This window comes from Stenotrophomonas sp. GW821-FHT01H02A, assembly GCF_059422145.1.
The window spans coordinates 507,449-614,660 of sequence record NZ_JBWKWI010000001.1; the positions used below are offsets into that span (position 1 = coordinate 507,449).

The window sequence follows — 107,212 nt, forward strand, 5'->3', positions numbered from 1 at the left end:
CCCGCCGCACCAGCGTGCCGCAGATCTTCGTCGGCGAGGTCCATGTGGGCGGCTACGACGACATGATGGCCCTGCACCGCGCCGGCAAGCTGGAGCCGTTGCTGGCCGGGCAGGACCCGGCATGAGCGCGGCCGACGACGGCAGCAAGGACCGCATCGCCGAGTTCACCGAGTTCCGCCAGCGCATGAACCAGCGCATCCTGGGCGAGCCCAACCAGGTCGTGCGGCGCTTTTTCGCGCTCGATACCCAGACCTACCAGGCCGGCGCGCTGGATGTGAAGACCAAGGAGCTGCTGGGCCTGGTCGCCTCGATGGTGCTGCGCTGCGATGACTGCATCAGCTACCACGTGGCCCAGTGCAAGGACGCCGGCGTGACCCGCGAAGAGTTCTTCGAGACCTTCTCGGTCGGCCTGGTGGTCGGCGGCTCGATCGTGATCCCGCACCTGCGCCGCGCGGTGGACTTCCTGGACCAGCTCGAAGGTGGCGCCGAAGCGCCGGCCGTCCACGAACATTGAGGTCGGGGCCGGCACGGCCCCGCCGCGGTAGAGCCGACCGTTGGTCGGCTCCGTTGGCCCCCAGCGCTCTCGGTGCTTCAACGGTCTCCCGTTCATCTTCTGGACTACGTTTCCACCGACCAGCGGTCGGTGGCTACCCCTCGTTCAGCCCCTGGTTGCCGGCCAGCGGCCGGCACTACCGAAGGTGTGTCTGGAGAAGAGCCCCCTTCTGTTGAAGCGGGCGCGCCAACGGCGCGGGGTAGAGGAGGAATGCGCGGGCAATTGTGCCTTTGCCGGGCTGCGCCAATGGTCTAGTTGGGACGTCTGGCCCGGCTAAGGCATAATTGCCGATGAAACTTCCCTTGCGCCCGCGCTTCGCGCACCTCACGGATGGCGCTCCCCCCTCGGTTCGGAATACACATCAATGACGCAGAAAATCACGGTCATCCGCGGTGACGGCATCGGCCCGGAGATCATGGACGCTACCCTGTTCGTGCTCGGCAAGCTGGACACTGGCTTTGAATACGAAGACGCCGACGCGGGCCTGGTCGCGCTGGAAAAGCACGGCGATCTGATGCCGGCGTCCACGCTGGAGTCGATCGCACGCAACAAGATCGCGCTGAAGAGCCCGCTGACCACGCCGGTCGGTGGTGGCTTCACCTCGATCAACGTCAGCCTGCGCCGCCACTTCGACCTGTACGCCAACGTGCGTCCGGCGGTGTCGTTCCCGAACACCAAGTCGCGTTTCGGCGACGGCGTGGATCTGATCACCGTCCGTGAGAACACCGAAGGCGCCTACCTGGCCGAAGGCCAGGAAGTGTCGGCCGATGGCGAGACCGCCTTCTCCGGCACCCGCATCACCCGCAAGGGCTCCGAGCGCATCGTGCGCTACGCCTTCGAGCTGGCCCGCAGCACCGGCCGCAAGAAGGTCACCGCCGTGCACAAGGCCAACATCATCAAGTCCACCTCGGGCCTGTTCCTGGCCGTGGCGCGCGAAGTGGCGGCCAAGTACCCGGACATCGAGTTCCAGGAAATGATCGTCGACAACTGCTGCATGCAGCTGGTGATGCGTCCGGAACAGTTCGATGTGATCGTGACCACCAATCTGTTCGGCGACATCATCTCCGACTTGTGTGCCGGTCTGGTCGGCGGCCTGGGCCTGGCCCCGGGCGCCAACATCGGCGAGAACGCAGCGATTTTCGAAGCCGTACACGGCACCGCGCCGGACATCGCCGGCCAGGGCAAGGCCAATCCGTGCGCACTGCTGCTCGCCGCCGCGCAGATGCTGGACCATGTCGGCCAGACCGACAATGCCGAACGCCTGCGCAAGGCCATCGTGGCCACGCTGGAAGCCAAGGACTCGCTGACCGGCGACCTGGGCGGCACCGGCAACACCATGGGCTTCGCCCAGGCCATCGCCAGCCGCCTGTAAGCGCGCGGGTCGGTTGTCCAGAAAGCGGGGCGCTTCGGCGTCCCGCTTTTTTTGTTGCCCGGCGTCGGTCGATCCCGGAGGCGGCTTCTTCAATCTGTGCAAAAACTGCACAGATGGTGTTTGCGTTCAGGGCTGTTGATGCACGGATGCGGCGCGCACCATGCACCCGTCCCAACCAACACAGCAGGAGCTTTCCCATGAACTTCGCCTCCCTGATCGGCCTGGCCGGCATCCTCGGCGTGGCCACCGCGACCGCGCAGCCCAGCGCCGAGCCGGCTCACCCGACCATCCGCCACATGGCCGGCGCCCAGCCCGCCGACGCACTGCCGGCGGGCAAGACCGCGCTGCTGGTGATCGATTTCCAGAATGAGTACTTCGCCGGCGGCCGCATGCCGATCCCCGATGGCGATGCCGCGCTGGCCCAGACCCGCCGGCTGGTAGCCTTCGCCGATGCCCACAAGATCCCGGTGATCCACGTCCAGCATGTGCTGCCGGCCGGTGCACCGCTGTTCGCCGAAGGTAGCCGCAGCGTCCAGTTCCATCCGCAGATGCAGCCTCGCAAGGGCGAGCAGGTGATCGCCAAGGACAACGTCAGCGTGTTCGCCGGTGCGTCCGGCCCGGTGCTGGAGCAGGCGCTCAGGAAGGCCGGCGTCGATACCCTGATCATCGCCGGCCTGCAGACCCACGCCTGTGTCGCCGGTGCCGCACGCGATGCGGCGCCGAAGGGCCTGAACGTGATCGTGTCCTCCGACGCCACGGCCACCCGCGATCTGGATCTGCAGGATGGCAGCCGTGTCGGGCACGCCAGCCTGCATGCGGCGGCGCTGGCCAGCATCGAAGATACCTACGGCACCGTGCTGGCCACCGATCAGATCCTGGCGCTGCCGGTCCGCTGAGTCGTACCGCACGGCCTTGCTATGCTGCCGACACCCTGGGTGTCGGCAGCTGCACGAGAGCGTGATGGACCAGTTTTCCGCCATGAAGGCGTTCCGCAGCATCGTCGATGCCGGCAGTTTCACTGCCGCCGCCGAGCGCCTGGAGACCACCCATTCGTCGATGTCGCGGCAGTTACGTCAATTGGAAGCGCACCTCGGGTCACGCCTGCTCGACCGCAACAGCCGCCGGCTGACACTGACCGAAGCGGGGCGCGCGTACTACCAGGATTGCGTGGAGATCCTGGATCGCCTGGAGGTCGCCGAGCAGCGCCTGCAGGCCGATCACGACGCACCGAGCGGGCTGCTGCGCGTCAGTGCGCCGCTGGTGATCGGGACGCTGGAACTGGCGCAATGGCTGCCTGCGTTCCTGGAGCAGTACCCCGGCATCGAGCTGGATCTGTCCTGCGATGATCGCCTGGTCGATCTGATCGGCGGTGGTTTCGACATGGCCCTGCGCATCGCAGGGCCGCTGGCGGACAGTACCCTGGTGGCGCGCGAACTGGCCGTCACCGAGATGGTGCTGGTCGCATCACCGCGTTACATCGCGCAGTGCGGACTGCCGCGTCAGCCGACGGATCTGGCCCGGCATGCGCTGATCGGCTTCGCGGGTGCACGTGCGCTGGCGGCGTGGTCGCTGACCTCGGCGCGTGGCGTGCAGTCGGAGGTGGTGCCGCAGGGCCGGCTGCGCCTGGACGCGATACCGGCGCTGCATGCGGCGGTGCTGGCCGGGCAGGGCATCGCCGCGTTCACCCGGCTGACCGTGCAGGACGATCTGCTCCATGGTCGGCTGGTACGGGTGTTGCCGCAGCACCATGCCGGGCGCCGGCACTACTACGCGGTGTATCCGCATGCCCGCCAGCTGGCACCCAAGGTGCGCGCGCTGGCCGAGTTCATGGCCCGGCATTACGCCGGACTCCAGCAACAGCGTTCGGTACCGCCGGAGGCATGAAAAAGGCGCCTTTCGGCGCCTTTCCCACTTTCCGGCATGCGCGTGGCTCAGCGCTGCTGGATCTTGGACAGCAGGCGCAGGAATTCCACGTACAGCCACACCAGCGTGACCATCAGGCCGAATGCGCCGTACCACTCCATGTACTTCGGGGCGCGTGCGGCGGCACCGGTTTCGATGAAGTCGAAATCCAGCACCAGGTTCAGTGCGGCCACGGCCACCACGAACAGGCTGAAGGCGATGCCCAGCAGGCTGGCGTCATGGATCACCGGCACGTTGATGTTGAAGAAGCTGAGCACGAACGAGGCCAGGTACACCAGGGCGATGCCGCCGGTCGCGGCGAACACGCCCATCTTGAACTTCTCGGTGACCTTGATCACGCCACTGCGGTACAGCATCAGCAGCGCGAACAGGGTGCCGAAGGTCAGCAGCACCGCCTGGAATACGATGCCCGGGAACTTCATGTTGAACACCGCCGAGATCGCACCGAGGAAGAAGCCCTCCACCAGGGCGTACATCGGCGCGGTGACCGGCGACCATTCTTTCTTGAACACGGTGACCAGGGCCAGGACCAGGCCGCCGATCGCGCCACCGATGCTGTACATCATCGCGCTGGAGGACACCTGGCCGTAGGCATCGATGGACTGGCTCCACGCGAAGGCGGCGGTCAGCACGGTGAGCAGCAACAGGATGCCGGTCTTGTTGACGGTACCGTTGATGGTCATCGCCTGGTCGGGGCGGGCCACGACCGAGCCGCTGGCAAGGTCGAGGAAGGTCGACTCGGAAAGTGCGGGATTGCCGCTGCGCATTGCCAATCTCCTTGATGGGGTAGGGGTCCGGCCATCCGGCCGCTGACCCGAGCATAGCCGAAGCGGCCGCCGGTGATGGCCGCATGTGAATTGATGTGTGAAAACCGTTGACAGATGCCACGCTGATTCCCACAATAGGCGGCTCTTTCGGGGGGGGAACCTCGGAGGGAAACAAACCGCCGGGGTATAGCGCAGTCTGGTAGCGCGCCTGCTTTGGGAGCAGGATGTCGGGGGTTCGAATCCCTCTACCCCGACCAAGCCCGCTGCTCAAATCGGGATTGGAATGCGACAATCCGGATCGAGCGCCCGTAGCTCAACTGGATAGAGCACCGGCCTTCTAAGCCGGCGGTTACAGGTTCGATTCCTGTCGGGCGCGCCATTCGGTGCAAGCGGTAGGAAGCAAGGTTTTCAGTGGTGGCTGTAGCTCAGTTGGTTAGAGTTCCGGATTGTGATTCCGGTGGTCGGGGGTTCGAGTCCCCTCAGCCACCCCACTGATTCAAACGGGTTCATCGAAAGTGAACCCGGGTTGCAAAAGGCAGCACACACGCTACAATGTGCGCCTGGGTTTTTCAGGGCTGTTAGCTCAGTTGGTAGAGCAGTTGACTCTTAATCAATAGGTCCAAGGTTCGAATCCTTGACAGCCCACCAAGATAGAAGCCATCGGGTCCGCCCGATGGCTTTTTTCTTGTTCGAGACATCAGGTTGAACAGGCTGGCCGTTGACGGTCTGCCGCCGCCGTTGGACATTCATTCAAACAAAACGCTTGCGTCGCGCGCAGAAAACCCTGCATAATTCGCCTCCCGATTTTCGGGCTGTTAGCTCAGTTGGTAGAGCAGTTGACTCTTAATCAATAGGTCCAAGGTTCGAATCCTTGACAGCCCACCAAGTTGAAAGCCGCCTGGTCCGCCAGGCGGCTTTTTTCTTTTCCGCCCGCGTGTATCTGAAAGCCTCCTGAAACCAGGGTCGAGCGCGACACCCTGCGTGCCCAACCTGCGCGGCAGCGCACGGATCGCAACCGGCAATCAGGGTCCACTCGAGGGACCGCGCCCACGGCGCCCATCGAGGTAGACCCATCATGACTTGCCGGATCCTTCTCGCCCTGGCGTTGACCGCCTGTGCGGCCACCACCGCCACGGCCGCCGAAACACCTGTCCTCGCGCCGCACGCCACCGCGGCCGGTTACGCCATCACCGTCGTACGCCACGATCTTGCTGCCAGCGACTTCCGCCCGCTCGAATCGCTGGTCCCCGCATCCATGCAGGCCCACCAGCAGACCGTGGAGCGCCACGCTCTGCCGGAGGGCGACTTCCAGCCGTCGGTGTCGCTGTTGGCCAGGTAGCAGTTGATCCGTGGGGTGGGGCACCTGCCTCACCCCATTAAGCAACATGACGTTCTTTCGCTTTGCCGCCCCGCCTGCAACAATGTGCGCCTGAGCTTCCAGGCTCGCGAAAGTGGCGGAATTGGTAGACGCCCTGGATTTAGGTTCCAGTGCCGCAAGGCGTGGGGGTTCGAGTCCCCCCTTTCGCACCAGTGCAGGGCGTTTTCGCCGGCACCATGACCATGGGCACGTCCCGGATCGGGGAGACGGCCACATGCTGGGCCCCTGGCGGCCCCGGACGTTCTCGGCCCGCGCTGGCGGCGCTGGCGTTTATCGGCGAAACTACAGGGCTGCGGCGGGCATGCGCGTCCACGGCCCCGCGTCCAAAACCCGTTTCATCCATCACATCGTGCCGGGGCTCATGCCGCCGGTGGCAGGAGTCAACATGCAAGCTTCGATCGAATCCACTGGCAATCTGGAACGCCGCCTGACCTTCTCGCTGCCGGAAGACCGTCTGCAGACGCACATCAGCGGCCGTCTGGGCGAAATCGCCCGCACCACGCGCATCAAGGGCTTCCGCCCGGGCAAGGTGCCGGCCAAGGTGATCGAGCAGCGTTTCGGCCAGCAGGTCCGCAGCGAAGCCGTCGACGGCCTGCTGCGCGAGACCTTCGATGCCGCCCTGCGCGAGCATGAGCTGCGCATCGCCGGTACCCCGCGCATCGACAAGGGCGATGGCGAGCTGTCCTTCGTGGCCACCGTCGAGCTGGTGCCGGATTTCGGCGACGTGGACGTCAGCAAGCTGACCGTGGTCCGCCACGTTGCTGAAATCAACGACGCCGACATCGACCAGATGATCACCAACCTGCGCGAACAGCGTCGCAGCTGGAGCCCGGTCACCCGTGGCGCCCAGGACGGCGATCTGGTCGCCCTGGAAACCTGGTCGCAGGCTGGCGATGAGCGCCTGCCGGCCGAAGGTACCGAAAAGGGCAGCGTGATCGTGGGCCAGGGCATGATGTTCGAGCAGATCGAACAGGGGCTGGTCGGTCTGACCGCCGGTGAAGAAAAGACCCTGGACGTCGAGTTCCCGGCCGATTGGCGCGTCCCCGCGCTGGCCGGCAAGCAGGTCAAGGTCACCGTCAAGGCGGTGGACGTGTCCGCGCCGGTGCTGCCGGAGGTGGATGCCGAGTTCATCAAGAGCTTCGGCGTGAAGGGTGGCGACGTGGAGCAGTTCCGCAAGGACATCCGCGCCAACCTGGAGCGTGAGCTCAAGGGTGCCCTGATGAACCGCCTGCGCCGCGAAGTCGGTGAGCAGCTGATCGCCGCCTACGCCTCGGTGGAAATGCCGCCGCGCCTGGTCGAGAACGAAGCCCGCGCCATGCTGGACCAGCAGCTCGAGCAGATCCGCCGCAGCGGCCGCAACCCGGGCGATGTCCCGGCCGACGCCCACGAAGGCTTCAAGGACGCCGCCGCCAAGCGCGTGCTGGTCGGCCTGCTGGTTGGCGAAGTGGCCCGCAGGAACGACCTGCGCCTGGATCCCAAGCGCCTGAATGAAACCATGCGCCTGATCGCCTCGACCTACGAAGAGCCGGAGCAGGTCATTGAGATGTACCGCAATGACCCCCAGCTGATGAGTGGGCTGCAGAATCGCGTGATGGAAGAGCAGGTGATCGACTGGATCGCCGAGCGCGCCCAGCACACCGAAGAGAAGCTGTCGTTCCAGGACGCGATCCGCCAGTAAGCGGTCGTGTTTTACGCCCCGCGCCCTGGCGCGGGGTCGTTCCCCCCAAAATAGGTGCCTCACTAATGGACAACCGAACCACAGCCCTGAACATGGTTCCGATGGTGGTCGAACAGACCAGCCGCGGCGAGCGCGCCTATGACATCTATTCGCGCCTGTTGAAGGAGCGTCTGATCTTCCTCGTGGGCCCGATCGACGATCACATGGCCAACGTGGTGGTGGCGCAGCTGCTGTTCCTGGAAGCGGACAACCCGGAAAAGGACATCAGCATCTACATCAACTCGCCCGGTGGCGTGGTCACCGCCGGCATGGCGATCTACGACACCATGCAGTACATCAAGCCGGACGTGAGCACCATCTGCGTCGGCCAGGCCGCCTCGATGGGCGCCCTGCTGCTGGCCTCCGGCGCGGCCGGCAAGCGTTACGCGCTGCCGAACTCGCGCGTGATGATCCACCAGCCGCTGGGCGGCTTCCAGGGCCAGGCCACGGATATCGACATCCATGCCCGTGAAATCCTGACCCTGCGTTCGCGCCTGAACGAAGTGCTGGCCAAGCACACCGGCCAGTCGCTGGAGACCATCGCCCGGGATACCGAGCGCGACAACTTCAAGAGCGCGGCCGATGCCGTGGCCTATGGTCTGGTCGACCAGGTCCTGGAGCGTCGTCCGGAAGAGTCGATCCAGCCGGCGTAACGTTGTGCCAGGCCGGGAAACCGGCTTGTTTCCACCGGGTCGGGCAGGACTGGCGTCCTCCTGACCCTGTGCTATTCTCGAATCGAACCCCCGTTCAGCGGGTGGGGTAACTGGGTAAGCGAAGCATGAGCGAAGACCGCCAAGGTCGTTCCACGGACACCGGCAAGATCCTCTACTGCTCTTTCTGCGGAAAGAGCCAGCATGAGGTGCGCAAGCTGATTGCGGGTCCGAGCGTGTTCATCTGCGATGAATGCGTCGAGCTGTGCAACGACATCATCCGTGAGGAGCTGGAGGAGAAGGCGCAGTCGGCCCGCAGTTCGCTGCCCAAGCCGCGCGAGATCCTCGAGGTCCTGGACCAGTACGTGATCGGGCAGAACCGCGCCAAGCGGACCCTGGCCGTGGCCGTATACAACCACTACAAGCGCATCGAGAGCCGCCAGAAGAACGACGAAGTCGAACTGGCGAAGTCGAACATCCTGCTGGTCGGTCCGACCGGTTCGGGCAAGACGCTGCTGGCCGAAACCCTGGCCCGCCTGCTCAACGTGCCGTTCACCATGGCCGACGCCACCACGCTGACCGAAGCCGGTTACGTGGGCGAGGACGTGGAGAACATAATCCAGAAGCTGCTGCAGAAGTGCGATTACGACGTCGAGAAGGCACAGCAGGGCATCGTCTATATCGATGAAATCGACAAGATCTCGCGCAAGAGCGAGAACCCGTCGATCACCCGCGATGTGTCCGGCGAAGGCGTCCAGCAGGCCCTGCTGAAGCTGATCGAAGGCACCGTGGCCAGCGTGCCGCCGCAGGGCGGTCGCAAGCACCCGCAGCAGGAATTCCTGCAGGTGGACACCAAGAACATCCTGTTCATCTGTGGCGGCGCGTTTGCCGGCCTGGACAAGGTGATCCAGCAGCGGTCCAACGATTCGGGCGGCATCGGGTTCGGTGCCAAGGTGAAGAGTTCCGAGCGCAAGCAGGAAGTGGGCAAGATCCTGGCCGAAGTCGAGCCGGAAGATCTGATCAAGTTCGGCCTGATTCCGGAGTTCGTCGGCCGCCTGCCGGTCGTGGCGACCCTGGAAGAGCTGGACGAGGCCGCCCTGGTGCGCATCCTGACCGAGCCGAAGAACGCCATCACCAAACAGTTCAAGAAGCTGTTCGAGATGGAGCACGTCGAGCTGGAGTTCCGTCCGGACGCCCTGGCCGCGATCGCCCGCAAGGCGCTCAAGCGCAAGACCGGTGCCCGTGGCCTGCGGACGATCGTTGAATCGGTCCTGCTGGACACCATGTATGACCTGCCCTCGGCAGAGAACGTCAGCAAGGTGGTGGTGGACGAATCGGTGATCGAACACAAGTCCGAACCGTACCTGATCTACCAGACGCCACCAGCGCCTGAACAGAAGGCGGCTGGCGCTGAATAATCAGTTCAAGTAATTGAATTGAAAGAAATTTTTCAGAACAGCTTGCATCTAGAAGCCGATGGCCCCATAACGAGGCCATCGGCTTTTTTTGTATCCGGGCGAGGCGCCCGGAGGCCATCCCCACTGTTCCACTGGAGCCCACATGGCCCGTTCCCCAACTGAGACTCTCGACCTGCCGGTACTGCCGCTGCGTGACGTGGTGGTGTTCCCGCACATGGTCATTCCGCTGTTCGTCGGCCGTGACAAGTCCATGCACGCGCTGGAGCAGGCGATGGAAGCGGACAAGCGCATCCTGCTGCTCGCGCAGAAGTCCGCCGAGACGGATGATCCGTCCGCCGCCGATCTGTACCAGGTCGGCACGCTCGCCCAGGTCCTGCAGCTGCTGAAGCTGCCCGATGGCACCATCAAGGTGCTGGTCGAAGGCCTCTCGCGCGTCAACGTCACCGAGGTGACCGAGCGCGATGGCTCGCTGCACGGCGTGGGCATGGAAATCGAATCCGACGAGTCGCGCGAGCCGCGCGAGATCGAGGCGATCGCCCGTTCGCTGATGTCGCTGTTCGAGCAGTACGTCAAGACCAACCGCAAGCTGCCGCCGGAGCTGCTGCAGACCCTGGCCGGCATCGATGAGCCCGCGCGCCTGGCCGACACCATCGCCGCGCACATCAGCGTGCGCCTGGCCGACAAGCAGCGCCTGCTGGAAACGCTGCAGATCGGCGACCGCCTGGAAATGCTGGTCGGCCTGGTCGACGGCGAGATCGACGTGCAGCAGATGGAAAAGCGCATCCGCGGCCGCGTGAAGTCGCAGATGGAAAAGAGCCAGCGCGAGTACTACCTCAACGAGCAGATGAAGGCCATCCAGAAAGAACTGGGTGACCTGGACGATGCGCCGGGCGAGATGGACGAGCTGGCGCGCAAGATCGCCGAGGCGGGCATGCCCAAGCCGGTGGAGACCAAGGCCAAGGCCGAGCTCAACAAGCTCAAGCAGATGTCGCCGATGTCCGCTGAAGCCGCGGTCGTGCGCAACTACCTGGAGTGGCTGCTGGGCGTGCCGTGGAAGAAGCGCACCAAGGTCCGCAAGGATCTCAAGGCCGCGCAGGACACGCTGGACGCCGATCATTTCGGCCTGGACAAGGTCAAGGACCGCATCCTGGAATACTTGGCGGTGCAGTCGCGCGTGAAGCAGATGAAGGGCCCGATCCTGTGCCTGGTCGGCCCGCCCGGCGTGGGCAAGACCTCGCTGGGCCAGTCCATCGCCAAGGCGACCAACCGCAAGTTCGTGCGCATGAGCCTGGGTGGCGTGCGCGACGAGGCCGAGATCCGTGGCCATCGCCGCACCTACGTCGGCTCGATGCCGGGCCGCATCGTGCAGAATCTCAACAAGGTGGGCAGCAAGAACGCGCTGTTCGTGCTCGATGAGATCGACAAGATGTCGATGGACTTCCGTGGCGATCCGTCTTCGGCGCTGCTGGAAGTGCTCGATCCGGAGCAGAACAACGCATTCAACGATCACTACCTGGAAGTGGACCTGGACCTGTCCGAAGTGATGTTCGTGGCGACCTCCAACTCGCTCAACATCCCGGGCCCGCTGCTGGACCGCATGGAAGTGATCCGCATCCCCGGCTACACCGAGGATGAGAAGCTCAACATCGCCATGCGTTACCTGGTGCCCAAGCAGATCAAGGCCAACGGCCTGAAGCCGGAAGAGCTGGAGATCGAGTCCGACGCGATCCAGGACATCGTGCGCTATTACACGCGCGAGTCCGGCGTGCGCAACCTCGAGCGCGAAGTCGCCAAGATCTGCCGCAAGGTGGTCAAGGAGATCGCGCTGGCCGGTCCGGCCGCACCGGCCAAGCCGGCCAAGGCCGGCCGCAAGACCAGCGCGAAGAAGAAGGCGCTGGTGGTGGTCAACGGCAAGAACCTGGACAAGTACCTGGGCGTGCGCCGCGTCGACTTCGGCCGTGCCGAAGAGCAGAACGAAGTGGGCCTGGTCACCGGCCTGGCCTGGACCGAAGTGGGCGGGGATCTGCTGCAGATCGAATCGACCCTGGTCCCGGGCAAGGGCCAGCTGATCCTGACCGGCCAGCTGGGCAACGTGATGAAGGAATCCGCCTCGGCGGCTCTGTCGGTGGTGCGTTCGCGCGCCGAGCGGCTGGGCATCGACAACGAGTTCCTGCAGAAGCACGACGTGCACGTCCACGTGCCCGATGGCGCCACCCCCAAGGATGGCCCCAGTGCAGGCATCGCCATGGTCACCTCGCTGGTGTCCACGCTGACCAAGGTGCCGATCCGGGCCGAGGTGGCGATGACCGGCGAGATCACCCTGCGGGGGCGCGTGACCGCCATCGGCGGCCTCAAGGAGAAGCTGCTGGCGGCGCTGCGTGGCGGCATCACCACGGTCATCATCCCCGAGGAAAACCGCAAGGATCTGGCCGATATCCCCGCCAATGTCACCCGTGATCTGAAGATCGTGCCGGTGAAGTGGATCGAGGAAGTGCTCGACCTGGCCCTGGAGACCCCGCTGACTGCACCGAAGCCCAAGAAAGATGGGCAGCGTGTCACGGTACGTGGCAAGTCCAAGACAGCTTCCACGACGCGCGTCAAGCACTGACGCGTCCTGTGGAAATGCCCGAAACCCGCGTCGTTATTGGCTTTTCAGCTTGCGCGGGTAGGGGGGCACTGGTATAAAAGCACCACTCGCGAGTCAGCGTAAATCTGAATTCGGCGAACAGAGAACTTCACTGGCATTCGACGGCGTATCGTCGTCGGGTGTCTCAATGTTGAATCCGCGGAATCCCCGCCAAAGGAGCTGTAGAGAATGAACAAGACCGAATTGATCGACGCCGTTGCTGAAGCCGCCGACCTGACCAAGGCCGAGTCCAGCCGCGCCGTTGATGCCGTCATCGCTTCCGTCACCAAGGCCCTGAAGGGCGGTGACGCGGTGACGCTGGTGGGCTTCGGCACGTTCCAGGTCCGCGACCGCGCTGCCCGTACCGGCCGCAACCCGAAGACCGGCGACACCATCAAGATCGCTGCGTCGAAGAATCCGTCGTTCAAGGCTGGCAAAGCCCTGAAGGATGCCGTAAACTAAGCGGCTTGCTGGGGTGCTTAGCTCAGCGGTAGAGCGTCTCCTTTACACGGAGAGGGTCGGGGGTTCGAAACCCTCAGCACCCACCAGGCACTGCCAGTAAAGTTTTGAAATGTGGAGCGGTAGTTCAGCTGGTTAGAATGCTGGCCTGTCACGCCGGAGGTCGCGGGTTCAAGTCCCGTCCGCTCCGCCAGTTTCAATAGGGCCCCTGAGCGATCGGGGGCCTTGTTTTCTCCAGCGACGCAGGTCGCGGTGAAGGTGGTAGAGCCGACCGTTGGTCGGCTGAAAAAGTTCAAGCGCGGAGCGGTAGTTCAGCTGGTTAGAATGCTGGCCTGTCACGCCGGAGGTCGCGGGTTCAAGTCCCGTCCGCTCCGCCAGTTTTAAAAAAACCTCGAAAAAAGCAGTATTTCGGGGTGGGCAATCTGAATATCTTCGGATAGAATGAGCGCCTGCAAAGTTTCAAGTGCGGAGCGGTAGTTCAGCTGGTTAGAATGCTGGCCTGTCACGCCGGAGGTCGCGGGTTCAAGTCCCGTCCGCTCCGCCAATCTTTGAAGAGCCCTTGGTGAAAACCAAGGGCTTTTTTTTGTTCTCGATTCAATGGATTAATCAGCACCGCGTCGCCGACCGTACCTCGGGTGTGATCGACCGGTGGGCTGCGGGCCGATCGCGCGCGGGGGCGGGGGGCGGGCACTTTTGGAGCCTGCCGCGAAGCGGGTTACACTGCCGGGCTCGCCAATCAGGCCTTGATTTTTCCCATGCTGCAGAAACTTCGCGACAAGACCTCGGGCTGGATCGTTACCGTGATCCTGGGGCTGCTGATGATTCCGTTCCTGTTCGTGATCGACTCCAGCTACCTCGGTGGCGTCGGCTCGCAGAACGTGGCCAAAGTGGCCGCACCGCCGACCTGGTGGAAGTCCGCCCCGTCGTGGTGGCCGGTCTCGTTCCTGTGGCAGCACCATGAAATCAGTTCCAACGATTTCCGCGTGCGCTTCGAGCAGGCGCGCCAGCAGGCACGCCAGGAGCAGGGTGAGGATTTCGATCCGCGCCAGTTCGAGAGCACCGAAAGCAAGCTGGCCGTGCTCGACCAGATGATCGACGAGCAGGTCGTCCGCCTGGCCGGCGAACAGTCCGGCATCGTGATCGGCGATGCCGCCGTGCGCGAGTACATCGCCTCGATCCCGGCGTTCCTCGGCGCCGACGGCAAGTTCAACCAGGACAACTATCGCATCGCGCTGGCCAGCGGCAATCCGCCGCGCACGCCGACGCAGTTCGAAGCATTGGTGCGCGAGAGCATCCAGCAGTCGATCATTCCGTCTGCCCTGCAGCGTTCCGGGTTCACCACCCAGGGCGAAGCCGAGCGCCTGATGAAGCTGCTGGGCGAAACCCGTGACGTCGAACTGGCCGCACTGCCGGAAACCCCGGCCGACACCGCCGAAGTGACCGACGCCCAGATCAAGCAGTGGTACGACAGCCACACCAAGGATTTCCGCCAGCCGGAAACCGTGTCGCTGGAGTACGTCGAGATCAACGGTGCGAACCTGCCTGCGCCGGCGGCCGCCGACGAAGCCACCCTGCGCAAGCGCTATGACGACGAGAAGGCGCGCTTTGCCACGCCGGAACAGCGCCTGGCCTCGCACATCCTGATCGCCGCCGATGGCAGCGATCCGGCCAAGCTCAAGGCCGCTGAAGAGAAGGCCACCCGCCTGGCCGCGGAAGCCAAGGCACCGGGCGCCGACTTCGCCGCGCTGGCCAAGGCCAACTCCGAAGATCCGGGTTCCAAGGACACCGGCGGCGACCTGGGCTGGGTGGAGCGCGGCGCGATGGTGAAGCCGTTCGAAGACGCCCTGTTCGCGATGAAGGCCGGCGAAGTGACCGGTCCGGTCAAGACCGACTTCGGTTTCCACGTGCTCAAGCTGCGCGAGACCAAGGGCGGCGAAGGCCGTTCGTTCGAGGACGTGCGTGACCAGCTGGCCGCCGAGCAGCTCAAGGCCGACACCGACCGTGTGTTCACTGAGCTGAGCGGCCGCCTGGTCGATCTGGTCTACAAGAACCCGACCTCGCTGGAAGGCCCGGCCAAGGACATGAGCCTGCCGGTGCAGACCATCGGTCCGTTCACCCGCACCACCGCCAGTGGCATCGCCGCCAACCCGGCCGTGTTGCGCGCGGCGTTCTCGGACATCCTGACCCAGGATGGCACCGTCAGCGACCCGATCGAGCTGGGCCCGAACCACAACGTCATGATCCGCGTGACCGAGCACAGCCCGGAACAGGCGCTGCCGCTGGAGAAGGCGCGTGAGCAGGTGATCGCCGCGATCCATGCCGACCGCACCCGCCAGGCCTCGGAGAAGGCCGTGGACGCCGTGCTGGCCAAGCTGAAGGCCGGTCAGACCCTGCAGGCGCTGGCGACCAGCGAGAAGCTGCAGATCAGCCCGCTGCCGGGCCTGCCGCGCACCCAGCCGGTGCCGACCCCGGAAATCAACCGCGCCGTGTTCAGCGCGCCGCTGCCGGCCGAAGGCAAGCCCAGCTACGGCAAGGTTGCCGTGCAGGGCCGCTACGTGATTTACGCGGTGACCAAGGTCAGCCCGGGCGACATCGCCGAAGTGGACGCCGCGCAGAAGGAGCAGCTCAAGGAGCATCTGAGCCAGATCGACGGCATGGCGGCGGCCAAGGCCTACGTTGAAGCGATGCGCAAGCACTTCAAGGTGCAGACCGAAGAAGCCAACCTCTGACCGGGCAGGCTTCTGCTGGACCACGGAAAGCCCGGCCATGCCGGGCTTTCTGCGTCATGGCCTCGTGCGCGCCGGCGGCCCCCGGAAACGACGATGCCCGGCAGGGCCGGGCATCGTCAGCATCGATATCGGGAGGGGGCCGGCTCAATCCTCGACGCGCAGCACCGCCCCTGGCTTCAGTACGCTGCTGCCGCTGAGCCCATTGAGGGACAGCAGGGCCTTCAGTGGCATCCCGTAGCGGCGGGCGATCGCCCAGGCCGACTCGCCATCACGCACGGTATGGCGGCGGCTCCGCGGGCGATCCGCGCTGGCCACGGTACGGGTGGCGGTCGGCCCCGGCGAGGTCCGCGCGGTCGCGGTGTCCGTCGGCGCGCTCGGGGCGACTGCGATGGCGGCCACGCTGGCGCTGGCATCCACCGGCGCATGCGCGGTCGGGGCCAGAACCGTCACCTGGCCGGCCGGGCGGCCCTTGCCGCTGGCCAGGGCCGGGTTGAGGCGGGCAATCCGGGCAGGATCCAGGTCGCGCTGCTGCGCCCACTGCTGAACGCTGGTGCCGGCCGGCAGGGTGTGGCCCTTCAGCACCGGCACGGTGCGGTCCAGCGAGGCCATCACCGCAGGCTCGGTTTCCGCGTCTTCCAGCACGCAGGCCAAGGCGTGCAGTTTCTCGACATACGCATAGGTCACCGGCGACAGGCCGGGCAATTCCGCCGGACGTGCGTTCTGCGCGTTCATGCCGGCCTTGCGCAGCGACTGCAGCACCCGGTACTCGCCGGCGTTGTAGGCCATGGTGGCCAGGCGCCAGTCACCGCCGAACATGCCGTGCAGGGTCTTCAGGTAGCGCACTGCGGCCTGGGTGGAATCCACGGCGGACAACCGGCCGTCGTAGCCCGGGGTCATCTGCACGCGGTGGTTCTTGGCGGTGGTGGCGATGAACTGCCACAGGCCGGCCGGGCCGCCACCGTTGCGGGCGTTGGGCCGGTAGCCGCTTTCCACGAAGGGAATCAGCGCGAACTCGGTCGGCAGGTCGGATTTGCGGAGCTCTTCAACCACATAGCCGAACAGCACCAGGGCGTCATCGTCCTGGTTGGCCAACCGCGAGGGGGCGTGCGCGAACTGCTTCTGCCAACGCGGGCTGGTCGCCTCGGCGTCGCAGGTGGGTTCGGCCAGGCCATCGCGGAAGCTGGCGAAGATGTCCTGCCCGTTGCGCACCGAGGCCGGCGGCAGCGCCGCGGCGGTGAGGGGGAGGGAGGACAGGCCGGCCACGTTCTGCGACATGCCGGCGGTCAACGACTGGGCGCCCGCGCTGCCGGCCACGGCGATCGCCAGGCCAAGCGCGAGCGGCAACAATCGCCGACTCATGTTCGAAATCCGTCTTTCCAGTGTCGCAGTCCTGCGACGACATCGACTTCATCGGTAACGGGACGCCCAAGATGGGCGCTGACGGCCGCCTGGATGGCGGGGGTACTCGTACGCAGGAACGGATTGCATTCCAGCTCGCTTGCCAGTGAAACCGGCAGCGTGGGCAGGTCATCGCGGCGCATGGCCAAGGCCTCCTCATGGCGCTGCGACAACGCAGCGTTGGTGGGGTCTACATGCCGCGCGAAGACGGCATTGGACAGGGTGTACTCATGGGCGCAACAGACCATCAGTTGCGCCGGCAGGGACGCCAGCTTCCGCAGGGATGCCAGAAGCTGGGGAGGCGTACCTTCGAACATGCGCCCACAGCCCAGGCTGAACAACGCATCGCCACTGAAAAGGTGTTCAGCGGTGTGAAACGCGATGTGGCTCCGGGTGTGCCCGGGCACGGATACTACGTGGAACCCCAGCCCCAATGCCTGAACGTGTTCACCTTCGCCGACGCGATGCGCCGGCACAGCGATGCGCGGCTCGACCGGCGCATACACCTCCACAGCGGGAAAACGGGCCTGCAGCTCGGCCACGCCGCCGATGTGATCGTCATGGTGATGCGTCAGCAGGATGCTGTGGGGAACCCAGCCCTGCTGCGCCGCGGCAGCCAGAACGGGAGCGGCCTGGCCGGGGTCGATGACCACGGCGCGGCCGTCGTCGGCGACCAGCGCCCAGATGTAGTTGTCCGCAAACGCGGGTAGGGCGGTCAGTCGCATAGAATTGGACCATGCCCCCCGCGCCGAGCCCCCGTCAAGCGACAGTCGCATCCTGGTTTGATACTGAACCGGCACAAGCCTTGTGCCGCCTGGAGTCCGAGCGCCTGCGCCCGCTGCTTGGCGAACGGCCGGTGAACCCCTGGCTGTGGCTGGCGCCGTCGCCGCAGTGGCTGGACCCCGTGGATCTGCCCGGGCGTGGCCTGCGCCTGTTCCGCGACGCGGCGACCTACGCCGGGGACGTACGCTGCGGGCTGCCGTTGCCGCTGCCCGACGAGAGCGTCAACGCGATCATCCTGCAGCACGTCACCGCCCGCGACGCCGAACAGCTGATCGCGGACTGCGCGCGGGTGCTGATGCCGGGCGGCCGTCTGTGGCTGTCCACGCTCAATCCGTTCAGTCCGTATCGCCGCCAATGGCGCCATCACGGGCTGGTCGTGCGCAGCCCGCAGCGGCTGCGCCACACCCTCACGCAGGCTGGCCTGAGCTGCGAAGACCTGCAGTACCTCGGTCCGATGTGGCGCGGCCGCTCGCCGGCCCGGCGCGACCTCGCCCCGCTGCGGGCCGCCTGCCTGTTCACCGCTGAAAAACGCACTCTGGCCCTGCCGGGACCGACGCCCGTGGCTGCGCCACGCTGGCACGGGACCGTGGCCACCTGATCTGGAATGGAATGAAGACGATAGAAATCCACACCGACGGTTCCTGCCTTGGCAATCCCGGCCCCGGCGGCTGGGCGGCGCTGCTGCGCTACAACGCGCACGAGCGCGAGCTGAGCGGCGGCGAAGCGCATACCACCAACAACCGCATGGAACTGATGGCCGCCATCTCGGGGCTGGAAGCCCTCACTGAGCCGTGCAACATCGTGCTGTTCACCGATTCGCAGTACGTGCGCCAGGGCTTGACCGAGTGGATGCCGGGCTGGATCCGCAAGAACTGGAAAACGGCGGGCGGTTCGCCAGTCAAGAACCGGGAGTTGTGGGAGCGCCTGCACGCGGCCACGCTGAAGCACACCATCGACTGGCGCTGGGTGAAGGGCCATTCCGGCGACCCGGACAACGAGCGCGTGGACCAGCTGGCGCGCGATGCCGCGATCCGGATCCGCGCCGCCGGCCCGGTACACTGAGCCCATGCGTCAGATCATCCTTGATACCGAAACCACCGGCCTGGAATGGCGGAAGGGCAACCGCATCGTCGAAATCGGCTGTGTGGAACTGCTCGAGCGCCGCCCCAGTGGCAACAACTACCACCAGTACCTCAAGCCGGACTGCGAGTTCGAGCAGGGCGCGCAGGAAGTCACCGGCCTGACCCTGGAGTTCCTGGCCGACAAGCCGGATTTCGCCCAAGTGGTGGACGAGTTCCTGGCCTACATCGATGGCGCCGAGCTGATCATCCACAACGCGGCGTTCGATCTGGGCTTCCTGGACAACGAGCTGTCGCTGCTCGATGACCACTACGGCAAGATCACCGACCGCTGCACGGTGATCGATACGTTGAAGATGGCGCGCGAGCGCTTCCCCGGCCAGCGCAACTCGCTGGACGCGCTGTGCCGTCGCCTGGGCGTGGACAACGCCCATCGCCAGCTGCACGGCGGCCTGCTCGATGCCCAGATCCTGGGTGATGTGTACATCGCGCTGACCTCGGGCCAGGAGGAAATCGGCTTCGGCTCGGCCGATGAGAACAAGCCGGGCAGCGCGCACGCGCAGACCTTCGATACCTCCCGCCTGCTGCCGCGCCCGCGCGTGGTCGCCACCGCCTCGGAGCTGGAAGCCCACGAGGCGCGCCTGGCCAAGCTGCGCAAGAAGGCCGGGCGCGCGATCTGGGATGGTGAGCCGGACGCAGTGGAAGCGGTCAGCGCCTGAGGATCCCGGTCGATCCCGACCGCTGGTCGGGACGCCTGCCTCAGTGGCAACGCACCAGGATCACGGTGATGTTGTCCGAGCCGCCACCATCCAGCGCGGCGGCGACCAGGGTATCCACGCATTCCTGCGCACTGGCATCGTCGAAGGCGAGGGTACGGGCGATGCCCTTGTCCTCGACTTCCTCGGTGAGCCCATCACTGCACAGCAGCAGCTGCATGCCCGGGCGCAGTTCACCGGTGGTGGTCGCCACATTCAGGTGCGCCGGATCGGTCACCCCCAGCGCCTGGGTCACCACATTGCGGTGCGGATGCGCGCGCGCCTGCTCGGCGGTCAGATTGCCTTGGGCGACCAGTTCCTGGACCACGCTGTGATCCTGGCTGAGCTGGGCCAGCTTGCCGTCGCGCCACAGATAGGCGCGGCTGTCGCCCACCCACGCCACCTCATACCGATTGCCTTGGACCCGCGCGGCCACCACGGTGGTGCCCATCGGCAGGCTGTCGTTGCGCCGGCGCGAGGTACGGATGATCTCCTCATCCGCGATCCGGATCGCATGCGCCAGCGTCGCCCCGCGCCGGATCTCGCGCACGATGGTTTCGCGCGCCAGCGCACTGGCCACCTCGCCACAGGCGTGCCCGCCCATGCCATCGGCGACCAGCCACAGCGCCAGTTCGCCATCGCCGTAATACGTATCCTCATTGAGGTCACGGCGCAGGCCGGGGTGGGTCAGGTGTCCGAATTCGATCATGGTGGGGCGTGGGCCGGTAGGAATTGCGAGGGATAACGGCATGATCGCGGCCTGCCGGACATCCGGCAAGGCATCCATACAGAAGAAATTCACTTCTTTGTCCGCAATGACTTGTCGCCAGCGCGTCCTACCCGTATCATTCGCCTCCCGGTTCGCCGGGACCATCTGGAGAGGTGGCAGAGCGGTTGAATGTACCTGACTCGAAATCAGGCAGGCGTTTATAGCGCCTCGGGGGTTCGAATCCCCCCCTCTCCGCCAGATAAAAAGAAAAGGGCTGCCCATCGGGCAGCCCTTTTCTTTTTATCTGGCCTGATGGGCGGACGAGAACCCCCGACGGGGGTTCGACGGATTCGCCAGGAGCGAATCCGGACAGACGAACGTCTGGCCCTGGAGCGCGCAAGCGCGGAAGGGCTGGGTGCATGGATGCACCCAGCAATCCCGGCAATGAAGCGGCCACCCCGCAAGCCACGCGACGTCATCACGGTAGAGCGACGCCATGCGTGGCTGCCTTCCGCCGACCATCGCGCAGCCACGCATGGCGTGGCTCTGCCCGAGGGGCCGCACCCTCGCCCCACACCCCTCCAACATACGGTCCGCTAAACTGCCCCCCTCACGTAACGGATCTCCACCATGACCGCTGAAATCCTCGTCCCCGTGTCCTTCGGTGAACTGCTCGACAAGATCTCGATCCTGCAGATCAAATCCGAGCGCATCAGCGACGAGGCCAAGCTGGCCAACATCCGCACCGAGCTGAGCGCGCTGGAAAAGACCTGGATGGCGCACCCGGCCGGGGTCAAGGACATTGCGCGCCTGCGTGCCGAGCTCAAAGCCGTCAACGAGCGCCTGTGGGACATCGAAGACAACATCCGCCTGCAGGACAAGGCGCAGGCCTTCGACGACCATTTCGTCGAGCTGGCGCGCAGCGTCTACCAGCAGAACGATGAGCGCGCCCGCATCAAGAAGGACATCAACCTGGCGCTGGGCTCGCTCTACGTGGAAGAGAAGTCGTACAAGGATTACGCGCCGCGCGGCGCGTAATCGGCGACATACCGCTCGAAGGCGGCAATGCCGTCTTCGACCGTGATCAGCTGCATCACGTCGTCGAACTCGACCTTCGCGCCCCACTTCAGTTCGCTGGCCGGCTTGCCCAGGAACCTGCGCGCGGCATCGTCGTAGCGGTCCACGCAGTAGCGGCGGTCGGAGTAGGGTCCGCTGCGATGCGGATTGCTGGCCGCATGCAGGCCCAGCACCTTGGTGCCCATCGCGTTGGCGATATGCATCGGGCCCGAGTCCGGCGTCATCACCAGCGCGGCGCGCGCGAGCAGCGCCGGCAGCTGCTTCAGCGTGTCCTTGCCGACCAGATCCAGCGCCGGGGTGGTCAGCTGCGCCTGGATGGCATCGGCCATGCCGCGCTCCAGCTCGCTGCGCCCGCCACACAGCACTACCCGCCAGCCGCGCGAGGTGGCGTGGTTGGCCACGGCCGCATAGCGGTCGGCATACCAGTTGCGGCGCACGTGGCTGGAGCAGGGCGATATCATCAGTACCGGGCGGCCGTCGTCGGTCCACTGGGCGTTGGCCCACTCGACTGCCGCGGCCGGCACGGCCAGGTCCCAGCTGACCTCGGTCTGCTTCAGGCCGAGCGGCTCGCAGAAGCTGCCGATCGCATCCAGCACGTGGATGCCGGGGCGGTCGGGGATGCGCTCATTGATGAAAAGCCCGTGAAGGTCCTTGGAGCGGGATTTGTCGTAGCCGATGCGCCGCTTGGCCGGGACGAAGGCCGACAGCACGTTGGCGCGGAAGGCCACCTGCATCTGCAGCAGCGCATCGAAACGCCCGGCCGGCAGGCTGTCGCGCAGGGCGCGCATGCCGGCCAGGCCGGTTTTCTTGTCATAGCTGTGGAAGGTCACGCCGGGCAGCCCCTCCAGCAGCTTGTGGCCGGCCCTGTCGATGATCCAGTGCAGGGAAATGCCGGGATCGGCCTGCTGCAGGGTGCGTACCAGCGGCACCACATGGGTCACGTCCCCCAGCGCGGACAAACGCAAAAGACACAAGGAAGAGGACGTTGGTGCCATGGTGTTGTTAGACTCGAAAGAATGGTCGCATTCGACGCCACTGAAGCGCTGACGCCCTGCCGCGATGGACGCGGTATCGGTGCCATTCTGTTCGACCGCGAAGCGTTGCGGCAAGCCGAGATGAGCCTGTTCGCACCGGCGCACTGGGGCGAGAGGGCGCGGCCGGTTGGCGATGGCGGCCGTGGCGGTGCCTGGTTCGTCGACGCCCCCTTCGGCCATGCCGTGCTGCGCCAGTACCTGCGGGGCGGCCTGGCGGCCAAGCTCAGCCGGGATCACTACATCTGGCGCGGGGCCAACCGCACCCGCAGTTTCGCCGAGTTCCGGCTGATGCGTGCCCTGCGCGCGCAGAAGCTGCCGGTGCCGCGACCGATCGCCGCGTTCTACATGCGCGAAGGGCTGCGCTACAAAGCGGCGATCCTGATGGAGCGGCTGGAGGGCGTGCGTTCGCTGGCCGACCGCGCGCTGGTAGCCGGGCGCGGCGCCCCCTGGGAAGAGACCGGCCGGCTGATCGCGCGGTTCCATCGCGCCGGGCTGGACCATGCCGATCTCAATGCCCACAACATTCTGTTCGACGCCAACGGCCACGGCTGGCTGATCGATTTCGATCGCGGCGTGCTGCGCATCCCCGCCACCCGCTGGCGCGAGCGCAATCTCAAGCGGCTGCTGCGCTCGCTGATCAAACTGCGCGGTGAGCGCAGCCACGATGAGGTCGAGAAGGACTACGCACGGCTGCGCCGCGCCTACGATCTGGCCTGGAACCGGGGTTACTGATGGACTGGGCATTGCGCTTCATGGGGGTCGGCAATGCGTCGGCCGTGCAGCTCGGTTCGCCGATGGCGGTGATCGAGCGCGACGGCCGGCCGTGGCTGACCATCGATTGCGGCGGGGAAGGGCTGACTGCGTTCCAGGCTCACTACGGCCATGTGCCGCAGGCGTTGTTCGTCACCCATGTGCACCTGGACCATGTCGCCGGTTTCGAGCGCCTGTTCGTCGATGCGTATTTCTCGCCGCAGCGTCGTGGGCGCATCCGCGTGTACGTGCCGGCGACGGTGGTGCCACTGCTGCACAAGCGCGTGGCCGATTACCCGAACGTGCTGGCCGAGGGCGGTGCGAACTTCTGGGATGCGTTCCAGCTGATCGTGGTCGGCGATGCGTTCTGGCATGACGGCGTACGCCTGGAAGTGTTCCCGGTCCGCCATCACTGGCCGGAAACCGCGTATGGACTGCGCCTGAAGGGCGCGGTCACCTGGAGCGGCGATACCCGCCCGATTCCGGAAATGCTCGCGCGCTACGCCGACGACAACGAACTGATCGCCCACGACTGCGGCCTGCACGGCAACCCGTCGCACACCGGTGTGGATGACCTGGAGCGTGAGTACACGGCCGAACTGCAGGCGCGGATGATGCTGTACCACTACGCCAGCGAGAGCGACGGCGATGCGTTGCGCCAGCGTGGCCACCGTGTGGCAGTGCCCGGCGAACGTGTGGCGCTGGCCACCCCGACCGCGATGCACGTGCTGGCGCAGGACCCTCCCTGAGCATGGATGACGCGCTGGCCGCCCATCTGCAGGCGCTCGAACGCGCGTTGCATGAGCCGGCGGTCCGCGGCGATGTCGCGCAGTTGTCGGCATTGCTGGACGACGACTTCAGCGAGATCGGCAGCTCGGGCGTCTGCTTCGACCGGGCTGCTGCGTTGGCCGAGATTCCGAGTGAGCGGGCGCAGGTCGAGATCGTGTCCAGCGATTACCAGGTCGTGTTGTTGGCGCCCACCTTGGCACAGGTGCGCTATCGCAGCTGGTATGTGATCGAGGGCGAGCGCCAGCGCGAGGTGCTGCGCAGTTCGCTGTGGCGACGGCGTGGGGAGGCGTGGCGGGTGGTGTTCCACCAGGGCACGCCCGCGGCGCCTTGAGCGGCAGCATCGCGAAGGAAAACAGGGGGCCCCAAAAAGGTGGCGGCCCCGCCGGCTGACCTCGGCGCCCGCGTCGATCGATACCGTTGCTGCCTTCCGGCCCTGGCGGGATTTTCGACCTAGCGTCGCGAGGGGCCGACGGGGCCACCATAGAGACGTTCCGTCTGCAGGGCGATCAGGGATCAGCGGACCGCAGGCGGAAGGTGCAAGGCAGGAACAGGTCCGGCAGTGCAGTCGCGCATTCTAGCGCATGCGCGGCACGCAGTGCCAGACGCCGAGCCTGAATCCCGTGTAGCCCGGTGCCGCCGCGAGCGGCCATGCGGCGGGCGGGTTGCTAAAATGGGTGGCACAGGAGGAACGGCCTCCCCCATTTCGGGAATCACTGACCAGGACGGCCTGGCCCCCATCAAGGAGGGCCGCATGGCCTGGATCTATCTGTTGGCAGCCGGTGTGCTGGAAATCGTCTGGGCGTTCTCGATGAAGCAGTCCGAGGGGTTCAGCAAGCTCACCCCCTCGATCATCACCCTCGTCACCATGATCGCCAGCTTCTGGCTGCTGTCATTGGCAATGCGCACGTTGCCGTTGGGCATCGCGTACACGATCTGGACCGGCATCGGCGCGGTCGGCGCTTTTGTCATCGGCATCACCTTCCTCGGCGAGCAGGTCAGCGCGATGCGGATTGCCGCGGCGGTGTTGATCGTGAGCGGGCTGGTGTTGATGAAGCTGTCGAGCAGCTGAGGGGTTCGATACCCAGGCTGCGGCCAGAACGCAGGCCGCAGCGTCGCGAGTGGATGGGTGGCCGCTTCATTGGGATTGCTGGGTGCATCCATGCACCCAGCCCTTCCGCGCTTGCGCGCTCCAGGGCCAGCCGTTCGGCTGTCCGGATTCGCTCCTGGCGAATCCGTCGAACCCGTTGGGGTTCTCGGCCCCCATGCTTTCCGGAAGACAAATAAAAAGGCCGCCCCTGGGGGCGGCCTTTTTATTTGTCTGGCGGAGAGAGGGGGATTCGAACCCCCGAAGCGCGGTTTAGACGCTTACACACTTTCCAGGCGTGCTCCTTCAACCACTCGGACACCTCTCCGGACCTGCCGCACACAACCCGCTGCAGGGGCGCAGATTCTAGCGGGGGAATCGGAATCGCACAAGCGGTTCGTCACAGGGGCAGGGGGGCTGGACAGGCGTGGCACAATGGTCGTCCCGATGAAGACGGTGGCCTGATGTCCTATCTCGTCCTTGCCCGCAAGTGGCGTCCGAAGCGTTTTGCCGAGCTGGTGGGCCAGGAACACGTGGTCCGTGCGCTCAGCAATGCGCTGGACAGCGGCCGGGTGCACCATGCGTTCCTGTTTACCGGCACCCGCGGGGTCGGCAAGACCACCATTGCGCGTATTTTCGCCAAGTCGCTGAACTGCGAGCAGGGCACCAGCGCTGATCCGTGTGGCCAGTGTCCGGCCTGCCTGGATATCGATTCCGGCCGCTACATCGATCTGCTCGAGATCGATGCCGCGTCCAATACCGGTGTGGATGATGTCCGCGAGGTGATCGAGAACGCCCAGTACATGCCCTCCCGGGGCAAGTACAAGGTCTACCTGATCGACGAAGTGCACATGCTGTCCAAGGCGGCGTTCAATGCGCTGCTCAAGACGCTGGAAGAGCCGCCGGAGCATGTGAAGTTCCTGCTGGCCACCACCGATCCGCAGAAGCTGCCGGTGACGGTCCTTTCGCGCTGCCTGCAGTTCAACCTGAAGCGGTTGGACGAGGAGCAGATCCAGGGCCAGATGACCAGGATCCTGGCCGCCGAGGAGATCGAATCCGATCCGACCGCGATCGTGCAGTTGGCCAAGGCCGCCGATGGCAGCCTGCGTGACGGCCTGTCGCTGCTGGACCAGGCGATCGCCTATGCCGGCGGCGCGCTGCGCGAGGATGTGGTGCGCGCGATGCTGGGTACGGTCGACCGCACCCAGGTTGCCGCGATGCTGGATGCGCTGGCCGATGGCGATGGTCCGCGCCTGCTGCAGACCGTGGCGTTGTTGGCCGAATTTTCGCCGGACTGGAGCGGGGTGCTCGATGCCCTGGCCGAAGCCCTGCACCGGATCCAGGTGCAGCAACTGGTGCCGGGTGCGGCGACGGCGGGCGAGGGGATCGATGCCGAGGCGTTCGCCCAGCGCCTGCGCCCGGAAGTGGTCCAGCTCTGGTACCAGATGGCCCTGGGTGGCCGCCGTGACCTGCACCTGGCGCCGAGCCCGCGCGCCGGGTTCGAGATGGCGGTGCTGCGCATGTTGGCATTCCGGCCGGCGGCGGCCGTCCCGCCCGTGCCCCGCGATCCAGGCACCGGCACCGAAGTAAACAGCGGTAGCCAGGCCAGCGGCCAGGGCACCGGCATGGCCGCTGCGGCAGCGACCGCTGCTCCGGCTCCGGCTCCGGCCGCCAAGGACAGCGCGTCAGCCCCTCAGGCGGCCCCAGTGGCGCCTGAGGCGCCGGTCGCAGCCCCTGTCGTCGCGCCCTCCCAGGCCGCAGCCCCGCCGCTGAAACAAGCGGCTCCCGCCCCCGCCGCCGCCGAACCGGTGAAACCGGCCAAGCCCACCGTCGTGGCCCCCGCTGCCGACGACGATCTGCCGCCATGGCACCAGGAAAACGACGCGGCCGATCGCGATGAAGCGCTGGCAGCCGAAATGGCCACGCCGGACGCGGCCATGGTCGCGCCGTGGGAAGCGCCACCCGAACGTGCCGTGGCACCTGCGGCCCCCGCGCCCGAAGCACCCGCTGCGGGGGTGGCACGCCCGCAGGGCATCGCCATCGCACCCTCGGTGCCGGACGCAGCGCGCCCAGGCGCGACCGGCGACCTGACCGCCGATGGCTGGCTGGAACTGGTCGCGGGCAGCCAGCTCAATGGCCCGTCCAAGCAGTTGGCCGCGCACTCGGCGTTCATCAGCTACCAGCACGGCGTCTTGAAACTGGCGATTTCGCCCGGATTTGAGTACTTGAGTTCGGACCGCTCGCAGGCGGCGCTGATCGCGGCGTTGACCGGCCCCTTGGGCCAGGCGCCGCGTCTGGTGATCGATACCGGCGCGGCCGGTGCCGAGACCCTGCATCAGCGCGCTGACCGCCAGCGTGGCGAACGCCAAACGGCGGCGGAAGCCGCTTTCATGGCCGACCCGTCGGTGCAGTTGCTGATCCAGCAACACAGCGCCCGGGTCGTCGCCGATTCCATTCGTCCTTTTGAAGAGTAAAGAACCATGCGCGGCAATATCGCCCAACTGATGCAGCAGGCCCAGAAGATGCAGGAAAACCTGCAGAAGGCCCAGGAAGACCTCGCCAAGCTGGAAGTCACCGGCAGCGCCGGCGGCGGCATGGTCAGCGTGACCCTGACCGGCGCCAAGGAATGCCGCAAGGTGCGCATCGATCCGTCGGTGCTGTCCGATGCGGAAATGACCGAAGACCTGGTGGCCGCGGCGTTCAACGATGCCTCCAACAAGATCGACGCCGAGTCGAAGAACCGCATGGGTTCGGCGACCGCCGGCATGCAGCTGCCCCCGGGCATGAAGCTGCCGTTCTGAGCCACCGCGTGCGCCGGGTGTCTGCCTGGCGCGACCGTGGTGACCGCGCCGCGAAGCCTCCGGGCTTCGCGCGCTTGTTTCTGAGATGAGCGATCCGCCATGAGCCTGCCCCTGCTCGAACAATTGATCGAGGCCTTCCGCGTGTTGCCGGGCGTGGGCCAGAAGACGGCCCAGCGCATGGCCTACCACGTGCTTGAGCGCGAGCGCGAGGGCGGCCAGAAGCTGGCCGAAGTGCTGGCCAAGGCGATCGAGCGGATCGGGCATTGCGAACAGTGCCGGGATTTCAGCGAGACCGAGATCTGTGCGGTCTGCGCCAACGGCAGCCGCGAGCGCCAGCAACTGTGCGCGGTGGAATCACCGGCCGATCGCCTGGCGATCGAAACGGCCACCGGCTATCGCGGGGTGTACTTCGTGCTGCAGGGGCGGCTGTCGCCGCTGGACGGCATCGGCCCGCGCGAGCTGGGCCTGGATCAGCTGGAGGCGCGCCTGAAGCAGGGCGAGGTCAACGAGTTGATCATCGCCACCAGCGCCACGGTGGAGGGGGAAGCGACCGCGCATTACCTGGCGCAGATGGCGCGCAGCCACAAGGTCCGCCCGAGTCGGTTGGCGCAGGGCCTGCCGCTGGGCGGCGAACTGGAATACGTGGATCGTGGCACGCTGTCGCACGCCTTCGGCACGCGTACCGAAGTCCAGGAATGATGCCGCGCACCGCGCGCTGGTGATCGAAACCCGGGGCGCATCCGCGCTACTCTCCAAGGCCCTGTTCCAAGAGGTGCCCTCATGAGCCACGACACCCTGTTCGGCAAGATCATCCGCCGCGAAATTCCGGCCACCATCGTCTATGAAGACGAGGACGTGCTCGGCTTCAAGGACATCGCCCCGCAGGCGCCGGTGCATGTGTTGTTCATTCCGAAGCACGAGGCGATCCCCACCCTGGATGACGTGCGACCGGAGCAGGCGCATCTGATCGGCAAGCTGGCGATGGCCGCTGCCGAGTACGCGCGCCGCGAAGGTTTCGCACAGGACGGTTACCGCATCGTCATGAACTGCCGCGAGCATGCCGGGCAGACCGTGTTCCATATCCACCTGCACCTGCTGGCCGGCGCGCAGCTGGGTCACTTCGGCACGCCGAACGGCTGAGCGGGCCCGGACAACAAAAAACGCCGCCCGAAGGCGGCGTTTTTTTCAGCACGTCCGCATCAACGAGCGGGACGCGCTACCTCCATGCTTACCACCAGCCCCAGCCGCGGTAGCCCCAACCCGGACCCCAGCCCGGGCCCCAGGGGCCGTACGGGTAGGCCGGCACCACATCGACCTGGCGCTGTTCCGGCCACAGGTAGATGACGTCGGCGTCGAGCTTCGGCAGGCGATAGTCGTACTCGCCGATGCGGGTGTTCTCGTAGCCACCGATCCTGCCGATGAAGGTCACGTCGCGGCCCGGTTCGAACACCGCCGGATCGTAGAAGCCGGCGCGGCACGCGACGAAGCGGCCGTCACTGGCGTCGGCCGAGGTCGTGCTCGGGCGGCCGCTGCCGTTGAGCGGGCGCGAAATCATCTGGAAGCAGGTCTGGCCCTGGCCCGGGTTGGTTTCGATGATGCGGCCACCCCAGCGTACCGGGGTGCCCACCTGCTGGGTGGGAACCGCGTCACGCGGGCTGACCATACTGAACTGCCCCTGCAACGGCTTGGGCGCGGTGGCGCAGGCAGCCAGTGCCAGTGAGGCAGCAAGGGGAAGCAGGATTTGAATCTTCATGGGGATGCTCCGGAGGTCGGGCGATGCCTGCGCAGGTCGCGCAATAATGAAGTGAGGTCGACGTCAGCGCCAGCGTAGCGCGCCTGGACGAAACGCGCGCTGAGCGACAACAACGCCGGGTCGGGCCGTTGCCGGTCCACCCGGCGGGCCCACTCGCCGGCCGGTTCGGCGCTGCTGCGGGCCAGCCCATAGCGTGCGTAGCGGCGTCCCAGCCTGTGCCAGGCCCGCAGCAGCGGGTCGCGCTCGCGTTCGCCCCGGGCCAGCAGCCATGCCATCCAGCCTAGCGCGGCCAGCGCGAAGACAATGAAAATGCCGACCAGCTGTGTCGGATCCAGCCGCTCGAAACCAAACGGTTTAAGAAGCTGCTGCTGGCGGTTGGCATCGAAGGACAGGATCAGGTCGTTCCAGCCCCGGCGCAGCCAGTCGCCGATCTGTCCCGCCTGCAGCCAGCGGCTGTCGAAGGTGCCGATCGCGTCGCCGGCCGCGAGCCGGTCTTCGATCGTGTCATAGACACGTTCGGGTGCGACGGCCGCGGTCGGGTCGACCCGCACCCAGCCGCGCCCGGGCAGCCACACTTCGGCCCAGGCATGCGCGTCCATCCGGCGCAGCACCCAATAGTCGCCATAAGGATTGCGGATGCCACCGGCGAATCCGGTCACGACCCGCGCCGGGATACCCGCGTTGCGCATCAGCACCACGAACGAGGAACTGAAGTGCTGGCAGAAGCCGGCCTGCTGATCGAACAGGAATTCGTCCACGCCATCGCGTCCCGGCTCGGGTGTATCCAGGGTGTAGGCGAAACTCGCCCGGACCCAGTCAAGCGCGCGCTGCACGATCAACCCATCGTTGCTGCCGGCCTGCTGTCGCCATTGGCGGGCGAGCGCGGCGGTACGCGGATTCAAGCCGGCGGGCAGCTGCAGTGCCAGGCCCCGCTCGTAGGGCGTCAATGCTTCGGTATAGGCCACCGCCGGTGCGGAGGTCAGCCGCCAGCGGGTCAGCGCGTTCAACGCGGTGCGGCTGCGCAGGCTGTGGTTGGCGTCCAGATCGCTGCCGGGGGGCGCCTGCAGCGGCAGGTCCAGGGCGACCAGCTGGCGGCGGTCGGTGGGCTCGTAATCGATCTGGTACTCCCATTGCGTGCTGGCATGGGTCACCGCCGCGGGCGCGCGTTCGATCTGGCGCCGGTCCTGCTCCCACCGCTGGCCATCGAAATGGGTCAGCACCGGGCCGCGCCAATAGCGCTGCTGCGGCGCCGGGATCGGACCGAAGAACTGCACGCGCAGGGCGGGGTTGTCGTCGGCCATCAGGTCCAGCCACTGGCCGGGCTCCATCGTATCGGACAGGCCGGGCTTGCCGACCGCGCGGTCCGGGATGCCCCACAGCGGTTCGCTCAACCGCGGGAACAGCCAGAAACCGGCCAGCGCCAGCGGCAGGCCGAGCAGCACCAGCCGGCCGATGCCGCGCAGGTGGCGTGTGAGTGGCGCCGGCGGGGCCTGGCCCTCCAGGTGCGCGAGCCGCTGCAGGGCGAGCAGCGCGACCAGTGCCGCCAACACCGCCAGCGCCATGGTCAGTGGACCCTGGTCGAGCAGGAAGGCCGCGAACGGACCGAACAGCCCGAAGCCGACCAGGCTGCGGGCATCGCGCAGGCTGCGCAGCTCGCTGGATTTCAATGCAAGCATGGCAGCGAGCAGCGCGCAGCCGGTATCGCGGCCGGGGCGCGGGCCCATCTGCCAATAGATGGCGGCAAGCATCGCCAACACCATCAACAGGCGCAGTGCGCCCGGCAGCAGGCGTTGGCGCGAGGCCACGGCGGTGAGCAGGGCGACAGCGGCGATGACGGCCGCCAGCACGGTGGGCAGCTGCAGCAGCAGCGGCAACAGGCCAAGCGCCGCGCTGGCCAGGGTCCAGTAGCGCGCGCCCGGACTGAGCAGGGAGACGGGACGGTCAGTCATGCGGCAACAGCGCCAACGCGCGCTGGCACAGGTGGTGATGGGCGCTGCCGTTGCCCGGGCCCAGCACCGGTTGCCCGGGCAACCTCAGGGTATAGCGACGCCCTTCGCGTTCGGCCAGGTCGACCCAGCGCGCCATGCGCGCGATTCGCGTTTCGGTGCCCAGCGGTGCCAGCTGCCGCCAGTCCAGCACGACCTCCACGCCGACCGGCTTCTCGTACTCGCGCACCAGCAGGGTGTCGCGCCGGGCCGAGTGTTTCCACGCGATGCTGCGCGTCGGGTCGCCGGGGCGATACGGACGCAGCTGATGCAGCTCGTCGCCGCTGGCATGCACACGGGTGTGCAACGGGTCGCCGCCGCTTTCAGGCAGGGAGGGCGCGTGCGTTTCCGGTGCGGCATAGACCAGCAGGGGCGTCTCCGGCCACACCCACGACCATGCGCGGACCAGGCCGAGCGGTTGCGTGGTGGCGATGCGGATCCGGGCCAGGTCGAACCAGCCGCGCTGGTGCGTGGGCAGCTCGAGATCCACTTCGATCTGGTCGCTGTCGACCAGATGCCCGAACGCGGCCACGCCATTGTGTTCGACCTGCAGCCCGCGACGTGCACGGGTATCGGCGCGCGACAGGCTGATGCGCAGCCGCAGCGGGGCCCCTGCGATGACCGGCTCGGCGGACACCGCATCCACCTGCAGCGCGGACAGCTGCAGGTGGGCGCTGATCGCACTGGCGATGCTGACCGTGGCCAGCAGCAGCGCCAGCAGCAGGGCCGGATTGTTGTTGTAGTTCAGTGCGCCGATCAACATCGCCGACAGCAGTGCGGCGACGAACAGCCCGAAGCGCGTCGGCAGCACGTAGATGCGGCGCCGGTCGAACCGGCACGGCAGGTGCTCGGGTCGGCGCGGTCGCGCCAGATGTTGCAGTTGCTGCCAGCGGGCTCCCCAGCCGCGGCGCATCTCAGTCGACCTGCACGGTCTGGAGGATGGCGCGGGCCAGTGCCGGCCCATTGCCGGCTTCGGCCTCCGGCACCAACCGGTGCCCGGCGACCGCGACGAACAGGGTCTGCACGTCTTCGGGCACGACATGGGCGCGGCCCAGCAGCAGCGCATGGGCCTTGGCCGCGCGCAGCAGCGCAAGGCCGGCGCGCGGCGACAGGCCGACGCGTACCCCGGCGTGCTGGCGGCTGCGGGCCAGCAGCGCCTGCACGTAGGTGATCAACGCTTCGCTGGCATGCACCTGGCCGACCGCCTCGCGCAGCGTGCGCACCTCCACCTCGCTCAGGCGTGCGGTGGCCTGCGCGATCAGGTGGCGGCGATCGGTGCCGCGCAGCAGCTCGCGCTCCGATTCGGGGTTGGGGTAGCCCAGCGCCAGCCGCAGCAGGAACCGGTCCAATTGTGAGTCCGGCAGCGGGAACGTGCCGGACAGGTCGACCGGGTTCTGGGTGGCGATCACGAAGAACGGATCCGGCAGCGGGTGGGTCACGCCATCGAGGGTGACCTGCTGCTCGGCCATTGCTTCCAGCAGCGCACTCTGGGTGCGCGGCGGCGCGCGGTTGATCTCGTCGGCCAGCAGCACATGGGTGAAGACCGGGCCGGGGTGGAACTGGAACTGGCGGCTGCCGGCCTCGTAAACCGAGACGCCGAGCACATCGGCAGGCAGCAGGTCGGAGGTGAACTGCACCCGCTGGAAGCCCAGCCCGAGGCTGGAGGCCATGGCGTGGGCGAGGGTGGTCTTGCCCAGCCCGGGCAGATCCTCGATCAGCAGGTGGCCGCCGGAGAGCAGCGCCACGAAGGCCAGCCGCACCTCCTGCGCCTTGCCCAGCACCAGTCCGTTGACCTGATCCTGGGCAGCGCGAAGAGACTGTCGCAATACATCGGTTAGCATGGCTGTCACGGGGGGCGAATGATCCATGTCCGTCTCGTTTCGATGATTCCACTGATTCTATAGAGCAATGCAGGGCGAACAACGCGCACGCACCATATTCCTGTTGTTGTGGACGCTGGTCACCGCCGTCAAGCTGGTGGTGGCCGCACGTCTGCCGTTGTTCGTGGACGAAGCTTTTTACTGGCAGGAAGGCCAGCATCTGGCGGCGGCCTATTCGGACCTGCCCGGGCTGACCGCGTGGTTGGCACGCTTTGGCGTGGAGATCGGTGGCAACCATGTGCTTGCGCTGCGCCTGCCGTTCCTGGCGATCGGTGCGTGGCTGCCGTGGCTGGTCTCGCGCATCGCCACGCGCTGGTTCGGCGCGGTGGCCGGTTGGCAGGCCGGCAGCCTGACCCTGTTGATGCCGTTGTCGGCCACGCTGGGGATGCTGGCCGTGCCGGATGTGCCGATGGCGCTGGCCGCGGTGCTGTGCCTGGATGCCGGCGCGCGCCTGCTGCGCAATGTCGATGCCGCCGCCGCGGTGAAGCTGGCGGCCGGCCTGGCGATCGGTGCGCTCAGCCACTACCGCTTCATCGGCGTGATCGTGGTCGGCTTCATCGCGCTGCTGGTGCTGCCGCAGGGCCGGCGCATGCTGCGCGATCCGCGCGTGTGGGTGGCCCTGGCGGTCGGCGTGCTGGCGTGGCTGCCGCTGCTGTCGTGGAATGCCGACAACCATGATGCGGGCCTGAAATTCCAGGTGGTCGAGCGCCACCCGTGGGCGTTCGAGTGGAGCGGACTGTGGTTCCTGGTGATCCAGCCGATGCTGGTCACCCCGATCCTGTGCATCGCGATGTGGAAGGTCGCCCTGGCCGGCACCCGCTCCGGCGGTGGCGCACGCGCGCAGTGGCGCTACTTCGGGCTGATCGGCGCGGTGTCGACGCTGTCCATCTTCGGGCTGGGTTTCTTCACCGATGTGGAGCGCATCAGTTTCCACTGGCCGCTGCCCGGCTATCTGGCGCTGCTGATCGCGGTGCCGGTGGTGCTCAATGGCTGGCCGCGCTGGCTGCGCCGCACCGGCTGGTGGCTGGCCGGTGCCGGGCTGGCCCTGGCGTTCGGCTACTACCTGATGGTGTCCACGCCCAGCGTGCGCGAGCAGTTGGCCGGCTACAAGTATTACCCGCGCAACTTCGCCGGCTGGGAACCGTTGGCCGGTGCGGTGCGCGAAGAACTGAAAGGCATGCCGCCGGGCACGCGGGTGCTGGCCGGCAACTTCAAGGTCGGCGCGGAGCTGGGCTTCCAGCTGCGCGATCCGTCGATCGAGGTGCTGCGCCACCCGTTGAACGACAAGCACGGCCGCAGTGCACAGCTGGGCCTGTGGGGACTGCTCCACGATGGCCAGCGCGACGCGCCGATGCTGCTGGTGCTCTCGCCCAGCGACCAGCGCTATCGCGATCTGCTGGAGCGCTACCACGCCGTCTGCGACCAGGTAGGCCCGCTGCCGCCGCCGCGCGTGGTCAGCAATGATCATGGCTACCAGCGCTTCCTGCTGTTCAAGCTGCCGGCCAGGCGGGTGGACGGGCCGTGCGTGACCCCGGCGATGGCCTGGGTGGACGCGCCGCAGCCGGATGCGAAGGTCGGTGAGACGCTGGACGTGCACGGCTGGGCCTTCAAGGACGGGGTGGGCATCGAGCGTGTCGAGCTGCTGGTCGATGGCAGGCCGGTGGGCGACGCGGTCTACGGGCGCCCATATGACATCACCGGTGCCTGGAAGATCTCCACCGATCCGCAGCACCCCAACGTGGCCTTCGATGCCACGTTGAAGACCGATCACCTCGCGCCGGGGCGCCATTGGCTGGGCATGACGCTGTACGGCAAGGACGGCAGCGTGGAGCAGTGGCAGGAACAGGCCTTCACCGTGCCCGTGCGCTGAGCACGCGGGCTCTTTCATGGATGACACCTTCATGCGCAACACGCGGCAGGATGCTGCCCCTTCATCTGTGTTCCCTTCGCCTGCCGCGCTGCCATCTGCCGCGCTGACGCGCATGCTGTGGTGCGCGGTGGCCGTGGTCATCACCGTGGGCGTGGCAGCGATGGCGTGGCTTTCGCCGCGCGTGCTGTACGCCGATCCGTGGCGCTTCACCCGGAAACTGCTGGAAATGCCGTGGCCGTCGAACGTGCTGGTCTCGGACAACGGCCATCGCGAAATCCTGCCGAACCTGGTGCGCCATGCCGAACTGGCCTGGCTGCACGGCAACCAATGGCTGCAGATCGGCACCGGGGCGCTGCTCGCCATGGCGACGGTGTGGGTGCTGGCGCGGATCATCAAGACCGATGCGCTGGCACCACCGGTGCGTGCCGCCGCAACCCTGCTCGGCGCGCTGTCGATCTTCTGGCTGGGCAGCCAGCGCGTGCTCACCCATGCCAACGAGTCGGTCCACGCCTACCTGATCACCGTGGCGCTGGTGGCGGGTGTCGCGCTGCTGCTGCGCGGGGATCGTCGCGGCGCGGCGCTGGCCGCCGTGTGCGGCGTGGCGGCGACCTTCTCCTTCGGCAGCGGCGTGGCGGTGTTCGTGGGGCTGGCTGCGGTGCTGGTGGTGCGCCGTGCGCCGCTGTCGCATGGGCTGCCGCTGATCGTCGGGCTGGTCGTGGCCGTCGCCCTGCACCTGGGCATGGGCCGCACCGGCATGCCTTTGGAAATGGTGCTCAAGCCGTTGGCGCAGCTGGACGTGCTGCTGCGCTGGCTGGCCTCACCCTTCATCTACCTGGCCTGGCCCGCGCTGGACCCGGCGGCGGCCCAGCAGTTGCCGTTCGCGCCCGTGCGCAGCGTGGTTCATTCCATTGCGGACACCTACCAGTCGCTGTTCGGGCCGGTGATGACCTCACGCTGGCCGCATCTGCTGATCGGCGCCGCTGGCGTGGTCGGTCTGCTGGGCATGAGTTGGCGCACCTGGCAGCGCGGCCGCACGGCCGGGGCGGGGGAGTCGGTGGCGCTGGCGATGGCGTGGTTCGGGCTGAGTGTGGGCGGGCTGGTCGCCCTCAGTCGCTGGAGCTACTTCGCCGACTACCCCACGCAGCTGGCCGCACCAAGGTATGTGGCCTGGTCGTGGCTGTTCTGGTCCGGCCTGATGCTGTGGGCGACCGTGCGCGTCGGCCTGCGCCGTCCGCGGCGGGTGGCGGGGATCGTCCTGCTGCTGGCCCTGGTGGCGGTGCCGAGCACCGTGTGGATGGCCTACCTCGGCGTCAGCATGCAGCGCGTGGCCAACATGACCGCCACTGCAGCGGCGGCGGGCGTGATCGACCGGGACCAGACCCATGGCGAGAACCTGCCCGACGAAGTGCAGGCGGCGCTGCCCAGCCTGCGCGCACAGGGGGCGTCCATGTTTGCGTGGCCGGAAAGCCGTTATCTGCAGGAGCCGCCCGCCACGAGCACGGCCCGGTCGGTGGCGCTCAGCGAGGTGTCTGCGGTACCGGTAAGCAACCTGCTGGGCGGCCCGGCCTGGCGCGTCGAGTTCAGCGCGCCGAGCCGGGCGCCGCGGCTGGTCCTGCAATGCGAGGGGCGCCCGGTGGGCCTGGCGATGCCGCTGGCTGGCCGCTGGGTCGGCTGGGCCACCGGGGAGCTCGACGCCGGTTGCCTGCAGGCGCTGCAGCTGCGCTGAGGCTCAGGGCAGGGTGTAGCCGGCCTGGCGCAGCAGCCGGCTCAGCGCGATCAGTGGCAGCCCGATCAGCGCGGTCGGGTCGTGGTTCTCGATCGCCTCGAACAAGGTGATGCCCAGGCCCTCGCACTTGAAGCTGCCGGCGCAGTCCAGCGGCTGCTCGGCGGCCACGTAGCGGACGATTTCGGCCGGATCCAGCGCGCGGAAGTGGACCCGGGTCAGGTCGCAGGCCTCGAGTACCTCGCCATCGCGCACCAGGCTGATCGCCGTGTGGAACTGCACTACCTGACCGGACATCGCGGCCAGTTGCGCATGCGCGCCCTCGACCGTGCCCGGCTTGCCCAGCGGGCCGCCGTTCAGTTCCGCGACCTGGTCCGAGCCGATCACCCAGCGACCGGGATGGGTCCGCGCGACGGCGTCGGCCTTGGCCCGTGCCAGGCGCACGGCCACCGCACGGGGGGCTTCGCCGGGCGCCGGAGTCTCGTCCACCTCGGGGCGGGCGGTCTCCAGGGGCACGCCGAGCCGCGCCAGCAGTTCACGGCGATAGCGGGAGGTGGAGGCCAGCAGCAGTGGGGTCATGCGACAATACCGGGGTGCGGAAGGGCGGCAGTCTGGCCCCTCGGGCCGGGGATCGGCAACCTGACTGCGCATGCATTTGACAGCGGCCCGGACGATCCTTAACATTCAGCGGCTTATGTCCGCAAACGTGCCCGAAATGCTGGATGCTTGGCGGATGGTCGCAGCGCGCAGGCGCTTCGATGGCCAGGTGGATCTAGCGCAATTGACCCGCCTGCAAGGCCTTGTTGCCGATACCGAAGGTCAGTGCACGTATGCACTGGAATTCGCGCACGACGACATCCTGCGGGTATCCTATGTTGAACTGTCCATCGACACCGCGCTGCCGCTGATCTGTCAGCGCAGCCTGCAGCGTTTCCTGTTGCCGGTTTCGATGGTGCAGCGGCTCGGCCTGATCCGCAGCGAAGAGGAAGAATCCTCGCTGCCGGAAGGGTGGGAACCGTGGCTGGTGCCGGAAGACGGCATGCTGCGACCGCTGGAACTGGTCGAGGACGAACTCGTCCTGGCCGTGCCCGTCGTGCCGTTGTCTCCCGATGGCGAGGCAGTGGACAAGGACTGGGCACCGACCGAAGAAGAAATCAGCAAGGCCAATCCGTTCGCGGCGTTGGCGGCACTGAAAAAACAATAGCAGCCGGATTGTCGTCGGCGGCTGCGGCGAAAGCGAAAACTGTGCTGGGCGCTGGCGTCCTGCGCGACGATACGACGAAGCAAAACGAACCGAGTTTGGAGCAATCCCATGGCTGTGCAGAAATCCCGTGTCACCCCGTCCCGCCGCGGTATGCGCCGTGCGCATGACGCCCTGAGCGCCAAGCAGCTGTCCACCGATCCGACCACCGGTGAAGTGCATCTGCGTCACCACATCACCGCTGACGGTTTCTACCGCGGCAAGAAGGTGATCACGACCAAGTCGAACTCGGCCGTCGAAGAAGATTGATTTGTGAAGGCCGCTGCCCGGTCGGGCGGCGGCCTTTACCCCATTCTTCCCGATCACCACGTTTGGTGATCGTGCTACAGGACATGCAATGAGCAAGCGGATCTACTCGAGGATCGCGGGCACTGGTAGTTATTTGCCCGAAAAAGTGTTGACCAACCAGGATCTGGAGAAAATGGTCGACACCAGCGATGAGTGGATTCAATCGCGCACTGGTATCCGCGAACGGCATATTGCGGCCGAAGGCGAGACCACCAGCGACCTCGGCTACCACGCCGCGGTACGTGCGCTTGAAGCGGCCGGTATCGACGCTTCGCAGCTCGACATGATCGTGGTGGGAACCACCACCCCCGATCTGATCTTCCCCTCCACCGCGTGCCTGATCCAGGCCAAGCTCGGTGCGAGCGGTTGCCCCGCCTTCGATGTCAACGCCGCCTGCTCGGGCTTCGTGTTCGCGTTGAGCGTGGCCGACAAATTCATTCGTTCCGGTGATGCACGCCATGTGCTGGTCATCGGTGCGGAAACCCTGACCCGTATCGTCGACTGGACCGAGCGCACCACCTGCGTGCTGTTCGGCGATGGCGCGGGCGCCGTCGTGCTCAAGGCCGACGAAGACACCGGCATCCTCAGCACCCATCTGCATTCGGACGGCAGCAAGAAAGAACTGCTGTGGAACCCGGTGGGCGTCTCGGCAGGCTTCGGCGAAGGCGAGAATGCCCGCGGCGCGATCCTGATGAAGGGCAACGACGTGTTCAAGTACGCCGTGAAGGCGCTGGACTCGGTCGTCGATGAAACCCTGGAAGCCAATGCGCTGACCAAGGCCGACCTGGACTGGCTGATCCCGCACCAGGCCAACCTGCGGATCATCGAAGCCACCGCCAAGCGCCTGGAGATGTCCATGGACCAGGTGGTGGTGACGGTCGACAAGCACGGCAATACGTCTTCGGCCTCGGTGCCGATGGCGCTGGACCATGCGGTCCGCTCCGGCCGCGTCGAGCGCGGCCAGCTGCTGCTGCTGGAAGCCTTCGGCGGCGGCTTCACGTGGGGTTCTGCTCTGCTGCGCTATTGATAGCGTCAGTTACGACAACGTGACGCTGTCGTTACGGCCCCATTACGGGGCCGTAAGCATTTCAGGAGAACTGTCATGGTTGAGCCCATCGTCATTGAAGGGCAGCGCGCCTGGCTGAAGCAGTACGGCGAAGGAAGCCGCGTGGTCGCGCTGGGGCTGTTGAACTTCATCGCCCGCCGCTTCCAGCTTGATGCCCTGCGCCCGCCGCCGCACCGCGGTGGCGACGCTGCCCGCGAAACCGAAGCCCGTCGCCTGGCCGAACTGCAGGCCCAGGGCGTCAACGTCCCCAGCGTGATCGGCAGCGGCCACGCCGCCCTGGTGCTGGGCGACAACGGCTCCTCGTTCAACACCTGCCTGCGCGAAGCCGACGACGCCGGTCGCGACCGCCTTGTGTCCGCGGCGATGAACGCCATCGCCCAGGCCCACCGCAAGGGCGCGTATTTCGGCCAGCCGCTGCCGCGCAACCTGACCTGGGACGGCAAGGAGATCGGCTTCATCGATTTCGAAGAAGACCCGCTCGAAGTGATGGACCTCGCCCAGGCCCAGGCCCGTGATTGGCTGATGTTCGGCTACGGCGTGGCCAAGTATTACGAAGACCGCCCGCAGCAGCTGCAGAGTCTCATGGCGCAGGCCATGGACGGCGCCGAAGCGCCGGTCCTCGCCCATGCCCACGACGTCACCGGCCGCCTGCAGGGGCTGGCCCGGTACAGCATGAAGATGGGGCGCTCCGCCCGCGCACTGGCCCATTCCATCCTGATCGTCCACGGTGCCACCACCCTGGGCGTGCTGATGCTGGCCGTGATCTGCATCGACTTCTTCAGCGATGGCGATCTGGACATCCTGCAGCTGTTCACCTGAGCCCCACATACGCGGCAGTACAGACGAAGGGAGACGTTCCCCTTTATCATTCGCCGTTCGATTTTTGCAGGCGGATGATCGCGTGACCGATACCAATCTCGCATTCGTGTTCCCGGGCCAGGGCTCGCAGTCGCTGGGCATGCTGGCCGAACTGGCCGAGCTGCACCCGCAGATCCGCGAGGCCTTCACCGAGGCCTCCGACGGCGCCGGTGTCGACCTCTGGGCCCTCTCCCAGGGCGGCCCGGAGGAAATGCTCAACCGCACCGAGTACACCCAGCCGGCCCTGCTGGCCGCCAGCATTGGCGTCTGGCGCGCCTGGAACGCCGTTGGCGGTGCCAAGCCGGCCGTCCTGGCCGGCCACAGCCTGGGCGAGTACACCGCCCTGGTCGCCGCTGGTGCGCTGTCGCTGCGTGACGGCGCCCATCTGGTGCGCCTGCGCGGCCAGCTGATGCAGGAAGCCGCCCCGACCGGCGTGGGTGCCATGGCCGCCGTGCTCGGCGCTGAAGACGCCCTGGTCGTGGAGGTCTGCGAGCAGGCCGCCGGCAGCCAGGTCGTCGTCCCGGCCAACTACAACTCGCCCGGCCAGATCGTCATCGGTGGCGACGCCGCTGCCGTGGACCGCGCGCTGGCGCTGCTCGCCGAGAAGGGCGTCCGCAAGGCCGTCAAACTCGCCGTCAGCGTGCCCTCGCACACCCCGCTGATGCGCGAAGCCGCCAACCGCCTGGCCGAAACCATGGCCGGCCTGGACTGGCGCGCCCCGGCGCTGCCGGTCGTGCAGAACGTCGATGCCCGCGTGCATGACGGCGTCGATGCCATCCGCCAGGCCCTGGTCCAGCAGCTGTACCTGCCCGTCCAGTGGACCGGGTGCGTGCAGGCGCTGGCCGCCCGCGGCGTCACCCGCGTGGCCGAATGCGGCCCGGGCAAGGTGCTGAGCGGACTGATCAAGCGCATCGACAAATCGCTGGACGCGCGCACACTGTCCACGCCCGCCGATTTCGAGACGGCCCGCGAGACCTGGGCCGCCTGATGTCTTCCGATCGTGCCCGTGCTGGACTGGCGTCGCGCCAGACCGGCCAGGCCGGTCCCGTTCGAGGAAATGAGATGAGCAAGCCCCTTCAGGGTGAAATCGCACTGGTCACCGGCGCCAGCCGGGGTATCGGTGCCGCGATCGCCGACGCACTGGCCGCGCAGGGCGCGACCGTCATCGGCACCGCCACCACCGACGCCGGTGCCGCCGCCATCGGCGAACGGCTGGCTGCCGTGGGTGGCCACGGCCGCGCGCTGAACGTCACCGACAGTGCTGCGCTGGAGGCCGTGCTGGACGGTATCGCCAAGGAATTCGGCGCCATCAGCATCCTGGTCAACAACGCCGGCATCACCCGCGACAACCTGTTGCTGCGGATGAAGGAAGAAGACTGGCAGGCGATCCTGGACACCAACCTGACCAGCGTCTTCCGCACCTCCAAGGCCGTCATGCGCGGCATGATGAAGGCGCGCAAGGGCCGCATCATCAACATCGCCTCGGTGATCGGCGTGACCGGCAATGCCGGCCAGGCCAACTACGCCGCGGCCAAGGCCGGCATCATCGCGTTCTCCAAGTCGCTGGCCAAGGAAATCGGCTCGCGCGGGATCACCGTCAACGTGGTCGCGCCGGGCTTCATCGACACCGACATGACCAAGGCCCTGCCGGAAGAGCAGCGCACCGGCCTGGTCAAGTCGATCGCCCTGGAGCGGCTCGGCGAGCCGTCCGATATCGCCAACGCGGTGGCGTTCCTGGCCGGTCCTTCGGCCAGCTACATCACCGGCGAAACCCTCCATGTGAACGGCGGCATGTACATGCCGTAAGCATGTGGCGCAAGGAATGCGCCGCAAGTGGTTGATCCGTTTGATGTTTTGCTGCAATGCAAGGTGTCGCTGGTTTCCACTACACTATCCCACGGTCATCCCTCACCGGATGGCGTCATTTTTGAACCACTACTCCATCTGGAGCGATATCCAATGAGCACCATCGAAGAACGCGTCAAGAAAATCGTCGTCGAACAGCTTGGCGTCAAGGAAGAGGAAGTCACCAACAGCGCATCGTTCGTCGATGACCTGGGCGCTGACTCGCTGGACACCGTTGAACTGGTGATGGCGCTGGAAGAAGAGTTCGAGTGCGAAATCCCGGACGAAGAAGCCGAAAAGATCAGCACCGTGCAGGCTGCGATCGACTACATCAACGCCCACGTCAAGGCTTGATGTCAGGCGGCTCGCGCGCGGCCGTGGCGATTGCCGCGACCGCGTGCGGCAAACCCATGGGGCCGCGCTTGCGGCCCTGTGCTTTTGAGCGTTATACCGCGTGATACCCGCAACACCCGGGTCAGGAGAATCTGCAATGAAGCGTCGCGTCGTCGTTACCGGCATGGGCATGGTCTCGCCATTGGGCAATGATATGGCCAGCAGTTGGAAGGGCATCACCGAAGGCCGTTCCGGCATCGGTCCGCTGACCAACGTTTCGCAGTCCTACCTGGACCGTTTCACCACCAAGATCGCAGGTGAGGTCAGGGACTTCGACATCACCGCCGACAACGAACAGTTCGGCAAATTCCGGGTCACTGGCAAGGACGCCAAGAAGATGGACCCGTTCATTCATTACGGCCTCGGTGCCGCCTTCATGGCCTTGAACGATTCGGGCCTGGAAATCACCGACGGCAACGCCGAGCGCGTCGGCGCCATCGTCGGCGCGGGCATCGGCGGCCTGCTGGGCATCGAAGAGCAGACCATCGATTTCCACGAGGGCAAGAAGATCTCGCCCTTCTACGTGCCCAAGACCATCATCAACATGCTCCCGGGCCAGCTGAGCATCATCACCGGCCTGAAGGGCCCGTCGTTCTCGGCGGTCTCCGCCTGCGCGACCTCGAACCACTCGATCGGCACCGCGATGCGCATGATCCAGTACGGCGATGCGGACGTGATGGTGGTCGGTGGTGCCGAGCGCGGCTCCTCGCCGACCGCCCTGGGTGGCTTCTGCGCGATGAAGGCCATGAGCACCCGCAACGATGCGCCGGCGGAAGCCTCGCGCCCGTGGGACAAGGAACGCGACGGCTTCGTGCTGGGCGACGGTGCCGGCATCCTGATCCTGGAAGAGTACGAACACGCCAAGGCACGTGGCGCACGCATCTATGCCGAGCTGGCCGGTTTCGGCGCCAGCTCGGATGCGTACCACATGACCGCCCCGAGCGAGAACGGCGAAGGCGCGGCACGCTGCATGACGATGGCGTTGAAGGACGCTGGCGTGACCCCGGACCAGGTCGGTTACCTCAACGCGCACGGCACCTCCACGCCGCTGGGCGATCTGGGCGAAACCATGGCCATGAAGACCGCCTTCGGCGACCACGCCTACAAGATGATGGTCAGCTCCACCAAGTCGATGACCGGCCACCTGCTCGGCGCGGCCGGCGGCGTGGAGGCGATCTTCTCGGTGCTGGCGCTGCGCGACAACATCATCCCGCCGACCATCAACCTGCATGAAGCGGGCGAAGGCTGCGACCTGGATTACGTGCCCAACACCGCACGCGAGGCCAAGGTCGATGTGGTGATGTCCAACGGCTTCGGCTTCGGCGGCACCAACGGCACGCTGGTGTTCAAGCGCGTCTGACCGCACGTTCCGTGTATCCCCACCCGGGCCGCCATCATGGCGGCCTTGGTGTATCTGGCCCCCGCGCACGCTGCGCGTCCTTCCGGTGTCCTGTCATGTTCCAGACGCTTCCGCTGCCCGCCACCACCGACCTGCTGGCCCTGCAGCGCCTGGCCCCGCAGCGCTACCCGCTGCTGATGGAGTCCACCGCCTCGGGCACCGCGCAGGGGCGCTGGGACCTGCTGCTGATGGGCAACGGTGAAGCGCTCGCGCTGCACGCCGACGGCGTGGTGCGTGATGCCGATGGCGTGGCGCATGACGGCCGCTTCCTCGAGGTGCTGGACGCGCACTGGGCCGCGCTGCGGCTGCCGCGCGAAGAGACGACGCTGCCGTTCCGTGGTGGCTGGGCACTGATGCTGGATTACGAACTGGCCGGCCAGATCGAAGCGGTGCTGGCCTTGCCGGCGCGCGCCGATGGTCTGCCGTCGGCGCTGGCGCTGCGCTGCCCGGCGGCCGTGCTGCACGACCGCGTGCTCGGCCAGTTCCATGCCGTGTGCGAAACCGACGAGGCCGCGCTGCTGCAGACCCTGCAGGACGACCTTGCCGCGGCCGCCGCGCTGGCCCCGTTGCCGACGTGGCAGCCACCGGTGGCAATCGGCGAAGACGCGCCACCGCGCTTCACCGACGGCGTCGGCAAGGTGATCGATTACCTGCGCGCGGGCGACGTGTTCCAGGTGAACCTCTCGCGGCGCTGGAACGCGCAGTTCGCCGAGGCGCTCTCGCCGCAGGCGCTGTACGCGCAGCTGCGCGTGGCCAACCCCGCGCCGTTCGCCGGTCTGTTCATGGCGCAGGGCAGGGCAGTGGTCAGTTCCTCGCCTGAACGCCTGGTCTCGGTGCATGGCGATGACGTGCAGACCCGCCCGATCGCCGGCACCCGGCCGCGCTTTGCCGGCGATGACGATGCCGCGCGGATCCAGGAACTGGTCGGCCATCCCAAGGAGCGCGCCGAGCACGTGATGCTGATCGATCTGGAGCGCAACGACCTCGGCCGCATCTGCGCACCGGGCAGCGTGGAGGTGGATGAGCTGATGACCGTAGAGAGCTACGCCCACGTGCACCACATCGTCAGCAACGTGCGTGGCCGCCTGCGCGAGGATGTCAGCCCCGGCCAGGTGATCGCCGCGACCTTCCCCGGCGGCACCATCACCGGCTGCCCGAAGGTGCGCTGCATGCAGATCATCGCCGAGCTGGAGCAGACCGCGCGCGGTGCCTACACCGGCGCGTTCGGCTGGCTGAACCGCGATGGCGACCTGGACCTGAACATCCTGATCCGCACCGCTGAAGTGGCCGCCGACACCGCCAGCTTCCGCACCGGGGCCGGGATCGTGGTCGATTCGGTGGCCGACAAGGAGCTGGACGAAACCCGCGCCAAGGCCCGTGGCCTGCTGCGTGCGCTGGGCAGCGATGCCTGAACCGTTTGGCGGTGTGCAGTACCCGCGCGGTATGCTGCGCGGCGAAGAATTTGATTCGAGGTGACCATGGCGGGTACGAAACGGGGATGTCTGGCCGTACTGGCCGTGTTGCTGGTGCTGGCCCTGCTGGTCGCGGCCGCAGGCGCATGGTTCTGGCATCGCCAGGGCGCGTTCGCCGATGCGCCGGTCACACCCAGTGCGGAGAGCGTGGTGATCGCCTCCGGTGATGGCTTCAGCACCGTGCTCGGCAAGCTGCGCCAGGCCGGCGTGGACGAAGGCAGCGACACCCAGTGGCAGCTGCTGGCGCGCCAGCTCGACGCGGCCGGCAAGCTCAAAGTGGGTGAATACGCGCTCGATCCGGCGCTGACCCCGCGCGAGCTGCTGACCCGCATGCGCCAGGGCCGCGTCCTGCAGCACCGCGTCACCATCGTGGAAGGCTGGAACATCCGTCAGCTGCGCGCTGCGCTCAAGCGTGCCGATCCGCTGGTGCACACCACCGATGCGCTGGACGATGCCGCGTTGATGAAGGCGATCGGCTTCCCCGGCGAACACCCGGAAGGCCGCTTCCTGCCCGAGACTTACGTCTACCAGCGCGGCGACAGCGACATCGACGTGCTCAAGCGCGCCCATGCCGCGATGGAAAAAGAACTCACCGCCGCGTGGGACAGCCGCGTGGACGACCTGCCGCTGAACTCGCCGTATGAGCTGCTGATCCTCGCCTCGATCATCGAGAAGGAAACCGCGCTGCCCAGCGAGCGCCCGCAGATCGCCGGGGTGTTCATGCGCCGCCTGAAGATCGGCATGCGGCTGCAGACCGACCCGACCGTGATCTACGGCATCGGCAGCAGCTACGACGGCAACATCCGCAAGCGCGACCTCACCACCGATACGCCGTACAACACGTACACGCGCGCCGGCCTGACCCCGACCCCGATCGCCATGCCCGGGCGCGATGCGCTGCATGCCGCCGCGCAGCCGGCCAAGGGCGACGCGCTGTACTTTGTGGCGGTGGGCGACGGCAGTGGCGCGCACATCTTCTCGGCCAACTACACCGACCACAACGCCGCCGTTGCCCGCTACCTGCAGCAACTGCGCAGCAAACGCACCAACGAGGCCGCACCCCAATGAGTCCCGCGCTGCACCGGCACCCGCATTTCGTCAGCCTGGAAGGGGGCGAGGGCGCCGGCAAGACCACCGCCATCAACGCGATCCGCGAGGCCCTGCAGGGGCGCGGGCACGAGGTGGTGCTGACCCGCGAGCCCGGTGGCACCGCCCTGGCCGAGCGCATCCGCGCGCTGGTGCTCAAGCCGGACGCGGAGATCGCCGCCGAGCCGCTCTCGGCCGAGGCCGAGCTGCTGCTGGTCTTCGCCGCCCGCGCCCAGCACGTGCGCCAGGTGATCGCCCCGGCGCTGCAGCGCGGCGCCTATGTGCTGTGCGACCGCTTCACCGATTCCAGCTATGCCTACCAGGGCGGTGGCCGCGGCCTGGACCCGGCGTGGATCGCCGATCTGGAGCGCCGCGCCGTCGGCCTGCTGCCCGGCCTGACCCTGCTGCTGGACGTGGACGTGGCGGTCGGCCGTGCGCGCGCCAACGGCCGCGACCTGTGGCCGGACCGGATCGAAAGCGAGCACGATGATTTCTTCCAGCGGGTGCGCGCGGTGTTCCGCCAGCGTGCCAGCGAAGACCCCGCACGCTACCGCCTGATCGACGCCAGCCAGGACCAGGCCGACGTCGCCGGCGCGGTGGTGGCGGCCGTGGAGGCATGGTTGGCACAGGAGCCGGAACGTGGCTGAACCCTTTTCCCCCTGGCAGCAGCGCGCCTATGACCAGACCGTGGCCGCGCTCGACGCCGGTCGCCTCGGCCATGGCCTGCTGTTCTGCGGCCCGGCCGGCCTGGGCAAGCTGGGCGTCGCACTGCGGCTGGCCGAGCACGTGCTGGGGCAGGGCGAGCCTGCCGCCGCCAAGCGCAGCGCCCAGCTGCTGGCCGCCGGGACCCACCCGGACCTGCAGCGGATCTCGTTCATCCCCAACAAATCCGGCGACAAGCTGCGCACCGAGATCGTGATCGAGCAGATCCGCGAGATCTCGCAGAAACTCTCGCTGACCCCGCAGTACGGCGTGGCCCAGGTGGTGATCGTCGATCCCGCCGACGCCATCAACCGCGCTGCCTGCAACGCCCTGCTCAAGACCCTGGAAGAGCCGCAGCCCGGCCGCTACCTGTGGCTGATCAGCGCCGACCCTGCGCGCCTGCCGGCCACCATCCGCAGCCGCTGCCAGCGCCTGGAGTTCAAGCTGCCGCCGCGCGAGGAAGCCCTCGCCTGGCTGCAGACCCTGGGCCACAGCGAGGCCAGCGCCCGCGAAGCCCTGGACGCCGCCCGCGGCCACCCCGGCCTGGCCGACCAGTGGCTGCGCGACGACGGCCTGGCCCTGCGCCGCCAGGTCGCCACCGACCTGGAAGCGCTTGTTGCCGGCCGCTCCGGCGCGGTGGAACTGGCCCAGCGCTGGACCGCCGACGACAACGCCGCCCTGCGCCTTCGCCACGCCGCCGATCTCGCCCTGGCCCAGGCCACCGGCGGTGGCTTGACCGATCCCGATCGATTGCACAAGCTGGCCGCCTGGTTCGATGCGGCCAACCGCACCCGCGACCTGCTGCGCACCACGGTGCGCGCCGATCTTGCGGTGGTGGAGCTGCTGCTGGCCTGGGGAAAGGTCAACGAACGGCACGCCAAGGGGAATAGAGCATGAGCGCCACCAACGCCCGACAGGGCATCCTGTCCCTTGCCGTCAAGGACAAGGCCGCGCTGTACAGCGCCTACATGCCGTTCGTGAAGAACGGCGGCATCTTCGTGCCCACGCCCAAGCGCTACTTCCTGGGCGATGAGGTGTTCCTGCTGCTCACCCTGCCGGACTCCAGCGAGCGCCTGCCGGTGGCCGGCAAGGTGATCTGGGTGACCCCCGCCGGTGCCCAGGGCAACCGCGCGGCAGGCATCGGCGTGCAGCTGGCCGACGGCGCGGAAGGGGAGACCGTCCGCCACCGGATCGAGACCCTGCTGGCCGGCATCCTGACCGCGGACAAGCCCACGCACACGATGTGAAGAAATTTCGGCGAAACCGTTGACGTCCAAATTTGCCGCCCTATAATGAGCGGCTCAGCAGCATCGGGCGGTTAGCTCAGCGGTAGAGCATTGCCTTCACACGGCAAGGGTCACAAGTTCGAACCTTGTACCGCCCACCATGATTCAGTCGAGAAAGCCTCCGGAAACGGGGGCTTTTTTGTTGGGTTGTGCCCTCCACCTGCCGCTTACCGCAGAGCTGATCGTCAAAGCGATGGCTGCCAGCTCTCTCTGATGCGAGCGCTATTCCCCCGAACCAGCTGCCAGGCTGTCCCAGATACGTCCGTCACGTTGCGCTTCAGTGGTGACGTTGATCACCGCCTGTTCGCCCAGACGATCACGCAACTGCTGCAGATACAGGCTGCGAGGTGTCGCCACCTGGCCCACCGACTGCACGATCCCCGCAGGCTCCTCAGGCGGGAATTTCCCGGGTGCGATGGCGCCCACCTGTCCCACGCTCCAGTTCATCGCGAAGGCCGGCGCCTGGACCACGTAGATGTCGTGCTCGGTGTTCCAGAACATCTGCTGCGCGCCCGCCCAACCGTGCCCCGTGCCGCTGTACCGGCGGTTCTGTGCCCGCAGCATGTATCCCTTGGTGTTGTCGTACAGCGTGCCGGTGGACCAGCGGTGATGGGGGCCACTGTCGTTGCTGTCGCCGACGGCGAGGCAGTCAAGAAATACGTTGGGCCCGGGTACCCGTGCGCCGATGACGAAGGTATGCCTGCCGCCCTGGTTGTAGCAGCGCTGGATCACGTTGAAGGCGGCGTTGCCCTCGTACAGGAACACATAGCGGCGAGCCCCCTGGGTCTCGCCATACCTCGGGTCGAGATAGACGATGTCCTGCAAGGTGTTGAACTGCGCGCCGTTGCGGGTCACGAATCCATGCGACACATAACGCACGGTCACGTCGCGAACCCATGAGTTGTAGATTGCACCCAGGCGGAGCGCGGTAAAGGGGCCGGAATCGGCGGTGCCGTTGACTGTGCCGGTCTCGGGGTTACCCTCTAGGCAGAGGTCTTCGATGCCGACCTCGGAGATACGGATCGGGTCCGTGCGATAGACGCTGCCGCCACCGAACCGGGCCTCGATGGCATCCACGATCGGGGCATCGAGAGTGATCGTGTCACGGTCTATCGCGGTGACGACGCGTTCGCTGTACATGGCGTAGTCGCTGGCCGTCCACCGGTATCGCGCGGTATCGATGCCCTCGGGGCCGACCCAGCGCGCATTGGGTTCCCTCGCGATCGATACGGTATCGCCTGCGCGATAGCCCGCTGCGGACTTTACCGTGATCCGCATCGCCCCCACTGGCACGTAGTCCATAGTGATGGCGGTCCGGCGTGCGTCCAACGCTGCGCGGGGGACCGCGGATTCGCTGCTGCCCACTTCAAGAATCCTGCCCTGCCGATCGCTGACTTCGGAGCGGATCACCGTGCCGTCGGCACCTCGACCTTCACCGCGCAGAACTACGCCGCTGGCCCGGATGATCAGCGTCTTGCTCAACCTATAGTGGCCGCGCCGCAGCAGAACAGCGCCGCGCAGGCCCCGGCTATCCTGGACACGCACGGCGACCGCGTCGATGGCAACCTGGATGCGGGGATAGTCGTCACCCTCGGCGTTTGGCTCAAGGACCTCCATAACGGGAATGCTGGAGCGCGTGGGCAGACTGACGCCGCCGCCCTGATAGCCGGCGCGGGAGAAGTCGGGGACGATGTTGCGCGCGTGATCGCTACCGCGTTCGGAGTACAAGGCATAGCGCAGCAGGCCGTTGCTGCCCAGTTCTACCAGGGGGGCGTCTTCGGCATTGTTGATGGGGTGGATGAAGGCGCTGGTCTCAGAAACAGGCTCCGCCGCTGATAAGGTAGCAAACGGGCAGGCCGGCAATGCCACGAGCGTCAGCGCTGCGACGCGGCGAAACGCCGGGAGGAAAGGCATGCGGGCGACGTCCTTCCAGGGAGGAGTAGCTTGCAATGTTAGCAACTGCTTCCAACGATGCAGAATCGAACTCTTCAAGCAAACTGTGGAGTCAAAATGTACCAACGTGCTTCCGCTGTTGCTCTATATTGGAATGAACTCTTTGAGTCGGGCATCCGTGTGTCTACTCGGGACAGCTTCAGTCTCGTCATAAACCCCAGCCTCACCGATGAGCGACGGGCAATGATCATGATCCCTGCCAATGGCAGCACGCGCGCCGCCATTTCCCCAAACACGGCCTCCACATTGGGCGTTGCTTCGGACCTCCCGCCGGTCTCGCTGCAGTGGTTGCGCGAGGCGCTGCACACTGCCGGCAGTCGAACTGCATGCGCCAGATGTCATCTACCACGTGGCAGCTACCGGATTGCCGCCCGCGCGCAGCGGCAACGCGGTTGAGGTGCGCCAGTTGGCCTCTGATGATGCGTCGCTGTTCGATGAATTCATGTCGCAGATCTCGGTAGATGACCAGGATGACGCGTCTGTAGAGCTAGGGCACTGGGCGACATTCGGCGCGTTCGTTGAGTCGCAACTATTGGCGGTGGCCAGCATCTATCCATGGGGCGGCGCAGCCATTGCCGATATGGGCGTACTGACCATGCCTCGTGCGCGAGGCATGGGCCTGGCAACTTCGTTGGTGCGAGCCATGGTTGGTCATGCTGAGAGCCGTGGATATGGGGCGCAGTACCGCTGCCAGTGTGACAACGTTGCATCGAATGCACTTGCACAGTCTCTCGGACTGACGCCGTACGGCAAGTGGGAAGTGGCTTTCGCGCCGTAGACTTACCGGTCGCCGGAGCGTGCAGTCAAACCAGCGATGCATGGGGAAATTGTGCTCGTGTGCTACGTGCCGCGTTGTGGACCTCGATTCAACCGGTCGACCCGATGATCCTACGAATCTCCTCAACAAACGCCCGCCCCACCGGCACCTCAGCCCCATCATTCAACACCAGCCAATACCGACTTCCCGACGCAGCATGCAGCGTCCGCACATGCGTCAGATTGACCAGATACGACCGGTGGCAGCGCACAAAGTCCGGCGGTAGCACGGCAGTGAGACTCGCCAGCGATTTGTCATGCAGCTCACTCCGCCCATCGCGCAAACGTACTTCGCTGTAGTCCCCATCAGCGCGAATCCAGAGCACATCGGCCAGCTCCACCATCGCCGTCCCCTGCGCATGCCAGATGCCCAGGTAACGCGCCGCCCCGGACCGATACCGCCCAACATCCAGCAGCCGCTCGAGCGCTTGCCCCAGCCGTTCGCGAGAGAAAGGCTTGGGCACAAAATCCAGCACCCCATGCTCAAACGCCTCCAGCGCCCGCTCCCGATGCGCGGAGACCACCACGCAGTGGTATCGGCCAGCCACCACGCGCTTCAGCAGGTCGAAACCATCCTCCCCACCCAGATTCAAATCCAGCAGCAGGCCGTCATACACGCGGCGCTGCAGCCGGTCACCCGCGGCGTCCAGGTCGGACACGGCATCGAATCGGGCGCGACTGCCAGCCAGTTCGGTGCACAACCGCATCAGCCGCTGGCGGACCAGCAGTTCATCCTCGACGATCAGGATGCGCATGTCAGCTCCATGCGGCCGTACCAGTCATTGCCATCGGGACCTTGTTCAAAGCACCAGCCTTCCGGGCAGGTGGCGGCCAGGCTTGCCTCGATGTAGCGGGTGCCCGTGCCTTGCCCGCGATGCGGGGCAGTGCCGCGTGCACTTCGCAGTTCCAGTAGCCAACGGTCGCCCTCGCGTTGGATACGCAGGTGGAACGGATGCCCGGCACACGCCATCGCCCCCGCATGCGTGAGGGCATTCTCGACCTGCGCATGCAGCACGCCGGGCGGCAGCCACAGGCCGGTGTGCTCGCCCTCGACCTCGAAACCGATGTGGCGATCCAGCGCGAGTCCGACGATGTCCAGGTGGTTGCGGCACAGCGCCAGCTCTTCTTCCAGCAGCACGCTGGGGCGGGTGCTGCTTTCGCGCAGGCGGTCGAACTGCTCGGCCAGGGATTCGACAAGATGGCTGGCGCGCATCGGCGCCTGTTCGATCAGTTCCTGCAGTCCGGTGAGGGTGTTCATCAGCCAATGCGGGTGGATGCCCCGTTGCAGCAGTTGCAGCGAGAGGTGGGTGCGCTCTTCGCGCAGCTGCGCGTTGTGGTGGTCCAGCATCCGCAGCTGGGCGGCGTGGCGGATCAGCAGAAAGCCCATCAGCACCGCCAGGAACAGGAAGTAGGGGCCATCGAGGAAGATGCCGCCGGCCAAGGGCACGGCCAGCGCACCTGCCACGACCAAGGTCAGGATCGGCCAGCGCTCGTCCGTTTCGCTGCGGGCGCGCAGCAGCACGCAGGCGGAGGTCAGCAGGCTGAGCAGCAGCAGCGCGGCGCCGCGGCCATCGAAGCTGGGCACGAAGGCCGCCAGCGCCAGCAAGGTGGCGAGATAGGCGACGCGCGCTGTCTTCGGTACCGCGACCCCGAAACGACGCACCAGGTAAGCCGGCAGCAGGATCGCTGCGGCGAGGTGCAGCAGAAGCAGCATCAGCAGCCGCGGACCGTGCCACGGGTAGGCATACCCGACCAGCGGCCGCCATGCTTCGACCACGGGTAGCGCAAGGCCGACGACGCCCAAGGCGAGCAGCAGGCGCGCGCCCGGCACACGCGGGCGGCCGCGCTGTGCGGCGAGGAAGTACAGGCACGCCGCGCCGAGTGCACCGGTGGCAAGGGCGGCGATCAACCACGGTCCGAAGCCGTGGCCGTAGATCGAAGCGGCTGGCCCGACGGCAACGAAGGCATCCGCGCCGCGCGGCGTGAGCCACTGATGATGGCTGGAGGCAAGCAGCACCAGCGCATCGGTGCTGCCGGGCGAGGAGGGCGGCAGCACGCGGATGATGTCCACCTGTCCCGGCTGCTCTTCGTGCGCATTGCGGCCGACTTTGCCATTGGCAGCCAACGGCTGGCCGTTCCAGAGGGGCTGGCTGGCGGCGCGCACCGAGATGCGCAGGGCACGGTCGGCCGCGTCGTGGGCTGGCGGCGCAGGCACGCGCCAGCGCAGCCAGTAAGGGCCATGCCACTGCACCAGCTCGCGTTGGTTGGCCGGTTGCCACTCCACTGTTGTCGGTGGTGCGGTGGGTAATGCGCCATCAGCGCCCAGCGTGGCGATCGCCATTTCCCGGGGTTCGTAGTAGCGAACGCCCGGCGGAGGTGCGGCCAGCAGCAGCCATGCAGCGACCGCGATGAGCAGGACGGCGAGGGCGGTCAGGGTGCGTGGGATCTGCATGGGCCCATCGTATCGGTTGCACGGAGTCACTGGACCACCGCCTGGAGCTGTTCGGCGGACGGGCGCTCCCCGGTTGCATTGGGCGAGGTGATGCTGGCGGCGCAGTGCATGCGCCGCCCGTCGGCGCCCGGTTCGCCCTTCCTCCTGCCCGGAGTCCGTCATGTCCAACGTCCCGCTGTTGCTGTTCCGTTCTTCTCCTTCCGGCCGGCACCTGCGGATGACGCGGTGGGCGGCGCTGTGCCTCGCCCTCGTCGGCGCGTCGCCCGTGCTGGCCAGTGATGCGCCGGCGCCGCTGGTGTTCACTCCCTATGCGTTCGAGACCCAGAAGCACGGCACCATCGCGGCCGAAGCGGGCTACCTGGAGGTGCCGCGTCGGCACGCAGACCCCAACGGACCGCGCATGCGCCTGCGGGTGGTGCGCCTGCCGGCGAATGGTGGCGATGGCCGCGCCGCACCGGTGGTCTATCTGGCTGGCGGCCCGGGTGGTTCGGGGATCGGCACCGGGCGCGGACCGCGCTGGCCGGTGTTCGATCAGGTCCGGCGCGAAACCGACGTGCTGCTGCTCGACCAGCGCGGGGCGGGTGAGTCCGAGCCGCCGCCGCCGTGCCCGCACGAGCACACGTTCGACGATGCACAGCCGCTGCAGCGTGATGCTGCACTGGCCGCGCTGCGTGACGTGGCCGCCCGCTGCGTAGCGTACTGGCGGGAAGCAGGCGTGGATCTGGGCGCCTACACCACCGCCGAGAGTGCCGGCGACCTGGAGGACCTGCGGCATGCGTTGAAGGTGCCCAAGATCAGCCTGTGGGGCATGAGCTACGGCACCCATCTGGCGCTGGCCACGGTGCGCCTGCACGGTGCCGGTCTCGACCGGGTGGTGCTGATGGGCACCGAAGGGCCTGACGACACGTTGAAGCTGCCGCTGTCGGCCGACGCGCTGCTGGCGGAGCTGGGCGCGTTGGCGAAGGGGGCCGGATTCGACGATCTGACCGGCTCGGCCACGCGCGTGCTGGCAGCCCTGCGCGAGCAGCCGCGTCAGGGCCGCAGTGTCATGCATGGCGGCAAACCGGTGATGATCGGGGCGTACGACGCGCAGCTGGCGATCACCGCCTGCCTCGGGCGCCGGATGACCCAGCAGTGGCTGCCGCTGATCCTGCGCGAGGCCGAGAACGGCGACTACGACCTGCTGGCGGCGATGGTCCTGCTGCTGCGCAGTGAGCATGGCAGTTATGGCGCGATGCCGCTGGCGATGGATGTGGCCTCCGGGCAGAGCCCACAGCGCCGCGCGCTGGCCGAGGCGCAGGCACGCGAGAGTCTGTTCGGCGATGCACTGAACTTCCCGTTCCCGGCGCTCGGGGATGGGCTGGGACTGATCGATCTCGGCGACGCCTTCCGCGGCCCGCTGCGCAGCGACGTGCCGGTGCTGTTCATCAGTGGCACGTTGGATGGACGCACCCCGCCGGCCAACGCCGAGGGGCTGCGGCCGGGGTTCAGCGACCGCCGCACGCTGCTGGTGCGCGGCGCAAGTCATGACAATGAGATGTGGCTGGGCAATCCGGCCATCGCCGCGGGCATCGCCGATTTCCTGGCCGGGCGGGCGGTGGGGGATGCTGAGCTGGACGTGGGGCCACCGGTATTCGCCAGGAGCAAGAGCGACCTGGTGGATCCGCGGCGGCGCTGAGGGCTGCCCGGACGTGTGGCCGTGTGCAGGCGCTGTGGACCGGCCGAGGTGTATGGTTTCGGCTGGTCCCGGCGCTTGCGCCCACCCAGGAGGACGCGATGACCGATTCAGCGCTGGCACCCGTGCACGGCACGCCCGACGATTACGGTGACACGTTGTACCGGGTGTATTTCGAAGTGGGCGAGTGGGAGGGCGTCGCGCGCGATGCGATCACCACGTTTCTCGTCGAGCGCGCCAGCGACCATCCTGCCTTTGAATTCGACGCCTCCCTGCTGCACGCGCGTCCACAGGGTTACGAAGTGGACTTGCCGATGCAGCTGATTCCCGAGGTGGTGCGGGCGCTGGCCGCGCGCAACGTGGCGGTGTACCAGGTGGTCAGGCTCGGTAGGGTCTAGGCGCGCTGCTGGAAGGCCAGGGGCATCGCATCCGTGCTGGCCTTGGCGCTATCCTTCCGCCAGCTCCAGCCGCACCCTGCGCGCTGGCCTGACCGATGCACTCAACCTGGATAGAGGCAGCAATGGCGGATCCTTACAACAGCGGTGGCCGCGCAGGCCCTGCAACCCGGCTCGATGATGCGATGGTGACCACGGCGATGGAACTGCCCGGTTTCCGCGTGGTGCGCAGCCTGGGCGTGGTACGTGGCATCACCGTGCGTTCGCGTTCGATCGTGGGCAACTTCCTCGGTGGCCTGCAGACCATCTTCGGCGGCAATATCACCATCTATACGCAGCTGTGCGAGCAGGCGCGCGAAGAGACCTACCGGGACATGTCCAACCATGCGCGGCTGCTGGGTGCCAACGCGATCATCGCGATGCGCTATGACGCTACCGACGTGATGACCGGGCTGACCGAAGTGCTGTGCTATGGCACCGCGGTGATCGTCGAGCCGACGCACGTCTAAGGTTCTCGCGTGCGATACGCCCTGAGTATCGCAGCAAGCTGTCATCGGTATTGGCATCCGCACTGCCCATGGCGGATGCTGTCCACATGACGATCAATGACACACTCTCTTTCGCCGGGCAGATTGCCCTGGTCACCGGCGCCGCAGGTGGCCTCGGCTTCGCCTACAGCCGGTTGCTCGCACAGCGCGGCGCGCACGTGGTGATGCAGGATGTGGGCGCCGGGCGGGATGGCATCGGTGCCGATCCGCAGCGGATCGATCAGGCGGTCGCGCGCCTGCGCGCAGAGGGCCTCGCTGTCGAGGCCAGCCATCATGGCATCGATACGCGCAGTCAGGCCGCGGCCCTGGTCGGTGGCATTCTGCAGCGACACGGCCGTCTGGACGTGATCCTGCACAACGCGGGCTGGGTCGAGTACCAGCAGATCGACGCGGTGGACGAGGAACGTTTCGACCACATGATGGCGGTGGCGGCCAAGGCGCCGCTGTGGCTGGTGCAGGCCGCATGGCCGACGATGCAGGCGCAGGGGCATGGCCGCATCGTGCTGACCACCTCCGACCGCGCGCTGTACCCGCAGTACGTGCAGCATGGGCTGGCTGCGTATGCAGCGGCGAAATCGGCGGCGGTCGGGATCGTCAACGTACTGGCAGCCGAGGGCGAGGCGCACGGCATCGTGGTCAATGCCGTGTCGCCGGTGGCCAAGACCCGCATGTGGGGCGTGGACGGCGAACCGGATGAGCTCCATCCAGAGAGCGTGGCGCCTGGCGTCGTGTTCCTGGCCTCGCGCGCTTGCAACGAGGGCGGCTGGATCCTGCGTGCCAGCAACGGGCAGTTCCATGCCACCCGACTGGCCGAGGCCGAGGGGGTGAGTTACCCACGTGATCTGCAGGCAGTCTCCGCCCGCAGTGTCGAGGACATCGCCGCGCAGTGGCGCGGCATTGCCAAGCCGGCTGTCGAGCCCCGCTGACGCCACGCACCTGCGCGTCCTGTGCGGATGCACCCGCGCCGGCTCAGCGCGTGCGTTTCACCCACGCACGTACCACCAGCGCGATCAGTGCGGCGAATACCAGCCATGAGATCACGTCGAACACCCCGTCGCCGATCAGCGCGCTGACCAGCCCGACCACGCTGGCCAGTGCGATCCACGCCGGGGCGATGAACGGGCTGCGCGGTGGTTTCAGCGGCGCGCTCATGCGGCACCGCCGTTCTGCGCGGCGCGCTCGATCTCGCTGACGCGTGCGTCGGTACTGCCACGCTTCACCCACAAGTACAGGCCGCTGATCAGCACCGCGATGGTGAGCAGATCCAGCAGCGCCCACAGCACTTTCAGCGGCAGTTTGCCGTAGTCGCCGAAGTGCAGCGGCTGGCTCAGCAGCAGCACGCTCATGTAGGTCGGTAATTGCGGCTGCGCGGTGAGTTCGCCGGTCTTGGCATCGATCAGCACCGGGCGGTACAGGCGCTCGGTGAGGGCGGTGCTGCCCTGCATGAACACCCCATAGTGGTGGTCGCCGCTGTAGCCGGTGCCCGGGAAGCTGACGAAGGCCGGGCGCATGCCGGGCTCGGCGGCGCGTGCGGTGTCCACGGCGGCCTGCAGCGACGCCAGCGTATCCGGCCGTGGCTGCCCGGCGTAGCGGGCCGCGAACTCGCCGAGTTGTTCGCTCTGCCAGGCCTGTTCCAGCGGCTTGGCGATGGTATTGATGGCACCGGTGATGCCCACCACCAGTGCCCAGCCGAGGGTGACGATGCCGAGCACGTTGTGCAGGTCCAGCCAGGCCAGGCGGCGGTTGCGGCCGGTGCGCAGCGTGCCGAAGCGCTGCTTGCGCATGAACGGGCCATACAGCACCAGGCCGGAGATGATCGCCACCGCGAACAACAGCCCCATCGCGCCCATGAACAACATGCCGGGCAGGCCGAGGAAAAGATCGGTGTGCAGGCGGTACAGGAAGTACATCACGCCTTCGTTGAACTGCGCGGCCGGCAGTACCTCGCCGGTGGTCGCGTGCAGCAGCGCGGTGTGCATCTGCGGTGGCGGGGTGTCCGGACGTGCACCGGTGTTGACGTACACGGTGGGTGCGTCCGGATCCCAGCCGACGAACAGCGGCACATCGCCGGGATACTGCGCCAGCGCGGTGCGCACCTGCGCGTCCAGATCACGCGGCGTGGCATCGGCCGCCGTGGTGGCCACCTCCGGCTCGCTGAGGTGCGCGATCTCTTCGCCGAACACCAGCGGCAGGCCGGTCAGGCACAACAGCAGCAGGAACAGGGTACAGACCAGGCTGGTCCACTTGTGGATGACGAACCAGGTCTTGATGGTGGCACGTTGCATGAAGGCTCTCTGGCGATGGCTGGAGGCACACGGTGTTGCAGGAACGGTGGCGGAACTCAGAAGCGGTAGCTGATGGTCCCGGTCACGGTGCGCGGGTTGCCGGTGAAGCAGTCACCGAAGTTGCGGCACGGGGCGAAGTATTTCTTGTCGCTCAGGTTGGTGATGTTCAACGCCATCGTCCAGTCGGTCACCTGCAGCTCGAACAGGCCATCGACCAGGGTGTAGCTCGGCGTGCGGATGAAGCCGCCATAGCCCAGCGACTGCGTGTTGCCGACATAGCGTCCACCCAGGCCGATGCGCAGGCGGGCGGCATCATCGAGCTGGAAGCCTTTGGCCAGCCACACCGAGGCCAGTTCCTGCGGCGTGTCGTTGAGGCGCTGGTCCACTTCCAGGGCGAAGTTGCTCTTGGTCACCTTGGCCTTGTTGCGCGCATAGGCGGCGGTCAGGGTGATGTCCCGCGCGAACTGGAACTGGCCTTCCAGCTCCACGCCCTTGGACTGGATCTCACCGGTCTGGATGACGTTGAGCACGTCTTCGGGATCGTTGGTCTGGCGGTTGGTCTCGGTGATGCGATACACCGAGGCGGTGATCAGCATGTTGCGGGCCGGCTGCCACTTCACGCCGCCCTCGGCCTGGTGGCCGCGCATCGGCACGAACGCCTTGCCGTAGTTGTCCTGGCCATTCACCGGCAGGAACGATTCGCTGTAGCTGATGTAGGGCGACACGCCACCGCCGACGTCGCCGATCAGGCCAGCGCGGTAGGTGGTGGCATTGTCGGTCTGGCTGGGCAGGCCTTCGGTCTTGCTGCGCGCATGGTCACGCCGTGCGCCCAGCACCAGCGAGACACGATCGGCCCAGCGGATCTGGTCCTGCACGTACACGCCCAGCTGGGTAGTGCGCTGGTCGGGCAGGGCGTTCCAGCCGTTGATGGTCACGCCGGTGGAGACCGGGGTGTAGATGTCGATCGGCGTGGGCGTGGCATCCAGCCCGGCCGATTCCTCCCGGTAGTCGGTGTAGTCCACGCCAGCCAGCAGCAGGTGCTGGAACGCACCGGTGGCGAAGTCGAACTGGAACGCCGTATCGCTGGTCAGCACGCGCACGTCCGGGCGCACGCCGTAGGCGTTGCGGTTGACCACGCGCTTGTCGGCATCGATGAACGGATCCAGCGGGTTTCTGTAGGTGTCCGGATACAGCTCGCGGAACTCGGTCCTGCCATCGAGGTAACGCACCGACGAGCGCAGGCTGACGGTGTCGCTGAAGCTGTGGTCGAACAACGCGGTGACGCTGTAGACGCGCGAATCGAGGGTGTCGAAGTCGTGGTCGCCGAGGAAGGTGGACGGGTCCAGGCGCGGCCGGCCGGCCGGCGCGTTCAGGGTGGCCACCACCGGCAGGAACTGCTGGCTGGAGGCGGTCCTGTCGTGCTGGTAGCTGGCCAGCAGGGTGAGGGTGCTGCGCTCGCCGCGCCAACTGATCGAGGGCGCGATGTAGATGCGGTCATCGTCGACGCCGTCGGTCTGCATGCCGGCGTCGCGCACCAGGCCGACCACGCGGCCGGCGATGGTGCCGGCGTCGTTGAGCGCGCCACCGACGTCAGCCTGGAACTGCCGGCGGTCGAAGTTGCCCAGCTGCACGCCGAGCTCGCCCCCGATGTCGCCGAAGGTCGGGCGCTTGGTCATGGCGTTGATGATGCCGCCGGTGGCGCCTGCGCCGTACAGCACCGAGGACGGGCCACGCAGCACTTCCACCCGCTCCAGCCCGTACACCTCGGTGCGCGCCATCGGGTTGAAGCCGTAGCTGCGGCGCAGGCCATCCAGGTATTGGACCGGATCCAGGCCGCGCACCGTGCTGCCATCGCTGCGGGTATCCAGGCCGTAGGCATCGGCGGTGATGCCGGCGCTGTAGCGCAGGGTTTCCTGCAGGTTGTGCGCGCCGCGGTCGGTGAACAGGCCGCTGGTGACCACGCTGATCGCCTGCGGGGTCTGGGTCAGCGGGGTATCGGTCTTGGTCGCGGTGCTGGCGCGCTCGGCCACCACCGTTACCGCGTCCATGGTGCGGGCGGCGTCAGCCTGCTGGGCCTGGGCGAGGGCAGAGGCCAGCAGGGTCGGGACGGCAAACATGAACAGCAGCGGGCGGCGGCACGGCAGCGAGGCAGGCATCGGGAAGGGTCCGGAAAGGCGGTCGCGACGGATTATCCGGATGCGGAGTGGGAATACAAATGATTCTCACCCTCCAATCGCCCCTTCCTTCGTTCAGCGAAGGCCCTCGGCCGCGCAGCGGATGCTCAGCCATGCGCCACCCCCGGGGGCATCCCCGGCGCGGACCCGGAAGCCGTGCAGGCCCGCGATCGCGGCCACGATTGACAGGCCCAGGCCGAAGCCCTCGGTGGGCTCGCCGCTGCTGCCGCGGAAGAAGCGCTGGTAGATCAGGCTGCGATTCTGCGCAGGAATGCCGGGGCCGTTGTCGATCACATCGATGCGCGGTGCGCCGTGATCCTCCACCGCGCGCAGCACGATCCGGCCCCGCGCCGGGGTGAAGTGCAGCGCGTTGGAAAGCAGGTTGGCCAGCGCTTCGAACAGCAGCTCGCGGTCGCCCCACAGCGTATCCACCTGCGGATCGATCTCCAGCAGCAGCTGCTGGTCCTTCTCCTCGGCCAGTGGCAGGTAGAACTCGTGCAGTTCCTGCAGCAGTTCGGCGGCATCGAGCTCGACGAAGGCGGAGCGGCGCTGGTGGCTTTCCAGTTCGGAGACGCGCAGCAGTGCACCGAAACGCGCCATCAGCCGGTCGGTTTCGGACAGCGCCTTGTCCAGCTGGGCGGCGCGCGGATCGTCCTCGTCCAGCCCGACACGGGTGCGGTAGAGATGCGCGCGCAGGCGGGTGAGCGGCGTACGCAGATCGTGGGCGATGCTGTCGCACACGCCTTTGACCTCGGTCATCAGCTGCTCGATGCGCTCGAGCATGGCATTGACGATGCTCGACAGGCGGTCGATCTCATCGGGGCGCCCGGACACCGGCAGGCGCTGGCCGAGATCGCCGGCGATGATGCGGTTGGTGGCGGCCTCGATCTGCTGGATCCGCTTGAGCGGACGCCGGCGCAGGATATGCCAGCCGGCCACGCCGGGAATGATGGTCAGCGACACGCCCCACAACAGTGCATCGAGGATGATGCTGTTGACCGCGGTCAGCTTGCCGTTCTGGCGGACGAACACCAGCAGGCGACCATCCCGTGTTTCCACGCCGAGTGCGCGGCCGGATTCCCTGCGCACGCCCTCGTTCAGTACCCAGCCGTCCACCGGTTGTGCACGCCCGTCCAGATGCAGCCCGGCCGGGATGGCCACCAGTGGCCCGGCCAACGGCCGACCCGACGCGCTGAAAATGCCATACGCGTAGACCTGGTGGAGGTCATAGCGGAGGCTGTCGCGCAATGCATCATCCAGCGCCTGGCCCTCGAATTTGACGAACAGATGCGCGCGCTGCTGCAGCCCGGATTCGGACAGGTCATTGAGGTAGTCCGAGACCCGCCAGTACATCACCCCCAGCAGTACGCTGGACCAGGCCACGAACAGGACGCAGTACAGGCCGAGCAGCCGGCTGCTGGAGGAGCGCCACTGGTCAGACATGGTCGTCCAGGACATAGCCGGTGCCCCGCACCGTCCGGATCGGCTGCTCCCGCCCGGGCTGATCGATGCGTTTGCGCAGCCGGCCGATGTGCACATCGATCAGGTTGGTGCCGGGGTCGAAGTGATAGCCCCACACTTCCTGGAACAGCATGCTGCGGGTCACCACCTGGCCGGCATTGCGCACCAGGAACTCCAGCAGCTTGAACTCGGTGGGCAGCAGCGCGATCTCCTCGCCGGCACGGCGGGCCGTGCGGGTCATCAGATCCAGCTCGAGGTCGCCGGCGCGCAACAGGCTTTCCGCGACAGGGGGCTGGCCGTGGCGACGGATCAGCACTTCCACGCGGGCGGCCATCTCGTCGGACGCGAAGGGCTTGGTCAGGTAGTCGTCGCCGCCCGCGCGCAGGCCGCGGACCCGCTCATCCACATCGGACAGTGCACTGATCATCAGCACCGGGGTGGTGATGCCCTGGCGGCGCAGGGCAGTGACCAGGGCCAGGCCATCGATGCCGGGCAACATGCGGTCCAGGGTGATCACGTCGTACTCACCGCTGCGTGCCAAGGTCAGTCCCTGGCTGCCATCGGCCACCTGGTCCACCTCGAATCCATGGCTGCGCAACTCCATGGCAATCTCCTGCGCCGTGACCAGGTCGTCTTCGATGGTGAGTACGCGCGGCATGGGCACATTCAGTCCGGGGTGCAGCGCATCCTCGCAACCACCGGCGGGGACTGCAAATGAAAAATGTTTCACGGGCAATCGCCCGGGCTGCCTTCTATATTCGCCCCGAACGCCTGGAACCCCCGACCGCATGACCCGTCCGCCTGCTCTTTCCCGCTCCGCCGCCTGGCCACTGCCACGGCCCGTCCGCGCCGTGCTCTTCATGCTCGTCGTGGTGACGCAGCTGGGTGCCTGCGGCAACGATGCGGCCAAGGCGCCGCCTGCACCGCCGGAGGTGACGGTATTGACCCTGCAGACCCGCGCGCTGGCGTTGGCCCAGGAATTGCCCGGGCGTACCGTGGCATCGCAGGAATCGGACGTACGCCCGCAGGTGGCCGGCGTGCTGCTGTCGCGGCTGTTCGAGCAGGGGGAAATGGTGAAGGCTGGCCAGCCGCTGTTCCAGATCGAGCCGACGCTGTACCAGGCATCGGTGAACGAAGCGCAGGCCAACGTCAGGACCGCCGAAGCAACCGCGGTCGCCGCGCGGCTCCGCGCCGAGCGCATGCAGGCGTTGGGCACGCAGCAGCTGGCCGCCCGCCAGGACGTGGACGATGCGATCGCCACGCATCACCAGGCGGAGGCAGCGGTGCAGGCTGCGCAGGCCGTACGCGACACCGCGCGCGCCAATCTGGGTTTCGCGCGCGTGGTCGCGCCCATCTCCGGGCGTATCGGGCGTGCGCTGTTCACCCCCGGCGCGTTGGTGACGTCCGGCCAGGCCGAGCCGTTGGCGCGGATCCAGCAGGTCGATCCGATGAACGTGGACATCACCCAGTCCAGCAATGAGTACCTGGCACTGCGCCGTGCGATCGCCGATGGAGGCGTGCAGGCGACTACCGCGCCGGTGCACCTGAAGCTGTCCGACGGCACCGACTACGCGGTGGCCGGCACGCTGGAGTTTGCCGACATCGACGTCGATCAGCAGACCGGCAGCATCACCCTGCGCGCGCAGTTCCCGAATCCGGACGGGCAGCTGCTGCCCGGCATGTATGTGCGCGCCCAGGTCGGGCAGGGTACGCGCCAGCAGGCGCTGCTGGTCCCGCAGGCGGCGGTGGACCGCAGCCCGCGCGGCGACGCCCAGGCATGGGTGGTCGATGAGCAGGGGCGGGCACGCCAACGTACGTTCACCACGGCCCGGGCCGTGGGCGACCAATGGCTGGTGCTGGACGGCATCCGGTCCGGCGAACGGGTGGTGGTGGGCGGTGCGCAGGGGCTGGCCGACGGGATGGCGGTGCGCGTGAAGGCCGCGCCCGCACCGGCCGGCAAGGACTGAGCGCATGCTGCCGCGCTTCTTCATCCATCGCCCGGTCTTCGCCTGGGTCCTGGCCATCTGCATCATGGCCTTCGGTGCGATCGCCGTGACCCAGCTGCCGGTGGAGCAGTACCCGGACATCGCGCCACCCCAGGTCAACATCACCGCCAACTACACCGGCGCCTCGGCGCAGACGGTGGAAGACAGCGTCACCCAGGTGATCGAGCAGCAGATCAAGGGCATCGATCACCTGCTGTATTTCTCCTCCACCAGCTCGTCTTCGGGCCAGGCGCGGATCACGGTCACGTTCGACCAGCGCGCCAACCCGGACATCGCCCAGGTGCAGGTGCAGAATGCCGTCAACCAAGCCATCAACCGGCTGCCACAGGAAGTGCAGCAGCAGGGCGTGACCGTGGCCAAGTCGCAGGGCGATTCGCTGATGGTGGTGTCGCTGTATGACACCAGCCGGCGGCTGGAACGGGTGGACGTGGCGGACTTCCTGATCAGCAACGTGCAGGATCCGATCAGCCGGATTCCGGGCGTGGGCGAGATCAATGTCTTCGGTGCACAGTACGCGATGCGCGTCTGGCTGGACCCGCACAAACTGCGCGCGTTCGGCCTGATGCCCTCGGATGTGCGCAGTGCCATCCAGGCCCAGAACACCCAGGTGACCGCCGGTGAACTGGGCGCGCAGCCGGCTGCGGCCACGCAGAGCCTCAACGCCACCGTGACCGCGCAGTCGCGGCTGCAGACCGCCGAACAGTTCCGCGCGATCATCCTGCGTACGCTGCCCTCGGGCGCGGCGGTGCATCTGAGCGATGTGGCGCGGGTGGAAATCGGCGCGGAGAGTTACCAGACGACCAGTTTCCTCAATGGCTACCCGGCCTCCGGTTTCTCGGTGACGCTGGCCTCCGGCGCCAATGCGCTGGAAACCGCCGATGCGGTGCGCGCCGAGATCGAGCGCCTGCGCCCCAGCTTCCCGCCCGGGCTGGCGGTGGCCTATCCGCGCGACAGTACGCCGTTCGTGCGGGTCTCCATCGAGGGCGTCATCCACACCCTGATCGAGGCGATCGTGCTGGTCGTGGTGGTGATGTTCCTGTTCCTGCAGAACCTGCGCGCCACCCTGATCCCGGCGATCACCGTACCGGTGGTCCTGCTGGGCACGTTCGGCGTGCTGGCGGTGGCCGGGTTCACCATCAACACCTTGACCCTGTTCGCGATGGTGCTGGCGATCGGCCTGCTGGTGGACGATGCGATCGTGGTGGTGGAGAACGTGGAGCGCATCATCCACGACGAGCACCTGCCCCCACGCGAAGCGACCGAGAAATCGATGGGCGAGATCACCGGTGCACTGATCGGCATCACCGTGGTGCTCGGCGCGGTGTTCCTGCCGATGGCATTGTTCGGCGGTTCCACCGGCATCATCTACCGGCAGTTCTCGATCACGATCGCTTCGGCGATGGCGCTCTCGGCACTGGTCGCGCTGACGCTGACGCCGGCGCTGTGCGCGACCCTGCTCAAGCCGTCCAGCGCGCAGAAGCCGCCGGGCCGCTTCTTCGCCTGGTTCAACCGCGGCGTGGAGCGCAGCCAGAACGGCTACCGCGGCAAGCTGGGGGGCATCGTGGCGCGCCCGCGGCGCTGGATGGCCCTCTACCTGCTGCTGGTGATCGGCATGGTGGTGTTGTACGCGCGCATGCCGACCGGCTTCCTGCCGGTGGAGGACCAAGGACAGGTGACCTTCCAGTTCTCCACCCCGGAGGGCACGCCGATGGCGCGCACCGAGGCGCTGGGGGAGCAGATCAGCCGCTATTTCATGGAGCATGAGAAGGACAGCCTGGACGTGGTGTTCGTGGTGGTCGGCCGCAACAACGCCGGTACCGGCCAGAACGCGGGCCAGGGGTTCATGGCGCTCAAGCCGTGGGCCGAGCGCGATGCCAGGCACAGCGCCGGCGCGATCATCGCCCGCGCCAACGCCTGGTTCCGCAACCTGCCCGATGCGAAGGTCAACGTGCTGGCGCCGCCGGCGGTGCGTGGGCTGGGACAGTCCAGTGGTTTCGAGTTGTGGCTGCAGGACAACAGCGCAGCTGGCCGCCCGGCGCTGCAGACCGCGCAGGAAAACGTGGTGCAGGCGGCCAGCGATGACGACCGGCTCACCTCGGTGCGGCTCAACGGGCTTGGCGACAAGGCCGAGCTGCATCTGGACATCGACCAGGCGCAGGCCAGCGCGCTGGGCCTGGCCCAGGCCGATATCAATTCAACCCTGTCGTCGGCCTGGGGTGGCACCTACGTCAACGACTTCCTCGACCGCGGCCGGGTCAAGCGCGTCTATGTGCAGGGCGACCAGCCCTACCGCAGCGTGCCCGACGACATCGGCCAGTGGTACGTGCGCGGCAGCGACGGGCAGATGGCTTCGTTCGCCAGTTTCGCCAGCAGCCATTGGTCGCGCGGGCCGCAACTGCAGCAGCGTTTCAACGGCCTGCCGGCGATGCAGATCCAGGGCAGTGCGGCCGAGGGGCGCAGTTCGGGCGAGGCGATGCAGACCATGCAGGCGCTCGTGGCCGGGCAGCCCGGGTTCGCGCTGCAGTGGAGCGGGCTGTCGTACCAGGAACAGCTGTCCAGCAACCAGACGCTGTGGCTGTACGCCGCTTCCATCGCCTTCATCTTCCTGTGCCTGGCCGCGCTCTATGAGAGCTGGTCGGTGCCGGTGGCGGTGATGCTGGTGATTCCGCTGGGGGTGATCGGCACGGTGATCGCCACCACCGCGGCAGGCTTCGTCAACGACATCTACTTCCAGGTGGGCCTGCTGACCACGATCGGACTATCGGCCAAGAACGCGATCCTGATCGTGGAGTTCGCCGAGGCCGAGTACCGCGCGGGCAGCTCGGCGGTGGAGGCGGCCCTGAAGGGCGCCCGCCTGCGCCTGCGACCGATCGTGATGACCTCGCTGGCGTTCGTGGCCGGCGTGATCCCGCTGGCCCTGGCGACCGGTGCCGGCGCGGTGAGCCGGCGCGAGATCGGGGTCAGCGTGATCGGCGGCATGGTGTCCGGCACGCTGCTGGCGATCCTGCTGGTGCCACTGTTCTTCGTGCTGGTGCGACGACTGGGCAAGGACCGGTCGGAGCCGCAGGCAGAACCCTGAACCGCGGGACGCCGCGCACCCCCGATTTCATCTTTTTGACCCATTCCGTTCACGGTTTCCATGCCGGCGCGCCATTAGCGTAGATCGTCCCCACAGCGCTTGGAGACACGCCATGAATCCCCTGCAGACGGTCGCTCGGACCATGCGAAACGGGCTGGAAGAAGTGGCGGCGCTGCTGGTCGGCCAGCGCGCCGAGTCGCTCCGTCAGGACGATACCGCCGCACCCGGGGTCGGCATCCCGATGCCGCGCCGGTTGCCGCTCAAGCGCCCGCTGCTGCATGGGCGCAAGGGCATGGCCCCGTGGCAGAAAATCGGCCCGGGTCGCCGCTAGGGGCGTGTGGCATCGGCGGGGTGGTTGACCCCGTCGTTGACCGGCACCTCGCCGATAGCAAACGGATTGATCCCGTCCAGACAGCCGACGTTGTAGCCGAATTCATCCGGTGAAGAGCGGCGCTGATGATGCGTATAGATGCCGCACACGCCGCAGAAGTGGTGGCGGGCCACATGCGTGTTGAACTGATACAGACGCAGCTCGCCATGACCCTGCACGATCTCCAGATCGGCGAGCTTCACCGAGGCCACGATCGCGCCGCGGCGCCGGCACATGGAGCAGTCGCAGCGGCGTGGCGAGACCACGCCGTCCGGCAGGTGCAGGCGCAGGACCACCGCGCCGCAGTGGCAGCGCAGCAGATGGTGGCGCTGGATGGGCACCCCGCCGATGGTGGTGAGTCCCTGCATGGGTGACGCTTCCTGGCAGCCACTGGTGGGGCAAGTATGCGATCCCGCTGGCGGGCGAAGCCAGCGGGTGGCCGGGTCCGGGAGTGAACGCCGGCCGAAGCTGAACAGGCTCGACATGCGGCGCACACAGGGGTTATGGCTAACTAGGGCCCCGGATAGACGATGGATCGATGCGTGAAGAAGGCAGGACGATGGGGGCTGGCGCTGCTGATGCTGCTGGCGGCGCTGTGGATCACCGGTTTGCTGGCCTACCAGCTGCCGGGGCCGGGCGGGTTGCGGTATCTGCTGGTCGGCCTGTGGGTGGTGTTCGCCGTCACCGGTGCGGTCGGCGTGGCGCGTGCACGCGCCGGACGCTGGCCGGGCGTGCTGTACGGCGTGGCACTGGTTGCCTCGGGCATCTGGTGGCTGCTGCTCACCCCGCGCCAGGATCGCATCTGGGCCGATGATGTCGCCCAGCGCCTGAAAGTGGTCGAGGTTGACGGCCCGCGTGTGGTGCTCGACAACGTGCGCGACTTCACCTGGCGCAGCGAGACCGACTATGACGCGCGCTGGGTGCGCCGCGAATACAACCTGGACCAGCTGCGCTCGGCCGACCTGATCCTGTCCTACTGGATGGGGCCGGCGATCGCGCACACGCTGATCTCCTTCGGCTTCGACGACGGCCGCTACCTGGTGTTCTCGCTGGAGATCCGCAAGGAGCGCGGCGAGTCGTTTTCCGCGCTGGGCGGATTCTTCCGCAAGTTCGAGATGACCCTGGTCGCCTCGGAGGAAACCGACATCGTGCGCACGCGCACCAATGCGCGTGGCGAGGATGTGTATCTGTACCGCCTGCACGGCATGACCCAGGCGCAGCTCAAGGCGCTGTTCGTGTCCTACCTCGGCGAGGCCCGCAAGCTCGACGCCGCGCCAGCGTTCTACAACACGTTGACCAGCAACTGCACCACCATCGTGTACGAACTGGCCAAGCAGATCGCGCCGGGCCTGCCGATGGATTACCGGCTGCTGGCTTCGGGCTACTTCGCCGAGTACGCGCGCGATCTGGGCGTGCTCACGCCCGGCGTACCGTTCGAAACGCTGAAGGCGCGCGGGCGGATCACCGAACGTGCGCGGGCGAGCAATGAGAACGATGATTTTTCACGGGTGATCCGCCGGGACGTCCCGGGGACAGGGCAGGGAAGCGTTCCATGATGTCCACAGTGAAGATGTTCCCGCACCGCGCGTTGCCGCTGCTGGCCGTGGTGCTCTCGCTGCTGCTCTCCAGCGGCTGCGCGATGGTCACCATGAAGCAGGTGGCCCCGACCGAGTACCTGGCCAACAAGCGCGGCGACGTGCTGACCTCGGGCAAGCTCAGTGCCGCCTCGCAGGAAACGCTGAGCGTGATCGGCATGGACGTGGCGCAATGCGAGAAGGATGTGGTCGCCTGCCAGAAGACGCTGGAAGACACCGACGTCCTGCCCGAGGAACAGCGGCTGTCGGCACAGTCCGAGCTGTGGGTGAAGACAGCGCTGGCACTGACCCCCAAGCCCAAGGACCGCGAGAAGACGCCGATGTCCGATGCGGCGCTGGATGCGTGGCTGGAGGCGGCGCGCTATGCCTATGCCTACCTGTTCTTCAGCGGCCGAACGCCCTCGGACCGCGCCTTCGAGGATCGCCAGACCCAGGTGCGCGACTACTACAACTACGCCGCCGAACAGACCGCCTCGGTGGTGTTCAAGCGCAGCCGCGAGAGCGCACTGGAAGGTGAGGATTACAACGCCGCGGTGGCCGGTGAGCGCTGGACGCTGACCTCCGATTTCGATGAGCTGCGCATGCAGAGCATCCCGACCCGGATGGTGTCCGCCTCGGCGGTGAGTTTCGCCGGCCTGCGCAGCACCTACCGCCGCGACGGCTTCGGGGCCGAGCTTGTGGTGATCATGGACCCGCCCAAGCTGGTCGCGCCGACCGATGGCGGGAAGGCGGAGATTCCGCAGTACAGCGAGATGTCGGCGATCAATGCCACCGCCCTGCTGCGCTTCAAGGGTGACACCCTGCAGCAGGTGCTGGACACCACCCAGGTGTTGTTCGATGTGTACTCGCCCGAGTCCACCGAGAGCGTGGACCTGCACGGTGAGAAAGTGCCGCTGGCCGGCAACTTCACTGCGGCCTACGGCCTGTGGCTGGCCCAGTCCGGCTTTGCCACGCAGTCGCTGCGCACCCTGTTCGGGATGAGCGAGGGCATCGGCGCGCCGCACATGTACCTGATGCAGCCGTGGGATCCCAACCGCCGCATCATCTTCATGCTGCACGGGCTGGGCAGCAGCCCGGAAGCCTGGGTGAACGTGGCCAACGAGATCATGGGCGATCCCGAACTGCGCCGGCATTTCCAGGTCTGGCAGGTCTACTACCCGACCAACGCGCCGATCGCACTGAACCGCTACGAGATCAACCAGGCCTTCAACAACACGCTCAAGCACTTCGACCCGAACGGCAGCACCCCGGCGGCCAAGGACATGGTGTTCATCGGCCACAGCATGGGCGGCGTGCTCGCGCGGCTGCTGGTGACCTCCTCCGGCGATGTGCTGTGGAACGACCTGCTGGCCAACTACGAACTGAAGGGCGAACGCCTGAAGCGGGTCGAAGCCAAGCTCGGCCCGCTGCTGCATTTCACCGCCGAGCCGAACGTGGAGCGGGTGATCTTCATCGCGGCCCCGCACAAGGGCACCGATATCGCGGGCAATCGGCTGGGGCGCCTGATCGGCCGGCTGGTGCGCCTGCCGATCACGATCCTGGGCAAGTTCGAGGATGTGTTCCTGACCCTGCAGGAATCCGAATCGGCCAACAGCACCACCAAGCTGCAGATTCCCAACAGCATCGACAACCTCAAGGCCAGCGATCCGTTCGTGAAGGCGGCCGGTGCACTGCCGATCATGCCGGGGCTCAAGTACCACTCGATCATCGCCCAGCGCAAGCCGGACGTGCCCCTGCTGCAGTCCGACGATGGCCTGGTGCCGTACTGGAGCGCACACCTGGATGGCGCGGTGTCGGAAAAGGTGATCATCTCCGGGCACAGCGTGCAGGAAACCCCGCAGGCCGTGCTGGAGATCCGCCGCATCCTGCGTGAGGATCTGAAAGAGGTCGGCGACACGCATCCATGAGGAGGCGTGGCCGACCCCGGCTCAGATGCGTCGCGCCACCACCACGCTGAGCATCGCCAGCACCAGCATGATCGCGAAGGTCAGCAGGTAGCCGAGCGCCTCCCGGCCCTCCAGGAACAGTGCGAACAACGAACCGGATACCGCCAGCGTGGTCGCCACGCCAAGCGCCTCGCTGAGCTGCAGGGCGGAGGTGTTGGCGCCCTGCTGGGCCGGCGGCGACAGCGACAGGGTGAGCACCGACAGGCTGGGATAGATCAGGCCCATGCCGAGTCCGGTCAGCACCCAGCCCACCATTGCCGACCACAGCGGCACACCCGGCTGGATCGCCAGCGAAGTGGCCAGGATGCCGACGCACATCAACAGGGCACCGGCCTGCAGCAGGTGCCGGCGCGACCAGCCACGCTGCTGGTGACCCTGCAGCCACGAGCCGGAGAACCAGCCCAGCGCACCCAGGCTCAATGCCACGCCGGCCACGACCGGCGTCAATCCCCGCTCGCGCTGCAGCAGCAGCGGCAGGAAGGCTTCGCAACCGAAGAACGCCGAGGCCGCGATGCCGCGCAGGGCGATCACGCTGGGCAGGCCGCGGCGCAGGCGCAGCGTACCGGTCGGCAGCAGCTTCCAGCTGCACAGGGCGAGCAGCGCAAGGGCGGGCGCCAGCAGTGCGATGGCGAGCCATCCCTGCTGCTGTCCGCCGATGTACAGCGCCAGCGCGCCGAAGGAGGCGCCCACTGCCCAAGGCACTACGTTGCGCCCACTGCTGCCGATGGCCACCGTGCCGACCTGGCGCAGGGCCGGGCGCAGCAGCAGTGCCGCCGGGATCGCCAGCAGCGGCACGATCAGGAACACCCAGCGCCAACCCAGGTGCTGCACGATCAGGCCACTGATGCTCGGGCCGATCAGCGAGGGCACGACCCAGCCGGCCGAGAAGGCGGCGAACACGCGCGGCCGCATCGGCTCGGGGAACGAGCGCCCGACCAGCACGTACAGCGCTACGGAAATCGCGCCCGCCCCCAGGCCCTGCATCAGGCGGCCCAGCACCAGCACCGGCATGTGCTGGGCGAAGCCGGCCACCAGCAGGCCGGCAACGAAGCAGGCCAGGCCCAGCCACAGCGGGCGTGCCGGGCCACGCTGGTCGCTCCAGCGACCGGACAGCGTCATGCCGATCACGCTGGTGGCCAGCGTGCCGCCGAACGCCAGCGCGTACAGGCGCAGCCCGTCCAGGTCATGGGCGACGGTCGGCATCGCCGCGGCCACCGCCAGGGCTTCGAAACCATGCAGCGAAACCAGCGCGACCATGCCGATGGTGGTCGCACGGTAGGCAGGGGACAGGATCGAGGGGATCGGGGCGTCCTCCACCGGAGCGGTGGCGGGCGGAGCGGAGGCGTCAGCGGACATGCGGATTCCAGACATCGGGGGAAGGGCCGGGCTTGCAGAGCAATCCAGCAGCGCGCAGGATGCGACCTGAACCATGGTTGAGGTCAAGCAGTGATCGCGCAGGAACTGAGTGTAGGCGAAGTCGCCAAACGGAGCGGCGTGGCCGTATCGGCGTTGCATTTCTACGAACGCAAGGGCCTGATCCGCAGCCTGCGCACTGCCGGCAACCAGCGCCGCTTCGCCCGCGACGTGTTGCGCCGGCTGGCGGTGATCCGGGTCGCCCAGCGGGTCGGGATGCCGCTGGAGGCGGTGGCGACCGCGTTCGCGGCCCTGCCGGAGAACAAAACGCCGACCAAGGCCGAGTGGGCCAGGATGTCGGCGCTGTGGCGCAGTGAGCTGGACCAGCGCATCGAACAGTTGCTGCTGCTGCGCGACCAGCTCACCGACTGCATCGGCTGCGGCTGCCTGTCGTTGAAACGCTGCCGCCTGACCAATCCCGGCGACACGCTGGGCGATCAGGGCGACGGCCCGCGCCGCTGGGAGTAGTGCCGGCCGCTGGCCGGCACCGCCCTCACCAGACGGTGAACACCTGCCCGCTCTGTATCCCTTCCACGCTGCGCTGGTAGGCCAGCGACGCGCGCTGTGCGGTCACCGCTTCGAAGCCGGGGAAGTACGCGCCGTAGTCGTCCATCGATTCGACCAGCACGTTCGGGCTCACCGCGTTGATGCGCAGCCCACGCGGCAGCAGTTCGCAGGCCGCCGCGCGCACGAAGCCCTCGAGCGCGGCATTGGCGGCCGTGGCATTGGCGCCATCCCGGATCGGCTGGGCACTGATGATGCCGCTGGTCAGGGTGATCGAGCCGCCGGTGGTGAGATGATGCTGCGCCGCCAGGCTCAGCCGCACTTGGCCGAGCAGTTTGTCCTGCAGGCCGAGGTTGAAGTCGGCGGCCCGCATCTGCGCCAGTGGGCCGAAGTGCACCTGGCCGGTGGTCGCGATCACCGCATCGACCTTGCCCACGTTCGCGAACAGCGCATGCACGCTGGCGTCGTCGGTCAGGTCGACCTGCACGTCGCCGCCGTGGCGACCGGCGCGGATCAGTTCGTGATGGACGCCGAGCGTGCTGGCCACCGCCTGGCCCAAGGTGCCGCTGGCACCGACAAGAAGGATCTTCATGTGCATGTCTCCCGTAAACGTAGGGGTAGCGCCACGCCATGCGTGGCTGCGCTTGTCGTCAATCGTTCGCCGCCGACAATGCCTGCCCACGCGTCGTCGCCGCGTCGATCGCGCGGGCCACGATCGCTTCGAAGCCATCGCCCTGGAAGCTTTCGATCGCCGCCTGGGTGGTGCCGTTCGGCGAGGTCACGCGGCGACGCAGCTCGGCCGGGGCTTCACCGGATTCGTCCAGCATGCGCGAGGCGCCGAGCAGGGTCTGTACCACCAGCGTGCGGGCCGCTTCCGCCGGCAGGCCCTGGGCAATGCCGGCGGCCTCCATCGCTTCGGCCAGCAGGAATACATAGGCCGGGCCGCTGCCGCAGACGGCGGTGACCGCATCCATGCGTGCTTCGTCATCGATCCAGACGGTGCGTCCGGCACTGGCCAGCACAGTGTCGGCCTGCGCGCGCTGCGCGGCGCTGACCGCGGCGGTGGCGAACAGCCCGGTCACACCGGCGCCAAGCAGGGCCGGCGTGTTGGGCATCGCGCGGACCACGGCCTGGCCACCCCCCAGCCAGCGGTCCAGCTGGCCACTGGTGATGCCGGCCGCGATGGAGACCACCAGCGGCTGCTTGGCCTGGGCGATATCGGTCAGCGAGGCGCAGACATCGCGCAGCACCTGCGGTTTCACTGCCAGCACCCAGACCGTGCCCTGTGCGGCGGCTTCGGTCGCGGATGCGCAGCTCTTGATCCCGAACTCGGCGGTCAGCGCGTCACGCAGTGCGGTGACCGGCTCGGCCACATGGATGCTGGCCGGGGCCACGCCCTGGCGGACCAGCCCGGCGATCAGGCTGCGGGCCATGTTGCCGCCGCCGATGAAGGTGATGGGGGTCGTGCTCATGAAGTCTCCTTGGAACGGGCAGGGCGCTCAGGCCGGTTGCGGGCGTGCGCCGAACAGCGCGGTGCCGATGCGGACCAGGGTGGCGCCATGGGCGATGGCCTCAGGGTAATCGCTGCTCATGCCCATCGACAGCGTATCCACCTGCGGATGCGCTGCCGCCAGCGTGGCGAACAGCGTGGCCATGCGGGTGAAGGCGGCCTGCCGACGCGCAGTGTCGGGCCACGGGGCCGGGATCGCCATCAGCCCGCGCAGGCGCAGCTGCGGCGCGGCGGCGATGGCGGCGGCAAGGGCGTCGATGTCGTCCGGCGCGCAGCCGTGCTTGCTGCCCTCGTCATCGATGTTGACCTGGATCAGCACGTTCAGCGGCGGCCGGCCGGCCGGGCGATGCGCGGCCAACGCGGTGACCAGCTTGAGGCGGTCCACGCTCTGTACCCAGTCGAAATGGCGGGCGGCCAGTTCGGCTTTGTTCGACTGCAGGTGACCGATCAGGTGCCATTCCAGGTCCAGCGATGCCAGCGCCTCGATCTTGGCCACTGCTTCCTGCACGTAGTTCTCGCCGAAGGCGCGCTGGCCCTGCGCGGCCAGGGCCTGCACGGCCTCGGCCGGCTGGGTCTTGGAGACCGCCAGCAGTACCGGATCTGGCCGCCCGGCGGCCGCGGCCGCGTTGTGCAGGTTCGTCAGGAGGGTCGGCAGGGTCTGGGCGGTCACGGCGGGTCCGGTGGATCAGGGGCTGGAGCGTATTGTGCACATCTCGCTCTATACTGCCGCCCGGGGAAAGAACCTTCCAGTCGCAGCAGTCATGGGGAGTAGCAGCGCATGGATATCGCCGAGCTGTTGGCGTTTTCTGTAAAGAACAAAGCGTCGGATCTTCATCTGTCGGCCGGCCTGCCGCCGATGATCCGCGTTGACGGCGATGTCCGTCGCATCAATATTCCGGCCTTGGACCACAAGCAGGTCCACGCGCTGGTGTACGACATCATGTCGGACAAGCAGCGGCGTGATTACGAAGAATTCCTCGAGGTCGATTTCTCGTTCGAGATTCCCTCGCTGGCGCGCTTCCGTGTCAACGCCTTCAACCAGAACCGCGGTGCGGGTGCGGTGTTCCGTACCATTCCGTCCGAGGTGCTGACCCTGGAGGACCTGGCCTGTCCGCCGATCTTCCGCGAGCTGATCGATCAGCCGCAGGGCCTGATCCTGGTCACCGGCCCGACCGGTTCGGGCAAGTCGACCACGCTGGCTGCGATGATCGACCACATCAACAAGAACGAATACGGCCACATCCTCACCGTCGAGGATCCGATCGAATTCGTGCATACCTCGCAGAAGTGCCTGATCAACCAGCGCGAAGTGCATCGCGATACGCACGGCTTCAACGAAGCGTTGCGTTCGGCCCTGCGTGAAGATCCGGACATCATCCTGGTCGGCGAACTTCGCGATCTGGAAACGATCCGCTTGGCGCTGACCGCGGCGGAAACCGGCCACCTGGTGTTCGGCACGCTGCACACCAGTTCGGCGGCCAAGACCATCGACCGCATCATCGACGTGTTCCCGGCCGGCGAAAAGCCGATGGTGCGCTCGATGCTGTCCGAGTCGCTGCGTGCGGTGATCTCGCAGGCCCTGCTGAAGAAGGTCGGCGGCGGGCGTACCGCCGCGTGGGAAATCATGGTCGGCACCCCGGCCATCCGCAACCTGATCCGCGAGGACAAGGTCGCGCAGATGTACTCGGCGATCCAGACCGGCCAGCAGATGGGCATGATGACCCTGGACCAGCACCTGCAGGATCTGGTCAAGCGCAGCCTGATCACCCGCAACCAGGCGCGCGAGTACGCCAAGGACAAGCGGATTTTCGAGTAGTGGTAGTGCCGGCCGCTGGCCGGCTCCTGAAAAACCTTCGGAGTACACCGCGATGAGCACCACCACCATCGACTTCACCTCGTTCCTCAAGCTGATGGCGCACCAGAAAGCGTCGGACCTGTTCATCACCGCGGGCATGCCGCCGGCGATCAAGGTCAACGGCAAGATCTCGCCGATCACCCAGACACCGTTGACGCCGCAGCAGAGCCGCGACCTGGTGCTCAACGTGATGACGCCGGCGCAGCGCGAAGAGTTCGAGAAGACCCACGAATGCAACTTCGCCATCGGCCTGTCCGGTGTCGGCCGCTTCCGCGTGAGCTGCTTCTACCAGCGCAACCAGGTCGGCATGGTGCTGCGCCGGATCGAGACGCGCATTCCTACCGTGGAAGAGCTGAGCCTGCCGCCGATCATCAAGACGCTGGCGATGACCAAGCGCGGCATCATCCTGTTCGTCGGCGCGACCGGTACCGGCAAGTCGACCTCGCTGGCAGCGATGATCGGCTACCGCAACCACAACTCGACCGGCCACATCATCACCATCGAAGACCCGATCGAATTCGTGCACAAGCACGAAGGCTGCATCATCACCCAGCGCGAGGTCGGCATCGACACCGACAGCTGGGAAGCCGCGCTGAAGAACACCCTGCGCCAGGCGCCGGACGTGATCATGATCGGCGAGGTGCGCACACGCGAGGGCATGGACCATGCCATTGCCTTCGCCGAAACCGGCCATCTGGTGCTGTGCACGCTGCATGCCAACAACGCCAATCAGGCGATGGACCGCATCATCAACTTTTTCCCGGAAGATCGTCGCAACCAGCTGCTGATGGATCTGTCGCTGAACCTCAAGGGCGTGGTCGCGCAGCAGCTGATTCCTTCGCCGGACGGCAAGACGCGCAAGGTCGCGATGGAGATCATGCTGGGTACGCCGCTGGTGCAGGATTACATCCGCGATGGCGAGATCCACAAGCTCAAGGAAGTCATGAAGGATTCGGTCCAGTTGGGCATGCGGACCTTCGACCAGAGCCTGTTCGAGCTCTACCAGGCCGGCGAGATCAGCTACGAAGACGCACTGCGCTACGCCGATTCGCAGAACGAAGTGCGCCTGCGCATCAAGCTCTCTCAAGGCGGCGACGCACGCACGCTGTCGCAGGGCCTGGACGGGGTGGAGATTTCCGAAGTCCGCTGAGCCGGGGCACTTCAAAAGACGGCGCGGCTCTGCGATAGTCGCGCCGTCCCGGGCGACCGGGATGCAGGGGGCGCCGGCACCTCGCCGGCATCAACGTATCAGGTGATGGCATATGGACATGCACGATCCGTATCGCGCGCCGGCGACCACGTCGACGGCGTCTTCCGTTCTGCCGGCGGCGAGCGTCGCCGCCACCGACGTGGCAACGTACTACTCGCCCCCCACGCTGAAGATCGCCGCGTTGTCGCTGACCACGCTGGGCATCTATCCGGTGTACTGGTTCTGGCGCAACTGGCGGGCGATCAAGCGCGAAACCGGCGGCAACCAGTGGCCGTGGGCGCGCGCGTTGTTCTCGCCGCTCTGGGCGTTCCTGTGCTTCAGCGATCTGCGCGATGCCACCAGCAATCGGCGCCGCACGCTGGCATTCGCGCCGGGCCTGCTGGGCGTGGCCTACTTCCTGCTCAACCTGGCCAGCAGGCTGCCCGATCCGATGTGGTTGGTCGCGCTGTTCACCTTCGTCCCGCTGTTGCCGGTGAACAGCCTGCTGCGCCGCTACCATCGCGAGGAGGGCATGGATATGCGTGCCTTGGACCGCTTCGGGGTGTGGCACATCCTGGTGGTGATCTTTGGCGGGGTCTTCCTGCTGCTGGCGGTGGCCGGCACCTTCATGCAGGACGACACGTTGTAGATCCCGGACGTCCAGCGGCGTTGTTCTCACCCGCGGATGAACGCCAACAGATCCGCATTGATCACATCGGCGTGCGTCGTGCACATGCCGTGCGGATAGCCTTTGTAGACCTTCAGCGTGCCGTGCTTGAGCAGCTTGATCGCCAGCTCCGCCGAATCCGCGATCGGCACGATCTGGTCGTCATCGCCATGCATCACCAGTACCGGCACGTCGATCTTCTTGAGGTCCTCGGTGAAGTCGGTTTCCGAGAAGGCCTTGATGCAGTCGTAGTGCGCGTTGATCGCGCCCATCATGCCCTGCCGCCACCAGTTGTCGACGACGCCCTGTTGCGGGGGCACGCTCTCGCGGTTGAAGCCGTAGAACGGAATCGGTACCTCGCGGTAGAACGCGGCACGGCCCGCGACCAGTGCCTGGCGAAAGCCATCGAAGACCTCCTTCGGCGTCCCGCCTGGATTGCTGTCGCTTTTGACCATGATCGGGGGCACCGCACCGATCAGCACGGCCTTGGCCACGCGTCCGGGCCTGGCCTGCGCCACGTAATGCGCGACCTCGCCACCGCCGGTGGAGTGGCCGATGTGGATCGCATCGCGCAGGTCCAGGTGATCGGCGAGCGCGTTGACGTCGGCGGCGTAGGTGTCCATCTCGTGCCCGCCGCTGGTCTGTGAGGAGCGGCCATGGCCGCGGCGGTCGTGGGCGATCACCCGGTAGCCCTGCAGCAGGAAGAACTGCAGCTGGGCATCCCAGTCATCGGCGCTGAGCGGCCAGCCATGATGGAACACGAGGGGCTGTCCCTTGCCCCAGTCCTTGTAGAAGATCTCGGTGTTGTCGGCGGTGGTGACGTAGGGCATGGCACGGAACTCCGGAAGACGGGGAGGGCGTTGCAGGGGTACCCGTGCATGCTGCGACTGCGGGGTGTTCAGCGCGGATGAACGGACCATGTCGATTCTGCGTCCCCTGGCGCGTCGAACCTGGGAGCCCGGCATGGACCGGGACGTCCCTATCCTTCGAGGCAGCCGTCATGAGCGATTCCACCCCGGCCAAGGGCCCCGCGTCCTACTTCCCCTCCATCGAGAAGACCTACGGCCAGCCGGTCGGCCACTGGCTGGCGCTGCTGGTCGCCCAGGGCGGGCTCAAGCACATGGAACTGGTGGCCTTCCTGAAGCGCGAACATGGCCTGGGCCATGGCCATGCCAATGCGCTGGTGGCCCATCACCTGGCCGCTGCCCGGCCCGGTTGAGCACAGCGGGTCGGGCGACAGTGGCATGCTGTGCGGCCTTGCCGCCGACAGGAGTCATGCCGCGATGCCGCGCTTCACCGAACTACGCGTGGACGCCAGTCCCGTGGTTACCCGCGCCGGGCGGGTGCTGGAGGGCTTTCCCTTCCGCGCGGACGCCTACCATGTGGCCGCGCTTTTCATGGCTGCGCTGCCGCGTGACTACGTGCTTGATGGCGCCAGCCTGCTGACGCTCCAGTGCGGGCCGCACGGCGATGACCCGGTCTACCAGCGCTTCCCCGGGGCCAGCGTGGTGTGCGTGGAGCCGTTCGATTTCGCTGCATACGCAGGCAGCGACCCGGCTGCCCGCGAGCGCGCGGTGCTGGCGCTCATTGAACAGCACGGACTGGCGCTGATCGACCGTATCGGGGCCGATCCCGCCCCGTGGCGTGCGGCCGCCGCTTCAGTGCGCACACAGGGCTTCCGGCGCGAGGACGAGGTGGTACGGCTGGGGCGGGCGCTGCCCGCTCGGGCCGGCTGGATCCGGGTTTACCGCGGCCTGGGGGCCGGCATCGGCGAGCAGTGGCAGGCGCGCGTGCTGGACCGTGGTGGTGCACGCGTCGCCTCGTATCCAATGCGCAGCCCGGCGGCGCTGGACCAGCGCGACTGGTTCACGCGCTCGGCGTGGGAGCAGGGTGTGTTCGTGGTGCGTCAACGCCTGGGCCAGGTGGTTTTCACCCTGGAGCCGCCTGGCGCCGCAGGCCCGGGCCGCAGCTGGATGGCTGTCTGAATGATTTCACCAGCAACTGTCACGCCGATCGTGTCTAATACCGCTCCCCACGTCACACCCCCACCCCCATGTCCCTTGAATCCCATGGCCCCGCGCCGTGCGACGACGCTGACGGCCACCTCGTCACCGCAGGCCCGCTGACCCCGCCACCCGACAGTGCCGGCACCGTGGCCGACCAGAACGCCCTGCGCCATTCCGTGGCCGAGGACGTGCAGGGCATGATCCTGGCGACCCTGGTGGCTTCGCTCGGCCTGGCGATCTTCGCCAAGGGCGGGCTGATGATCGGCGGCATGGCCGGGCTGGCCTTCCTGGCCCATTACGCGTTCGGCTGGAATTTCGGCCTGGTGTTCGTACTGGTCAATCTGCCGTTCTACTGGGTGGCCGTGCGCCGCATGGGCTGGGAGTTCACCCTGAAGACCTTCGCTGCGGTGACCGCCTGCGGCGTGCTCACCGACCTGCTGCCGCGCTGGGCCGATTTCGCGCACATGAGCTCGCTGTACTCGGCCATCGTGGGCGGGGCGCTGGCCGGCCTGGGCATCCTGTTCTACATCCGCCACCGGGCCAGCCTGGGCGGGATCGGGATCCTGGCGGTGTACCTGCAGCGCACCCGTGGCTGGAGCGCCGGCAAGGTGCAGATGTCGTTCGACACGCTGCTGATGTGCGTGGCGTTCTTCGTGCTGTCCCCATCGAAAGTGATGTACTCGGCGATCGGCGCGGTGGTGCTCAGCCTGGTGCTGATGTTCAACCACCGCCCGGGCCGCTACATGGGCGTCTGACGCGCCTTACTCACCCTGCGGCGGCACCGGCACGATGGTCACGCCGGAGATCCAGCGGCGGCTGTGCAGGTCCAGCGTGGCGGCCTGCTCGCCGGGACCGCGGTACAGCCACAGCTGGCAGCACAGCGCATGGTCGCCGGCATAGCTGCTGCGCAGGGCGATGAGCGAGGCGCTGTAGCACTGGCGTCGAGAGCGGATCACGGTGTCGGCGGCAGTATCGAAGGTATAGCTGCCGGCGCCGCGCCAGGGCCATGCCTCGGCCTCGTCCGGGTCGGTCCCGGCCGGGAACGGGCAGCGCCCCTGCGCATCGCCGAAATGGGCGACGCCGTCACCATCGATGGTCAGGGCGGCCAGCAGGCGGTCAATGTGCTTGAGCAGGCGCCGGTCCGCCGCGATCGCCGTGGCATGCGCGTCCAGCGGTACGCCATCGCGATGCATCACCGGATCGGCCAGCCGATGCTCGCGGCCGTAACGCACCTGCAACTGCACCGTGGGACTGCGCTCCCGCGGGTTGGCCGACAGTGGCCGGTTCAGCAGCAGGGTGTCGCCGTAGTAGTCGCCATCGCGGTAGGCGATGTAGCTGACGCCGTCGATGCGCAGCCAGTACAGGCCCTGGTCGCTGCCGCGTCCACTGATGCCGTACTGCCCCTGCGCCCAGGGACGCTGCGGGTCCAGGCTGTCCGGCGCCGCGAAGCCGCGGTGCGGATCGCGCCGCAGCATGTCCACCTGCGTGTACAGGCCGGTGCCGCCGCTGTAGGCGCTCTGCACCAGGTCGCGCTGGCCGTCGCCATCCAGATCGAGCAGGGAGAGCGACAGCTCGCCCATCTCCACCGGCACGGTGTGCTGGGCATCGGTCTCGCGCAGGTAGCGGGTCACCGCCTCCCAATCGGCCGGGGTGACAGTGGGCGGGCGCACCAGCGCGGGCAGTGGCGCATCACTGTCGCCGGCCACCGGGATCTGCAGGTCCACGCCAGTTTCGTCGCGGTAGCGGGCCAGCACGGTATCGATCGGGGCCGGGTCGTCGGCCGGCACCGCGGCGATCTCCGCGCGCAGGCGCGCCAGCATGGTGTCCAGGTCGCTGGCCAAGGCCAGCGAGGGAAAGGCCACGGCCGCAAGCAGCGCGACCGGCAATGCGGTGCGCCTCACGCCTGGCGCCAGGCCGGCTTGAGCGTGTCGATGCGCTTGAACACGGGGCAGTCCGGGCTGTGCGCGCCGGGCAGGTAGCCCAGGCTCATCAGGAACTCGCCGGTGATCTCCCCGCCGGTGAAGCGGAAGGTCTTCTTGAACAGCTTCACCCAGCCGGCCTTGTCCAGCGGATGGTGCGCATCCAGCCACCCTGCGAAGCTGCCGTGGCTGGCCCGCAGCTGCTGGATCACCTGGGCATTGTGGACCGCCGCGTGAACCTTGAGTCGGTTGCGGATGATCCGGGCATCGTCGAGCAGGCGTTCGATGTCACGCTCGCCATAGGCGGCCACCGTGTCCACGTCGAACCCGTCATAAGCAGCGCGGAAGCCCTCGCGCTTCTTGAGGATGGTCTCCCAGCTCAGGCCGGCCTGGTTGATCTCCAGGATCAAGCGCTCGAACAGCTCGCGCTCCTCGCGCTGCGGGAAGCCGTATTCGTGATCATGGTAGTCGCCGTGGACCGGATGACCGGGGGCGATGAGGCAGTAACCGGACACGTGAAGCTCCTTGCGATGGCGGATCAGGCGCACGGGCCAGGGCACGCGCGCAGGCCTGCATTATGTCAGCGCGAAAGCGCACATCACGGCCAGCGGCTAGAATGGGGCCATGTCTGAACTGTCCACTTCGCTTGCCCACCACCTGCTGGTCGCGCTCCCGTCGCTGACCGACCCCACCTTTGCCCGGACCGTGGCGCTGATCTGCCAGCACGACGAGAACGGCGCGATGGGCGTGCTGGTCAACCAGCCCTCCGAGTACACCCTCGGTGAAGTGCTCGCCCAGATGGAGATCACCACCAGCAGCGACACCCTGCGTGGCCAGATCGTGCTCAACGGCGGCCCGGTGCACCCCGAGCGCGGTTTCGTGATCCACGACGACGCGCGCAGCTGGGATTCCAGCCTGGCCGTGGGCGAGGGCGTGTTCCTGACCACCTCGCGCGACATCCTCGAAGCGATGGCCCGTGGCGAAGGCCCGCGCAATGCACTGGTCACCCTGGGCTGCGCCGGCTGGAGCGAAGGGCAGCTGGAAACGGAAATCGCCGAGAACAGCTGGCTGGCCGTACCGGCCGATGCCGACCTGCTGTTCAGCACGCCGCTGGACGAGCGTTGGCAGGGCGCGGCCGCGCGCATCGGCGTGGATCTGTTCCGCCTGACGGATTACAGCGGCCATGTCTGAGCCGGCCACGCCCGCGCCCGCCGCGGCCACGCCGCCGACCATCCGCCGCGACGGTACCGTGCTCGGTTTCGATGTCGGCTCGCGCCGGATCGGGGTGGCCATCGGCAGCTCGTTCGGCACCCATGCGCGCGCGATCGCGGTGGTCGATGTGCACGGCAACGGCCCGGACTGGACCGCGGTCGAGCGCCTGATCAAGGAATGGCGGCCGGACGGCCTGGTGGTCGGCGACCCGCTGACCCTGGACGGCCAGGACCAGCCCAACCGCAAGCGCGCGCAGGGCTTTGCCCGCCAGCTGCGGGAACGTTTCAAACTGCCGGTGGTGCTGGTCGACGAGCGTTCCAGCTCGGTCGAAGCGGCGCGCCGGTTCGCGGTCGAGCGCGCCGAAGGCCGCAAACGCCGTCGCGATGCTGCGGCACTCGATGCCGTGGCCGCGGCGGTGATCATCGAACGCTGGCTCTCCTCGCCGGATGACGCCACCCCCGTTTCCTGACCCTCAGACCCTGCCCATGACCGCCACGCAACTCGATTCCGATGGACGCCTGCGCCACCTGCTGACCCTGGAAGGTCTGCCCCGCGAAACCCTGCTGCAACTGCTCGACCGCGCCGGCCAGATCCGCGATGCGGCGGTTGGCCGGGTCGGCAACAAGCGTCACGTGCTCGGCGGCTCGGCGGTCTGCACGCTGTTCTTCGAACCCTCCACGCGGACCCGCAGCTCGTTCCAGCTGGCCGCGCAGCGGCTGGGGGCGGACGTGCTGAACTTCGACGCGTCCACCTCGTCCACCCGCAAGGGCGAGACCGCCTGCGACACGCTGAAGAATCTGGAGGCGATGGGCGTGCGCGGTTTCGTGGTGCGTCATCCCGATGACGGCGCGGTGGCGGCGCTGGCCGCCGAGGCCGGCGAGGGCACCGCGCTGGTCAACGCCGGTGACGGCCGCAGCTCGCACCCGACCCAGGGCCTGCTGGACATGCTGACCCTGCGCCAGGCCAAGGGCAGCGACTTCTCGAAGATGAAGGTCGTCATCGTTGGCGACGTGAAGCACTCGCGGGTGGCCCGCACCGACCTGCATGCCCTGCGCACGCTGGGTGTCGGCGAGATCCGCGTGTGTGGCCCGCAGTCGCTGCTGCCGGACGATGACACGCTCAAGGGCTGCATCGTCGGCCAGGATTTCGATGCCATGCTGGAAGGCGTGGATGCGCTGATGATGCTGCGCCTGCAGCGCGAGCGCATGGAAGAAGGCCTGGTGCCCTCGCTGGAGCAGTATCACGCGCAGTACGGCCTGGACGCGACGCGCCTCAAGCGTGCCGGCACCGATGCCGCCGTGCTGCACCCTGGCCCGATCAACCGCGGCGTGGAGGTCACCGACGAGGTGGCCGACGGCCCGCAGTCGTGGGTGCTGCGCCAGGTCGCCAATGGCGTGGCCGTGCGCATGGCGGTGCTGGAAACGTTGCTGGGGTAAGCAGCCTTTCAACACGGCAGGGGTCGCCCGTTGGTCGATACGGGCGTGTGGCGGTACCCACCACGGTGGGTACCTGCCGGTCATCCAATCACCGCTGCTGCGCGAACAGCCACGCCCACATCGCGGCATCGGCATACGCCGCGTCCCACGCGTTGTGGTTGCCGTCGGGATACTCGGTGTAACGCACGTCCTTCGCACCGGCCTGCTGGAATGCGGCGTGCAGCCTGCGATCGTCATCCGGCGGCACGACGTCGTCCAGGCCGCCATGGAACATCCAGATCGGGACGTTGCGCAGGCGCTGGGCGATGGTGGCGTAGGGGTCAGCCTGCCCGGCGACCGCGTCCACCTGCAGGTCCGGACGCGTCTGCCGCGGCGACAGCACCGCACCGCACACCGGCACGATGGCGGCGAAGCGGTTCGGTTCGGCCAGCGCGATGTTCCAGCTGCCATAGCCGCCCATCGACATCCCGGTCAGGTACTGGCGTTGCGGGTCGGCGCCGAACTCGGCGATGGCGGCATCCAGCGCCGCCAAGGCAATGCGATTGTTCTCGCCGGACCACTCCTGGTCATCCGGCGTCTGCGGCAGCACGACCAGTGCGGGGAAGGTGGAAGCGTGCTGGCGCAGGTACGGCCCGAGCCCGGCCTGGGTCTGGCGGCGGCCATCACGGCCCCGTTCGCCGGAGCCGTGCAGGAACAGCACCACCGGCAGTTCGCCGCGCGAGGCGGCTGCGTTGCGAGGCACGAACACCTGGTAATACGCAGTCTGCCCATTCACCTTGACCGCGCGGCCGACGAACTGGCCCCCGGATGTTTCCGGCGTGCTGGCGCAGCCCGCCACCGTCATCATCGCCACCGCCCACAGCAACCAGTTACTCCAGCGTCGCGCCATGCCCGTGCCTCGTCTGAAATCGATTTCAGTCTAGGCCCGGTGGCGTGTCGGGGCATCGTGCAGTGCATCAGTCCGGGCGCGGCGCAGCGGCCAGAATCTCCAGCTGTTCGATCGCTTCGGGGTGGCCGTCAGCGGCCGCCGCCTGCACCTGGGCCAGGCTGGGGTGGACCACCAGCAGGATCGGGTTCTCGCACTGCGGGCAGTCGAACTGCGCTTCATCTTCGTGCAGCTCCATCGGCATCTGCCGCGCGCTGCCCTGCCATTCGCAGGCAGCGCAGGTATACGTCGCGTCGCGCCAGCCGGGGACGAAATAGTTGTCGAGGGTCACGGCCATGCGGGGTCCAGGGTCAGTGCAGCAGGATCAGGGTAGCCAGGCCGAGGAAGCTGAAGAAGCCCATGACGTCGGTGACGGCGGTGACCACCACGGTGCCGGCCACCGCCGGGTCGACGTTCATGCGTTTGAGCAGCAGCGGCAGCAGGACGCCGGCCAGGGCCGCGGCGCAGAAGTTGATGATCAGCGCCAGGGTGATCACCAGCGACAGCAGGAAGCTGTGGAACCAGAGGTAGGCGATGATGCCGACCACGGTGCCGATCAGGGTGCCGTTGATCAGCGCGACCCGCGATTCCTTCCACAGCAGGATGCGCGCGTTGCTCTGGCCGACCTGGCCCAGCGCGATGCCGCGCACCATCAGGGTCAGCACCTGCACGGCCGCATTGCCGCCGACGCCGGCGACGATCGGCATCAGCACGGCCAGCGCCACCACCTTCTGCAGGGTCAGCTCGAACTGGCCGATCACGCTGGCCGCCAGGAACGCGGTGCACAGGTTGATGCCCAGCCAGACCACGCGGCCGCGCACGGCGCGCTTGATCGGCGAGAACAGATCTTCTTCTTCGTCCAGACCGGCGGCGCCCAGCGCCTGGTGCTCGGCCTGCGACCGGATGATGTCGACCACGTCATCGATGGTGATGCGGCCGAGCAGGATGTTGTTGTCGTCCACCACCGGGGCGGAGACCCAGTCATGATCGGAGAACTGGCGCGCGACTTCATCGGCGCTCTCGCCCACATCGATCGCAGGCTGCTCGTCATCGATCAGGCGGTTGATCGGGGTGTTGTCCTCATGCGTCACCAGTGCGGCCAGCGAGAGGCGGCCGAGGTACTGATGGCGGCGGCTGACCACGAACAGGTGATCGGTGTGGTCGGGCAGTTCGCCGCGCAGGCGCAGGTAGCGCAGCACCACGTCGACGTTGACGTCGGCGCGCACGGTCACCACGTCCGGGTTCATCAGGCGGCCGGCGCTGTCCTCGGGATACGACAGCACCTGCTCGAGCCGCTCGCGGTTCTCGCGGTCCATCGACTTGAGCACTTCATCGATGACCGTGTCCGGCAGATCCTCGACCAGGTCGGCAAGGTCATCGATGTCCAGGTCTTCGACCGCGGCGATGATCTCGTCCGGGTCCATGTCGGCCAGCAGGCTTTCGCGCACTTCCTCGCCGACGTGGACCAGTACCTCGCCGTCGTCTTCCGGATCGACCAGGCCCCAGACAATCTCGCGCTTGCCCGGGGGCAGCGATTCGAGCAGGTTGCCGATTTCCGCCGGCGCCAGGGTATTGACCAAGCGACGGACCGGACCCAACCGCCCGCTGTCCAGTGCATCGGACAACAGCCGCAGCTGGCGCGCCGTCTTGTCGTGGCGTACGGCTTCGGCCATGCGCAGCTCCTGCGGAAAAAGAAAAGGCCGCTATCCGGTAGAGGATGCGGCATGGGCGGTGGTCACCGCGTCATTATCGCGCGCTTACATGTCAATCCGGTAGGTCATCGCCGTCGTCGATGACGCACGGTCACGCCTGGCTCGCCTTCTCGATCCAGCGTTCGATGCCACGGCGGTCGCGTGCCTGCAGCAGTTTGGGGGCCATCGCCTGCAGCACGGACAGGTCACTGTCGCGCACCGCACGGCGCACTTCCAGCAGGGTGCCCGGGTGCAGGCTGAACTCCGTCAGCCCCAGCGCCAGCAGCAGGCGCGTCATCAGCGGGTCGCCGGCGATCTCGCCGCAGACCGCCACCGGGATGTTGTAGGCCTGGCCGGTGCGCAGGATATGCGCCAGCAGGCGTACCACCGCCGGGTGCAGCGGCGAATACAGTTCGCCCACGGCCTCGTTGTTGCGGTCGGCGGCGAGCAGGTACTGGACCAGGTCGTTGGTGCCGATCGAAAGGAAGTCGACCAGATCGATGAAGCTCTCCAGCGCGATCGCCGCGGCGGGCACTTCGATCATCGCGCCGAACGGGATGTGCTCGGCGACCTCATGGCCTTCGGCGCGCAGCAGGTCGGCCTGCTTGGCCAGGCGCCGGCGGACCGCGAGGATTTCTTCGCGGGTGCTCACCATCGGGATCAGGATGCGCAGCTTGCCGTACGCCGAGGCGCGCAGGATCGCGCGCAGCTGGGTATCGGCCACTTTCGGCCGCGCCAGCGACAGGCGCACGCCACGCAGGCCCAGGGCCGGGTTCTCTTCGTTGCTCAGGGTCAGCCCGGTGCGGTCGGCCTTGTCCGCGCCCAGGTCCAGGGTGCGGATGGTGACCGGCCGCCCGCTCATGCCGAGCGCGGCATCGCGGTAGGTCTCGAACTGTTCCTGCTCGTCGGGCAGCTCGTTGCGCTGCAGGAACAGGAATTCGGTGCGGTACAGGCCCAGCCCGTGCGCGCCCAGCGCATGCGCCTGGGTGACGTCTTCGCTGGACTCGGCATTGGCGAGCAGGGCGATGTCGACATTGTCGCGGGTGCGGCTGGGCTTGGTGCGCAGGCGGCCGAGTTCGCGCTGTTCGCGCGCATGCTCGCGCAGCCGTACGCGGTAATCGCGCAGGTCCGGTGCCTGCGGGTTGATGGTGACCGTGCCGTCGCTGCCATCCATGATCAGCACGTCGCCGTCGGCGACCTTCTGCAGCACGTTCGGGACGTTGACGATCAACGGCAGGTGCAGGCTTCGCGCCAGGATCGCGCTGTGCGAGAGCGCGCTGCCACCGGCGGTGACGATGCCGACCACGCCGTGGGCCTGCAGCTGGGCCAGCTCGGAAGGGGCGATGTTGTCGCAGATCAGGATTTCACCGGCCATGCCTTTGACGTCCGGCGGGCGTTTCTGCAGGAAGGCATGGATGCGCCCGATCACATGGTCCAGATCGTCCATGCGGCTCTTCAGGTAGGCATCGTCCATGCCATCGAAGACCTTGGCCAGGCGGTCGCGCTGCACGCGCAAGGCGTAGCCGGCGCTGTACGGGCCACTGCGGATCAGCTCGTCCAGCCCGAACAGCAGCTCGGGGTCATCCAGCAGCAGGGCATGCAGGTCGAGGAACTCGCCGACTTCCTGGTTGAGGGCGCCATGCAGGCGCTGGCGCAGGTCGTGCATTTCGCCGCGGGCCGCGTCCACGGCCACGTGCAGGCGCTCCAGTTCGGCCTCGATCCTGGCCGGCGGAATGCGCTGTTCGGCGACTTCCAGGGCGTGCGGCAGGCGCACCCGGGCGCGGCCCAGGGCATTGCCGCGCGAGGCACCGTGGCCGGACAACAGCATCGCCCCGGACGCGGTCCGGGCCGGTGCGGAGGATCCCGGTCGCGGTTGCCCCCCCATGCTCAGTTGTCCTCGTCGAAGCGCCGTTCGAACAGGGCCACCACCGCGTCCATCGCGGCGGCTTCGTCCTCGCCGTCGATGCGTACGGTGACCGGAGTGCCCTGGCCGGCGGCCAGCAGCATGACGCCCATGATGCTCTTGGCGTTGATCTCACGGCCCTTGGCGGCCATGGTCACGTTGCAGCGGAAGGGCGCCAGCTCCTGCACCAGCTTGGCAGTGGCGCGGGCATGCAGGCCCAGGCGGTTGGATACGGTGAGTTCACGTTCAAGCATCGTCGACAATCGCTCCATTGCGAGTGCCTGCCGCGGCTGTGGCAGGCAGTTGATCCAGTCCCTGTTCCGGATAATTCATCACCCGCATCAACATCGGCAGGCTCAGCGCCGAAACCCGGCGTGCCGGGGTGCCCAGACGAGCCAGTTGCCCGGCCAGATTGCTGGGGCTGGCGCCGTACAGGTCGGTCAGGATCAGCACGCCCTGGCCGCTGTCCACCCGGCGCAAGGCGGCCGAGGCGAGCGGGAGCAAGGCGTCCATATCTGCGTCGAACGGTACTTCGAAAGCTTCGGTCTTCAGCGGCAGGTGCCGCAGCAGCCGTGTCGCCACGTCCAGCAGGGCCGTGCCGACACCGGGATGAGTTACGAGGAGAATGCCACAGGTCATTCCCGAACGTTAACAGGTCAAGATGAATTGGCGATAGCACGCGTGAAAGACTGCTGTGTTCCGCGGTTCAGCGTGCCGATGACCTGTCCCCTGTCGGGCCAGGACAGGGCGACGGGGTCCGTCGCCCCATGGGCGGATCAGGCCGGGGGCCATGCCCGGTCGACGGGCCTGCCAGCCACCGCCGACATTGCCGTTTTCAGTCCAGTTCGCGGTGGAAGGTCGCCACTTCCGGCCAGCCTTGATCGCGGGCATGCCGGGCCATGCGCTCGGCCATGTAGACCGAGCGGTGCTTGCCGCCGGTGCAGCCGAAGGCGACCGTCACGTAGCTGCGGGTGTCATTGCCCAGCCGCGGCAGCCAGGTGTCGAGGAAATCGACCAGCTGCGCGGCATAGCGCTGCACATCGGGCTGTTCGTCCAGATGCTCGCGCACGCCGGCATCGCGACCGGACAGCGGACGCAGCTCCGGGTCCCAGTGCGGGTTGGGCAGCACGCGCACGTCGAATACGAAGTCGGCTTCGGCCGGCACGCCGCGCTTGTAGGCGAAGGATTCGAACAGCAGCGACAGCTTGTTGCCGTGGGCCAGGGCGAACTCGGTGACTACCTTGCGGCGCAGCTGGTGCACGTTGAGGCTGGTGGTGTCGATCACCGCGTCGGCCGCGCGGCGCAGCGGGGCGGTGAGTTCGCGTTCGCGGGCGATCGCTTCGGGCAGGGACAGCCCGAGCTGGCTCAGCGGATGGCGGCGACGGGTATCGGCGTAGCGCTTGAGCAGGCTTTCATCGGTGGCATCGAAGAACAGCAGCTGCGCATCCAGGCCGGCCGCCTTGGCATCTTCGCGCCAGTGCGACAGTTGGGTCAGGTCGCTCTGCGCGCGCACGTCGATGCCCACCGCCAGCCGGCGCGGGGCCTCGCGGCCGGGGTCGCCGAGCAGGCTGCGCACGAAATCCGGCAGCAGGTTGATCGGCAGGTTGTCCGAGCAGTAATAGTCGAGGTCTTCGAAGGTCTTCAGCGCGACCGTCTTGCCGGAACCGGACAGCCCACTGACGATGATCAGGGTGGCGGCGGTCGGGGCGGAGGCGGGGGCGGGGGTGTTCATGGCGTGCGGCGTTCCAACATGTTGCTGTGGCGGGCGATGAACATCGCGGCCGGGTCGATGCCCTTGGTCCGCAGGATGTGCAGGCGCGTGGCGGCTTCGGTCAGCACGGCCAGGTTGCGGCCGGGCATCACCGGCAGGGTGATCAGCGGCACATCCAGGTCCAGCACGTGGCGGGTACCCGAGTCGCCGGTCAGGCGTTCATAGCCGTAGGGGGTGGGCTCGGTCATCGGCTTGGTCAGGTGCACGATCAGCCGAAGATACTTGTTCTTCTTTACAGCCGTGTCGCCGAACATCTCGCGCACGTTGAGCACGCCCAGGCCGCGCACTTCCAGCAGGTCCTGCAGCAGCTCGGGGCAGGTGCCGTCGAGCACGTCCGGGGCGATCTGGGTGAATTCAGGGGCATCATCGGCCACCAGGCGGTGCCCGCGGCTGAGCAGCTCCAGCGCCAGCTCGCTCTTGCCCGAGCCGGCTTCACCGGTGATCAGCACGCCGATGGAATAGATCTCCATGAACACGCCATGCAGGATCACCCGCGGCGCCAGCGTGCGCGCCAGGTGGTAGGAGAGGTGGTTGAGCAGCTCGTGGCCGCGCTTGGGCGAGATCCACAGCGGGGTCTGCGATTCGTCCGCGGCCGCACGCAGGTCTTCCGGGCACGACTGGTTGCGGGTGATCACCAGCGCCAGCGGATGCGACTGCATGATCCGCTCGATGGTCTCCCAGCGCTGGCGCGAGTCCAGCGAGTCCAGCCAGGACAGCTCCTCGGTCCCCAGGATCTGCACCTTGTTGGGGTAGATCGCATTGAGGTACCCGGCCAGCGAGGGACGGCGGGACACCTTGTTGCCAGCCTCCAGCTCACGGCGCTCGCCCTGCTGGCCGGCGACCCAGCGCAGGCTCAGGCGGTCGCGCTGCTGTTCGAACAGTTCGCGCGCGGTGATGCTGGTATTCATGCGGCACTCGCCGGCGGGGGAAATTCGATGACCCGACGCAGCGCGTCGCCGTCGCGCGCTTCGCGCAGCGCCTGGCGGATGGCCGGCTCGGAGAACAGCTCGGCCAGCTCGGACAGCAGCATCAGGTGTTGATGGGTGTAGTGCGCAGGCACGGCAATGGCGAAGACCAGGTCGACCGGTTCATCGCCGCCGAACTCGACCGGCGATTCCAACCGCAGCAGCGCGCCGCGGGGGCGTTCCAGCAGGGGGGCACGGCCGTGCGGGATGGCGATGCCATGGCCGATCGCGGTACTGCCCAGCGTCTCGCGCTGGCACAGGTTCTGGTACAGCAGCTCGGCGTTGGCTTCGCGGCAGGCCAGCAGGCGGGCCGCGGCCTTCAGCACGCTGTCGCGATCGGCGGCCGGCAGCACTTGCGTGCGGACGGCCGCCAGAAGATCAGTCAGAGGCATGTCGGGGTGGAAACGAGGGCATCAGCCCTCATTGTCGCCCACCGGCAGCGGTTGCGGTGCGTGCTGCTGCTTTTTCTCTTTGTGCTTGATGACCAGGCGGTCGAGCTTGTCGGCCAGGATGTCGATCGCGGCGTACATCGTGGGGCCGCTGGCGTCCGCGTGCAGAGTCTGCCCGGGAACATTCACACTCGCATCGGCATGGTGCTCCGGCTTGCGGATCGACAGCTGCACGCGGACCTCGCAGTGCTGGTCGAAATGCTTCCCCAGCCGTTCCAGCTTGGTCTCCACGTACTCGTTCAGAGCCGGGGTGATCTCAAGGTGGTCCTTGCCAAACGTCTCGATGTGCATCGGGTTTCTCCTTTGTTCGGATGTGCCAATGAACCTTCCCGCCGGGCGCGGCGGAGCGTCAGACGATTCTTACCCTTTCGTGCGAGGCGGAAATGTTCATGGCTTCACGATACTTCGCCACGGTGCGTCGCGCCACCGGTATTCCGGAGGTCTTGAGCAGGTCAGCCAGCTTGGCGTCAGAAAGCGGCTTGCGCGGGTTCTCGTCATCGATCAGGCGGCGCAGCATGGCCTGGATGGCGGTACTGGAGGCCTCGCCGCCGCTGTCGGTATCGATGCCGGAAGCGAAGAACGCGCGCAGAGGCAGGGTGCCGCGCGGGGTGCGCACGTACTTGCGGGCGATCGCCCGGGAAATGGTCGATTCGTGCAGGCCGAGCTCGCCGGCCACTTCACGCAGGGTCAGCGGGCGCAGGGCCTGTTCGCCGAACTCCAGGAACGCGGCCTGCTGGTCGAGCAGGCAGCGCATCACCCGCAGCAGGGTCTCGCCACGGGCCTCCAGGCCCTTGAGCAGCCAGCGCGCCTCCTGCAGGTGGGCGCGCATGTAACCGGCGTCGGCCTCCCCGCAGCGGCGGATCATCTGCTCGTAGCCGCGATGGATGACCACCCGGGGCCCGGCGTGACCGGCCAGGGCCGCGCGCCAGACGCCGTTCTGGCGCCAGACCACGCAGTCAGGCACCACATAGCTGTCGTGGGAGAGCTCGCCGATCTGGGTGCCCGGGCGCGGGTCCAGCGAGCGCAGCAGCTGCACGGCGACCTCGACCTCGGCCACCGGCTCGCGCAGTTCGTGGGCGATGCCGGCCACGCCGCTGCGTGGCAGGCGTTCCAGCGGGCCCTCGGCGATGCGCCGGGCCAGCGCCAGGCCGGGGGTGTCGGCGGGCAGCACCAGCAGTTGCAGGTCCAGGCATTCGCCCAGGCTGCGTGCACCGACCCCGACCGGGTCGAAGCGCTGGATCTGGTGCAGGACGGTCAGGATTTCCGCCTCGTCGGCCTGGATCGCCGGGCGCAGGGTCTCGGCGATGGCCGTGAGCGGCTCGCGCAGGTAACCGTCGTCTTCGAAGGCATCGATCAGGGCGGCGCCGATGCTGCGGTCGCGGGCCGACAGGTGCGACAGATGCAGCTGCCAGAGCAGGTGGTCGGCCAGCGACTCGGTCTCGGCCACGCGCTCGGCGGCGCTGCCGTTGTCGTCATCGTCGAAGGAGCCGCCGCTGCTGCCGCTGGTCCAGTCGCCATCGCCGGGCGACCACTCGTCGCCAGCGGAGACATGGTGCTCGCCGTCGGCGTGGGTATCGGTGGGGGCGGGCGGGGGACTGTCCTCGCCCGGGCTGGCCTCGAGCGCCGGTTCGGCGTTCTCGGCCCAGTCCAGCAGCGGGTTGGTCTCCACCGCCTCGTTGATCTCCAGCTCCAGCTCGGCGCTGGACATCTGCAACAGCTTGATCGCCTGACGCAGCTGCGGCGTCATGACCAGGTGTTGCCCCATCGATGTCTGCAGCCGTGCTTTCATGCCTGTGCCGAACGGAAGGAAGGCGTTGCGGCGGCCGCTGGATCAGAGCTTGAAGGTGTCCCCAAGGTAGACGCGGCGGACGTCGGCGTTGGCCAGGATCTCGTCCGGCGCGCCCTGTGCCAGCACGCTGCCCTCGTTGAGGATATACGCGCGGTCGCAGATTCCCAAGGTTTCGCGGACATTGTGGTCGGTGATCAGCACCCCGATCCCGCGCTGCTTGAGGTGGGTGACGATGCGCTGGATTTCACCGACCGAGATCGGGTCGACGCCGGCGAAGGGTTCATCGAGCAGGATCAGGCGCGGCTTGGCGGCCAGCGCGCGGGCGATCTCACAGCGGCGGCGCTCACCGCCGGAGAGACTGGCGCCGAGCTGGTCGGCCACGTGGTTGATCTGCAGCTCGTCCAGCAGGCTGGCCAGTTCCTTTTCGCGGCCGGCCTTGTCCAGGTCGTCACGCAGTTCCAGCACCAGGCGCAGGTTGTCGGCCACGGTCAGCTTGCGGAACACCGAGGGTTCCTGCGGCAGGTAGCCCACGCCCTGCTTGGCGCGGGTGTACATCGGGTCGCTGGTGATGTCCTTGCCGTCCAGCACGATGCTGCCGGCGTCGGTCTCGACCAGGCCGACGATCATGTAGAAGCAGGTGGTCTTGCCGGCGCCGTTGGGGCCGAGCAGGCCGACCACCTCACCGGCGTCCAGGGTCAGCCCGAAATCCTTGACGACTTCACGCTGCTTGTAGCGCTTGCGCAGGCCTTTGGCGACGAGCATTACTTCTTGCTCCCGGCGGCGGGCGGGGTGGCGGGCTTGGCCGCAGGCGTGGCCGGCTTGGCGGCCGGGGTCGCCGGCGCGGCGCCCTTGTTCTTGGGCTGGATCACGGTGCGCACGCGGGTGCCGTCGCCACCGCTCTGCATGTTGCCGGTGCGGGTGTTGTAGGTCATCTTCTGGCCGCTGTTGGTGCCACGCGGCGACTCGACCTTGTAGTTGCCGGTGAGGATGATCACTTCGCTGTTGACGTTGTAATCCATGTTGTCGGCCCAGGCGTTCATCTTGGAGCCGTCATCCATTTCCTGCGCCAGCGTGGCCTGCTTGCCGGTCAGCACGACGCGTTCGATGTCGCCGTTCTTGCGGAACAGGTCGGCGTTGGCGGCGTGGATCACCAGAGTGCCCTGGGTGATCACCACGTTGCCGGTGAACGTGCACTTGCCCGCATCATCGGTCAGGTTGCAGTCGTTGCTGTTGGATTCCAGGTTCATCGGCTGGTTGCGATCGGACGACTTGGCCAGCGCCACGCCGGGCAGCAGCAGGGCGAGCAGCGCGAGCTTAGCGGGCAGCGTTCGGTTCATAGCGGGTCTTGACCTGTGAAAGGAGTTTGTACTGCCGGGTTTTCATGTCGGCTTCAAAGCCGACACCTGTCTGCGACAGGCCCGGGCGGGTCATGGTGACCCGGGCATCGGTCCTGGCCCGGTTCTCGTTCGGGAACACGTCCAGGTGATCGGTGCGGAAGGTGGTGGGCACAACGCCGGCGACCTTGGGGCTGTCGCCGCTGACATTGCCGATGAGCTTGAGCTGGTCGCCCTTGGCGCTGACCCAGCCGCTGTCGCCGCGCATTTCCCAGTGATTCCCATCCTGGTCGGGCAGCAGGAACACCGGGGTGGTCAGGGTCATCGTTTCATCGCTGCGCGCACGTTCCAGCAGCGGCGCGCGCAGGGTGGTGGATTCCTTGCCCTGCTCGTCCAGTGCCACGATCTGGAAATCGTGCAGCACGTAATCCTTGGTCGCATCCTCGCCCTCGGCCGCCGGGGCCTTGTCGCGATGGTGCAGGGCCAACCAGCCGGTCAGCAGCGCGGCGACCAGCAGCAGGCCGCCGATGGCGGTACGCACGTTCATGCGCCGAACCTCGCCAGCACCGCGTCCACATGGCCCTGCGCGGCCAGCAGCACATCGCACAGTTCACGCGCCGCGCCCTGGCCGCCGTCGCTGCGGGTCTGCCAATGCACGCGTTCGGCGATCCACGGGTGGGCATTGGCCGGGGCGACCGCCAGGCCGACCGCGCACAGCGGGGCGAGATCCGGCAGGTCGTCGCCCATGAAGGCCACCTGGTCCAGGCCGATGCCGTGCTGCCCGCACAGCGCCTTGACGCTGGCCAGCTTGTCGCCGACCGCGATCTGGGTATCGATGCCCAGGTCCGCACCGCGCCTGAGCGCGGACTGGCTGTTGCGCGCGGTGATCAGCACCGGGTGGATACCGTGGTGTTGCAGCAGTTTCAGGCCGAGTCCGTCCTGCACGTAATACGCCTTGCTCTCGTTGCCGTCCTTGTCGTAGTAGAGCCGACCGTCGGTGAGCGTGCCGTCCACGTCGAAGCAGGCCAGCCGGATACGGCCGGCGGCGGCATGCAGGTGGGACGGGAAACCGGGCAACGGGGAGTAGGGCATCGTCTGGGGGCAGCTCAGCTGAATGGAGGAAGGCAACTGTGGTTTAAACCACCCGGGCCCGCAACAGGTCATGAATGTTGAGCGCGCCGACCAAGTGGCCCTGCGCATCGACCACCATCAAGCCGTTGATCTTGTGGGCTTCCATCAGCTGCGCCGCCTCGGCCGCCAGCTGGTCGGCACCGATCGTGCGCGGGCCACGGGTCATCACATCGGCGATCCGCGCGCTGCGCACGTCCAGGTCGGTATCCAGCGCACGGCGCAGATCGCCGTCGGTGAACAGCCCGATGAGGTGGTTGTCCGCATCCACCACGGCGGTCATGCCCAGGCGCTTGCGGCTCATCTCCACCAGGGCCTCGCTCAGGCTGGCGCCGACATCCACGCGCGGCAGCTCATCGCCGCTGTGCATCACATCGGTGATGTGCAGCAGCAGGCGGCGGCCGAGGCTGCCGGCCGGGTGCGAGCGGGCGAAATCGTCGGCGGTGAAGCCGCGGGCATCGAGCAGGGCCACGGCCAGCGCATCGCCCATGGCCAACGAGGCGGTGGTGCTGGAGGTGGGGGCCAGCGCCAGCGGGCAGGCCTCGGCCGGCACGCTGACATCCAGATGTACATCGGCGGCGGTGGCCAGGCTGGACTGCGGGCGGCCGGTCATCGCGATCAGGCGGTTGCCCTGGCGCTTGAGCACCGGCAGCAGCATCAGCAGTTCGTCGGATTCGCCCGAATAGGACAGCGCCAGCACCACGTCGGCTTCGGTGATCATGCCCAGGTCGCCGTGGCCGGCTTCACCGGGGTGTACGTAGAAGGCCGGGGTGCCGGTCGAGGCCAGGGTGGCGGCGATCTTGCGGGCCACATGGCCGGATTTGCCCATCCCGGTGGCAACCACGCGGCCCTTGCTGCCCAGCATCAGATGGCAGGCCTGGCTGAACGCCTCGCCCAGCCGTTCGGCGACGGCGCCCAGCGCATCGCGCTCGATCTCGAACACGCGGCGGCCACTGGCGACCAGGGCCGCAGCATCGGCCGGATGGGGGAGTTGGGGCGAGACAGCCATGCGAGCGCCACGTGGAAGAGTAGAATGAGCGCTCATTTTATTAGGAAAGCCCGTTGGACGCCGAGACCATCCGCAATCTGATCGAAACCGGCCTGCCTGGCGCCCGCGCGGACGTGCAGGGTGACGACGGGGTGCACTTCGAGGCCACCGTGGTCTGTGACGCCTTTGCCGGCAAGATGCCGCTGGCGCGCCACCGCATGGTCTACGCGACCCTGGGCGATCTGATGGGCGGGGCGATCCATGCGCTGGCGCTGAAGACGGTCACCCAGGCCGAAGCTGCCGGTTGATACCGGAGTACCCCTTACGGTTATCGTTTCAGCCGACCCGTGGTCGGCTCTACCCAGACCCATCCAGCCGACCAACGGTCGGCTCTACCTCACCCCAAGTAGATTCCATGGCCAAGATCGTAGTGACCGGCGGCAAGCCGCTGCACGGTGAAGTGAACATTTCCGGCGCCAAGAACGCTGTCCTCCCCATCCTGTGCGCCACCCTGCTGGCCGATGCGCCGGTGGAGATCACCAACGTGCCGCACCTGCACGACGTGGTCACCACCGTGAAGCTGCTCGGTGAGCTGGGCGCCAAGGTCACCATCGACCAGGGCACGCTGTCGCGCGGCAGCGCGATCGTGGTCGACCCGCGGTCGGTGGACCAGCACGTGGCCCCGTACGAGCTGGTCAAGACCATGCGTGCCTCGATCCTGGTGCTCGGCCCGCTGCTGGCCCGCTTCGGCGCGGCCGAAGTGTCGCTGCCGGGCGGCTGCGCGATCGGCTCGCGTCCGGTCGACCAGCACATCAAGGGCCTGCAGGCCCTCGGTGCGGAGATCACCGTCGAGAACGGCTTCATCAAGGCCCAGGCCAAGCGTCTGAAGGGCGCCCACTTCACCTTCGATATGGTCAGCGTCACCGGCACCGAGAACGTGCTGATGGCCGCCGTGCTGGCCGAAGGCACCACCGTGCTGGACAACGCGGCGATGGAGCCGGAAGTCACCGACCTGGCGCACTGCCTGATCGCGCTCGGCGCGAAGATCGAGGGCCTGGGCACCGCCCGCCTGGTGATCGAGGGCGTGGAGAAGCTGTCCGGTGGCCGTCATGAAGTGTTGCCCGACCGCATCGAGACCGGCACCTTCCTGGTGGCCGCGGCGATGACCGGCGGCAAGGTCACGGTCAACCGTGCCCGCCCGAACACCATGGACGCGGTACTGTCCAAGCTGGTCGAGGCCGGCGCGCAGATCGAGACCACCGAAGACAGCATCACCCTGGACATGGGCGGCAAGCGCCCGCGTGCGGTCAACCTGACCACCGCGCCGTACCCGGCGTTCCCGACCGACATGCAGGCGCAGTTCATGGCGCTCAACTGCGTGGCCGACGGCGTGGGCGTGATCAACGAGACGATCTTCGAGAACCGTTTCATGCACGTCAACGAACTGCTGCGCCTGGGCGCGGACATCCAGGTCGAAGGCCACACCGCGATCGTGCGCGGCGCCGAGCAGCTCAGCGGCGCGCCGGTGATGGCGACCGATCTGCGCGCCTCGGCCTCGCTGATCCTGGCCGGCCTGATGGCCGCCGGTGATACCACCATCGACCGCATCTACCACCTGGACCGCGGCTACGAGAACATCGAAGAGAAGCTGTCTTCGCTGGGCGCCATCATCCGGCGCGTCGCGGCATGATCCTGCGCGGCCGGTTCACCCGCCGCCGCAAGGCGCTGCTGGTGCTGGTGCTGATCGTGCTGGCGTGGCTGGGCTATGCCTGGTACGCCGGCATCGCGATCACCCAGGGCATCCAGCAGGATGACATGGACTGGAATGCCGACGGCACCGTCAGCCGCACCGAGGTGTTCCAGTCGTTCTATGCGGTCGGCGTGGACAAGAGCGTCGACGGCAACCGCCATTGCAGCACCTACTACTGGCGCGACACCCGGCAGCAGATCCGGGTGGACTGCAAGACGGTGTTCGGCGAGGCAAAGCCGGAATGAAAAAACGCCCGCGCAAGCGGGCGTTTTTCCTGGTCAGTTCATACCCTTGATGGTCAGGTCCAGCGCATCCTTGCCGCCCTCACGCTGCAGCAGGCGGGCCGGCACCGGGAATTCCGGCACGATCCAGGCGATCAGTTCCTTGTTGCCGTCCACGCGCGAGACCTTGGTCGCGTCGTAGGACTTGCCGGCCACGGTGATCTTTTCCTTGCCGACCACCTTGTAGGACATCGGCTTGATCCGGCCTTCGTCGACCATGCGGTAGTTCAGCGGCTTGCCGGCGGCCAGATCGCGCGCGATCGCCAGGTTGATCAGCAGTGCATCCATGTCGCCGGCCTTGAGCGCGACCGGGCCACGGCGGTCCGGCTTGACGTCGCCGGTCCAGGTCGCCTGGTTGCTGCTCCAGTTGTAGTTGGCGTCCACGTTGCGCTTCTTGACCAGCAGCACCGAGCGGTCGTTGCTGGTCAGCGGGCGCAGCCGACCATTGGCTTCTTCGAACACGGTGGTCTGGCTGAGATCGGCCAGCTGGTTCTTCACGTTCAGGCTGTAGCGCCACTTGTTGGCGCCTTCGCTGGCCAGGGTCATGGTGCCGTTGGCCTGCATGCCCATGTAGCTGGCCTGGTAATCGGCCTTGAACGGCTGCAGCGCCATGGCGGGCAGGCTCACCACGGCAAGCGCGCCAGCGGCGATCCAGGTCAGCGGACGGTTCAGTGTGGTCATGCTCAGACTCCTTGGTATTCGATCAGGCGCAGATCAATCCGATCTTCGCCGTCTTCGCGTTGCAGGATGCGCACCGGCGTGGGGACGCCGTTGGCGATCCAGAGGATGGTTTCGTCATTGCCGCCGTTGGTGCGGTACACCCGCAGCGCGTTGTAGGACAGGTCGCCGACCGGCACGTTCTCGGTATCCGGCGCGGCCTGGTAGTCATGCTGGCGGACGCGGCCCACGTCCACATAGCGGTAGTGCATCTGCCCGCCGGGGCGGGCGTCGCGCATGATCGCCAGGTTCAGCAGCAGTGCGCTCTGGTCGCCGGGCTGCAGCGGGATCGGCTGGCGGCGTTCCTTCTTCAGATCGCCCAGCCACTGCGCGGTACCGGCCTGCCAATCGTAGGTGCCGGTCACCTTCTTGCCCAGGAACAGGCCCTTGCGGACCGTGCTCTGGCTCAACGGCACATAGGTGCCGTTGCGGTTCTCGAACACCGTGCTCTGTTCCAGGTTCAGGCCGAGCACACTGGCAAAGCCGCTGCGGCCCACCACCTGCATGTCCACCCGCCACTGGTCGCCGCCGGTGTGGGTGACCCGCATGGTCGCATCGCCGGCCTGCTTGCCCTTGTAGAGGGCCTGGTAGGTCGCGGTGAACGGCTGCAGCGGCGGCGCCTCCCAGTTCATGGCGGGCAACGCGGGCAGCGGCGGCGTGGCCGTCTCCTGCGCATGGGCGAGGGCGGCGGTGCACAGCAGGGATGCCATCAGCAGCACGGGCTTGAACAAAGGCGTTCTCATGCGGGCCGGTCGGTGGAGGAGGGGGAAGCATGCCAGCGCCGGGATCAGCGGCGTGTGTGCGCGCCGCTTATCGGTTCAGCTGTCCGGCGCAATCTAGGCGCAGCGGGCTAAACAGGGGGTGACCATCGAGCTGTAGCTGACCTGCCTGTTCAGTTACGCGGCCACTGACCAGCAGTGCCAGGCTGGCGATCAGCAGCGGATGCTCCACGGCCAGCACCCGCAGTGCCAGCGCTTCGGCGGTGTCGCCGGCCTGTACTTGGACCCGGGCCTGCGCCAGCACGGTACCGGCGTCCAGCTCGGGCACCACGAAGTGCACGCTGGCACCGTGCTCGGCATCGCCGGCCTCCAGCGCGCGCGCATGTGTGTGCAGGCCCTTGTACAGCGGCAGCAGCGAGGGATGGATGTTGACCAGGCGGCCATCGAACCGCGCCACGAAGGCAGCGCCGAGGATGCGCATGTAGCCGGCGCAGACGATCCAGTCCGGGGCGAACGCGTCCAGCGCATCGGCCATCGCCGCATCGAAGGCGGCGCGGTCCGGGAAGTCCTTGGGCGAGCGCGCCCAGCGCTGGGCCGGGCCGACCTTGAGCAGCGCCGAGGCGTCGGGTTTGTCCGAGAGCACGGCGACGACCTGGGCATCCAGCTGCTGCGCGGCGATGGCGTCAAGGATGGCCTGCAGATTGCTGCCCCGGCCGGAGGCGAGTACGGCGATACGGCTGCTCATGCGGTTTCGAAGGCCGCCCTGACTGCCGGGCGCGACAGCACCACCAGGGTGAACACGCCCAGCGCGGTGCCGAACGGCATGAAGAGGCAGGCGATACCGGCCACCACCATGCACAGCAGGTAACGCCGGCGCTGCGCCAGACAGCGCCCGGCGTAGGCCATGTAACCGGCCAGCACCAGCCCGGCCGCGCAGCCCAGCCCGCCGATCAGCACGAACACCCAGCCGAGCAGGCGCGGATCGAACGGCGGCGGCGCCTCACCGGGCGCCAACGACGGCGGCTCGGCAAAGAGCACCGCCACCCCCATCACCAGGTAGATCAGCGGGAACAGCGAGAACAGGGCGGTCAGGCCGGCCACCACATAGTGGAAGACCGACAGCAGCTGCAGCTGCGAGGTGTCCCCCGCCGTGGCCGGTACGGCCGGCGCCGCTGCGATGGGCAGCGACGGCGGTTGGGCTGCGGCCTCCAGGCGGGGCTCCATGACCCGGCTCAGCCGATCTTGACGCGGTCGGCGCCGTCGGCCGGGGTCACTTCACCGATGGTCCAGTGCTCCAGGCCCTGCGCGGTGACCGCGGCAGCAACCGGGGCGACCTGGTCGGCGGCGACGATCAGCACGAAGCCGATGCCGCAGTTGAAGGTGCGCCACATCTCGCTGTCGGCCACGGCCCCTTCCTTCTGCAGCCACTGGAACACCGGCGGCAGGGTCCAGGCATCGGCCTTGATGTCCAGGCCCAGGCCCTCGGGCACCACGCGGATGATGTTCTCGGTCAGGCCGCCACCGGTGATGTGGGCCATGCCGTGGATGGCCGCGCCGTGGGTCTTCAGCAGCGCCAGGATCGGCTTGACGTACAGGCGGGTCGGTGCCATCAGCGCATCGACCAGCTTGACCCCGCCGTCGAGCTCCAGCTCGGCCGGCTGACCGGCGCGGTCGTAGATGCGGCGCACCAGCGAGTAGCCGTTGGAGTGCGGGCCGGAGGAAGCGATGCCGATCAGCACGTCGCCGGCGGCCACGCTGGCGCCGTCCTTCAGTTCGCTCTTCTCGACGCCGGCGACGGTGAAGCCGGCCAGGTCGTACTCGCCCGGGGCATACATGTCCGGCATTTCAGCGGTTTCACCGCCGATCAGCGCGCAACCGGCTTCGGTGCAGCCGTTGGCGATGCCGCCCACGACCGCCGCCGCGGTGTCGATGTCCAGCTTGCCGGTGGCGAAGTAATCCAGGAAGAACAGTGGCTCGGCGCCCTGGACCAGCACGTCGTTCACGCACATGGCGACCAGATCGATGCCGATCGTGTCGTGGCGGCCCAGCTGTTGTGCGAGCTTCAGCTTGGTGCCGACGCCGTCCGTGCCCGACACCAGGACCGGCTCGCGGTACTTGTTGGAGAGGTCGAACAGGGCGCCGAAGCCACCCAGGCCACCCATGACTTCCGGGCGGAAACTGCGCTTCACCAGCGGCTTGATGCGCTCGACCAGCTCGTTGCCCGCGTCGATATCGACACCGGCGTCGCGGTAGGTCAGGGGAGAGGGGTTGGACGGGGAATTGGTCACGGGCGTCGGCGCTGCGCTGGGGTGAAAGCGCGATTTTAACAGGCCACGTTGGCGCGCAGGCCCTATTCGGGCAACAATTCCCCCCGGATACGCTCAATGGAAGTCCTGATGCGCCGCAGCCTCTTTTTCATGATGTTCCTCGCGTTGTGCCTGCCGGTGGCCTCGATGGCCCAGAGCGGCCTGCGCACCGAAGGCGATGTGGCCACCGCCAGTGGCGCTTACGAGGCCGAGGTCCCGGTCAACAGCCAGGCCGATTCGGACCGCAACGGTGCCCTGGCCAGGGCGCTGGGCAATGTGCTGGCCAAGCTGTCGGGCGACCGCAGCGTGATGAGCCGCCCGGGCGTGATGCAGGCGCTGCGCAACGCCAAGGACTACGTGGCCAGCTATGACTACCGCCAGGACCAGAGCACCTCGGCCGGTGGCGCGCCGAGCTACCGCACGATCCTGGTGGCGCGCTTCCGCGAGGATGACGTCGACGGGCTGATCTCCGCCCTGGGCCTGCCGCTGTGGCCGCAGCCCCGGCCGAAGCCGGTGATCTGGCTGGCCATCGACGATGGCTCCGGCCCGCGCCTGGTCACCGTCCAGCAGGCCAACGCGGCCCGCCCGCTGCTCAACCGTGCCATCGAGCGGGGCTACAAGCTGGGCCTGCCCTCGGGCAGCGCCGCCGAGCAGGCGCTGGTCGGTGCGATCTGGCGCCAGGACACCGCCGCCGTGGCCCGCGCCTCGGCGCGCTATGCCCCGCCGATGCAGCTGGTCGGCAAGCTCTACCGCGATGGCAGCGGCTGGGTCGCCGACTGGGTGTTCGTCGACGGCGGCAAAGAACTGAACAAGTGGAGCACCAAGGACAGCGATGCCCGCCGCGCCATGGCCAGCGGTGCCGATGGCGCCGCCGATGCGCTGGTGCGTCGTTACGCCAAGGCCGGTGCCGCCACCGGTGCCGCCGGCACCTACACGATCGTGGTGCTGGGCCTGAACAGTGCCGAGGATTACATGCGCCTGGCCGCCGGCCTGCGCGAGACCGCCGTGGTCCGCAACGTCACCCCGCTGCGCGCCTCGGGCGATCGCCTGGAGCTGTCGCTGGAACTGACCACCGGCCTGGCCGGGCTGAACCGCATGCTGGGCGACAACGGGGTGATCGCGCCGACCGCGCCGCTGGCGCTGCCGGTGCCGATCGATGAGACCAGCCCCTCCGCCCCGCCGCCGCCGGCCAGCAACGAGTACCGCCTGCGATGATCCTCACCCCCGAAGCGGAAATCGCGCAGTTCCTCAGGCGGCTGAAGTATGTGCTGGTGGCGCTCGCCGCCGGCTGGGTGATCTGGCTGCTCGGTCCGATCCTGACCCCGTTCGTGCTGGCCCTGGCGCTGGCCTGGCTGGGCGACCCGCTGGTCGATCGGATCGAGGCCACGGGCCGCTCGCGCAACACCGGCGTGGTGCTGGTGTTCGTCGCGATGATCCTGCTGATCACCGCCGCCCTGCTGATCCTGGTGCCGATGATCGAGCGCCAGATCGCCACCCTGGTGGCGGCGATCCCGCAGGCACAGCAATGGCTGATGCAGACCGGCATCCCGTGGTTCGAGCAGAAGACCGGGCTGGAGATCATGCAGTGGATGGATCCGGACCGGCTGATCGAGTGGGTGCGCAGCCACTGGCAGCAGGCTGGCGGCTTCGCCAAGACCTTCTTCGGCTACGTGCAGCGCTCGGGCTTCACGATGGTGACCTGGGGGGTCAACATCCTGCTGCTGCCGATCCTGGCGTTCTACTTCCTGCGGGACTGGGACAAGCTGGTCGAGCGCGTGGCCTCGATGATTCCGCGCAACCACGTCGGCACCATCACCAACCTGGCGCGTGAATCGGACGAGGTGCTGGGTGCCTTCATCCGTGGCCAGTTCCTGGTGATGATCGCGCTGGGCGTGGTGTACGCCGCCGGGCTGTCGCTGGTCGGCCTCAAGCTGGGCCTGTTGATCGGCCTGGTGGCCGGCCTGATCAGCTTCATTCCCTACCTGGGCGCGACCACCGGCATCGTGATGGCGGTGGTGGCCGCGCTGGTGCAGGCGCAGGGCTTCGACCTCAAGCTGCTGATCCTGGTCGGCGTGGTGTTCACCGTGGGCCAGCTGCTGGAAAGCTATGTGCTGACCCCGCGCATCGTCGGCGACAAGATCGGCCTGCACCCGGTAGCAGTGATCTTCGCGGTGATGGCCGGTGGGCAGCTGTTCGGCTTCCTGGGCATGCTGCTGGCGCTGCCGGTGGCGGCGGTCAGCAACGTGCTGCTGCGCTATGCGCACCAGCGCTATCGCCAGAGTGACCTGTATGCCGGTGAGAAGTCGGCGATCGTGCTCGATGCCTACGTCGACAAGCCCGAGATCGTGATCGTGGGCAACCCGAAGGGGCCGGACGCGCAGTGAGTGTCGTCCCGCAGTTGCCGCTTGCCCTGCGTTACCCGCAGGACGAGCGGCTGGAGACCTTCATCGGTGCGCCGGATGGCGCGCTGGCGCAGCTGCGCGCCATTGCCGTGGGCGCTGCGCACGACTGGGTGTATCTGGAAGGCGCGGCGGGCACCGGCAAGACCCATCAGGCGCTGGCGATGTGCTCGCTGGCCGAACAGGCCGGCCGCCAGCCGACCTATCTGCCGCTGAAGGCGGTGGTCGGGCGCACCCGCGCCGCGTTGGAATCGCTGGAAGGGCGTGACCTGGTCGCGCTGGACGGGCTGGATGCCGTGGCCGGGCAGCGCGAAGACGAAGTGGCGCTGTTCGATTTCCACAACCGCGCGCGCGCGGCGGGGATCACCCTGCTCTACACCGCGCAGCACGCGCCGGATCAGCTTGGACTGGTGTTGCCGGACCTGCGCTCACGCCTGCAGCAGTGCGTGCGCGTGGTGCTGCAGCCGCTGGACGACGAAGGCCGTGCGGCGGTGCTGCGCGAGCGGGCGGCACGCCGTGGCCTGGCCATTGATGAAGCGGCGATCGAATGGTTGCTGACCCGCACCGGCCGTGAGCTGGGCAGCCTGGTCAGCCTGCTGGACTGGCTGGACCGCGAATCGCTGGCAGCGCAGCGCCGCATCACCGTGCCGTTCCTGCGCCAGGTCCTGGAAGACGGCCCGCACCTGTTGTAGAGCCGACCGGGTGGCGCCCGTCCTGTTGCCCATGCCGTCAGCGCAGCTGCGCGTCCAACTGCGCCAATCGTTCCGGCGTGCCCACATCCGTCCATCTACCCGCGTGATGCTGGCCGGTGACGCGCCCCTGCGCCATCGCATGCCGCAGCAGCGGCGCAAGGCCGAACTGCGGCGGTGTCGCGTTGGCCCCGGCAGTCGCGCCGATCACCGTCCACCAACCG

At 67.4% G+C, this 107,212-nt stretch carries 113 protein-coding genes, 13 tRNA genes and 1 other RNA gene (2 of these 127 cut by a window edge); 77 read left to right on the plus strand and 50 right to left on the minus strand.

Going from position 1 to position 107,212, the window contains the following annotated elements:
• From grxC to AC07WC_RS02360, 5 genes are all read left to right on the plus strand, one after another.
• Positions 1-125 carry the 3' portion of a glutaredoxin 3 gene (gene grxC / locus AC07WC_RS02340; RefSeq protein ID WP_019185813.1) on the plus strand. It extends 175 nt beyond the left edge of the window, so 125 of the gene's 300 nt are visible here — the last part of the coding sequence; the start codon falls outside the window, past its left edge; the stop codon is at positions 123-125.
• Positions 122-514, plus strand: coding sequence for a carboxymuconolactone decarboxylase family protein (locus AC07WC_RS02345; protein WP_019185812.1), 393 nt, complete (start codon positions 122-124; stop codon positions 512-514). Before grxC ends, AC07WC_RS02345 begins: the two co-directional genes overlap by 4 nt.
• A gap of 403 nt (positions 515-917) precedes the next feature.
• Positions 918-1,925, plus strand: a complete 1,008-nt coding sequence (locus AC07WC_RS02350; RefSeq protein WP_102944208.1) for an isocitrate dehydrogenase — start codon at positions 918-920, stop codon at positions 1,923-1,925.
• Between the two features lie 197 nt (positions 1,926-2,122).
• Complete coding sequence (locus AC07WC_RS02355; RefSeq protein ID WP_495208589.1) at positions 2,123-2,821, plus strand: cysteine hydrolase family protein; 699 nt, start codon at positions 2,123-2,125, stop codon at positions 2,819-2,821.
• A 64-nt stretch (positions 2,822-2,885) separates the two neighbouring features.
• Positions 2,886-3,809 (plus strand): LysR family transcriptional regulator, encoded by a 924-nt coding sequence (locus AC07WC_RS02360; RefSeq protein ID WP_495208590.1) that lies wholly within the window; start codon positions 2,886-2,888, stop codon positions 3,807-3,809.
• Positions 3,810-3,856: 47 nt separating this feature from the next.
• Here the strand turns inward: AC07WC_RS02360 and AC07WC_RS02365 are convergent, their stop codons facing one another.
• Positions 3,857-4,615, minus strand: coding sequence for a Bax inhibitor-1/YccA family protein (locus AC07WC_RS02365; protein WP_495208591.1), 759 nt, complete (start codon positions 4,613-4,615; stop codon positions 3,857-3,859).
• Between the two features lie 180 nt (positions 4,616-4,795).
• Between AC07WC_RS02365 and AC07WC_RS02370 the strand changes: the two genes are divergently transcribed.
• The 17 genes from AC07WC_RS02370 to AC07WC_RS02450 all read left to right on the plus strand — a co-directional run bounded on the left by AC07WC_RS02370 (position 4,796) and on the right by AC07WC_RS02450 (position 15,592).
• Positions 4,796-4,872 (plus strand) — tRNA-Pro (locus AC07WC_RS02370).
• Between the two features lie 45 nt (positions 4,873-4,917).
• Positions 4,918-4,994: transfer RNA gene (locus AC07WC_RS02375), tRNA-Arg, on the plus strand.
• A gap of 35 nt (positions 4,995-5,029) precedes the next feature.
• Positions 5,030-5,106, plus strand: a tRNA-His gene (locus AC07WC_RS02380).
• An 81-nt stretch (positions 5,107-5,187) separates the two neighbouring features.
• Positions 5,188-5,263 (plus strand) — tRNA-Lys (locus AC07WC_RS02385).
• Positions 5,264-5,424: 161 nt separating this feature from the next.
• Positions 5,425-5,500: transfer RNA gene (locus AC07WC_RS02390), tRNA-Lys, on the plus strand.
• 190 nt (positions 5,501-5,690) lie between these two features.
• Positions 5,691-5,954 carry a hypothetical protein gene (locus AC07WC_RS02395; protein ID WP_495208592.1) on the plus strand — a complete coding sequence of 88 codons (264 nt, stop codon included), beginning with the start codon at positions 5,691-5,693 and terminating at the stop codon, positions 5,952-5,954.
• A 106-nt stretch (positions 5,955-6,060) separates the two neighbouring features.
• Positions 6,061-6,145: transfer RNA gene (locus AC07WC_RS02400), tRNA-Leu, on the plus strand.
• Between the two features lie 233 nt (positions 6,146-6,378).
• Complete coding sequence (gene tig, locus AC07WC_RS02405; RefSeq protein ID WP_495208593.1) at positions 6,379-7,671, plus strand: trigger factor; 1,293 nt, start codon at positions 6,379-6,381, stop codon at positions 7,669-7,671.
• Positions 7,672-7,736: 65 nt separating this feature from the next.
• Positions 7,737-8,363: an ATP-dependent Clp endopeptidase proteolytic subunit ClpP gene (gene clpP, locus AC07WC_RS02410; protein WP_019185804.1), complete on the plus strand. Its 627-nt coding sequence runs from the start codon at positions 7,737-7,739 to the stop codon at positions 8,361-8,363.
• Positions 8,364-8,488: 125 nt separating this feature from the next.
• Complete coding sequence (gene clpX, locus AC07WC_RS02415; RefSeq protein WP_019185803.1) at positions 8,489-9,778, plus strand: ATP-dependent Clp protease ATP-binding subunit ClpX; 1,290 nt, start codon at positions 8,489-8,491, stop codon at positions 9,776-9,778.
• A 142-nt stretch (positions 9,779-9,920) separates the two neighbouring features.
• Complete coding sequence (lon, locus tag AC07WC_RS02420; RefSeq protein ID WP_495208594.1) at positions 9,921-12,386, plus strand: endopeptidase La; 2,466 nt, start codon at positions 9,921-9,923, stop codon at positions 12,384-12,386.
• Between the two features lie 207 nt (positions 12,387-12,593).
• Positions 12,594-12,866, plus strand: coding sequence for an HU family DNA-binding protein (locus AC07WC_RS02425; RefSeq protein ID WP_019185801.1), 273 nt, complete (start codon positions 12,594-12,596; stop codon positions 12,864-12,866).
• An 11-nt stretch (positions 12,867-12,877) separates the two neighbouring features.
• Positions 12,878-12,952: transfer RNA gene (locus AC07WC_RS02430), tRNA-Val, on the plus strand.
• Between the two features lie 27 nt (positions 12,953-12,979).
• Positions 12,980-13,056: transfer RNA gene (locus tag AC07WC_RS02435), tRNA-Asp, on the plus strand.
• A 107-nt stretch (positions 13,057-13,163) separates the two neighbouring features.
• Positions 13,164-13,240: transfer RNA gene (locus AC07WC_RS02440), tRNA-Asp, on the plus strand.
• A gap of 90 nt (positions 13,241-13,330) precedes the next feature.
• A tRNA-Asp gene (locus AC07WC_RS02445) sits at positions 13,331-13,407 on the plus strand.
• A gap of 211 nt (positions 13,408-13,618) precedes the next feature.
• Positions 13,619-15,592 (plus strand): peptidyl-prolyl cis-trans isomerase, encoded by a 1,974-nt coding sequence (locus tag AC07WC_RS02450; protein WP_495208595.1) that lies wholly within the window; start codon positions 13,619-13,621, stop codon positions 15,590-15,592.
• A 144-nt stretch (positions 15,593-15,736) separates the two neighbouring features.
• Here AC07WC_RS02450 and AC07WC_RS02455 read toward each other — a convergent pair whose 3' ends face one another.
• A complete protein-coding gene (locus AC07WC_RS02455) occupies positions 15,737-16,951 on the minus strand; it encodes a lytic transglycosylase domain-containing protein (protein ID WP_495208596.1) in 1,215 nt (404 codons plus the stop codon).
• A complete protein-coding gene (gene gloB, locus AC07WC_RS02460) occupies positions 16,948-17,715 on the minus strand; it encodes a hydroxyacylglutathione hydrolase (protein WP_495208597.1) in 768 nt (255 codons plus the stop codon). Before gloB ends, AC07WC_RS02455 begins: the two co-directional genes overlap by 4 nt.
• Before the next feature lie 11 nt (positions 17,716-17,726).
• Here gloB and AC07WC_RS02465 point away from each other — a divergent pair, with 11 nt between their 5' ends.
• Genes AC07WC_RS02465 through dnaQ form a run of 3 tightly spaced genes read left to right on the plus strand, consistent with a single transcriptional unit; the run spans position 17,727 to position 19,571 of the window.
• On the plus strand, positions 17,727-18,371 hold the full coding sequence (locus AC07WC_RS02465) for a class I SAM-dependent methyltransferase (protein WP_495208598.1): 645 nt from the start codon (positions 17,727-17,729) through the stop codon (positions 18,369-18,371).
• Between the two features lie 11 nt (positions 18,372-18,382).
• Positions 18,383-18,835: a ribonuclease HI gene (gene rnhA / locus AC07WC_RS02470; protein WP_121042991.1), complete on the plus strand. Its 453-nt coding sequence runs from the start codon at positions 18,383-18,385 to the stop codon at positions 18,833-18,835.
• Positions 18,836-18,839: 4 nt separating this feature from the next.
• Positions 18,840-19,571 (plus strand): DNA polymerase III subunit epsilon, encoded by a 732-nt coding sequence (gene dnaQ / locus AC07WC_RS02475; RefSeq protein ID WP_495208599.1) that lies wholly within the window; start codon positions 18,840-18,842, stop codon positions 19,569-19,571.
• A 40-nt stretch (positions 19,572-19,611) separates the two neighbouring features.
• Here the strand turns inward: dnaQ and AC07WC_RS02480 are convergent, their stop codons facing one another.
• Positions 19,612-20,316 carry a PP2C family protein-serine/threonine phosphatase gene (locus AC07WC_RS02480; RefSeq protein ID WP_019185793.1) on the minus strand — a complete coding sequence of 235 codons (705 nt, stop codon included), beginning with the start codon at positions 20,314-20,316 and terminating at the stop codon, positions 19,612-19,614.
• A gap of 167 nt (positions 20,317-20,483) precedes the next feature.
• Here AC07WC_RS02480 and AC07WC_RS02485 point away from each other — a divergent pair.
• Positions 20,484-20,574: transfer RNA gene (locus AC07WC_RS02485), tRNA-Ser, on the plus strand.
• A gap of 372 nt (positions 20,575-20,946) precedes the next feature.
• Entirely contained in the window at positions 20,947-21,354 is a 408-nt protein-coding gene (locus AC07WC_RS02490; RefSeq protein ID WP_019185792.1) for a DUF6165 family protein, read from the plus strand.
• On the opposite strand, the gene AC07WC_RS02495 is transcribed toward AC07WC_RS02490, so the two are convergent.
• Complete coding sequence (locus tag AC07WC_RS02495) at positions 21,333-22,388, minus strand: glycosyltransferase family 9 protein (protein WP_495208600.1); 1,056 nt, start codon at positions 22,386-22,388, stop codon at positions 21,333-21,335. The genes AC07WC_RS02490 and AC07WC_RS02495 overlap by 22 nt on opposite strands.
• A gap of 21 nt (positions 22,389-22,409) precedes the next feature.
• Here AC07WC_RS02495 and AC07WC_RS02500 point away from each other — a divergent pair, with 21 nt between their 5' ends.
• Genes AC07WC_RS02500 through AC07WC_RS02510 form a run of 3 tightly spaced genes read left to right on the plus strand, consistent with a single transcriptional unit; the run spans position 22,410 to position 24,297 of the window.
• Complete coding sequence (locus AC07WC_RS02500) at positions 22,410-23,159, plus strand: 3-deoxy-D-manno-octulosonic acid kinase (protein ID WP_495208601.1); 750 nt, start codon at positions 22,410-22,412, stop codon at positions 23,157-23,159.
• Positions 23,159-23,926, plus strand: coding sequence for an MBL fold metallo-hydrolase (locus AC07WC_RS02505; protein WP_495208602.1), 768 nt, complete (start codon positions 23,159-23,161; stop codon positions 23,924-23,926). Before AC07WC_RS02500 ends, AC07WC_RS02505 begins: the two co-directional genes overlap by 1 nt.
• A 2-nt stretch (positions 23,927-23,928) precedes the next feature.
• Positions 23,929-24,297 carry a nuclear transport factor 2 family protein gene (locus AC07WC_RS02510; protein ID WP_495208603.1) on the plus strand — a complete coding sequence of 123 codons (369 nt, stop codon included), beginning with the start codon at positions 23,929-23,931 and terminating at the stop codon, positions 24,295-24,297.
• Between the two features lie 45 nt (positions 24,298-24,342).
• On the opposite strand, the gene ffs is transcribed toward AC07WC_RS02510, so the two are convergent.
• An RNA gene (gene ffs / locus AC07WC_RS02515) (signal recognition particle sRNA small type) lies at positions 24,343-24,439 on the minus strand.
• Between the two features lie 278 nt (positions 24,440-24,717).
• On the opposite strand from ffs, the gene AC07WC_RS02520 reads away from it, so the two are divergent.
• Positions 24,718-25,035: a DMT family transporter gene (locus tag AC07WC_RS02520; protein WP_495208604.1), complete on the plus strand. Its 318-nt coding sequence runs from the start codon at positions 24,718-24,720 to the stop codon at positions 25,033-25,035.
• A 250-nt stretch (positions 25,036-25,285) separates the two neighbouring features.
• On the opposite strand, the gene AC07WC_RS02525 is transcribed toward AC07WC_RS02520, so the two are convergent.
• Positions 25,286-25,378, minus strand: a tRNA-Ser gene (locus AC07WC_RS02525).
• 136 nt (positions 25,379-25,514) lie between these two features.
• On the opposite strand from AC07WC_RS02525, the gene dnaX reads away from it, so the two are divergent.
• From dnaX to AC07WC_RS02545, 4 genes are all read left to right on the plus strand, one after another.
• Positions 25,515-27,524, plus strand: a complete 2,010-nt coding sequence (gene dnaX / locus AC07WC_RS02530) for a DNA polymerase III subunit gamma/tau (protein WP_495208605.1) — start codon at positions 25,515-25,517, stop codon at positions 27,522-27,524.
• 6 nt (positions 27,525-27,530) lie between these two features.
• Entirely contained in the window at positions 27,531-27,851 is a 321-nt protein-coding gene (locus AC07WC_RS02535) for a YbaB/EbfC family nucleoid-associated protein (protein WP_495208606.1), read from the plus strand.
• Positions 27,852-27,950: 99 nt separating this feature from the next.
• Positions 27,951-28,550 (plus strand): recombination mediator RecR, encoded by a 600-nt coding sequence (recR, locus tag AC07WC_RS02540; protein WP_495208607.1) that lies wholly within the window; start codon positions 27,951-27,953, stop codon positions 28,548-28,550.
• An 81-nt stretch (positions 28,551-28,631) separates the two neighbouring features.
• Complete coding sequence (locus tag AC07WC_RS02545) at positions 28,632-28,991, plus strand: histidine triad nucleotide-binding protein (RefSeq protein WP_121043042.1); 360 nt, start codon at positions 28,632-28,634, stop codon at positions 28,989-28,991.
• Positions 28,992-29,079: 88 nt separating this feature from the next.
• Here the strand turns inward: AC07WC_RS02545 and AC07WC_RS02550 are convergent, their stop codons facing one another.
• The 4 genes from AC07WC_RS02550 to AC07WC_RS02565 are packed head-to-tail and all read right to left on the minus strand — an operon-like array spanning position 29,080 to position 33,457.
• The gene (locus AC07WC_RS02550) at positions 29,080-29,604 is read right to left on the minus strand and encodes a Slp family lipoprotein (RefSeq protein WP_495208608.1); all 525 of its coding nucleotides are present in this window, start codon (positions 29,602-29,604) and stop codon (positions 29,080-29,082) included.
• Positions 29,601-31,553, minus strand: a complete 1,953-nt coding sequence (locus AC07WC_RS02555; RefSeq protein ID WP_495208609.1) for a transglutaminase TgpA family protein — start codon at positions 31,551-31,553, stop codon at positions 29,601-29,603. The genes AC07WC_RS02550 and AC07WC_RS02555 overlap by 4 nt, the downstream gene beginning before the upstream one ends.
• On the minus strand, positions 31,546-32,502 hold the full coding sequence (locus AC07WC_RS02560; protein ID WP_495208610.1) for a DUF58 domain-containing protein: 957 nt from the start codon (positions 32,500-32,502) through the stop codon (positions 31,546-31,548). Before AC07WC_RS02560 ends, AC07WC_RS02555 begins: the two co-directional genes overlap by 8 nt.
• 1 nt (position 32,503) lies before the next feature.
• Positions 32,504-33,457 (minus strand): AAA family ATPase, encoded by a 954-nt coding sequence (locus AC07WC_RS02565; protein WP_495208611.1) that lies wholly within the window; start codon positions 33,455-33,457, stop codon positions 32,504-32,506.
• Between the two features lie 40 nt (positions 33,458-33,497).
• On the opposite strand from AC07WC_RS02565, the gene AC07WC_RS02570 reads away from it, so the two are divergent.
• Both AC07WC_RS02570 and AC07WC_RS02575 read left to right on the plus strand, forming a co-directional pair.
• The gene (locus AC07WC_RS02570) at positions 33,498-35,339 is read left to right on the plus strand and encodes a glycosyltransferase family 39 protein (RefSeq protein ID WP_495208612.1); all 1,842 of its coding nucleotides are present in this window, start codon (positions 33,498-33,500) and stop codon (positions 35,337-35,339) included.
• 16 nt (positions 35,340-35,355) lie between these two features.
• Positions 35,356-37,065, plus strand: a complete 1,710-nt coding sequence (locus tag AC07WC_RS02575) for a hypothetical protein (RefSeq protein WP_495208613.1) — start codon at positions 35,356-35,358, stop codon at positions 37,063-37,065.
• A gap of 3 nt (positions 37,066-37,068) precedes the next feature.
• Here AC07WC_RS02575 and AC07WC_RS02580 read toward each other — a convergent pair whose 3' ends face one another.
• Positions 37,069-37,641, minus strand: coding sequence for a Maf family protein (locus tag AC07WC_RS02580; RefSeq protein ID WP_495208614.1), 573 nt, complete (start codon positions 37,639-37,641; stop codon positions 37,069-37,071).
• A 115-nt stretch (positions 37,642-37,756) separates the two neighbouring features.
• Here AC07WC_RS02580 and AC07WC_RS02585 point away from each other — a divergent pair, with 115 nt between their 5' ends.
• From AC07WC_RS02585 to AC07WC_RS02650, 14 genes are all read left to right on the plus strand, one after another.
• Positions 37,757-38,266 (plus strand): YceD family protein, encoded by a 510-nt coding sequence (locus tag AC07WC_RS02585; RefSeq protein ID WP_495208769.1) that lies wholly within the window; start codon positions 37,757-37,759, stop codon positions 38,264-38,266.
• A gap of 108 nt (positions 38,267-38,374) precedes the next feature.
• Positions 38,375-38,572 (plus strand): 50S ribosomal protein L32, encoded by a 198-nt coding sequence (gene rpmF, locus AC07WC_RS02590; RefSeq protein ID WP_017357626.1) that lies wholly within the window; start codon positions 38,375-38,377, stop codon positions 38,570-38,572.
• Between the two features lie 88 nt (positions 38,573-38,660).
• The gene (locus AC07WC_RS02595; RefSeq protein ID WP_495208615.1) at positions 38,661-39,638 is read left to right on the plus strand and encodes a beta-ketoacyl-ACP synthase III; all 978 of its coding nucleotides are present in this window, start codon (positions 38,661-38,663) and stop codon (positions 39,636-39,638) included.
• A gap of 75 nt (positions 39,639-39,713) precedes the next feature.
• Positions 39,714-40,496, plus strand: a complete 783-nt coding sequence (locus AC07WC_RS02600) for a BUD32 family EKC/KEOPS complex subunit (protein ID WP_495208616.1) — start codon at positions 39,714-39,716, stop codon at positions 40,494-40,496.
• An 82-nt stretch (positions 40,497-40,578) separates the two neighbouring features.
• Positions 40,579-41,523: an ACP S-malonyltransferase gene (gene fabD / locus AC07WC_RS02605; protein ID WP_261997757.1), complete on the plus strand. Its 945-nt coding sequence runs from the start codon at positions 40,579-40,581 to the stop codon at positions 41,521-41,523.
• A 74-nt stretch (positions 41,524-41,597) separates the two neighbouring features.
• Positions 41,598-42,341: a 3-oxoacyl-ACP reductase FabG gene (gene fabG / locus AC07WC_RS02610; protein ID WP_495208617.1), complete on the plus strand. Its 744-nt coding sequence runs from the start codon at positions 41,598-41,600 to the stop codon at positions 42,339-42,341.
• A 153-nt stretch (positions 42,342-42,494) separates the two neighbouring features.
• On the plus strand, positions 42,495-42,734 hold the full coding sequence (gene acpP / locus AC07WC_RS02615; protein ID WP_017357544.1) for an acyl carrier protein: 240 nt from the start codon (positions 42,495-42,497) through the stop codon (positions 42,732-42,734).
• Positions 42,735-42,870: 136 nt separating this feature from the next.
• A complete protein-coding gene (gene fabF / locus AC07WC_RS02620; protein ID WP_421116509.1) occupies positions 42,871-44,133 on the plus strand; it encodes a beta-ketoacyl-ACP synthase II in 1,263 nt (420 codons plus the stop codon).
• Positions 44,134-44,228: 95 nt separating this feature from the next.
• Positions 44,229-45,584: an aminodeoxychorismate synthase component I gene (locus tag AC07WC_RS02625; protein WP_495208618.1), complete on the plus strand. Its 1,356-nt coding sequence runs from the start codon at positions 44,229-44,231 to the stop codon at positions 45,582-45,584.
• 66 nt (positions 45,585-45,650) lie between these two features.
• Positions 45,651-46,712: an endolytic transglycosylase MltG gene (mltG, locus tag AC07WC_RS02630; RefSeq protein WP_495208619.1), complete on the plus strand. Its 1,062-nt coding sequence runs from the start codon at positions 45,651-45,653 to the stop codon at positions 46,710-46,712.
• Positions 46,709-47,377 (plus strand): dTMP kinase, encoded by a 669-nt coding sequence (tmk, locus tag AC07WC_RS02635; RefSeq protein ID WP_495208620.1) that lies wholly within the window; start codon positions 46,709-46,711, stop codon positions 47,375-47,377. The genes mltG and tmk overlap by 4 nt, the downstream gene beginning before the upstream one ends.
• Positions 47,370-48,329, plus strand: coding sequence for a DNA polymerase III subunit delta' (locus AC07WC_RS02640; protein WP_495208621.1), 960 nt, complete (start codon positions 47,370-47,372; stop codon positions 48,327-48,329). Before tmk ends, AC07WC_RS02640 begins: the two co-directional genes overlap by 8 nt.
• Positions 48,326-48,679: a PilZ domain-containing protein gene (locus AC07WC_RS02645; protein ID WP_088432861.1), complete on the plus strand. Its 354-nt coding sequence runs from the start codon at positions 48,326-48,328 to the stop codon at positions 48,677-48,679. Before AC07WC_RS02640 ends, AC07WC_RS02645 begins: the two co-directional genes overlap by 4 nt.
• A gap of 65 nt (positions 48,680-48,744) precedes the next feature.
• Positions 48,745-48,819 (plus strand) — tRNA-Val (locus AC07WC_RS02650).
• 121 nt (positions 48,820-48,940) lie between these two features.
• Here AC07WC_RS02650 and AC07WC_RS02655 read toward each other — a convergent pair.
• Positions 48,941-50,710, minus strand: a complete 1,770-nt coding sequence (locus tag AC07WC_RS02655; protein ID WP_495208622.1) for a hypothetical protein — start codon at positions 50,708-50,710, stop codon at positions 48,941-48,943.
• Between the two features lie 367 nt (positions 50,711-51,077).
• On the opposite strand from AC07WC_RS02655, the gene AC07WC_RS02660 reads away from it, so the two are divergent.
• A complete protein-coding gene (locus AC07WC_RS02660) occupies positions 51,078-51,449 on the plus strand; it encodes a GNAT family N-acetyltransferase (RefSeq protein ID WP_495208623.1) in 372 nt (123 codons plus the stop codon).
• A gap of 88 nt (positions 51,450-51,537) precedes the next feature.
• Here AC07WC_RS02660 and AC07WC_RS02665 read toward each other — a convergent pair whose 3' ends face one another.
• Together AC07WC_RS02665 and AC07WC_RS02670 are read right to left on the minus strand one after the other, a co-directional pair.
• On the minus strand, positions 51,538-52,242 hold the full coding sequence (locus AC07WC_RS02665) for a LytR/AlgR family response regulator transcription factor (RefSeq protein ID WP_495208624.1): 705 nt from the start codon (positions 52,240-52,242) through the stop codon (positions 51,538-51,540).
• Complete coding sequence (locus AC07WC_RS02670) at positions 52,230-53,939, minus strand: histidine kinase (RefSeq protein WP_495208625.1); 1,710 nt, start codon at positions 53,937-53,939, stop codon at positions 52,230-52,232. The genes AC07WC_RS02665 and AC07WC_RS02670 overlap by 13 nt, the downstream gene beginning before the upstream one ends.
• A gap of 160 nt (positions 53,940-54,099) precedes the next feature.
• On the opposite strand from AC07WC_RS02670, the gene AC07WC_RS02675 reads away from it, so the two are divergent.
• The 4 genes from AC07WC_RS02675 to AC07WC_RS02690 all read left to right on the plus strand — a co-directional run bounded on the left by AC07WC_RS02675 (position 54,100) and on the right by AC07WC_RS02690 (position 57,483).
• Positions 54,100-55,617: an alpha/beta fold hydrolase gene (locus tag AC07WC_RS02675; RefSeq protein ID WP_495208626.1), complete on the plus strand. Its 1,518-nt coding sequence runs from the start codon at positions 54,100-54,102 to the stop codon at positions 55,615-55,617.
• Between the two features lie 98 nt (positions 55,618-55,715).
• Complete coding sequence (locus tag AC07WC_RS02680; RefSeq protein WP_495208627.1) at positions 55,716-56,012, plus strand: hypothetical protein; 297 nt, start codon at positions 55,716-55,718, stop codon at positions 56,010-56,012.
• A 122-nt stretch (positions 56,013-56,134) separates the two neighbouring features.
• On the plus strand, positions 56,135-56,518 hold the full coding sequence (locus AC07WC_RS02685) for a YbjQ family protein (RefSeq protein ID WP_121043079.1): 384 nt from the start codon (positions 56,135-56,137) through the stop codon (positions 56,516-56,518).
• Positions 56,519-56,604: 86 nt separating this feature from the next.
• The gene (locus tag AC07WC_RS02690; RefSeq protein WP_495208628.1) at positions 56,605-57,483 is read left to right on the plus strand and encodes an SDR family NAD(P)-dependent oxidoreductase; all 879 of its coding nucleotides are present in this window, start codon (positions 56,605-56,607) and stop codon (positions 57,481-57,483) included.
• Positions 57,484-57,526: 43 nt separating this feature from the next.
• On the opposite strand, the gene AC07WC_RS02695 is transcribed toward AC07WC_RS02690, so the two are convergent.
• The 5 genes from AC07WC_RS02695 to AC07WC_RS02715 all read right to left on the minus strand — a co-directional run bounded on the left by AC07WC_RS02695 (position 57,527) and on the right by AC07WC_RS02715 (position 63,135).
• Positions 57,527-57,709: a hypothetical protein gene (locus AC07WC_RS02695; protein WP_495208629.1), complete on the minus strand. Its 183-nt coding sequence runs from the start codon at positions 57,707-57,709 to the stop codon at positions 57,527-57,529.
• A complete protein-coding gene (locus AC07WC_RS02700) occupies positions 57,706-58,842 on the minus strand; it encodes a PepSY-associated TM helix domain-containing protein (RefSeq protein ID WP_495208630.1) in 1,137 nt (378 codons plus the stop codon). The genes AC07WC_RS02695 and AC07WC_RS02700 overlap by 4 nt, the downstream gene beginning before the upstream one ends.
• A gap of 56 nt (positions 58,843-58,898) precedes the next feature.
• The gene (locus tag AC07WC_RS02705) at positions 58,899-60,998 is read right to left on the minus strand and encodes a TonB-dependent siderophore receptor (RefSeq protein WP_495208631.1); all 2,100 of its coding nucleotides are present in this window, start codon (positions 60,996-60,998) and stop codon (positions 58,899-58,901) included.
• Positions 60,999-61,091: 93 nt separating this feature from the next.
• Complete coding sequence (locus AC07WC_RS02710; RefSeq protein WP_495208632.1) at positions 61,092-62,459, minus strand: sensor histidine kinase; 1,368 nt, start codon at positions 62,457-62,459, stop codon at positions 61,092-61,094.
• On the minus strand, positions 62,452-63,135 hold the full coding sequence (locus AC07WC_RS02715; RefSeq protein WP_495208633.1) for a response regulator transcription factor: 684 nt from the start codon (positions 63,133-63,135) through the stop codon (positions 62,452-62,454). Before AC07WC_RS02715 ends, AC07WC_RS02710 begins: the two co-directional genes overlap by 8 nt.
• Before the next feature lie 202 nt (positions 63,136-63,337).
• Here AC07WC_RS02715 and AC07WC_RS02720 point away from each other — a divergent pair, with 202 nt between their 5' ends.
• From AC07WC_RS02720 to AC07WC_RS02730, 3 genes are all read left to right on the plus strand, one after another.
• Positions 63,338-64,444, plus strand: coding sequence for an efflux RND transporter periplasmic adaptor subunit (locus tag AC07WC_RS02720; protein WP_495208634.1), 1,107 nt, complete (start codon positions 63,338-63,340; stop codon positions 64,442-64,444).
• A gap of 4 nt (positions 64,445-64,448) precedes the next feature.
• The gene (locus tag AC07WC_RS02725) at positions 64,449-67,562 is read left to right on the plus strand and encodes an efflux RND transporter permease subunit (RefSeq protein WP_495208635.1); all 3,114 of its coding nucleotides are present in this window, start codon (positions 64,449-64,451) and stop codon (positions 67,560-67,562) included.
• A 112-nt stretch (positions 67,563-67,674) separates the two neighbouring features.
• Positions 67,675-67,893: a hypothetical protein gene (locus AC07WC_RS02730; protein ID WP_143592064.1), complete on the plus strand. Its 219-nt coding sequence runs from the start codon at positions 67,675-67,677 to the stop codon at positions 67,891-67,893.
• Here the strand turns inward: AC07WC_RS02730 and AC07WC_RS02735 are convergent.
• Positions 67,890-68,300, minus strand: coding sequence for a GFA family protein (locus tag AC07WC_RS02735; RefSeq protein ID WP_495208636.1), 411 nt, complete (start codon positions 68,298-68,300; stop codon positions 67,890-67,892). The two genes, AC07WC_RS02730 and AC07WC_RS02735, sit on opposite strands and share 4 nt — an antisense overlap.
• A gap of 210 nt (positions 68,301-68,510) precedes the next feature.
• Here AC07WC_RS02735 and AC07WC_RS02740 point away from each other — a divergent pair, with 210 nt between their 5' ends.
• Together AC07WC_RS02740 and AC07WC_RS02745 are read left to right on the plus strand one after the other, a co-directional pair.
• Complete coding sequence (locus AC07WC_RS02740; RefSeq protein ID WP_495208770.1) at positions 68,511-69,488, plus strand: Lnb N-terminal periplasmic domain-containing protein; 978 nt, start codon at positions 68,511-68,513, stop codon at positions 69,486-69,488.
• On the plus strand, positions 69,485-71,434 hold the full coding sequence (locus AC07WC_RS02745) for an esterase/lipase family protein (RefSeq protein ID WP_495208637.1): 1,950 nt from the start codon (positions 69,485-69,487) through the stop codon (positions 71,432-71,434). Before AC07WC_RS02740 ends, AC07WC_RS02745 begins: the two co-directional genes overlap by 4 nt.
• Positions 71,435-71,455: 21 nt before the next feature.
• On the opposite strand, the gene AC07WC_RS02750 is transcribed toward AC07WC_RS02745, so the two are convergent.
• A complete protein-coding gene (locus tag AC07WC_RS02750; protein WP_495208638.1) occupies positions 71,456-72,829 on the minus strand; it encodes an MFS transporter in 1,374 nt (457 codons plus the stop codon).
• Between the two features lie 90 nt (positions 72,830-72,919).
• Between AC07WC_RS02750 and soxR the strand changes: the two genes are divergently transcribed.
• Positions 72,920-73,354 carry a redox-sensitive transcriptional activator SoxR gene (gene soxR / locus AC07WC_RS02755; protein WP_172838051.1) on the plus strand — a complete coding sequence of 145 codons (435 nt, stop codon included), beginning with the start codon at positions 72,920-72,922 and terminating at the stop codon, positions 73,352-73,354.
• Between the two features lie 25 nt (positions 73,355-73,379).
• Here the strand turns inward: soxR and AC07WC_RS02760 are convergent, their stop codons facing one another.
• Genes AC07WC_RS02760 through AC07WC_RS02770 form a run of 3 tightly spaced genes read right to left on the minus strand, consistent with a single transcriptional unit; the run spans position 73,380 to position 75,570 of the window.
• Positions 73,380-73,982 carry a short chain dehydrogenase gene (locus AC07WC_RS02760; RefSeq protein ID WP_495208639.1) on the minus strand — a complete coding sequence of 201 codons (603 nt, stop codon included), beginning with the start codon at positions 73,980-73,982 and terminating at the stop codon, positions 73,380-73,382.
• Positions 73,983-74,040: 58 nt separating this feature from the next.
• Positions 74,041-74,862: a pyrroline-5-carboxylate reductase gene (proC, locus tag AC07WC_RS02765; protein WP_495208640.1), complete on the minus strand. Its 822-nt coding sequence runs from the start codon at positions 74,860-74,862 to the stop codon at positions 74,041-74,043.
• A gap of 27 nt (positions 74,863-74,889) precedes the next feature.
• Positions 74,890-75,570: a YggS family pyridoxal phosphate-dependent enzyme gene (locus tag AC07WC_RS02770; RefSeq protein WP_495208641.1), complete on the minus strand. Its 681-nt coding sequence runs from the start codon at positions 75,568-75,570 to the stop codon at positions 74,890-74,892.
• A gap of 108 nt (positions 75,571-75,678) precedes the next feature.
• Between AC07WC_RS02770 and AC07WC_RS02775 the strand changes: the two genes are divergently transcribed.
• The 3 genes from AC07WC_RS02775 (at position 75,679) to AC07WC_RS02785 (ending at position 78,593) form a co-directional block, all read left to right on the plus strand.
• Positions 75,679-76,716: a type IV pilus twitching motility protein PilT gene (locus tag AC07WC_RS02775; RefSeq protein WP_019185385.1), complete on the plus strand. Its 1,038-nt coding sequence runs from the start codon at positions 75,679-75,681 to the stop codon at positions 76,714-76,716.
• Positions 76,717-76,768: 52 nt separating this feature from the next.
• Positions 76,769-77,905, plus strand: a complete 1,137-nt coding sequence (locus tag AC07WC_RS02780) for a PilT/PilU family type 4a pilus ATPase (RefSeq protein WP_495208642.1) — start codon at positions 76,769-76,771, stop codon at positions 77,903-77,905.
• 112 nt (positions 77,906-78,017) lie between these two features.
• Positions 78,018-78,593, plus strand: a complete 576-nt coding sequence (locus tag AC07WC_RS02785) for a hypothetical protein (RefSeq protein WP_495208643.1) — start codon at positions 78,018-78,020, stop codon at positions 78,591-78,593.
• 26 nt (positions 78,594-78,619) lie between these two features.
• On the opposite strand, the gene AC07WC_RS02790 is transcribed toward AC07WC_RS02785, so the two are convergent.
• Positions 78,620-79,441: an alpha/beta fold hydrolase gene (locus AC07WC_RS02790; protein ID WP_495208644.1), complete on the minus strand. Its 822-nt coding sequence runs from the start codon at positions 79,439-79,441 to the stop codon at positions 78,620-78,622.
• Between the two features lie 170 nt (positions 79,442-79,611).
• Here AC07WC_RS02790 and AC07WC_RS02795 point away from each other — a divergent pair, with 170 nt between their 5' ends.
• From AC07WC_RS02795 to AC07WC_RS02805, 3 genes are all read left to right on the plus strand, one after another.
• Positions 79,612-79,830 carry a DUF4287 domain-containing protein gene (locus tag AC07WC_RS02795; RefSeq protein WP_495208645.1) on the plus strand — a complete coding sequence of 73 codons (219 nt, stop codon included), beginning with the start codon at positions 79,612-79,614 and terminating at the stop codon, positions 79,828-79,830.
• Between the two features lie 64 nt (positions 79,831-79,894).
• On the plus strand, positions 79,895-80,596 hold the full coding sequence (locus AC07WC_RS02800) for a hypothetical protein (protein WP_495208646.1): 702 nt from the start codon (positions 79,895-79,897) through the stop codon (positions 80,594-80,596).
• A 68-nt stretch (positions 80,597-80,664) separates the two neighbouring features.
• Entirely contained in the window at positions 80,665-81,372 is a 708-nt protein-coding gene (locus AC07WC_RS02805) for a YitT family protein (protein ID WP_495208647.1), read from the plus strand.
• A gap of 6 nt (positions 81,373-81,378) precedes the next feature.
• On the opposite strand, the gene AC07WC_RS02810 is transcribed toward AC07WC_RS02805, so the two are convergent.
• Both AC07WC_RS02810 and AC07WC_RS02815 read right to left on the minus strand, forming a co-directional pair.
• Positions 81,379-82,518 (minus strand): hypothetical protein, encoded by a 1,140-nt coding sequence (locus AC07WC_RS02810; protein WP_495208648.1) that lies wholly within the window; start codon positions 82,516-82,518, stop codon positions 81,379-81,381.
• Positions 82,515-83,051 carry a DNA-3-methyladenine glycosylase I gene (locus tag AC07WC_RS02815; RefSeq protein WP_495208649.1) on the minus strand — a complete coding sequence of 179 codons (537 nt, stop codon included), beginning with the start codon at positions 83,049-83,051 and terminating at the stop codon, positions 82,515-82,517. Before AC07WC_RS02815 ends, AC07WC_RS02810 begins: the two co-directional genes overlap by 4 nt.
• Before the next feature lie 109 nt (positions 83,052-83,160).
• Here AC07WC_RS02815 and AC07WC_RS02820 point away from each other — a divergent pair, with 109 nt between their 5' ends.
• Genes AC07WC_RS02820 through AC07WC_RS02830 form a run of 3 tightly spaced genes read left to right on the plus strand, consistent with a single transcriptional unit; the run spans position 83,161 to position 85,184 of the window.
• The gene (locus AC07WC_RS02820; protein ID WP_495208650.1) at positions 83,161-83,727 is read left to right on the plus strand and encodes a YqgE/AlgH family protein; all 567 of its coding nucleotides are present in this window, start codon (positions 83,161-83,163) and stop codon (positions 83,725-83,727) included.
• Positions 83,720-84,217, plus strand: a complete 498-nt coding sequence (gene ruvX / locus AC07WC_RS02825) for a Holliday junction resolvase RuvX (RefSeq protein ID WP_465162956.1) — start codon at positions 83,720-83,722, stop codon at positions 84,215-84,217. The genes AC07WC_RS02820 and ruvX overlap by 8 nt, the downstream gene beginning before the upstream one ends.
• A 16-nt stretch (positions 84,218-84,233) precedes the next feature.
• Complete coding sequence (locus AC07WC_RS02830) at positions 84,234-85,184, plus strand: aspartate carbamoyltransferase catalytic subunit (protein WP_495208651.1); 951 nt, start codon at positions 84,234-84,236, stop codon at positions 85,182-85,184.
• A gap of 88 nt (positions 85,185-85,272) precedes the next feature.
• On the opposite strand, the gene AC07WC_RS02835 is transcribed toward AC07WC_RS02830, so the two are convergent.
• The 16 genes from AC07WC_RS02835 to AC07WC_RS02910 form a co-directional block, all read right to left on the minus strand.
• On the minus strand, positions 85,273-86,073 hold the full coding sequence (locus tag AC07WC_RS02835; protein ID WP_495208652.1) for a carboxylesterase family protein: 801 nt from the start codon (positions 86,071-86,073) through the stop codon (positions 85,273-85,275).
• A gap of 67 nt (positions 86,074-86,140) precedes the next feature.
• Positions 86,141-86,407 carry a hypothetical protein gene (locus AC07WC_RS02840; protein WP_495208653.1) on the minus strand — a complete coding sequence of 89 codons (267 nt, stop codon included), beginning with the start codon at positions 86,405-86,407 and terminating at the stop codon, positions 86,141-86,143.
• Positions 86,408-86,420: 13 nt separating this feature from the next.
• The gene (gene mgtE, locus AC07WC_RS02845) at positions 86,421-87,782 is read right to left on the minus strand and encodes a magnesium transporter (RefSeq protein WP_019185398.1); all 1,362 of its coding nucleotides are present in this window, start codon (positions 87,780-87,782) and stop codon (positions 86,421-86,423) included.
• 130 nt (positions 87,783-87,912) lie between these two features.
• Entirely contained in the window at positions 87,913-89,628 is a 1,716-nt protein-coding gene (gene ptsP / locus AC07WC_RS02850; RefSeq protein ID WP_495208654.1) for a phosphoenolpyruvate--protein phosphotransferase, read from the minus strand.
• A 59-nt stretch (positions 89,629-89,687) separates the two neighbouring features.
• Entirely contained in the window at positions 89,688-89,957 is a 270-nt protein-coding gene (locus AC07WC_RS02855; RefSeq protein WP_019185400.1) for an HPr family phosphocarrier protein, read from the minus strand.
• Complete coding sequence (locus AC07WC_RS02860; protein WP_495208655.1) at positions 89,950-90,342, minus strand: PTS sugar transporter subunit IIA; 393 nt, start codon at positions 90,340-90,342, stop codon at positions 89,950-89,952. The genes AC07WC_RS02855 and AC07WC_RS02860 overlap by 8 nt, the downstream gene beginning before the upstream one ends.
• A gap of 196 nt (positions 90,343-90,538) precedes the next feature.
• Complete coding sequence (gene rapZ / locus AC07WC_RS02865) at positions 90,539-91,435, minus strand: RNase adapter RapZ (protein ID WP_495208656.1); 897 nt, start codon at positions 91,433-91,435, stop codon at positions 90,539-90,541.
• The gene (gene hprK / locus AC07WC_RS02870; protein ID WP_019185403.1) at positions 91,432-92,382 is read right to left on the minus strand and encodes an HPr(Ser) kinase/phosphatase; all 951 of its coding nucleotides are present in this window, start codon (positions 92,380-92,382) and stop codon (positions 91,432-91,434) included. Before hprK ends, rapZ begins: the two co-directional genes overlap by 4 nt.
• On the minus strand, positions 92,379-92,831 hold the full coding sequence (locus AC07WC_RS02875; protein ID WP_088432825.1) for a PTS sugar transporter subunit IIA: 453 nt from the start codon (positions 92,829-92,831) through the stop codon (positions 92,379-92,381). Before AC07WC_RS02875 ends, hprK begins: the two co-directional genes overlap by 4 nt.
• A 21-nt stretch (positions 92,832-92,852) precedes the next feature.
• The gene (hpf, locus tag AC07WC_RS02880; RefSeq protein ID WP_259261257.1) at positions 92,853-93,179 is read right to left on the minus strand and encodes a ribosome hibernation-promoting factor, HPF/YfiA family; all 327 of its coding nucleotides are present in this window, start codon (positions 93,177-93,179) and stop codon (positions 92,853-92,855) included.
• A 58-nt stretch (positions 93,180-93,237) separates the two neighbouring features.
• Entirely contained in the window at positions 93,238-94,677 is a 1,440-nt protein-coding gene (locus tag AC07WC_RS02885; RefSeq protein ID WP_495208657.1) for an RNA polymerase factor sigma-54, read from the minus strand.
• A 42-nt stretch (positions 94,678-94,719) separates the two neighbouring features.
• Positions 94,720-95,439: an LPS export ABC transporter ATP-binding protein gene (gene lptB / locus AC07WC_RS02890; protein WP_495208658.1), complete on the minus strand. Its 720-nt coding sequence runs from the start codon at positions 95,437-95,439 to the stop codon at positions 94,720-94,722.
• The gene (gene lptA, locus AC07WC_RS02895) at positions 95,439-96,014 is read right to left on the minus strand and encodes a lipopolysaccharide transport periplasmic protein LptA (RefSeq protein ID WP_495208659.1); all 576 of its coding nucleotides are present in this window, start codon (positions 96,012-96,014) and stop codon (positions 95,439-95,441) included. Before lptA ends, lptB begins: the two co-directional genes overlap by 1 nt.
• Positions 95,992-96,558, minus strand: a complete 567-nt coding sequence (gene lptC, locus AC07WC_RS02900; RefSeq protein WP_495208660.1) for an LPS export ABC transporter periplasmic protein LptC — start codon at positions 96,556-96,558, stop codon at positions 95,992-95,994. Before lptC ends, lptA begins: the two co-directional genes overlap by 23 nt.
• Entirely contained in the window at positions 96,555-97,103 is a 549-nt protein-coding gene (locus tag AC07WC_RS02905; RefSeq protein WP_495208661.1) for a KdsC family phosphatase, read from the minus strand. Before AC07WC_RS02905 ends, lptC begins: the two co-directional genes overlap by 4 nt.
• A 43-nt stretch (positions 97,104-97,146) precedes the next feature.
• Positions 97,147-98,148, minus strand: coding sequence for a KpsF/GutQ family sugar-phosphate isomerase (locus AC07WC_RS02910; RefSeq protein WP_495208662.1), 1,002 nt, complete (start codon positions 98,146-98,148; stop codon positions 97,147-97,149).
• Between the two features lie 53 nt (positions 98,149-98,201).
• Here AC07WC_RS02910 and AC07WC_RS02915 point away from each other — a divergent pair, with 53 nt between their 5' ends.
• The 3 genes from AC07WC_RS02915 to AC07WC_RS02925 all read left to right on the plus strand — a co-directional run bounded on the left by AC07WC_RS02915 (position 98,202) and on the right by AC07WC_RS02925 (position 100,122).
• Positions 98,202-98,435 (plus strand): BolA family protein, encoded by a 234-nt coding sequence (locus tag AC07WC_RS02915; protein WP_495208663.1) that lies wholly within the window; start codon positions 98,202-98,204, stop codon positions 98,433-98,435.
• 107 nt (positions 98,436-98,542) lie between these two features.
• Positions 98,543-99,817 (plus strand): UDP-N-acetylglucosamine 1-carboxyvinyltransferase, encoded by a 1,275-nt coding sequence (gene murA, locus AC07WC_RS02920; RefSeq protein WP_495208664.1) that lies wholly within the window; start codon positions 98,543-98,545, stop codon positions 99,815-99,817.
• On the plus strand, positions 99,814-100,122 hold the full coding sequence (locus tag AC07WC_RS02925) for an EF-hand domain-containing protein (RefSeq protein ID WP_495208665.1): 309 nt from the start codon (positions 99,814-99,816) through the stop codon (positions 100,120-100,122). The genes murA and AC07WC_RS02925 overlap by 4 nt, the downstream gene beginning before the upstream one ends.
• A gap of 33 nt (positions 100,123-100,155) precedes the next feature.
• Here the strand turns inward: AC07WC_RS02925 and AC07WC_RS02930 are convergent, their stop codons facing one another.
• The 5 genes from AC07WC_RS02930 to purM form a co-directional block, all read right to left on the minus strand.
• A complete protein-coding gene (locus AC07WC_RS02930; protein WP_495208666.1) occupies positions 100,156-100,839 on the minus strand; it encodes a DUF3108 domain-containing protein in 684 nt (227 codons plus the stop codon).
• Between the two features lie 2 nt (positions 100,840-100,841).
• Positions 100,842-101,618 (minus strand): DUF3108 domain-containing protein, encoded by a 777-nt coding sequence (locus tag AC07WC_RS02935; protein ID WP_495208667.1) that lies wholly within the window; start codon positions 101,616-101,618, stop codon positions 100,842-100,844.
• A 67-nt stretch (positions 101,619-101,685) separates the two neighbouring features.
• Positions 101,686-102,339, minus strand: coding sequence for a phosphoribosylglycinamide formyltransferase (purN, locus tag AC07WC_RS02940; RefSeq protein ID WP_495208668.1), 654 nt, complete (start codon positions 102,337-102,339; stop codon positions 101,686-101,688).
• Positions 102,336-102,818 (minus strand): hypothetical protein, encoded by a 483-nt coding sequence (locus AC07WC_RS02945; protein ID WP_495208669.1) that lies wholly within the window; start codon positions 102,816-102,818, stop codon positions 102,336-102,338. The genes purN and AC07WC_RS02945 overlap by 4 nt, the downstream gene beginning before the upstream one ends.
• A gap of 8 nt (positions 102,819-102,826) precedes the next feature.
• Positions 102,827-103,852 carry a phosphoribosylformylglycinamidine cyclo-ligase gene (purM, locus tag AC07WC_RS02950; RefSeq protein ID WP_495208771.1) on the minus strand — a complete coding sequence of 342 codons (1,026 nt, stop codon included), beginning with the start codon at positions 103,850-103,852 and terminating at the stop codon, positions 102,827-102,829.
• Positions 103,853-103,990: 138 nt separating this feature from the next.
• Here purM and AC07WC_RS02955 point away from each other — a divergent pair, with 138 nt between their 5' ends.
• From AC07WC_RS02955 to hda, 3 genes are read left to right on the plus strand one after another with little or no spacing between them, the layout of a single operon-like run.
• A complete protein-coding gene (locus tag AC07WC_RS02955) occupies positions 103,991-105,115 on the plus strand; it encodes a DUF2066 domain-containing protein (RefSeq protein WP_495208670.1) in 1,125 nt (374 codons plus the stop codon).
• A complete protein-coding gene (locus AC07WC_RS02960) occupies positions 105,112-106,284 on the plus strand; it encodes an AI-2E family transporter (protein ID WP_495208671.1) in 1,173 nt (390 codons plus the stop codon). Before AC07WC_RS02955 ends, AC07WC_RS02960 begins: the two co-directional genes overlap by 4 nt.
• Positions 106,281-106,991, plus strand: coding sequence for a DnaA regulatory inactivator Hda (gene hda / locus AC07WC_RS02965; protein ID WP_495208672.1), 711 nt, complete (start codon positions 106,281-106,283; stop codon positions 106,989-106,991). Before AC07WC_RS02960 ends, hda begins: the two co-directional genes overlap by 4 nt.
• A 37-nt stretch (positions 106,992-107,028) precedes the next feature.
• On the opposite strand, the gene murU is transcribed toward hda, so the two are convergent.
• Positions 107,029-107,212 carry the final stretch of an N-acetylmuramate alpha-1-phosphate uridylyltransferase MurU gene (murU, locus tag AC07WC_RS02970; RefSeq protein ID WP_495208673.1) on the minus strand. The gene runs 518 nt beyond the window's last position, so only the last 184 of its 702 coding nucleotides appear in the window; its start codon lies beyond the right edge, outside the window; it ends in the stop codon at positions 107,029-107,031.

What these genes read in the sequence shown, in the direction of transcription:
- AC07WC_RS02345 (WP_019185812.1), top strand. Translation starts at nt 122, where the DNA reads ATGAGCGCGGCCGACGACGGCAGCAAGGACCGCATCGCCGAGTTCACC.
- AC07WC_RS02350 (WP_102944208.1), top strand. Translation starts at nt 918, where the DNA reads ATGACGCAGAAAATCACGGTCATCCGCGGTGACGGCATCGGCCCGGAG.
- AC07WC_RS02355 (WP_495208589.1), top strand. Translation starts at nt 2,123, where the DNA reads ATGAACTTCGCCTCCCTGATCGGCCTGGCCGGCATCCTCGGCGTGGCC.
- AC07WC_RS02360 (WP_495208590.1), top strand. Translation starts at nt 2,886, where the DNA reads ATGGACCAGTTTTCCGCCATGAAGGCGTTCCGCAGCATCGTCGATGCC.
- AC07WC_RS02365 (WP_495208591.1), bottom strand. Translation starts at nt 4,615, where the DNA reads ATGCGCAGCGGCAATCCCGCACTTTCCGAGTCGACCTTCCTCGACCTT.
- AC07WC_RS02395 (WP_495208592.1), top strand. Translation starts at nt 5,691, where the DNA reads ATGACTTGCCGGATCCTTCTCGCCCTGGCGTTGACCGCCTGTGCGGCC.
- tig (WP_495208593.1), top strand. Translation starts at nt 6,379, where the DNA reads ATGCAAGCTTCGATCGAATCCACTGGCAATCTGGAACGCCGCCTGACC.
- clpP (WP_019185804.1), top strand. Translation starts at nt 7,737, where the DNA reads ATGGACAACCGAACCACAGCCCTGAACATGGTTCCGATGGTGGTCGAA.
- clpX (WP_019185803.1), top strand. Translation starts at nt 8,489, where the DNA reads ATGAGCGAAGACCGCCAAGGTCGTTCCACGGACACCGGCAAGATCCTC.
- lon (WP_495208594.1), top strand. Translation starts at nt 9,921, where the DNA reads ATGGCCCGTTCCCCAACTGAGACTCTCGACCTGCCGGTACTGCCGCTG.
- AC07WC_RS02425 (WP_019185801.1), top strand. Translation starts at nt 12,594, where the DNA reads ATGAACAAGACCGAATTGATCGACGCCGTTGCTGAAGCCGCCGACCTG.
- AC07WC_RS02450 (WP_495208595.1), top strand. Translation starts at nt 13,619, where the DNA reads ATGCTGCAGAAACTTCGCGACAAGACCTCGGGCTGGATCGTTACCGTG.
- AC07WC_RS02455 (WP_495208596.1), bottom strand. Translation starts at nt 16,951, where the DNA reads ATGAGTCGGCGATTGTTGCCGCTCGCGCTTGGCCTGGCGATCGCCGTG.
- gloB (WP_495208597.1), bottom strand. Translation starts at nt 17,715, where the DNA reads ATGCGACTGACCGCCCTACCCGCGTTTGCGGACAACTACATCTGGGCG.
- AC07WC_RS02465 (WP_495208598.1), top strand. Translation starts at nt 17,727, where the DNA reads ATGCCCCCCGCGCCGAGCCCCCGTCAAGCGACAGTCGCATCCTGGTTT.
- rnhA (WP_121042991.1), top strand. Translation starts at nt 18,383, where the DNA reads ATGAAGACGATAGAAATCCACACCGACGGTTCCTGCCTTGGCAATCCC.
- dnaQ (WP_495208599.1), top strand. Translation starts at nt 18,840, where the DNA reads ATGCGTCAGATCATCCTTGATACCGAAACCACCGGCCTGGAATGGCGG.
- AC07WC_RS02480 (WP_019185793.1), bottom strand. Translation starts at nt 20,316, where the DNA reads ATGATCGAATTCGGACACCTGACCCACCCCGGCCTGCGCCGTGACCTC.
- AC07WC_RS02490 (WP_019185792.1), top strand. Translation starts at nt 20,947, where the DNA reads ATGACCGCTGAAATCCTCGTCCCCGTGTCCTTCGGTGAACTGCTCGAC.
- AC07WC_RS02495 (WP_495208600.1), bottom strand. Translation starts at nt 22,388, where the DNA reads ATGGCACCAACGTCCTCTTCCTTGTGTCTTTTGCGTTTGTCCGCGCTG.
- AC07WC_RS02500 (WP_495208601.1), top strand. Translation starts at nt 22,410, where the DNA reads ATGGTCGCATTCGACGCCACTGAAGCGCTGACGCCCTGCCGCGATGGA.
- AC07WC_RS02505 (WP_495208602.1), top strand. Translation starts at nt 23,159, where the DNA reads ATGGACTGGGCATTGCGCTTCATGGGGGTCGGCAATGCGTCGGCCGTG.
- AC07WC_RS02510 (WP_495208603.1), top strand. Translation starts at nt 23,929, where the DNA reads ATGGATGACGCGCTGGCCGCCCATCTGCAGGCGCTCGAACGCGCGTTG.
- AC07WC_RS02520 (WP_495208604.1), top strand. Translation starts at nt 24,718, where the DNA reads ATGGCCTGGATCTATCTGTTGGCAGCCGGTGTGCTGGAAATCGTCTGG.
- dnaX (WP_495208605.1), top strand. Translation starts at nt 25,515, where the DNA reads ATGTCCTATCTCGTCCTTGCCCGCAAGTGGCGTCCGAAGCGTTTTGCC.
- AC07WC_RS02535 (WP_495208606.1), top strand. Translation starts at nt 27,531, where the DNA reads ATGCGCGGCAATATCGCCCAACTGATGCAGCAGGCCCAGAAGATGCAG.
- recR (WP_495208607.1), top strand. Translation starts at nt 27,951, where the DNA reads ATGAGCCTGCCCCTGCTCGAACAATTGATCGAGGCCTTCCGCGTGTTG.
- AC07WC_RS02545 (WP_121043042.1), top strand. Translation starts at nt 28,632, where the DNA reads ATGAGCCACGACACCCTGTTCGGCAAGATCATCCGCCGCGAAATTCCG.
- AC07WC_RS02550 (WP_495208608.1), bottom strand. Translation starts at nt 29,604, where the DNA reads ATGAAGATTCAAATCCTGCTTCCCCTTGCTGCCTCACTGGCACTGGCT.
- AC07WC_RS02555 (WP_495208609.1), bottom strand. Translation starts at nt 31,553, where the DNA reads ATGACTGACCGTCCCGTCTCCCTGCTCAGTCCGGGCGCGCGCTACTGG.
- AC07WC_RS02560 (WP_495208610.1), bottom strand. Translation starts at nt 32,502, where the DNA reads ATGCGCCGCGGCTGGGGAGCCCGCTGGCAGCAACTGCAACATCTGGCG.
- AC07WC_RS02565 (WP_495208611.1), bottom strand. Translation starts at nt 33,457, where the DNA reads ATGGATCATTCGCCCCCCGTGACAGCCATGCTAACCGATGTATTGCGA.
- AC07WC_RS02570 (WP_495208612.1), top strand. Translation starts at nt 33,498, where the DNA reads ATGCAGGGCGAACAACGCGCACGCACCATATTCCTGTTGTTGTGGACG.
- AC07WC_RS02575 (WP_495208613.1), top strand. Translation starts at nt 35,356, where the DNA reads ATGGATGACACCTTCATGCGCAACACGCGGCAGGATGCTGCCCCTTCA.
- AC07WC_RS02580 (WP_495208614.1), bottom strand. Translation starts at nt 37,641, where the DNA reads ATGACCCCACTGCTGCTGGCCTCCACCTCCCGCTATCGCCGTGAACTG.
- AC07WC_RS02585 (WP_495208769.1), top strand. Translation starts at nt 37,757, where the DNA reads ATGTCCGCAAACGTGCCCGAAATGCTGGATGCTTGGCGGATGGTCGCA.
- rpmF (WP_017357626.1), top strand. Translation starts at nt 38,375, where the DNA reads ATGGCTGTGCAGAAATCCCGTGTCACCCCGTCCCGCCGCGGTATGCGC.
- AC07WC_RS02595 (WP_495208615.1), top strand. Translation starts at nt 38,661, where the DNA reads ATGAGCAAGCGGATCTACTCGAGGATCGCGGGCACTGGTAGTTATTTG.
- AC07WC_RS02600 (WP_495208616.1), top strand. Translation starts at nt 39,714, where the DNA reads ATGGTTGAGCCCATCGTCATTGAAGGGCAGCGCGCCTGGCTGAAGCAG.
- fabG (WP_495208617.1), top strand. Translation starts at nt 41,598, where the DNA reads ATGAGCAAGCCCCTTCAGGGTGAAATCGCACTGGTCACCGGCGCCAGC.
- acpP (WP_017357544.1), top strand. Translation starts at nt 42,495, where the DNA reads ATGAGCACCATCGAAGAACGCGTCAAGAAAATCGTCGTCGAACAGCTT.
- fabF (WP_421116509.1), top strand. Translation starts at nt 42,871, where the DNA reads ATGAAGCGTCGCGTCGTCGTTACCGGCATGGGCATGGTCTCGCCATTG.
- AC07WC_RS02625 (WP_495208618.1), top strand. Translation starts at nt 44,229, where the DNA reads ATGTTCCAGACGCTTCCGCTGCCCGCCACCACCGACCTGCTGGCCCTG.
- mltG (WP_495208619.1), top strand. Translation starts at nt 45,651, where the DNA reads ATGGCGGGTACGAAACGGGGATGTCTGGCCGTACTGGCCGTGTTGCTG.
- tmk (WP_495208620.1), top strand. Translation starts at nt 46,709, where the DNA reads ATGAGTCCCGCGCTGCACCGGCACCCGCATTTCGTCAGCCTGGAAGGG.
- AC07WC_RS02645 (WP_088432861.1), top strand. Translation starts at nt 48,326, where the DNA reads ATGAGCGCCACCAACGCCCGACAGGGCATCCTGTCCCTTGCCGTCAAG.
- AC07WC_RS02665 (WP_495208624.1), bottom strand. Translation starts at nt 52,242, where the DNA reads ATGCGCATCCTGATCGTCGAGGATGAACTGCTGGTCCGCCAGCGGCTG.
- AC07WC_RS02670 (WP_495208625.1), bottom strand. Translation starts at nt 53,939, where the DNA reads ATGCAGATCCCACGCACCCTGACCGCCCTCGCCGTCCTGCTCATCGCG.
- AC07WC_RS02675 (WP_495208626.1), top strand. Translation starts at nt 54,100, where the DNA reads ATGTCCAACGTCCCGCTGTTGCTGTTCCGTTCTTCTCCTTCCGGCCGG.
- AC07WC_RS02680 (WP_495208627.1), top strand. Translation starts at nt 55,716, where the DNA reads ATGACCGATTCAGCGCTGGCACCCGTGCACGGCACGCCCGACGATTAC.
- AC07WC_RS02685 (WP_121043079.1), top strand. Translation starts at nt 56,135, where the DNA reads ATGGCGGATCCTTACAACAGCGGTGGCCGCGCAGGCCCTGCAACCCGG.
- AC07WC_RS02690 (WP_495208628.1), top strand. Translation starts at nt 56,605, where the DNA reads ATGACGATCAATGACACACTCTCTTTCGCCGGGCAGATTGCCCTGGTC.
- AC07WC_RS02695 (WP_495208629.1), bottom strand. Translation starts at nt 57,709, where the DNA reads ATGAGCGCGCCGCTGAAACCACCGCGCAGCCCGTTCATCGCCCCGGCG.
- AC07WC_RS02700 (WP_495208630.1), bottom strand. Translation starts at nt 58,842, where the DNA reads ATGCAACGTGCCACCATCAAGACCTGGTTCGTCATCCACAAGTGGACC.
- AC07WC_RS02705 (WP_495208631.1), bottom strand. Translation starts at nt 60,998, where the DNA reads ATGCCTGCCTCGCTGCCGTGCCGCCGCCCGCTGCTGTTCATGTTTGCC.
- AC07WC_RS02710 (WP_495208632.1), bottom strand. Translation starts at nt 62,459, where the DNA reads ATGTCTGACCAGTGGCGCTCCTCCAGCAGCCGGCTGCTCGGCCTGTAC.
- AC07WC_RS02715 (WP_495208633.1), bottom strand. Translation starts at nt 63,135, where the DNA reads ATGCCGCGCGTACTCACCATCGAAGACGACCTGGTCACGGCGCAGGAG.
- AC07WC_RS02720 (WP_495208634.1), top strand. Translation starts at nt 63,338, where the DNA reads ATGCTCGTCGTGGTGACGCAGCTGGGTGCCTGCGGCAACGATGCGGCC.
- AC07WC_RS02725 (WP_495208635.1), top strand. Translation starts at nt 64,449, where the DNA reads ATGCTGCCGCGCTTCTTCATCCATCGCCCGGTCTTCGCCTGGGTCCTG.
- AC07WC_RS02730 (WP_143592064.1), top strand. Translation starts at nt 67,675, where the DNA reads ATGAATCCCCTGCAGACGGTCGCTCGGACCATGCGAAACGGGCTGGAA.
- AC07WC_RS02735 (WP_495208636.1), bottom strand. Translation starts at nt 68,300, where the DNA reads ATGCAGGGACTCACCACCATCGGCGGGGTGCCCATCCAGCGCCACCAT.
- AC07WC_RS02740 (WP_495208770.1), top strand. Translation starts at nt 68,511, where the DNA reads ATGCTGCTGGCGGCGCTGTGGATCACCGGTTTGCTGGCCTACCAGCTG.
- AC07WC_RS02745 (WP_495208637.1), top strand. Translation starts at nt 69,485, where the DNA reads ATGATGTCCACAGTGAAGATGTTCCCGCACCGCGCGTTGCCGCTGCTG.
- AC07WC_RS02750 (WP_495208638.1), bottom strand. Translation starts at nt 72,829, where the DNA reads ATGTCCGCTGACGCCTCCGCTCCGCCCGCCACCGCTCCGGTGGAGGAC.
- AC07WC_RS02760 (WP_495208639.1), bottom strand. Translation starts at nt 73,982, where the DNA reads ATGAAGATCCTTCTTGTCGGTGCCAGCGGCACCTTGGGCCAGGCGGTG.
- proC (WP_495208640.1), bottom strand. Translation starts at nt 74,862, where the DNA reads ATGAGCACGACCCCCATCACCTTCATCGGCGGCGGCAACATGGCCCGC.
- AC07WC_RS02775 (WP_019185385.1), top strand. Translation starts at nt 75,679, where the DNA reads ATGGATATCGCCGAGCTGTTGGCGTTTTCTGTAAAGAACAAAGCGTCG.
- AC07WC_RS02780 (WP_495208642.1), top strand. Translation starts at nt 76,769, where the DNA reads ATGAGCACCACCACCATCGACTTCACCTCGTTCCTCAAGCTGATGGCG.
- AC07WC_RS02785 (WP_495208643.1), top strand. Translation starts at nt 78,018, where the DNA reads ATGGACATGCACGATCCGTATCGCGCGCCGGCGACCACGTCGACGGCG.
- AC07WC_RS02790 (WP_495208644.1), bottom strand. Translation starts at nt 79,441, where the DNA reads ATGCCCTACGTCACCACCGCCGACAACACCGAGATCTTCTACAAGGAC.
- AC07WC_RS02795 (WP_495208645.1), top strand. Translation starts at nt 79,612, where the DNA reads ATGAGCGATTCCACCCCGGCCAAGGGCCCCGCGTCCTACTTCCCCTCC.
- AC07WC_RS02800 (WP_495208646.1), top strand. Translation starts at nt 79,895, where the DNA reads ATGCCGCGCTTCACCGAACTACGCGTGGACGCCAGTCCCGTGGTTACC.
- AC07WC_RS02805 (WP_495208647.1), top strand. Translation starts at nt 80,665, where the DNA reads ATGTCCCTTGAATCCCATGGCCCCGCGCCGTGCGACGACGCTGACGGC.
- AC07WC_RS02820 (WP_495208650.1), top strand. Translation starts at nt 83,161, where the DNA reads ATGTCTGAACTGTCCACTTCGCTTGCCCACCACCTGCTGGTCGCGCTC.
- ruvX (WP_465162956.1), top strand. Translation starts at nt 83,720, where the DNA reads ATGTCTGAGCCGGCCACGCCCGCGCCCGCCGCGGCCACGCCGCCGACC.
- AC07WC_RS02830 (WP_495208651.1), top strand. Translation starts at nt 84,234, where the DNA reads ATGACCGCCACGCAACTCGATTCCGATGGACGCCTGCGCCACCTGCTG.
- AC07WC_RS02835 (WP_495208652.1), bottom strand. Translation starts at nt 86,073, where the DNA reads ATGGCGCGACGCTGGAGTAACTGGTTGCTGTGGGCGGTGGCGATGATG.
- AC07WC_RS02840 (WP_495208653.1), bottom strand. Translation starts at nt 86,407, where the DNA reads ATGGCCGTGACCCTCGACAACTATTTCGTCCCCGGCTGGCGCGACGCG.
- mgtE (WP_019185398.1), bottom strand. Translation starts at nt 87,782, where the DNA reads ATGGCCGAAGCCGTACGCCACGACAAGACGGCGCGCCAGCTGCGGCTG.
- ptsP (WP_495208654.1), bottom strand. Translation starts at nt 89,628, where the DNA reads ATGCTGTTGTCCGGCCACGGTGCCTCGCGCGGCAATGCCCTGGGCCGC.
- AC07WC_RS02855 (WP_019185400.1), bottom strand. Translation starts at nt 89,957, where the DNA reads ATGCTTGAACGTGAACTCACCGTATCCAACCGCCTGGGCCTGCATGCC.
- AC07WC_RS02860 (WP_495208655.1), bottom strand. Translation starts at nt 90,342, where the DNA reads ATGACCTGTGGCATTCTCCTCGTAACTCATCCCGGTGTCGGCACGGCC.
- rapZ (WP_495208656.1), bottom strand. Translation starts at nt 91,435, where the DNA reads ATGAACACCCCCGCCCCCGCCTCCGCCCCGACCGCCGCCACCCTGATC.
- hprK (WP_019185403.1), bottom strand. Translation starts at nt 92,382, where the DNA reads ATGAATACCAGCATCACCGCGCGCGAACTGTTCGAACAGCAGCGCGAC.
- AC07WC_RS02875 (WP_088432825.1), bottom strand. Translation starts at nt 92,831, where the DNA reads ATGCCTCTGACTGATCTTCTGGCGGCCGTCCGCACGCAAGTGCTGCCG.
- hpf (WP_259261257.1), bottom strand. Translation starts at nt 93,179, where the DNA reads ATGCACATCGAGACGTTTGGCAAGGACCACCTTGAGATCACCCCGGCT.
- AC07WC_RS02885 (WP_495208657.1), bottom strand. Translation starts at nt 94,677, where the DNA reads ATGAAAGCACGGCTGCAGACATCGATGGGGCAACACCTGGTCATGACG.
- lptB (WP_495208658.1), bottom strand. Translation starts at nt 95,439, where the DNA reads ATGCTCGTCGCCAAAGGCCTGCGCAAGCGCTACAAGCAGCGTGAAGTC.
- lptA (WP_495208659.1), bottom strand. Translation starts at nt 96,014, where the DNA reads ATGAACCGAACGCTGCCCGCTAAGCTCGCGCTGCTCGCCCTGCTGCTG.
- lptC (WP_495208660.1), bottom strand. Translation starts at nt 96,558, where the DNA reads ATGAACGTGCGTACCGCCATCGGCGGCCTGCTGCTGGTCGCCGCGCTG.
- AC07WC_RS02905 (WP_495208661.1), bottom strand. Translation starts at nt 97,103, where the DNA reads ATGCCCTACTCCCCGTTGCCCGGTTTCCCGTCCCACCTGCATGCCGCC.
- AC07WC_RS02910 (WP_495208662.1), bottom strand. Translation starts at nt 98,148, where the DNA reads ATGGCTGTCTCGCCCCAACTCCCCCATCCGGCCGATGCTGCGGCCCTG.
- murA (WP_495208664.1), top strand. Translation starts at nt 98,543, where the DNA reads ATGGCCAAGATCGTAGTGACCGGCGGCAAGCCGCTGCACGGTGAAGTG.
- AC07WC_RS02925 (WP_495208665.1), top strand. Translation starts at nt 99,814, where the DNA reads ATGATCCTGCGCGGCCGGTTCACCCGCCGCCGCAAGGCGCTGCTGGTG.
- AC07WC_RS02930 (WP_495208666.1), bottom strand. Translation starts at nt 100,839, where the DNA reads ATGACCACACTGAACCGTCCGCTGACCTGGATCGCCGCTGGCGCGCTT.
- AC07WC_RS02935 (WP_495208667.1), bottom strand. Translation starts at nt 101,618, where the DNA reads ATGAGAACGCCTTTGTTCAAGCCCGTGCTGCTGATGGCATCCCTGCTG.
- purN (WP_495208668.1), bottom strand. Translation starts at nt 102,339, where the DNA reads ATGAGCAGCCGTATCGCCGTACTCGCCTCCGGCCGGGGCAGCAATCTG.
- AC07WC_RS02945 (WP_495208669.1), bottom strand. Translation starts at nt 102,818, where the DNA reads ATGGAGCCCCGCCTGGAGGCCGCAGCCCAACCGCCGTCGCTGCCCATC.
- AC07WC_RS02955 (WP_495208670.1), top strand. Translation starts at nt 103,991, where the DNA reads ATGCGCCGCAGCCTCTTTTTCATGATGTTCCTCGCGTTGTGCCTGCCG.
- AC07WC_RS02960 (WP_495208671.1), top strand. Translation starts at nt 105,112, where the DNA reads ATGATCCTCACCCCCGAAGCGGAAATCGCGCAGTTCCTCAGGCGGCTG.